94 protein-coding genes, 1 tRNA gene and 1 pseudogene are annotated in these 83691 nt (G+C 59.2%); 67 read left to right on the plus strand and 29 right to left on the minus strand.

The features are described 5' to 3' along the window. A pseudogene (locus PMI35_RS26455) lies at window positions 1–371 on the minus strand (tripartite tricarboxylate transporter substrate binding protein); the annotation flags it as partial. 438 nt (window positions 372–809) lie between these two features. On the opposite strand from PMI35_RS26455, the gene PMI35_RS26450 reads away from it, so the two are divergent. Together PMI35_RS26450 and PMI35_RS26445 are read left to right on the plus strand one after the other, a co-directional pair. Next, window positions 810–1481 (plus strand): response regulator, encoded by a 672-nt coding sequence (locus tag PMI35_RS26450; RefSeq protein ID WP_008055965.1) that lies wholly within the window; start codon window positions 810–812, stop codon window positions 1479–1481. Then, entirely contained in the window at window positions 1474–2862 is a 1389-nt protein-coding gene (locus PMI35_RS26445; RefSeq protein ID WP_008055966.1) for a sensor histidine kinase, read from the plus strand. Before PMI35_RS26450 ends, PMI35_RS26445 begins: the two co-directional genes overlap by 8 nt. 114 nt (window positions 2863–2976) lie before the next feature. Here PMI35_RS26445 and PMI35_RS26440 read toward each other — a convergent pair whose 3' ends face one another. Together PMI35_RS26440 and ygfZ are read right to left on the minus strand one after the other, a co-directional pair. Next, a complete protein-coding gene (locus PMI35_RS26440) occupies window positions 2977–3798 on the minus strand; it encodes an HDOD domain-containing protein (RefSeq protein WP_008055967.1) in 822 nt (273 codons plus the stop codon). Window positions 3799–3825: 27 nt separating this feature from the next. Further along, entirely contained in the window at window positions 3826–4767 is a 942-nt protein-coding gene (gene ygfZ / locus PMI35_RS26435) for a CAF17-like 4Fe-4S cluster assembly/insertion protein YgfZ (RefSeq protein WP_008055968.1), read from the minus strand. A gap of 149 nt (window positions 4768–4916) precedes the next feature. Here ygfZ and PMI35_RS26430 point away from each other — a divergent pair, with 149 nt between their 5' ends. Together PMI35_RS26430 and PMI35_RS0132330 are read left to right on the plus strand one after the other, a co-directional pair. Then, window positions 4917–5171 (plus strand): FAD assembly factor SdhE, encoded by a 255-nt coding sequence (locus PMI35_RS26430; protein WP_007898624.1) that lies wholly within the window; start codon window positions 4917–4919, stop codon window positions 5169–5171. Further along, window positions 5155–5607 carry a protein YgfX gene (locus tag PMI35_RS0132330; protein WP_032831416.1) on the plus strand — a complete coding sequence of 151 codons (453 nt, stop codon included), beginning with the start codon at window positions 5155–5157 and terminating at the stop codon, window positions 5605–5607. Before PMI35_RS26430 ends, PMI35_RS0132330 begins: the two co-directional genes overlap by 17 nt. Here PMI35_RS0132330 and nadB read toward each other — a convergent pair. Then, the gene (gene nadB / locus PMI35_RS26425) at window positions 5576–7192 is read right to left on the minus strand and encodes an L-aspartate oxidase (protein WP_008055969.1); all 1617 of its coding nucleotides are present in this window, start codon (window positions 7190–7192) and stop codon (window positions 5576–5578) included. The genes PMI35_RS0132330 and nadB overlap by 32 nt on opposite strands. A 556-nt stretch (window positions 7193–7748) precedes the next feature. Here nadB and rpoE point away from each other — a divergent pair. The 4 genes from rpoE to PMI35_RS26405 all read left to right on the plus strand — a co-directional run bounded on the left by rpoE (window position 7749) and on the right by PMI35_RS26405 (window position 11523). Next, window positions 7749–8330, plus strand: coding sequence for an RNA polymerase sigma factor RpoE (gene rpoE / locus PMI35_RS26420; protein ID WP_003172477.1), 582 nt, complete (start codon window positions 7749–7751; stop codon window positions 8328–8330). A gap of 31 nt (window positions 8331–8361) precedes the next feature. Further along, window positions 8362–8949: a sigma-E factor negative regulatory protein gene (locus tag PMI35_RS26415; RefSeq protein WP_008055970.1), complete on the plus strand. Its 588-nt coding sequence runs from the start codon at window positions 8362–8364 to the stop codon at window positions 8947–8949. A gap of 8 nt (window positions 8950–8957) precedes the next feature. Continuing rightward, the gene (locus PMI35_RS26410; protein ID WP_008055971.1) at window positions 8958–9917 is read left to right on the plus strand and encodes a MucB/RseB C-terminal domain-containing protein; all 960 of its coding nucleotides are present in this window, start codon (window positions 8958–8960) and stop codon (window positions 9915–9917) included. A 178-nt stretch (window positions 9918–10095) separates the two neighbouring features. Further along, window positions 10096–11523, plus strand: coding sequence for a DegQ family serine endoprotease (locus PMI35_RS26405; RefSeq protein ID WP_008055972.1), 1428 nt, complete (start codon window positions 10096–10098; stop codon window positions 11521–11523). Between the two features lie 64 nt (window positions 11524–11587). On the opposite strand, the gene PMI35_RS26400 is transcribed toward PMI35_RS26405, so the two are convergent. Continuing rightward, window positions 11588–13021, minus strand: coding sequence for a M48 family metallopeptidase (locus tag PMI35_RS26400; protein ID WP_008055973.1), 1434 nt, complete (start codon window positions 13019–13021; stop codon window positions 11588–11590). Window positions 13022–13119: 98 nt separating this feature from the next. On the opposite strand from PMI35_RS26400, the gene PMI35_RS26395 reads away from it, so the two are divergent. Together PMI35_RS26395 and PMI35_RS26390 are read left to right on the plus strand one after the other, a co-directional pair. Continuing rightward, complete coding sequence (locus PMI35_RS26395) at window positions 13120–13359, plus strand: sulfurtransferase TusA family protein (protein ID WP_008055974.1); 240 nt, start codon at window positions 13120–13122, stop codon at window positions 13357–13359. Between the two features lie 31 nt (window positions 13360–13390). Further along, window positions 13391–14461 carry an AI-2E family transporter gene (locus tag PMI35_RS26390; protein WP_008055976.1) on the plus strand — a complete coding sequence of 357 codons (1071 nt, stop codon included), beginning with the start codon at window positions 13391–13393 and terminating at the stop codon, window positions 14459–14461. 145 nt (window positions 14462–14606) lie between these two features. On the opposite strand, the gene PMI35_RS26385 is transcribed toward PMI35_RS26390, so the two are convergent. Continuing rightward, window positions 14607–15080 (minus strand): peroxiredoxin, encoded by a 474-nt coding sequence (locus PMI35_RS26385; RefSeq protein ID WP_008055978.1) that lies wholly within the window; start codon window positions 15078–15080, stop codon window positions 14607–14609. Window positions 15081–15091: 11 nt separating this feature from the next. Further along, window positions 15092–15652 carry a glycine cleavage system protein R gene (locus PMI35_RS26380; protein WP_008055980.1) on the minus strand — a complete coding sequence of 187 codons (561 nt, stop codon included), beginning with the start codon at window positions 15650–15652 and terminating at the stop codon, window positions 15092–15094. 330 nt (window positions 15653–15982) lie between these two features. On the opposite strand from PMI35_RS26380, the gene dapA reads away from it, so the two are divergent. The 8 genes from dapA (at window position 15983) to PMI35_RS26340 (ending at window position 21985) form a co-directional block, all read left to right on the plus strand. Next, window positions 15983–16861, plus strand: a complete 879-nt coding sequence (dapA, locus tag PMI35_RS26375) for a 4-hydroxy-tetrahydrodipicolinate synthase (RefSeq protein ID WP_008055982.1) — start codon at window positions 15983–15985, stop codon at window positions 16859–16861. A 17-nt stretch (window positions 16862–16878) separates the two neighbouring features. Next, window positions 16879–17994 (plus strand): outer membrane protein assembly factor BamC, encoded by a 1116-nt coding sequence (gene bamC, locus PMI35_RS26370; protein WP_008055990.1) that lies wholly within the window; start codon window positions 16879–16881, stop codon window positions 17992–17994. Between the two features lie 4 nt (window positions 17995–17998). After that, window positions 17999–18757 carry an MBL fold metallo-hydrolase gene (locus tag PMI35_RS26365; RefSeq protein ID WP_008055991.1) on the plus strand — a complete coding sequence of 253 codons (759 nt, stop codon included), beginning with the start codon at window positions 17999–18001 and terminating at the stop codon, window positions 18755–18757. Window positions 18758–18785: 28 nt separating this feature from the next. After that, entirely contained in the window at window positions 18786–19499 is a 714-nt protein-coding gene (gene purC / locus PMI35_RS26360) for a phosphoribosylaminoimidazolesuccinocarboxamide synthase (RefSeq protein ID WP_008055992.1), read from the plus strand. An 83-nt stretch (window positions 19500–19582) separates the two neighbouring features. Then, window positions 19583–19672, plus strand: a tRNA-Ser gene (locus tag PMI35_RS26355). A 484-nt stretch (window positions 19673–20156) separates the two neighbouring features. Beyond that, on the plus strand, window positions 20157–20351 hold the full coding sequence (locus PMI35_RS26350) for a hypothetical protein (protein WP_008055993.1): 195 nt from the start codon (window positions 20157–20159) through the stop codon (window positions 20349–20351). Window positions 20352–20404: 53 nt separating this feature from the next. Beyond that, window positions 20405–21301, plus strand: a complete 897-nt coding sequence (locus PMI35_RS26345) for an SDH family Clp fold serine proteinase (RefSeq protein ID WP_008055994.1) — start codon at window positions 20405–20407, stop codon at window positions 21299–21301. Window positions 21302–21574: 273 nt separating this feature from the next. Then, window positions 21575–21985, plus strand: coding sequence for a hypothetical protein (locus PMI35_RS26340; RefSeq protein ID WP_008055995.1), 411 nt, complete (start codon window positions 21575–21577; stop codon window positions 21983–21985). A 179-nt stretch (window positions 21986–22164) separates the two neighbouring features. Here the strand turns inward: PMI35_RS26340 and PMI35_RS26335 are convergent, their stop codons facing one another. From PMI35_RS26335 to PMI35_RS35630, 11 genes are all read right to left on the minus strand, one after another. Then, window positions 22165–23382 (minus strand): Arm DNA-binding domain-containing protein, encoded by a 1218-nt coding sequence (locus PMI35_RS26335; RefSeq protein WP_008055997.1) that lies wholly within the window; start codon window positions 23380–23382, stop codon window positions 22165–22167. Next, complete coding sequence (xisR, locus tag PMI35_RS26330; RefSeq protein ID WP_008055999.1) at window positions 23379–23594, minus strand: excisionase family protein; 216 nt, start codon at window positions 23592–23594, stop codon at window positions 23379–23381. The genes PMI35_RS26335 and xisR overlap by 4 nt, the downstream gene beginning before the upstream one ends. 166 nt (window positions 23595–23760) lie before the next feature. Continuing rightward, window positions 23761–24219: a hypothetical protein gene (locus tag PMI35_RS26325; RefSeq protein WP_008056002.1), complete on the minus strand. Its 459-nt coding sequence runs from the start codon at window positions 24217–24219 to the stop codon at window positions 23761–23763. 74 nt (window positions 24220–24293) lie between these two features. Continuing rightward, window positions 24294–25106 (minus strand): DUF2303 family protein, encoded by an 813-nt coding sequence (locus PMI35_RS26320; protein WP_008056005.1) that lies wholly within the window; start codon window positions 25104–25106, stop codon window positions 24294–24296. Window positions 25107–25146: 40 nt separating this feature from the next. Next, window positions 25147–25497 (minus strand): hypothetical protein, encoded by a 351-nt coding sequence (locus PMI35_RS26315; protein ID WP_008056006.1) that lies wholly within the window; start codon window positions 25495–25497, stop codon window positions 25147–25149. A gap of 59 nt (window positions 25498–25556) precedes the next feature. Beyond that, complete coding sequence (locus PMI35_RS26310; RefSeq protein WP_008056008.1) at window positions 25557–25799, minus strand: pyocin activator PrtN family protein; 243 nt, start codon at window positions 25797–25799, stop codon at window positions 25557–25559. Beyond that, a complete protein-coding gene (locus PMI35_RS26305; protein ID WP_008056010.1) occupies window positions 25796–26179 on the minus strand; it encodes a hypothetical protein in 384 nt (127 codons plus the stop codon). The genes PMI35_RS26310 and PMI35_RS26305 overlap by 4 nt, the downstream gene beginning before the upstream one ends. Beyond that, window positions 26176–26451 (minus strand): hypothetical protein, encoded by a 276-nt coding sequence (locus tag PMI35_RS26300; protein ID WP_008056012.1) that lies wholly within the window; start codon window positions 26449–26451, stop codon window positions 26176–26178. Before PMI35_RS26300 ends, PMI35_RS26305 begins: the two co-directional genes overlap by 4 nt. Before the next feature lie 10 nt (window positions 26452–26461). After that, window positions 26462–26833: a hypothetical protein gene (locus PMI35_RS26295; RefSeq protein WP_008056014.1), complete on the minus strand. Its 372-nt coding sequence runs from the start codon at window positions 26831–26833 to the stop codon at window positions 26462–26464. After that, entirely contained in the window at window positions 26830–27036 is a 207-nt protein-coding gene (locus PMI35_RS26290; protein WP_008056016.1) for a hypothetical protein, read from the minus strand. Before PMI35_RS26290 ends, PMI35_RS26295 begins: the two co-directional genes overlap by 4 nt. A 138-nt stretch (window positions 27037–27174) precedes the next feature. After that, entirely contained in the window at window positions 27175–27921 is a 747-nt protein-coding gene (locus tag PMI35_RS35630) for a LexA family transcriptional regulator (RefSeq protein ID WP_274517852.1), read from the minus strand. A gap of 99 nt (window positions 27922–28020) precedes the next feature. On the opposite strand from PMI35_RS35630, the gene PMI35_RS26280 reads away from it, so the two are divergent. The 33 genes from PMI35_RS26280 to PMI35_RS26130 all read left to right on the plus strand — a co-directional run bounded on the left by PMI35_RS26280 (window position 28021) and on the right by PMI35_RS26130 (window position 58785). Then, window positions 28021–28248, plus strand: coding sequence for a transcriptional regulator (locus tag PMI35_RS26280; RefSeq protein ID WP_008056019.1), 228 nt, complete (start codon window positions 28021–28023; stop codon window positions 28246–28248). A gap of 138 nt (window positions 28249–28386) precedes the next feature. Next, window positions 28387–28875, plus strand: coding sequence for a phage regulatory CII family protein (locus PMI35_RS0132335; RefSeq protein WP_032831422.1), 489 nt, complete (start codon window positions 28387–28389; stop codon window positions 28873–28875). Beyond that, window positions 28868–29074 carry a TraR/DksA C4-type zinc finger protein gene (locus PMI35_RS26275; protein WP_008056023.1) on the plus strand — a complete coding sequence of 69 codons (207 nt, stop codon included), beginning with the start codon at window positions 28868–28870 and terminating at the stop codon, window positions 29072–29074. Before PMI35_RS0132335 ends, PMI35_RS26275 begins: the two co-directional genes overlap by 8 nt. After that, window positions 29071–31767 (plus strand): bifunctional DNA primase/polymerase, encoded by a 2697-nt coding sequence (locus tag PMI35_RS26270; protein WP_008056031.1) that lies wholly within the window; start codon window positions 29071–29073, stop codon window positions 31765–31767. The genes PMI35_RS26275 and PMI35_RS26270 overlap by 4 nt, the downstream gene beginning before the upstream one ends. 328 nt (window positions 31768–32095) lie before the next feature. Further along, a complete protein-coding gene (locus PMI35_RS26265) occupies window positions 32096–32578 on the plus strand; it encodes a hypothetical protein (RefSeq protein WP_008056033.1) in 483 nt (160 codons plus the stop codon). A gap of 177 nt (window positions 32579–32755) precedes the next feature. After that, on the plus strand, window positions 32756–33106 hold the full coding sequence (locus tag PMI35_RS26260; RefSeq protein ID WP_008056035.1) for a phage holin family protein: 351 nt from the start codon (window positions 32756–32758) through the stop codon (window positions 33104–33106). A gap of 142 nt (window positions 33107–33248) precedes the next feature. After that, window positions 33249–33806, plus strand: a complete 558-nt coding sequence (locus tag PMI35_RS26255; RefSeq protein WP_008056039.1) for a hypothetical protein — start codon at window positions 33249–33251, stop codon at window positions 33804–33806. Window positions 33807–33810: 4 nt separating this feature from the next. Next, entirely contained in the window at window positions 33811–35826 is a 2016-nt protein-coding gene (locus PMI35_RS26250) for a phage terminase large subunit family protein (protein ID WP_008056040.1), read from the plus strand. A 1-nt stretch (window position 35827) separates the two neighbouring features. Next, entirely contained in the window at window positions 35828–36034 is a 207-nt protein-coding gene (locus tag PMI35_RS26245) for a phage head-tail joining protein (RefSeq protein ID WP_008056042.1), read from the plus strand. Continuing rightward, window positions 36034–37515 (plus strand): phage portal protein, encoded by a 1482-nt coding sequence (locus tag PMI35_RS26240; RefSeq protein ID WP_008056043.1) that lies wholly within the window; start codon window positions 36034–36036, stop codon window positions 37513–37515. The genes PMI35_RS26245 and PMI35_RS26240 overlap by 1 nt, the downstream gene beginning before the upstream one ends. Further along, a complete protein-coding gene (locus tag PMI35_RS26235; protein WP_008056045.1) occupies window positions 37512–38672 on the plus strand; it encodes a head maturation protease, ClpP-related in 1161 nt (386 codons plus the stop codon). The genes PMI35_RS26240 and PMI35_RS26235 overlap by 4 nt, the downstream gene beginning before the upstream one ends. Continuing rightward, a complete protein-coding gene (locus tag PMI35_RS26230) occupies window positions 38669–39013 on the plus strand; it encodes a head decoration protein (protein WP_008056046.1) in 345 nt (114 codons plus the stop codon). The genes PMI35_RS26235 and PMI35_RS26230 overlap by 4 nt, the downstream gene beginning before the upstream one ends. A gap of 61 nt (window positions 39014–39074) precedes the next feature. Beyond that, on the plus strand, window positions 39075–40070 hold the full coding sequence (locus PMI35_RS26225; RefSeq protein ID WP_008056048.1) for a major capsid protein: 996 nt from the start codon (window positions 39075–39077) through the stop codon (window positions 40068–40070). A 2-nt stretch (window positions 40071–40072) separates the two neighbouring features. Then, window positions 40073–40393, plus strand: a complete 321-nt coding sequence (locus tag PMI35_RS26220) for a head-tail joining protein (RefSeq protein ID WP_008056049.1) — start codon at window positions 40073–40075, stop codon at window positions 40391–40393. After that, window positions 40390–41055, plus strand: coding sequence for a hypothetical protein (locus tag PMI35_RS26215; protein ID WP_008056051.1), 666 nt, complete (start codon window positions 40390–40392; stop codon window positions 41053–41055). The genes PMI35_RS26220 and PMI35_RS26215 overlap by 4 nt, the downstream gene beginning before the upstream one ends. Continuing rightward, window positions 41048–41578 carry a hypothetical protein gene (locus PMI35_RS26210; protein WP_008056053.1) on the plus strand — a complete coding sequence of 177 codons (531 nt, stop codon included), beginning with the start codon at window positions 41048–41050 and terminating at the stop codon, window positions 41576–41578. Before PMI35_RS26215 ends, PMI35_RS26210 begins: the two co-directional genes overlap by 8 nt. After that, the gene (locus PMI35_RS26205; RefSeq protein ID WP_008056054.1) at window positions 41575–42141 is read left to right on the plus strand and encodes a phage baseplate assembly protein V; all 567 of its coding nucleotides are present in this window, start codon (window positions 41575–41577) and stop codon (window positions 42139–42141) included. The genes PMI35_RS26210 and PMI35_RS26205 overlap by 4 nt, the downstream gene beginning before the upstream one ends. Window positions 42142–42195: 54 nt before the next feature. Continuing rightward, entirely contained in the window at window positions 42196–42402 is a 207-nt protein-coding gene (locus tag PMI35_RS26200) for a hypothetical protein (RefSeq protein ID WP_008056056.1), read from the plus strand. A 5-nt stretch (window positions 42403–42407) separates the two neighbouring features. Continuing rightward, window positions 42408–42734 (plus strand): GPW/gp25 family protein, encoded by a 327-nt coding sequence (locus PMI35_RS26195; RefSeq protein ID WP_008056058.1) that lies wholly within the window; start codon window positions 42408–42410, stop codon window positions 42732–42734. Beyond that, a complete protein-coding gene (locus PMI35_RS26190; RefSeq protein ID WP_008056059.1) occupies window positions 42731–43612 on the plus strand; it encodes a baseplate assembly protein in 882 nt (293 codons plus the stop codon). The genes PMI35_RS26195 and PMI35_RS26190 overlap by 4 nt, the downstream gene beginning before the upstream one ends. Window position 43613: 1 nt before the next feature. Further along, window positions 43614–44219, plus strand: coding sequence for a phage tail protein I (locus tag PMI35_RS26185; RefSeq protein WP_008056061.1), 606 nt, complete (start codon window positions 43614–43616; stop codon window positions 44217–44219). Further along, window positions 44216–48226, plus strand: a complete 4011-nt coding sequence (locus tag PMI35_RS35200; RefSeq protein WP_008056062.1) for a phage tail-collar fiber domain-containing protein — start codon at window positions 44216–44218, stop codon at window positions 48224–48226. The genes PMI35_RS26185 and PMI35_RS35200 overlap by 4 nt, the downstream gene beginning before the upstream one ends. Before the next feature lie 11 nt (window positions 48227–48237). Beyond that, window positions 48238–48957 carry a tail fiber assembly protein gene (locus PMI35_RS26180; RefSeq protein WP_008056064.1) on the plus strand — a complete coding sequence of 240 codons (720 nt, stop codon included), beginning with the start codon at window positions 48238–48240 and terminating at the stop codon, window positions 48955–48957. A 90-nt stretch (window positions 48958–49047) separates the two neighbouring features. Further along, entirely contained in the window at window positions 49048–50223 is a 1176-nt protein-coding gene (locus PMI35_RS26175; RefSeq protein WP_008056065.1) for a phage tail sheath subtilisin-like domain-containing protein, read from the plus strand. Between the two features lie 12 nt (window positions 50224–50235). Then, the gene (locus tag PMI35_RS26170) at window positions 50236–50739 is read left to right on the plus strand and encodes a phage major tail tube protein (RefSeq protein ID WP_008056067.1); all 504 of its coding nucleotides are present in this window, start codon (window positions 50236–50238) and stop codon (window positions 50737–50739) included. Between the two features lie 9 nt (window positions 50740–50748). Further along, a complete protein-coding gene (locus tag PMI35_RS26165) occupies window positions 50749–51060 on the plus strand; it encodes a phage tail assembly protein (protein WP_008056068.1) in 312 nt (103 codons plus the stop codon). 140 nt (window positions 51061–51200) lie between these two features. Beyond that, window positions 51201–54455, plus strand: a complete 3255-nt coding sequence (locus PMI35_RS26160; protein ID WP_008056070.1) for a phage tail tape measure protein — start codon at window positions 51201–51203, stop codon at window positions 54453–54455. Window positions 54456–54464: 9 nt separating this feature from the next. Beyond that, window positions 54465–55310 carry a phage tail protein gene (locus tag PMI35_RS26155; protein WP_008056072.1) on the plus strand — a complete coding sequence of 282 codons (846 nt, stop codon included), beginning with the start codon at window positions 54465–54467 and terminating at the stop codon, window positions 55308–55310. After that, entirely contained in the window at window positions 55285–55491 is a 207-nt protein-coding gene (locus PMI35_RS26150) for a tail protein X (RefSeq protein WP_008056074.1), read from the plus strand. Before PMI35_RS26155 ends, PMI35_RS26150 begins: the two co-directional genes overlap by 26 nt. Window positions 55492–55561: 70 nt before the next feature. Next, entirely contained in the window at window positions 55562–56605 is a 1044-nt protein-coding gene (locus PMI35_RS26145; RefSeq protein ID WP_008056076.1) for a phage late control D family protein, read from the plus strand. 55 nt (window positions 56606–56660) lie between these two features. Continuing rightward, window positions 56661–57311 carry a glycoside hydrolase family 19 protein gene (locus PMI35_RS26140; RefSeq protein ID WP_008056078.1) on the plus strand — a complete coding sequence of 217 codons (651 nt, stop codon included), beginning with the start codon at window positions 56661–56663 and terminating at the stop codon, window positions 57309–57311. After that, entirely contained in the window at window positions 57302–57841 is a 540-nt protein-coding gene (locus PMI35_RS26135; RefSeq protein ID WP_008056086.1) for a lysis system i-spanin subunit Rz, read from the plus strand. Before PMI35_RS26140 ends, PMI35_RS26135 begins: the two co-directional genes overlap by 10 nt. 149 nt (window positions 57842–57990) lie before the next feature. After that, window positions 57991–58785, plus strand: a complete 795-nt coding sequence (locus tag PMI35_RS26130; protein WP_008056090.1) for a DNA adenine methylase — start codon at window positions 57991–57993, stop codon at window positions 58783–58785. Between the two features lie 584 nt (window positions 58786–59369). Here PMI35_RS26130 and PMI35_RS26125 read toward each other — a convergent pair. The 3 genes from PMI35_RS26125 to PMI35_RS26115 all read right to left on the minus strand — a co-directional run bounded on the left by PMI35_RS26125 (window position 59370) and on the right by PMI35_RS26115 (window position 62667). Further along, on the minus strand, window positions 59370–60080 hold the full coding sequence (locus PMI35_RS26125) for an SOS response-associated peptidase family protein (RefSeq protein WP_008056092.1): 711 nt from the start codon (window positions 60078–60080) through the stop codon (window positions 59370–59372). A gap of 22 nt (window positions 60081–60102) precedes the next feature. Next, window positions 60103–60831, minus strand: a complete 729-nt coding sequence (locus tag PMI35_RS26120; RefSeq protein WP_008056094.1) for a hypothetical protein — start codon at window positions 60829–60831, stop codon at window positions 60103–60105. Between the two features lie 465 nt (window positions 60832–61296). Continuing rightward, the gene (locus PMI35_RS26115) at window positions 61297–62667 is read right to left on the minus strand and encodes a hypothetical protein (RefSeq protein WP_238543147.1); all 1371 of its coding nucleotides are present in this window, start codon (window positions 62665–62667) and stop codon (window positions 61297–61299) included. Window positions 62668–62908: 241 nt separating this feature from the next. Between PMI35_RS26115 and PMI35_RS26110 the strand changes: the two genes are divergently transcribed. From PMI35_RS26110 to PMI35_RS26100, 3 genes are all read left to right on the plus strand, one after another. Then, the gene (locus tag PMI35_RS26110; RefSeq protein WP_157295576.1) at window positions 62909–63454 is read left to right on the plus strand and encodes an NMCC_0638 family (lipo)protein; all 546 of its coding nucleotides are present in this window, start codon (window positions 62909–62911) and stop codon (window positions 63452–63454) included. 578 nt (window positions 63455–64032) lie between these two features. Further along, entirely contained in the window at window positions 64033–65307 is a 1275-nt protein-coding gene (locus tag PMI35_RS26105; protein WP_008056097.1) for a hypothetical protein, read from the plus strand. A 746-nt stretch (window positions 65308–66053) separates the two neighbouring features. Continuing rightward, complete coding sequence (locus PMI35_RS26100) at window positions 66054–66341, plus strand: hypothetical protein (protein WP_008056099.1); 288 nt, start codon at window positions 66054–66056, stop codon at window positions 66339–66341. Between the two features lie 220 nt (window positions 66342–66561). Here PMI35_RS26100 and PMI35_RS26095 read toward each other — a convergent pair whose 3' ends face one another. Next, window positions 66562–66774 carry a hypothetical protein gene (locus PMI35_RS26095; protein ID WP_008056101.1) on the minus strand — a complete coding sequence of 71 codons (213 nt, stop codon included), beginning with the start codon at window positions 66772–66774 and terminating at the stop codon, window positions 66562–66564. Window positions 66775–67050: 276 nt separating this feature from the next. Between PMI35_RS26095 and PMI35_RS26090 the strand changes: the two genes are divergently transcribed. The 7 genes from PMI35_RS26090 to PMI35_RS26060 all read left to right on the plus strand — a co-directional run bounded on the left by PMI35_RS26090 (window position 67051) and on the right by PMI35_RS26060 (window position 73665). Next, the gene (locus PMI35_RS26090) at window positions 67051–67977 is read left to right on the plus strand and encodes a LysR substrate-binding domain-containing protein (protein WP_008056103.1); all 927 of its coding nucleotides are present in this window, start codon (window positions 67051–67053) and stop codon (window positions 67975–67977) included. 56 nt (window positions 67978–68033) lie between these two features. Continuing rightward, window positions 68034–68399 carry a 5-carboxymethyl-2-hydroxymuconate Delta-isomerase gene (locus PMI35_RS26085; protein WP_008056105.1) on the plus strand — a complete coding sequence of 122 codons (366 nt, stop codon included), beginning with the start codon at window positions 68034–68036 and terminating at the stop codon, window positions 68397–68399. 288 nt (window positions 68400–68687) lie between these two features. Continuing rightward, entirely contained in the window at window positions 68688–70337 is a 1650-nt protein-coding gene (locus PMI35_RS26080) for a phosphoethanolamine transferase (RefSeq protein ID WP_008056106.1), read from the plus strand. 65 nt (window positions 70338–70402) lie between these two features. Beyond that, window positions 70403–71065 carry a class I SAM-dependent methyltransferase gene (locus PMI35_RS26075; protein WP_008056107.1) on the plus strand — a complete coding sequence of 221 codons (663 nt, stop codon included), beginning with the start codon at window positions 70403–70405 and terminating at the stop codon, window positions 71063–71065. 123 nt (window positions 71066–71188) lie between these two features. Beyond that, window positions 71189–72322 carry a ribonuclease D gene (rnd, locus tag PMI35_RS26070; protein ID WP_008056108.1) on the plus strand — a complete coding sequence of 378 codons (1134 nt, stop codon included), beginning with the start codon at window positions 71189–71191 and terminating at the stop codon, window positions 72320–72322. Next, window positions 72319–72612: a YcgL domain-containing protein gene (locus tag PMI35_RS26065; RefSeq protein WP_008056110.1), complete on the plus strand. Its 294-nt coding sequence runs from the start codon at window positions 72319–72321 to the stop codon at window positions 72610–72612. Before rnd ends, PMI35_RS26065 begins: the two co-directional genes overlap by 4 nt. Window positions 72613–72732: 120 nt before the next feature. Then, on the plus strand, window positions 72733–73665 hold the full coding sequence (locus PMI35_RS26060) for a D-2-hydroxyacid dehydrogenase (RefSeq protein WP_008056112.1): 933 nt from the start codon (window positions 72733–72735) through the stop codon (window positions 73663–73665). Window positions 73666–73722: 57 nt separating this feature from the next. Here PMI35_RS26060 and PMI35_RS26055 read toward each other — a convergent pair whose 3' ends face one another. Then, window positions 73723–74316 carry a nitroreductase family protein gene (locus PMI35_RS26055; RefSeq protein WP_008056117.1) on the minus strand — a complete coding sequence of 198 codons (594 nt, stop codon included), beginning with the start codon at window positions 74314–74316 and terminating at the stop codon, window positions 73723–73725. Between the two features lie 164 nt (window positions 74317–74480). Here PMI35_RS26055 and PMI35_RS26050 point away from each other — a divergent pair, with 164 nt between their 5' ends. Together PMI35_RS26050 and PMI35_RS26045 are read left to right on the plus strand one after the other, a co-directional pair. Next, window positions 74481–74930 (plus strand): YcgN family cysteine cluster protein, encoded by a 450-nt coding sequence (locus PMI35_RS26050; protein ID WP_008056118.1) that lies wholly within the window; start codon window positions 74481–74483, stop codon window positions 74928–74930. Between the two features lie 20 nt (window positions 74931–74950). Further along, window positions 74951–76183, plus strand: coding sequence for a hypothetical protein (locus tag PMI35_RS26045; protein WP_008056120.1), 1233 nt, complete (start codon window positions 74951–74953; stop codon window positions 76181–76183). An 85-nt stretch (window positions 76184–76268) separates the two neighbouring features. On the opposite strand, the gene PMI35_RS26040 is transcribed toward PMI35_RS26045, so the two are convergent. The 4 genes from PMI35_RS26040 to PMI35_RS26025 form a co-directional block, all read right to left on the minus strand. Beyond that, complete coding sequence (locus tag PMI35_RS26040) at window positions 76269–76640, minus strand: YgaP family membrane protein (protein WP_008056125.1); 372 nt, start codon at window positions 76638–76640, stop codon at window positions 76269–76271. Window positions 76641–76720: 80 nt separating this feature from the next. After that, window positions 76721–77191 carry an RNA methyltransferase gene (locus PMI35_RS26035; protein WP_007911337.1) on the minus strand — a complete coding sequence of 157 codons (471 nt, stop codon included), beginning with the start codon at window positions 77189–77191 and terminating at the stop codon, window positions 76721–76723. Between the two features lie 198 nt (window positions 77192–77389). Further along, entirely contained in the window at window positions 77390–77761 is a 372-nt protein-coding gene (locus PMI35_RS26030; RefSeq protein WP_007944009.1) for a YajD family HNH nuclease, read from the minus strand. Between the two features lie 48 nt (window positions 77762–77809). Beyond that, window positions 77810–78496: a spermidine synthase gene (locus tag PMI35_RS26025; RefSeq protein ID WP_008056126.1), complete on the minus strand. Its 687-nt coding sequence runs from the start codon at window positions 78494–78496 to the stop codon at window positions 77810–77812. A 95-nt stretch (window positions 78497–78591) separates the two neighbouring features. Between PMI35_RS26025 and PMI35_RS26020 the strand changes: the two genes are divergently transcribed. Beyond that, complete coding sequence (locus PMI35_RS26020; RefSeq protein ID WP_008056127.1) at window positions 78592–78882, plus strand: hypothetical protein; 291 nt, start codon at window positions 78592–78594, stop codon at window positions 78880–78882. Here the strand turns inward: PMI35_RS26020 and PMI35_RS26015 are convergent. Continuing rightward, window positions 78879–79352 carry a cyclic nucleotide-binding domain-containing protein gene (locus PMI35_RS26015; RefSeq protein ID WP_008056128.1) on the minus strand — a complete coding sequence of 158 codons (474 nt, stop codon included), beginning with the start codon at window positions 79350–79352 and terminating at the stop codon, window positions 78879–78881. The two genes, PMI35_RS26020 and PMI35_RS26015, sit on opposite strands and share 4 nt — an antisense overlap. A 216-nt stretch (window positions 79353–79568) precedes the next feature. After that, a complete protein-coding gene (locus PMI35_RS26010; protein ID WP_008056129.1) occupies window positions 79569–81623 on the minus strand; it encodes a S9 family peptidase in 2055 nt (684 codons plus the stop codon). Window positions 81624–81837: 214 nt separating this feature from the next. Here PMI35_RS26010 and PMI35_RS26005 point away from each other — a divergent pair, with 214 nt between their 5' ends. The 3 genes from PMI35_RS26005 to PMI35_RS25995 all read left to right on the plus strand — a co-directional run. After that, a complete protein-coding gene (locus PMI35_RS26005) occupies window positions 81838–82335 on the plus strand; it encodes a hypothetical protein (RefSeq protein ID WP_008056132.1) in 498 nt (165 codons plus the stop codon). Window positions 82336–82368: 33 nt separating this feature from the next. Then, window positions 82369–83145, plus strand: coding sequence for a class II glutamine amidotransferase (locus tag PMI35_RS26000; protein ID WP_008056134.1), 777 nt, complete (start codon window positions 82369–82371; stop codon window positions 83143–83145). Between the two features lie 12 nt (window positions 83146–83157). Then, the coding region (locus PMI35_RS25995) for a DUF2937 family protein (protein WP_008056135.1) at window positions 83158–83691 on the plus strand (534 nt) is incomplete at its 3' end.

Genomic DNA, 83691 nt, shown 5'->3' on the forward strand with positions numbered 1-83691 from the left:
CCGTAGCTGGTGCCAACGGCGGCCAGCCAGCGCACGTTGTTTTCATCGAAACGGCCGAACTTGCCCTGGGCCAGGTTCAGCAGCGAACCGCTGGACCAGGCCACCAGCGTGCCGGCATCCGCCGGGCGCTGGGCGACGACTGCGTTGTAAGCCACCGCGCCGACACCGCCGGGCATGTAGGTCACGCGCATCGGTTTGGTCAGCAGTTTTTCGTTGATCAGCGCGCTTTGCGCCAGTTTGCAGGTCAGGTCGAAACCACCGCCGGGCGAGGCGGGGGCGATGCATTCCGGGCGTTTGGGCTCGGCCATCAGGTGGCCGGCAAACAGCACGCAGCTGGCGGCGAGGGCGAAACGGCGCAGTGAACGATTCATTTTTGTCTCCACAGGAGTTTTTGTTTTTCGGGATGATTCAGGTGCGACGATTTCGCGCGGTGCTGGGGCATTCAAATCCGCTGGGATTGAACGACGAGCAATCGGCTTCGTCGCTGGCATGCATAAACGACGGGAGTTGCAGGGAAGGGCGATGTGGGCAAGCCTGGAGCTGTATGGACAGCATGGTGCAGTACCTCGGTTATTGTTCTTATTGGCGAAAACGCTTCATGGCGTTTTTCGGGAGCTACATTTCACAGCAGGTGCAGACAAGGGTTGGAATGTCAGGTCGAAACATCCCGTAACCTGACTCTAACCACTCAACCTTTCGCTAACCTTTCATCGGGCTTTCACGGTTTTTCGGACTTCACAGCGGCGGATGCCGCTGTAAACTCCGCGCCAAACAATGGCGTCGACCGTCCCTGAACGAGGTAATGATCCATGCGTGTCCTGCTCGTCGAAGACCATCTGCAGCTCGCCGAAAGTGTCGCCCAGGCGCTCAAGAGCACCGGCTTGACCGTGGATGTGCTGCACGACGGCGTCGCGGCCGACCTGGCGCTGGGCAGCGAGGAGTACGCCATGGCGATTCTCGACGTCGGCCTGCCGCGCATGGATGGTTTCGAAGTGCTGGCGCGCCTGCGTGCCCGGGGCAAGAATCTTCCAGTGTTGATGCTGACCGCCCGCAGCGACGTCAAGGACCGGGTCCATGGCCTGAACCTGGGTGCCGACGACTACCTGGCCAAGCCTTTCGAACTCACCGAGCTTGAAGCCCGGGTCAAGGCCTTGCTGCGCCGCAGTGTGTTGGGTGGCGAGCGCCTGCAGCGCTGTGGTGTGCTGGCCTACGACCTGGAGACCCGGCGCTTCACCCTCGGTGAGGAACTGCTGACCCTGACCTCCCGCGAGCAGGCGGTACTCGAAGCCTTGATCGCCCGTCCCGGCCGGGTGATGAGCAAGGAACAACTGGCTTCACAGGTCTTCGGCCTGGACGAAGAGGCCAGTCCCGACGCCATCGAAATCTACGTACACCGCTTGCGCAAGAAACTCGACGGCCATCCGGTGGCCATCGTGACGTTCCGCGGTCTCGGTTATCTGCTGGAAAGCCGTGATGCATAAGGCCAGCAGCCTGCGTTGGCGGTTGCTGTGGAACCTGGCGCTGTTGCTGGTGGTGTTGATGCTGGCCAGTGGCTTGAGCGCTTACTGGAACGGTCGCGAAGCGGCCGACACGGCCTATGACCGCACGTTGCTGGCCTCGGCGCGGACCATTGCCGCCGGCCTGTCCGAGCGTGATGGCAGCCTCAGCCTGGACGTGCCCTACGTGGCCCTCGATACGTTCGCCTACGACAGTGCGGGGCGGATTTTCTACCTGGTCAACGACATCAATCAGAAGCTGATCTCCGGCTATGAAAATCTGCCGGCGCCGCCACCCGGTACACCGCGCACCGACAACTACCCGGCGCTGGCGCGTTTCTACAACGCGACTTACCAGGGGCAGAACGTGCGCGTGGTCAGCCTGCTCAAGGCGGTCAGCGAGCCGAACATGAATGGCATGGCGGAAATCCGCGTGGCGGAGACCGATGAGGCTCGCGTCAGCATGGCCCGCAGCCTGGCCGGCGATACCTTGTTGCGTCTGGGCATGCTCGCGGTCGGGGCACTGATGATCGTCTGGTTTGCGGTCAGTGCCGCGCTGCGCCCGCTGGAGCGTTTGCGTACGGCAGTGGAGGAGCGCCAGCCGGACGACCTGCGGCCGTTGCCCCTGGTGGAAGTGCAACGCGAGTTGTGGCCACTGGTGCGTGCGCTCAATCATTTCACCGAGCGTCTGCGCGGGCAGTTCGAGAAGCAGGCGCAATTCATCGCCGATGCCGCCCACGAATTGCGCACGCCGTTGGCGGCACTCAAGGCCCGGCTGGAATTGGGCTTGCGTTCGAGCGAACCGCAAACCTGGCGCAGCACACTGGAAACCGCTGCCCAGGGCACTGATCGCCTGACCCACCTGGCCAATCAATTGCTCTCCCTGGCCCGGGTGGAAAACGGCGCCAGGGCGATTGCCGAGGGCGGCGCGCAATTGCTCGACCTCAGTCAGCTGGCGCGTGAACTGGGCATGGCCATGGCACCGCTGGCCCATAAGCGCGGCGTGGCCCTGGCGCTGGAGGCTGACGAGCCGGTCTGGTTGCGCGGCGAACCGACGCTGCTCAACGAACTGCTGAGCAACCTGGTGGATAACGCGCTGGCACATACACCTGCGGGGGGTAACGTGATCTTGCGGGTTTCGGCCCCGGCGGTGCTGGAGGTCGAGGACGACGGTCCAGGCATTCCCCTTGATGAGCGTGATCGGGTGTTCGAGCGCTTTTACCGGCGTAATCAGCAGGTGGCCGGTTCGGGGCTGGGGTTGGCGATCGTCGGTGAGATCTGCCGCGCGCACCTGGCGCAGATCAGCCTGCATGATGGCGAGCGGGCGGGGTTGAAGGTGCGGGTGAGTTTTATTGCCGGGGATTGATGGTGTCTGTTCTGGCCCTATCGCCAGCAGGCTGGCTCCCACATTGGATCTTTGTCACGCCACAAATCCCTGTGGGAGCCAGCCTGCTGGCGATTTGGGCGACGCGGTCTTGGATCAATAAAACATCAACCGCGTTTCTTCCACATCGGCACACATCGCCTTGTTGTCCGGATCGATCCCCAGCTTGATGAACGCCGGGACGCTGAAAGGATCGATCCGCGAGATCGGATGATCGGTGTCTTTGTAGCAATACAGGCTGGCCACCTGCACCAGGTCGACGTAATCGATCTGCCCGGACTGTCGCTTGAAATTCAGGTACAGCCTGGGCACCTGCACCAGCATGTCCGGAAACTCCCAAACCCTGAGCAGCTTGTCGCCGAGCAACGGGTGAATGCGCTCGATCACATGGTTGAGGCTGACCGGATCGGACAACAGTTCATAGTGGTCTTCGGCGTACGTCAGGATCGGCAATACCCCGATCTGGTGCACCAGTCCGCCAAGGGCCGCCTTATCCGGCTTGAGCTGGGTGTAGTTGCGGCACAGCGCATAGCTGACACCGGCGATTTCCAGGCTTTTGCGCCAGACTTCGCGCATTTTCTGTTCCACCACCGTGGAACGGGCATGGAAAATCTGTTCCATGACCAGGCCGATGGCCAGGTTACTGCTGTAGTTGATGCCCAGGCGCGTGATCGCCGTGTGCAAATCGGTGACTTCCTGCGCCGCGCGCAGCAGTGGGCTATTGACCACCTTGATCAGCCGCGCCGACAGCGCGGCATCGCGGCCAATCACTTTGCTCAAGCTACCGATGCTTATTTCCGGATTTTCGGCGGCCTTGCGAATCTGCAAGGCCACTTCCGGTAACGTTGGCAGAACCAGGTCATCGTTATCGATGGCCTCAACCAAATCCTGTTGGACCCTTTCCGCCAGCTCACTCATTACGCTTCTCTAGGTGTTGCCATGCGGTTAACGCTGGATTTCGCGATCGCGGTCCAGTTGGTACGGCAGGTCGAGCAGGTGCAGGGCCGGGCCGTCGAGTGCGCCCAGATGGATGTCGCCGGCTTCTGCTGCTTCGGCTTGCAACACCGCCAACAGTTCGATGTGGCTGGCGGCATTGGCGGCCAGCACCACTTCACCGATCGAGCTGCCGTGACTGGGGGCAAACAGCTGGGTGCCGGGTTCCGGCAGTTCGCCGCCATCCATTTGCAGGCGATACAGGCGGCGCTTGAGTTTGCCCAGGTACTGCATGCGCGCGACGATTTCCTGGCCGGTATAGCAGCCTTTCTTGAAACTCACGCCACCGACGGCCTGCAGATTGAGCATCTGCGGGATGAACAGCTCACGGGTGCTGGGCATCACCTGGCCGATCCCGGCACGCACCTGACCCAGTAGCCATTGATTGAGCTCACCTTCACGCAGCAGGGCGGACAGCTGGCTCTTGATGCCATCGGCTTGGTCGGCGGCCACCCACAGCTCGGCTCGGCCGGGCGAGACGCGAATGGCGATCAAACCGTCATTACGCACGACGCTGTCTGTGTCTGCCGGCAGTTCAAGACCGAGGCTTTTCAAGGCCCCGTCGCCCTGCTCGATGCCGAAACGGACCCAGGCAGCGCTTTCATCGGTCAGCTTGGACTTGGAAAACACCGCGTATTTTTTCAGGTCCGCCAGCTGCGGTTCGAGCAACTCGCTGGCCATGGCCAGGAGTACGCCGTCGCCTTCGAGCAGGATGCGGAAGCTCGACTGCATCCGGCCTTTCTGCGTGCAACGCGCACCGAGGCTGGCCCGGGTGTCGCTCAGGTAATTGAGGTTGCAGGTCAGTTGGCCTTGCAGGAATTTGCCGGCGTCCGCACCGCGGACCGCCAAAACACCTTCATGGGACAGCGTGCAGAAAAAAGCAGAATCGGCCATGGGTCATCGCAGGGTAAAGAGTCTGGCGGACATGATAAGGGGCTGCCCTTGAAATGGGTAGTTCACAAAGGATCGTCGGTGCCCGACCAAAGCCGACTGTTCGATGAGGCGCGGGGCTGTATACTTGCGGCCTATTTGAGGAGCGCTCCATGGTCGAAGATGTTGAACTGAATCGCCTCTACTGGCACAGCCGCCGCGGCATGCTTGAGCTTGACGTGTTGCTGGTGCCGTTTGTGAAAGAGGTTTATCCGCACCTCAACGAAGTTGATCGCGCCTGCTACGTCAGGCTGCTCGAATGCGAAGATCAGGACATGTTCGGCTGGTTCATGGAACGCGCCGAATCGGAAGATCCGGAGCTTCAGCGCATGGTTCGCATGATCCTGGATCGTGTCCAGCCCAAATAACGGGTTCGAATGCCGCTGGCATGCCTCACGGCAGTTGCTGGCGGTGTATCTTGTGGCCCAGCTGTTCGCGCTGGGTTCGCTGTTTCTTCTTTCCATACCGCTCTGGGCCAGCCTGCCTGGCGCTTTTTGCTGCCTGCTGCATGGCGTATGGGTATTGCCTCGGCAGATCCTGTTGACGCACCCGCAAGCGTTTTGCGGCTTGCGTCGCGATGCCGATGGCTGGCAGCTGTGGAATCAGGCGCGGGGATGGCAGGCGGTGCAACTGCGTCCGGACAGCCTGGCACTGCCATTGGCGGTGGTGCTGCGTTTTCGCGTGCGGGGCGAGCGGCGCGTCAGGAGCATTTGCGTGCCCCGGGATTCGCAGGCGGCGGATGTGCACCGACGCCTGCGGGTGCGGCTCAAGTTCACTCGGCGTAGGTGGACGGCACCAGGATAGTGTCCAGGGCAACCGGCAGCATCTGCGGATAATCGAGGGTGTAATGCAGGCCGCGACTTTCCTTGCGCTCCATCGCTGAGCGAATCATCAGTTCGGCCACCTGGGCCAGGTTGCGCAGTTCGATCAAGTCCCGGCTGACCTTGTAGTTGCTGTAGAACTCGTCGATTTCGTCGAGCAGCAATCGCACGCGGTGCTGGGCCCGTTGCAGGCGTTTGCTGGTGCGCACGATGCCGACGTAGTCCCACATGAATCGCCGCAGCTCATCCCAGTTGTGCGCAATGATCACGTCCTCATCGGAATCAGTAACCTGGCTCGCGTCCCAGACGGGCAGGGCTGCAGGTGCTGGCACCTGTGGCAACTGTTCCAGGATGTCAGCCGCTGCCGAGCGGGCGTAGACGAAGCACTCCAACAACGAGTTGCTGGCCATGCGGTTGGCACCGTGCAGGCCGGTGAAGCTGGTTTCACCAATCGCGTACAGCCCCGGCACATCGGTGCGACCCCGTTGATCGACCATGACGCCGCCACAGGTGTAGTGCGCCGCCGGAACCACCGGGATCGGCTGCTTGGTGATGTCGATGGAAAACTCCAGGCAGCGTTCGTACATCGTCGGGAAATGCGACTTGATGAACGCTTCGGACTTGTGGCTGATGTCCAGGTACACGCAGTCGACGCCCAGGCGCTTCATCTCATGGTCGATGGCCCGGGCGACGATGTCCCGTGGCGCCAGTTCGGCCCGGGGGTCGAAGCGCTGCATGAAGCGTTCTCCGTTGGGCAGCTTCAGGTGCGCACCTTCTCCGCGCAGGGCTTCGGTGATCAGGAAGCTCTTGGCTTGCGGGTGATACAGGCAGGTGGGGTGGAACTGGTTGAACTCCAGGTTCGCCACCCGGCAGCCCGAGCGCCAGGCCATGGCGATGCCATCACCGCAGGCGCCATCGGGGTTGCTGGTATAGAGGTAGACCTTGGCTGCGCCGCCGGTGGCAAGGATCACGAAGCGCGCACCGTAGGTGTCGACTTCCCCGGTGCTGCGATTGAGCACGTAGGCACCCAGGCAGCGATCCCCTTCAAGGCCCAGGCGCTTTTCGGTAATCAGGTCGACCGCGACCCGCTGCTCCAGCAACTCGATGTTGGGCCGTTGTTGGGCCTGGGTGAGCAAGGTTCGGAAAATCGCCGCGCCAGTGGCGTCGGCTGCATGGATGATGCGGCGATGGCTGTGACCGCCTTCACGGGTCAGGTGGAATTCGAATCCGCCGTCTTCGGTGCCGGACTGTTCGTCGCGGGTGAAGGGTACGCCCTGGTCGATCAGCCATTGGATGGCCTCTTTGCTGTGCTCGACGGTGAAGCGCACGGCGTCTTCGTGACACAACCCGCCGCCGGCGTTGAGGGTGTCATCGACGTGGGATTCGACGGTGTCGGTGTCATCCAGAACGGCGGCGACCCCGCCCTGGGCCCAGAACGTCGAGCCATTGGCGAGGTCGCCTTTACTCAATACGGCGATGCGCAAATGACCGGGCAAGGTCAGCGCAAGGCTCAAGCCGGCAGCACCGCTGCCAATTACCAGGACATCGTGTTGAAACTGTTGGCTCATTTCAGGATTCCGCTCAAAGCGACCCGGGTTGGGGTAGGCGCCAGACATCTGGACAGGCATGCCCGGCAGCCGCACAGCCCACTAGTATATAGAGGGGGGGAGCGGCACAATAGCCGAGCCGATATGGCATTGTGAAACTACTGTGACGGAAAACCGCTGACGGTTCGTCGGATGTTTTTACCACCGGTTCGGCGCCAAGCGAACTGTATCGTGGATTTAACACTCTTTTTCGCTTCAGGGTTGCACAATGTCGGTTCTGCGCAGCTATAAATATTTGAACTTTTGCCAAAGGCCCAAGATCAATAGACGGTTGCCTGATTCAAGGGACAGTGTCGGTTTCATCGCTGGATCGCGGTTGGATCCATGCCGGTCAAACCGATGACAAGATTATTCGCGCAGCCGGGGAATCTCGCGCTGCGTTTTTCGTGCGTGCCGAATCAGAGCCCGCAGGAAACTTGCCTGGAGGGGGAGAACTTTTGCGAAAAGCCCGAGTCTATGTTTGCAAGCCCGGTCGTTTAGTAATGCAAGCCTCCTCCGAGCTTATCGAGGAGTGTTCATGCTAACCCAGGAAGAGGATCAGCAGCTGGTCGAACGCGTTCAACGCGGCGACAAGCGCGCGTTCGATCTGCTAGTGCTGAAATATCAGCACAAAATTCTCGGGTTGATCGTGCGATTCGTGCACGACACCCATGAAGCCCAGGATGTAGCGCAGGAAGCCTTTATCAAGGCCTATCGCGCACTTGGTAATTTTCGCGGAGACAGCGCGTTTTATACGTGGCTTTACCGCATCGCCATCAACACGGCGAAGAACTATCTGGTTTCACGCGGCCGTCGGCCGCCGGATAGCGATGTCAGTTCCGAGGATGCAGAGTTCTACGATGGCGATCATGGCCTCAAGGATCTCGAGTCGCCAGAACGGGCTTTGCTGCGGGATGAGATCGAAGGCACCGTCCATCGAACCATTCAGCAACTGCCAGAAGATTTACGTACGGCTTTAACTTTACGTGAATTTGATGGTCTGAGTTACGAGGACATCGCGAGCGTCATGCAATGTCCGGTGGGTACCGTGCGCTCCCGGATTTTCCGCGCCCGGGAGGCCATCGATAAAGCCCTGCAGCCGTTGTTGCAGGAAAACTAAAGACAGCGGCGACAGCCAAGAGAGGAACGCCATGAGTCGTGAAGCCCTGCAGGAATCGCTGTCCGCAGTGATGGATAACGAAGCGGACGAATTGGAATTGCGTCGGGTATTGAATGCCTGCGACGATGTTGAAACCCGTGAAACCTGGGCTCGTTATCAGATCGCTCGGGCAGTGATGCACAAGGACCTGCTGCTTCCACGCCTGGATATTGCCGCGGCTGTTTCTGCTGCATTGGCTGACGAAGCCGTACCGGCAAAAGCCACCCGTGGTCCATGGCGCAGCCTGGGTCGTCTGGCCGTGGCCGCCTCGGTTACCCTGGCGGTACTGGCCGGTGTTCGCCTGTACAACCAGGACGAGATCGCTGGCGTCGAACTGGCGCAGCAATCCACTCAACCTGGCCTGGCTGTTCCACAAGTCAAGGGCCCGGCTGTTCTGGCAGGCTACAATGAGAGTTCGGAAGCCACAGGCCCAATGGCCAATGGCGTATTGCAAGGTCAGCCAGGCTGGAACGATCAGCGTTTGCCAGGCTACTTGCGCCAACATGCTCAACAGGCTGCACTGAAAGGTACTGAGAGCGCTCTGCCTTACGCTCGTGCAGCAAGCCTGGAAAACCGTTAAGGAGGATCATGCGCGCCATACCTCTACTTACGCTATTGCTCAGTGGCTGGTTCGTTGTTCCAGCCCACGCCGATCAGGCTCAAGACTGGTTGACCCGTCTGGGCCAGGCCGAGCAGCAGCAAAGCTTTCAAGGTACTTTCGTCTACGAGCGTAACGGTAGTTTTTCTACCCACAACATCTGGCACCGCGTCCAGGATGGCCAGGTCCGCGAGCGCTTGATCCAGCTCGACGGCTCCGCTCAGGAAGTCGTACGCATTGATGGTCAAACTCAGTGCGTCAGCGGCAACCTGATGGCAGGGTTGGGGGATTCCTCCAACTCCGCAGCTCGCGCACTCGATCCCCAGAAGCTCAAGAATTGGTATGACCTTGCTGTCATCGGCAAGTCGCGCGTGGCCGGTCGCCCCGCCGTGATCGTCTCGCTGACGCCGCGTGACCAGCACCGCTACGGTTTTGAACTGCATCTTGATCAACAGACCGGCCTGCCACTCAAGTCATTGCTGCTGGATGACAAAGGGCGGCTGCTGGAGCGCTTCCAGTTCACTCGCCTCGACCCCGTTGCACTCCCGAGCGACAGTGACCTGCAGCCGGGCGCCGACTGCAAGCCGGTGAAGCTCGACAGCGACAAGGCTTCCACGGTCAAGGAAGCACGTGTCTGGCATTCGGACTGGTTGCCACCGGGTTTCGAACTGACCAGCAGTACGGCCCGCAAGGATCCAGAGACCAAGGCCCTGGTCAACAGCTTGATGTATGACGATGGCCTCGCGCGGTTTTCAGTGTTCCTCGAGCCTTTGAGTGGAGGCGGGGCCGCCGACACCCGTACTCAACTAGGTCCAACCGCTGCCGTTTCCCGGCGCTTGAGCACCCCGCAAGGCGAGATGGTGGTGACTGTGGTGGGCGAGATCCCGATCGGCACCGCTGAACGGATTGCCTTATCCATGCGCACCGACGCCACTGCAACCCAGCAGTGACGTGAAATCGAAATGTTTCGTGAGCATTTCAATTTGCAAATCCCCCCAATATTTTTTATAGGTCAGAGCCCCTCGGCTCTGGCCTTGTTTGTTGTTCCCGGAACAAAAATACCGGCGTATCGTTCCCGGTGTTCCTTGCTCCATATCGCTTAACCATGCTCGTCGTAACGGGAGCCGTATGTCGATACCACGCTTGAAGTCTTATCTCTCCATTTTTGCCACCGTGCTGGTGCTCGGTCAGGCGGTCGCTGTTCAAGCGGTCGAATTGCCTGACTTCACGCAACTGGTCGAACAGGCCTCGCCTGCGGTGGTGAACATCAGTACCACGCAAAAGCTGCCTGACCGCAAGGTGAGCCAGCAGATGCCAGACCTCGAAGGCTTGCCGCCGATGCTGCGCGAGTTTTTCGAGCGCGGCATGCCGCCGCAGCCTCGATCGCCCCGTGGCGACCGTCAGCGCGAAGCGCAATCGTTGGGTTCGGGGTTCATCATTTCGCCTGACGGCTACATCCTGACCAATAATCACGTGATCGCCGATGCCGACGAAATCCTCGTGCGTCTGTCCGATCGCAGTGAAATGAAGGCCAAGCTGATCGGCACCGATCCGCGATCCGATGTGGCGCTGCTGAAAGTCGACGCCAAGGATCTTCCGGTCCTGAAGCTGGGCAAGTCCCAGGATCTGAAAGCCGGACAATGGGTCGTGGCAATCGGCTCGCCATTCGGTTTTGACCATACCGTGACCCAAGGCATCGTCAGTGCCGTCGGTCGCAGCCTGCCGAATGAAAACTACGTGCCGTTCATCCAGACCGACGTGCCGATCAATCCGGGTAACTCGGGTGGGCCGCTGTTCAACCTCAATGGTGAGGTGGTCGGGATCAACTCGCAGATCTACACCCGTTCCGGCGGCTTCATGGGCGTATCGTTCGCGATCCCTATCGACGTGGCGATGGACGTTTCCAACCAGCTCAAAAGCGGTGGCAAGGTCAGCCGTGGCTGGTTGGGCGTGGTGATCCAGGAGGTGAACAAGGATCTGGCCGAATCGTTCGGCCTGGACAAGCCGGCCGGTGCGCTGGTCGCTCAGATCCAGGATGACGGCCCGGCTGCCAAGGGTGGGCTGCAAGTGGGTGATGTGATCCTGACCATGAATGGTCAGCCGATCGTCATGTCCGCCGATCTGCCACACCTGGTGGGCGCGTTGAAGGCGGGCTCCAAGGCTAATCTGGAAGTGATCCGCGAAGGCAAGCGCAAGAATGTCGAGCTGACGGTTGGCGCTATCCCGGAAGAAGGCAAGGAGATGGACGACCTGGCGCAGTCGAGCGTCGAGCGCAGCAGCAACCGCCTGGGCGTCTCCGTGGTGGAGTTGACGGACGAACAGAAGAAAACCTACGACCTCAAGGGCGGCGTGGTGATCAAGGAAGTTCAGGACGGTCCTGCTTCGATGATCGGCCTGCAGCCAGGCGATATCATCACTCACCTGAACAATCAGGCGATCGGTTCGGCCAAGGAGTTCACGGACATTGCCAAGGCGTTGCCGAAGAATCGCTCGGTGTCGATGCGCGTGCTGCGCCAGAACCGTGCGAGCTTCATCACCTTCAAGCTGGCCGAATAAACCGCTGGCCTGCTGAATGAAAAACCGCCTCGAAAGAGGCGGTTTTTTTTTGCGGCTAAACCTGTCAGCCCATCATGTCCTTGATCATGCGTTCCTGCTCTATCAGCTCGCGCTGGCGGGCATCGATTCGCGAGGACAGCGGGAAATTGGTGCCAGCCTTGCGCTTGGCAAAGTCCAGTTGCTGGATGGCCTGGCGGTAGTCGCCCACCAGCGCGAAATACTCGGCGCGCGCCTGGTGCAGGCCGATGATGTTGCCTGACAGCCCGCGGGTTTCGGCCACCTGATACCACACGTCCGGATCGTCCGGGCGCGATTTGAGCAGGCCTTCGAGGGCCTTCTCGGCATCGGCGGCGCGGTTCTGTTTCAGCAGCAGGTCGACGCGTACCTGGTTCAGCGGGTAATTGCCGGGGTATTGCGTCAGCATCCGGTCAACCCGGGACTGTGCATCCGGCAGGCGATTGTTGGTGATGTCCAGATCGACCTGGGCGAGGTTGTAGATGATCTCGTTCGGCGCCTTGGCCAGCAGCAACTTGAGGTTTTCCCGTGCTTCGTTCAGTTGGCCGCCCTTGATCTGTGCAATCGCAAGGCCGTAGCGCGCCACATCGTTTTTCGGGTTTTCTTCCAGCTGGGCGCGAAAGCGCTTGGCGCCCAGGCCTGGGGTTTCTTCATAGATCAGCTGAACCCGTGCCCGAATCAACTGATAGCGCAGGGAGTCTTCGATGCCACCCTGAGGGGCCTGCTCGGCTCGGTTGCGGGTGTCGGCGATCCGCGATTCGGTCACCGGGTGAGTTAGCAGAAATTCCGGTGGCTTGGCGTCGAAACGGTACTGACGCCCGAGGCGTTCGAACATGGTTGGCATGGAGCGCGGGTCGTAGCCGGCCTTTTCCAGATTGAGGAGACCGATGCGGTCGGCTTCCTGTTCGTTCTGGCGAGAGAACCGCCGCTGTTCCTGGATGGCCGCCGCCTGTGTGCCTGCAATCGCCGCAATACCGGCATCGCCGCCACCGGCCGCCGCAATCACGATGCCAGCTAGCAGCGCGGCCATCATCGGTACTTGCATGCGCTGTTGGGCCTCGACACCACGGGCAAAGTGGCGCTGCGACAAGTGAGCCAATTCGTGGGCCAGTACCGAGGCATATTCGCCTTCGGTCTGCGCATTGAGGAACAGGCCGCCGTTGACCCCGACAATCCCGCCGGGCGCCGCAAACGCGTTGAGTTGTGGGCTGTTGATCAGGATGAATTCCAGGCGCCGGTCGTTGACCTGGCTGGTCTCCACCAGGCGGTAGACGCTGGATTCGACGTAATCCTTGAGCTGCGGGTCGTTGAGCTGTGCTACCTGGCTGCGCAACAGGGCAAGCCAGGCGCGACCCAGCTGATACTCCTGTTGCGGCGAGACGATGGCAGAACTGGCGTCACCGAGTGACGGCAAGTCGTCGGCGAAGCCCGGTGAGGCGAGCAGGCAAGCGAGCGTCAGCAGGGTGGGGCGCAAAAAAGTCATGCACAAAGCCTTAGTCGACAAAGAGCTTACTGTAGCCGGACACCAGCCTTGCGACCAGATATTCTAGGCAACTCAACCCCCCGGACCGGAGTGATGCAATGATCGACGCTGTAGCCCATGACGTAGAGCTCGACGCCAGTGGCCTCAATTGCCCGCTGCCGTTGCTCAAGGCCAAGATGGAACTCAACCGGATGGCCAGTGGCACGGTGCTCAAGGTCATTGCCACCGATGCGGGTTCGCAGCGTGATTTCCGCACCTTTGCCCGATTGGCCGGTCATACGCTGCTTCATGAAGAAGATGAAGCGGGCATTTACCGTTACTGGTTGAAAAAAGCCTGAAACCTGCTGCGTTCGTTCCTAAGGAATATTGATGTTCAAAGTGTTGCGCGACTGGATTCAGCGCTACTTCTCCGACGAAGAAGCCGTGGTTCTGGCGGTCCTGTTGTTCCTGGCGTTCACCGCTGTGCTGACCCTGGGCGGCATGCTGGCGCCGGTGCTGGCCGGGATGGTGCTGGCCTACCTGATGCAGGGCCTGGTGGTGAGCCTGGAGCGAGTGCGCGTGCCGGGCGGGGTCGCGGTGGGGCTGGTCTTCGCCTTGTTCATGGGGTTGCTGCTGGTGTTCATCGTGGTCGTGGTGCCTTTGCTTTGGCATCAACTGATCACCTTGTTCAACGAATTGCCCGGCATGCTCGCCAAGTGGCAGACGCTGTTGTTGCTGTTGCCGGAACGCTATCCGCATCTGGTGTCCGACGAGCAGGTGCTGCGGGCCATTGAAGTGGCGCGGGGCGAGATCGGCAAGTTTGGCCAATGGGCGCTGACGTTTTCGCTGTCGAGCCTGCCGTTGCTGGTCAACATCATGATCTACCTGGTGCTGGTGCCGATCCTGGTGTTCTTCTTTCTCAAGGACCGGCAAATGATCGGCGAGTGGGTGCGCGGCTACCTGCCCCGTGAGCGGGCGCTGATCACCCGCGTCGCCCATGAGATGAACCGGCAGATCGCCAACTACATCCGTGGCAAGGTCATCGAGATTTTCATTTGCGGCGGGGTGACCTACATCGCCTTTGTCGTCCTGGAACTCAACTATGCGGCTCTGCTGGCCTTGCTGGTGGGCATCTCGGTGGTCGTGCCCTACGTCGGGGCGGTGGTGGTGACCGTGCCGGTGTTCCTGATTGCGCTGTTCCAGTGGGGCTGGAGCGATCAGTTCATCTATTTGATGGCGGTCTACGGGATTATCCAGACGCTGGACGGCAATGTGCTGGTGCCACTGTTGTTCTCGGAAGCCGTGAACCTGCATCCGGTGGCGATCATCTGCGCGGTGTTGCTGTTTGGTGGGCTGTGGGGCTTCTGGGGGGTGTTCTTTGCGATTCCCCTGGCGACGCTGTTCAAGGCCGTGCTGGATGCGTGGCCGCGCAAGGAGCCGATCGTGGCGCCGTTGCTTTAATCGCCATTGCCGGGTTGTGCGGTGAGTTACAAGGCCTCATCGCGAGCAGGCTCACTCCTACAGTTGACCGAGTTGTCCAAGTGGACGCGGTCTATTGTAGGAGTGAGCCTGCTCGTGATGGCGTCCGTATGGACACCCGGTAAAATCAGGCCTTGTTCAGCGCCTGAGCCGCCGCCAAAACCGCATCCACATGCCCCGGCACCTTCACGCCACGCCATTCCTGACGCAACACCCCGTCCTTGTCGATGAGAAAGGTGCTGCGATCCACGCCCATGTATTCCTTTCCATAGAGCTTTTTCAGCTTGATCACATCAAACAGCTGGCAGAGCGCTTCTTCCTTGTCGCTGATCAGCTCGAAGGTGAAGGCCTGCTTGGCCTTGAAGTTCTCGTGGGACTTCAGGCTGTCGCGGGACACGCCAAACACTTCGGTGTTGGCGGCCTTGAAGGCGTCCAGCTGGTCGCGAAAGCCCTGGCCTTGGGTGGTGCAGCCCGGCGTGCTGTCCTTGGGGTAGAAGTAGATCACTACCTGCTTGCCCTTGAGGTCCGCCAGGCGCACGGTTTGCCCACTGGTGGCGGGTGCTTCGAAGTCGGCAACCGGTTGGTCGAGTGCAACGGCCATGAAATGCTTCCTTACATTGGGTTCTGTGGGCGCCACGGTTCGATCAGGGCATCGAGGTTCAGCGCGTCGGCGAAGTCCAGGAACTGATCTCGCAGCCAGCTGATCTGCACACCGGCCGGCAAGGTCACGGTAAACGTGGCATTGAGCATGGTGCCGCCGGTCTGTGGTGCCTGATAGGTATCGCAGGTCAGGTTTTCCAGTTCGACATTGTGGTCCATGAAGAACTGGCACAGCTCGTTGATGATGTCCGAGCGGTAGGCAGAGCTTACATAGGCCACGTAGGGCAGGGCCTGGGGACGGTTCTCCAGGGCGGCGCTGCGCACCACGTTGACGGTGAAGGCATGTCGTTTTGCCAGGGTGGGCAGGCTGCCCTCCAGGCGAGCCAGGGCGTCCCAGCTGCCGGAGATTTCGAGGACCAGCGCACTGCACTCGCCATGACGGGTCAGGCGGGAAGTGACCACGGCGCAGCGGTTTTCATGGCTGGCGCGGCACAGCACGTTAGTCAGCTCCATGGGGTTGGCGCCGAGGGCACTGATGACAAGGAATTGTTCGCGAACTGTGGGGGTGGACATGCAGCATTCCTAAAGCGATGAGCGGTCGGTACTTCTATCGGCTGGTTTTGCCGGGAACGAACCTGCGCATGCGAATCATCAAAGCCCCGGGCACAAGGTCGCAACGTGGCTCCAGAGCGGCAGGAGCGGGGGTGGCGACGCTGGATCGGGGGCTTGAGATGTCGAAAATGGAGGCGCGAACCCGAAATACGAGCTTAGCAGTATCGATCAAAGTCTGAAGGGTAGCGAAAAGCGGCGCCAAGGGGAATGGCGGCAGCGCAGTACTTCGCTTGTGCAAGCATCTTGGCGCCAGTACCATTACGGCTCTCTTTTTCCGGCAGGAGCGGTTGCATGATTGCGGGCAGTATGGTGGCACTGGTCACACCCATGGATGCACAAGGTCGTCTCGACTGGGACAGCCTGAGCAAACTGGTGGACTTTCACCTGCAAAACGGCACCCACGCCATCGTGGCGGTCGGCACTACAGGTGAATCGGCCACCCTTGATGTGAGCGAACACATCGAAGTGATCCGTCGCGTAGTCAAGCAGGTCAACGGCCGCATTCCGGTCATCGCCGGCACCGGCGCCAACTCGACCCGCGAGGCGATCGAGCTGACCACCAATGCGAAGACCGCGGGCGCCGATGCTTGCCTGCTGGTCACGCCGTACTACAACAAACCGACCCAGGAAGGCCTGTACCAGCACTTCAAGGCGATCGCCGAAGCCGTCGACATCCCGCAGATCCTCTACAACGTGCCAGGCCGCACCGCCTGCGACATGCTGGCCGAGACCGTGATCCGCCTGTCGACCGTCAAGAACATCATCGGTATCAAGGAAGCCACCGGCGACCTGCAGCGCGCCAAGGCAATCATCGACGGTGTCGACAGCAACTTCCTGGTGATCTCCGGTGACGATGCTACCGCTGTCGAGCTGATCCTGCTGGGCGGCAAGGGCAACATTTCGGTGACCGCCAACGTCGCCCCGCGTGACATGGCCGACCTGTGCATTGCCGCGCTGAACGGCGAAGCCGAGAAGGCTCGCGCCATTCACCAGAAGCTGATGCCACTCAATAAAACCCTGTTTATCGAGTCCAATCCAATTCCCGTGAAATGGGCGCTGCATGAGATGGGCCTGATGCCGGACGGTATCCGTCTGCCGCTCACCTGGCTCAGCGCCGAATGTCACGAACCGCTGCGGCAGGCCATGCGCCAGTCCGGCGTCCTGGTTTAATTGAGGAAGTACAACGCATGAAGCGAATGGCCGGACTTTCCGCACTTGCCTTGATCATCTCCAGCACCAGTGGCTGTGGATGGGTCTGGGGCCCGGAAGGTTATTTCCGTGACCGTGGTAGCGATTACCTGGAAGCGCAACAGACTGCACCCATGCAATTGCCGCCAGATGTCACCACCGCCAAGCGCCTGGATCCGCTGTTGCCGATCCCGCGCAACGTCGCCGATGACACCGCCAAGGGCGAATACGTCGTGCCTCGTCCGCAGCCGTTGTCGGCCGCCGCCGACGCCAGTGCCTACTCCCTGCAGAAGAGCGGCGATTCGCGCTCGATCCTGGCGCAGAACCCCGCGGCTGAAGTCTGGCCCGTGGCCGTGCAGTTCTTCCAGGACAACGGTTTCCGCCTGGACGAGCAGCGCCCGCAAACCGGCGAATTCACCACCACCTGGCAGCGTTCCGACGAACTGTCCGCAGCCATGGCCAAGCGCCTGAGCGCCGCCGGTGTCAGTACCGACAGCGAAACCCGCGTGCGGGTGCGTATCGAGCCGGGCGTACAACGCAACACCAGTGAAGTCTACGTGGTCAGCGCCGAGCGTCCTGCTGGCAGCACTGCCGACGTCGCCTTCACCAACCGTTCGGTCAACACCGGCCTGGACGCGGCACTGGTCGACGACATGCTGGCGAGCATGAGCCGCATTTCCGAAAAGGGCGGTTCGGTCTCCATGCTGGCTTCTCGCGATTTCGACGCGCCAAGCCGCGTCAGCCTCAGCGAAGACGGCAGCGGCAACCCGGTGCTGAACGTCGGTACCGACCTGGATCGTGCCTGGTCGAGCGTCGGTCGTGCGCTGGAACAGGGCGAATGGCGCGTTGAAGACATCAACCGCAGCCTGGGCCTGTACTACATCAACCTCGCTGAAAAAGCCGAGAAGAAGGACGACAAGCCCGGGTTCTTCAGCAACCTGTTTGGCAGTGCCCCGAGCAAGGAAGAAGTCGAATCCCGTGCCGAGCGCTATCAGGTTCGCCTGAGCAAAGTGGGCGAAAACGTCCAGGTCACCGTGGAGAAGAACATCAACACCGTGGCGCCGGCTGACGTGGCGCGCAAAGTGTTGAGCGTGATTCAGGACAACCTGGGCTGATCACATGCGTTTTGCCGTTCTCGGCAGCGGTAGCCAAGGGAATGGCACGCTGATAGCCAGCGCTGATACGTACGTGCTGGTGGATTGTGGTTTCTCCCTGCGGGAAACCGAAAAACGCTTGCTGCGCCTGGGTGTAGACCCTGCGCAGCTGAGCGCGATACTCGTGACCCACGAACATGCCGACCACGTGCATGGCGTGGGTTTGCTGTCTCGGCGTTACAATCTGCCTGTCTACCTCAGTCGCGGGACCCTGCGCGGGATGCGCAAGCCGGTCGAGCCTGCGGGCTTCCTGGCCGGTGGCGAACAACTGCAGATCGGTGACCTGAGCATTGGTGTCATTGCCGTGGCCCACGATGCGCAGGAGCCGACGCAATACGTTTTCAGTGACGGTGAGCGGCGCTTCGGCCTGCTGACCGACCTGGGTTCGTATTGCGACAAGGTGCTGGACGGCTATCGCGACCTCGATGCATTGATGATCGAGGCCAACCATTGCCGGGACATGCTGGCTCGCGGTCATTACCCGTACTTTCTCAAGCAACGGGTGGGCGGTGAGCTGGGACATTTGAACAACCATCAGGCGGCATTCCTGGTGTCCGAGCTGGGCTGGAAAGACCTGCAACACCTGGTCCTGGCCCATCTGAGCAGCAAGAACAACCTGCCGCGGCTGGCCCGGCAATGTTTTGTCGACACCCTCGGGTGCGACCCGGACTGGCTGCAACTGGCCGATCAAGATTCAGGGCTCGACTGGCGACACATCGTCTAGCCCACCTACTTAGCAAGCGGAGCCCATCATGGAAAAACGTGAAGAACTGTACCGCGGCAAAGCCAAATCGGTTTACAAGACCGACGACGCCAACCGCTTGATCCTGCTGTTTCGCAACGACACTTCGGCGTTCGACGGCAAGCGCATCGAACAGCTCGACCGCAAAGGCATGGTGAACAACAAGTTCAATGCCTTCATCATGCAGAAACTCGAAGCCGCCGGCGTGCCGACCCAGTTCGACAAACTGCTGGGCGACAACGAATGCCTGGTGAAGAAGCTCGACATGATCCCGGTCGAGTGCGTCGTGCGTAACTACGCCGCCGGCAGCCTGGTCAAGCGCCTGGGCGTTGAAGAAGGCTTGAAGCTGAACCCCTACACCTTCGAACTGTTCCTGAAGGACGACGCCAAGGGCGACCCGTTCATCAATGAATCCCACGTCGTGGCGTTCGGTTGGGGCACTGCCGAGCAACTGGCGCGCATGAAAGAGCTGTCGCTCAAGGTCAACGAAGTCCTGAGCAAACTGTTCGACGACGCCGGCCTGCTGCTGGTCGACTTCAAACTGGAATTCGGCGTGTTCCACGACGGCTCCATCGTCCTGGGCGACGAATTCAGCCCGGACGGCTGCCGCCTGTGGGACAAGGCCACCAAGAAGAAAATGGACAAGGACCGCTTCCGCCAGGGCCTCGGTGACGTCATCGAAGCCTACGAAGAAGTCGCCAATCGTCTGGGCGTACCGCTTTAATCGACGCAAGCATCTGATAGCACAGAAAAATTTTCGAAAGAGGGTTTGCTTTCGGCAAAAGTGTTGTTATGATGCGCGCCGTTGGAGAGATGCCAGAGTGGCCGAATGGGACGGATTCGAAATCCGTTGTACCTTCACCGGTACCTAGGGTTCGAATCCCTATCTCTCCGCCATTATTGAACAAGACGAAGCCCCCGTAATCATTGATGATTCCGGGGGCTTTTTCGTTTCTGGCGATTTATTTAGGGCATATTTAGGGCACATGACGGCCTCCATGGGCCGCTGTGGGACGCGCCAGACCGCTCATTCTAAGTAGGGCCCTATCTATAGCATTTGGAGGAGATGGTGCCAATACGGGCACTGCAGGGCCGCTGTAGCCGCTATGCAATTTAGGTTTGCGACGGCCTTTTCGGATTCCTATTGATTCCTCGTTTAGTGGCAAAAAATACTATGGCGTAGTGGCACAGCTTCGGCTACATTCTGCCTATCGAAACGTTCCACGGCGTGGAACGTTTCGGAGGACATGACGGTCGTACTTACGTTCGTCGTCTTTTTCGATGGATTTGATGGGTAAGCTTTCAACACGGCTATCGTTTTGCTAGCATACCGACCCAATTTTTCGGGGTTCCCGTGGTGGGAGCTTCACTGGAGCAGAGCATGCAGACCAATCGCACTGATTTCGAAGCCGGTTTCGCACTTTTAGGCGTGAACCCACACCCTGGTACTCAGTACCCTGGTGCAATGGCCTACGCTCGTCAGTTCAAAAAATGCTCGATTCTGACCGACGTGAATGTTAGTTATTCCACTAATACTTCTGCGAATAACGTAATCAAGAAAGTCGACAACAAGTAAGATTCTTGTTGTTTGAAAGCCCGGTTTTCCGGGCTTTTTTTATGGATGATGACATGCCTAATTGGACTCAAGTTTTAGAAGAAATCATCGTTGCCCAGCAAGGTGGTCATAGCGGTATTGATATTGTACGTAAAAAATATCTGGGCTTGCTGCAGCAGAAGACGCAGCGCAATGTCATCGCTTACTATTCAGGCTTTCTCCAAAAGCCAGGCTACGCTTTCGGTCACGTCAATGATGATGACAAGAATGGCTTGATGAATGCTATCCATGGCCTTGACCGCGACCGCGGGTTGGACTTGATACTTCACACACCTGGTGGTGACTTATCGGCGGCTGAGTCGATAGTTCATTACCTACGCCAAATGTTCGGGACGAACATTCGGGCGATAATTCCTCAGATTTCCATGTCCGCGGGAACGATGATCGCATGCGCCTGCTCTCCGATTGTGATGGGTAAGCAATCGAACATAGGGCCTTTCGACCCTCAGTTCGGTGGTATCCCAGCGTACGGTGTCCTAGAAGAGTTTGAGAAGGCGATCGAGGCCGTTAAGGCTGACCCCGCAACGACCCCGATCTGGCAAACGGTAGTTAGCAAATACCATCCATCATTTTTGGGTGAGTGCGAGAAGGCGATCGAGCTGGCGGGGGCAATCGTCAAGGGGTGGCTGATTACCGGTATGTTCAGTGACGATCCTCAGGCGGTGGACAAAGCTGATCGCATTGTCGCAGCACTCAATGATCATGCTGGCACTAAGACTCACTCGCGCCATTTCCACATCGAAGATGCAATAGGTTTTGGACTGAAAGTCGAGAAGCTTGAGGATGACCAGGATCTGCAAGAGCTGGTACTAACTGTGCACCATGCCTATATGCACACGTTTGCAAACTCTCAGGCCGGTAAAATCATTGAAAACCATGAGGGTGCCTGCACAGCCCTCTTGGCTCAATGAGTTGAACTGAAGGGCTCCGAGAGTTAAATCCCTATCTCTCCGCCATTATTGAACAAGACGAAGCCCCCGTAATCATTGATGATTACGGGGGCTTTTTCGTTTCCGAGGTTTTGTTTAGGGCATTTTTAGGGCAGAAAATGTATCTATCGGGCCGCTTCAGGCTGCTCTATGCCGTCTCGTATGCTTTGTGCAGGCGACTTGATATGATTTCTTCCAATGGCTGCGAAGCGGTGTAGGAAGTGATTCAATACAGCAGGGAAAAGGAGTTTTTGAATGCTAATCGCGATACTGCATATAGTGGGCGCCGTTATAGGGACAATCGCGTTTGGTGTGATCGTACTGTTTATTTCCTCGTGGGAGGCAACCAGGAATAACAGGGCATTTATGCAGGACTTGGCGATAACGCTCGGGGTCGCTGAAGAGGACCTTAACGACGAAAAACTTTCCCCTAGGATCGTTGCGCTGACATCCGAGCGCTTTAGCAATGATCGCTTTAGTAATCGACTCTCTGACCTCTGTGGTGTAGTGCGGGCTGCCTGGGATTGGTTTGGATGGCTTCTCCAGGTAGGAACATTCGTTGGCGTAGTTTGGTTTACCTTCACTGAGTCACTATCGAACGCAGTCAATGCTTGGTGGATCGTCGCAATCGGGGTTTTCTTCTGGATGGTGTCCTTTTCGCCCTGATGTGTCGGCTATTGACTGGGCGGTATCCAGGTCAAGCCAAGAAAGCAAGGAAGGGGATGACCGATTTTCTCAATGCGCAGCGTAAGCAAATGACTTCATCTTAAGACGAGTATGATCTTCTGTGCTTAGCGAGTTCGCTTGTTGCAGGGCACGACCGCGACGCGGAACTGCCCCATATTTCATTCGGTTCTAAAACCAAGCATCTTTGACACGATACCGGCCATGCTCTTGGTGTCTTTCGGTATCCACCTTCCGTAATGTTTTCTCACCATCGTTGTATCGGCGTGCCCCAGTTGCCGAGCAACCCATTCGACCGGGACGTAGCTCGACAGCATCTGGCTGGCAAAGGTGTGGCGACACTGGTTCGCCCCGCGGTGTCTGACCTCTGCTTTTTTCAGATGGGCGGTAAACCAGTTGCTCAACGTCTTACCACTCCAGAGCAGGCCGCTAGTCGAGCTACGGAAAAGAAACCTGACTTTCATTTTCTTGGAGGTGATGTTGTCGCGCTGGATGACAGTGATCTCCACGGTGGGGGCGTCTTTGGCAACGGCAACAATGTCGCGCATCAGTTCGAGGGCTGGGTCGATGAGCTCGACGACTCGAACCCTGGAGCGTTCTTTGGGGACTTTGAATTCACCAACGACCAACGCCCGGCGGACATGTACCAGGCCGGCTTCAAGATCGATGTCTTCAACGGCGAGCCCGATGAGCTCGGACAGGGACAGACCGGCCCAGCAGTTGAACTCAATCATCCGGGCATCAGCTCGACGGTCGGGATCCGCGTTGCCGATCAAGTCGATCTCGGTGCGACTGAAAGGGTCGGCATGCTCCAGGTCGACATCAGATCCGACGTTGCTGATCCGGTCGAGCGGATTGGCTTTCAGGATGCCGTCGCCGAAGGCATCAGCCCAGACCCCGCGGACGACGGTGAAGATGTCGTTCACTGTCTTCGGGGCGAGGCCTTGCTTGAGCAGCTGCGCTTGGAACAACTCGATGTCGCTCTTGCTGATGTCGACGATCCGGCGTTTGCCGAATTTCTTCTCGAAGTGCACAGCCTTGCTGATGTAGTTGACGACGGTGCTTGAAGCTTTGAGCGCGCGCTGAACCTCCAGCCAGCGATCAATGCCTTCTTTCACGGTGCGCTTTAGCGAAGGGCCGCCAGTTCCTGTGAACATGGCAGCCCTGGGCGAGTTCGGAAAGTGGGCCGCATAGTCGAAGCGGCCCTCTTTTATTTCCGCGAGGATGGTGCGGCGCTTGTTGTCGGCGTAGGCGATCGCGGCCTTGTTTACTTTCGAGACCCCCTCCAAGGGTTCCCGGCACCGTTGACCGTTGAAGATGAACCATATGCGCAATTGCTTGCCGTTCATCTCAACGCCGGTCGGCATCTTGTCGGTCATGGTTTCCCTTCCATCCAGCGCTCAATGGCGGCACGGTTGTAAACGATCACATTGGCTGGGTCCTTGCGCCAGTGTTTGCCTTCAAGCCAGAGGCCGCGGGTGCGGTACTTGCGGACGGCTTCGGTGCTCAGACCGAACACTGGATACAGCAGATCCTGGCGGAACCAGGCGCCTGGTGTGATGTGGAGGTCGAGTTTCTCTGCTCCGCTCATTGTTGTTTCTCCCCTGCGCGCCGGGCGATACCCTCGGCCTGGCGCTGCTTGCTGCATTGTTCGTGGTTGCCGTGTGCCCGTGACTTGTTGCACTTGTCGCAGATCGTTTGTAAGTCGAGTGGGGGCATTTGGCCGCGGCGGATTCGGACTGTTCGGCGCAGGGCGGTCATGCGGCATCCTTAAGCGCCAAGCGTTCGTCAGCACTGATGCTATCCAGCAAGCGATAAGCCAGGGCGCCGACGAAGTGGGCCTGGTTGATAGCTTTCACGCGATAAGCCTCGGTTCCCGGGAATGCATCCCAAGTGTCTTTGGCTAGCCTGAGGGTGGTGGCAATCTCTAGCAGGGCCAAGTGGTCGCTCTTGAGGAGCGGGGTTGCGTGCGTAGCACGCGCTTGTCGAGCCAGTTTCTCCAACCGGTGTTGGTCGGCGCGATGCAGACGATTCAGATCGGCGATGTCGGTGTTCAAAGCTTCAATGCGAAGCGAATGCACGGCATTGCGCTCGTCCAAACCTCTGCTGTAGCTGCGGGCGAGTGAGCGCAGGACTGCTTCACGAATGAAGAAGGCCATCAACAGAAGGCCAATGGCCGAGAAAATGGCGATGATGATCTGGTGTTGTGTTTGCATGTGCTGTGTTCCTCGGTAGAGCCCGCCGCTGGGATCATTGGTGAGAGGCCGGCGGCGGGGTGTTGCAGTGGTGGTTAGCCCAAGTTGAAGCTGCCGATGGTCAACTTCGCGCCGCCGCCGACTTCCTGCTGAACGACATCCTTGAATTCTTGTGCGAGGTCCTCGCGCAGCTGCTCTTCGCCAATCCATCGCAGGCGCAGCAGGGGCTTGTCACCGCCGGTGAGGACAGCAACACGAAGTCGGATGATCTGGACCTTCAGCCCTTCGTATGGCTCGACGGTGAATAGGAATTCGGCTGGCAGGCCTTCGGAGGATTTGGCTTCGATCTGATCCATCGCCGAACGGGATGCGCTCAGGTCGCCAACGACATGTTCGCTCTTGCGTGCTTGCTCGATGCTGATAGAGCGGATCGCGCTCGCAGCTTTGCGCAGATCGATGTGGCTATCGTCCGCTCCAAGGGCTTGGAGGTTCGACGCCCAATCCTCAATCCAGTCGCTCAGGTCTTTCTGCGCGAATTGGATGGTGGCAGCTCGCTCGAGCGCTCGGAAGGCGGCAGTTTTTCTCAGGTTGAGGGTGGCGGTGAAGTCGCCGTGCCCTGGTTCTTTGGTGCTGCCAAGGTTGAAAATTACGGTGCACGACATGGCTTCTGCGTCGACAAATCCAGATGCGACGGTATCGGCGCTTTGCTCCATCACGTAGTTGCCGAAGTCCAGCAATGAGTGGGTGGTGAGTGCACCGCGGAAGCGACTGCGAGCGGCTTGAAACTTCTCGATGCTGTGGATCTTCTGATCAGACGGCAGCACCAGCGCCGGAGTGAAGGTGCTCAGCGGCTTGGCATAGGCCAGTACGGCGGTGTCTTGAATCAACTGAATTGCTTTGGCTTCCATTGGATCGTTTTCCTTCTGGTGAGAGGCATGGATAGAGGGGTTAGGACTTCGCGTGAATTGGCGCGGCGTCTCGGTTGAACAGCTGGCCCGCGCGAGGAGCTTCGGCAAACAAGGTGAGGCGCCCGCCCTCGTTGACATGCATCGGCGTGTCGAGGGTTGTGTCTTCGGTGCGGCTGCCACGTTTGGTTGGCACCTTGTAGGCGAGCTTGTGGTTGACCGTTACCTGGTGGCTGTCGGCAATTTGTTTAAGCGTGAAGGTGAGCGTGACGGAGCCGACCTTGCCGTTGTCGACAACGCCCGATGCAACTTCAGAAAGGGCGTGACCGATCTGGTTCGCGAAGACACCCGCGTTGAGTTCGCCGATGAATTCGGCTGTGTCTGTTGGTTTCATGTGCTGTGCCTCATTGAGTGCGAGTTGTTTGCCCCTGTACGGCAGGGGCCACCGATGAATCAGGCCGCTTGCTTCGCAGCTTGGGCGTCGAGGAAGTCGGCCAAGTCGTGCAGGTAAACCACGCGCTTCGCCCGTGCCGAGTTGTGCAGCCGCTTGACGACCAAGGCGATCCGGCCGGCCTTGATCTCCTCCAGCAGGTAGCGGTCGGTCCGGATGTGTGTGAAGTAATGTTCTCGGACTGCCGTCAATGACGGGCAGGGTGTGGCGAACTGTTTGCGAAGCAGGTCGAGGGTGTTGCTCATGCGGCTTCCTCCCCGAACCCCTCCGATCGGGGCACCAGCTTGAGGCGGATCAATTCGGCCAGCCCTTCCTTGCTTTTGCCCATCGCGGCGGCGCAGATTTGGCCTTTGGCATCAGCCACCACGGCACCGAATGGGTATTCCGGCGAGTTAGTGGGAGTGACGTAGGCCACTTGTCCGTCTTGAATGACGTTGTTGACGCAGCGAAATACCTCCGCCAGATCGGTACTCAGCACCGGCATGCTTTCCAGCAACTGGACGGCTTCCGTCGAGGCGCCGATCAGCGTAGCGCGGCTGATGACACCGGGGCAGTTGAGGAAGATCGGGATCAACTTCAGGGCGCCGAGGGCTTGGGTGTAGGCGTTGGCTTGATTGGTTTTCATGCGGCGGCGTCCTTGTTCGTAATGGTGATGCCCAGCTTCTTTGCCAGCCATTCCACCCCGGGTTCTTTCACCATCACTACGGCGTAGTGAACCGGTTTGCCTATCGTGGGGTTCCAGCGGACGCGGGGGTCTGAGTACAGACGGCCTTGGTCGCGATACTGACTGGCGAGGTCACCGCTGCTGTTCAAGATGCCCAGCTCCCGCAACCTGGTGCGGAAGGCGCGGGGCTTGATGCCGAGCACTGCGGCGGTTTGGTCCAGGGTGCGGTTCATGGCGCTGTCCTCAGGCGGCGATCAGTTTGCGAACGCGGTCAAGCAATGCTTCCGAGTCGGCCAGTGCCTGATCAATTTGCGCCAGTCGGCCGGACTGTTCTGGTGGCGCGGGTCGCGCCGACTCAATCCGGCCGTTCGCAATGTCCTGAATGAAGTCTCGCAGGTGCAGGTGGTTGGCTCGGTCTGATCGCTTGAGGGTCAGTTCGCCGGTATGGCCGCCCAGATCAACATTGATAAGGGCGGTGGTGTCGGTGAGCTCGACTTCGAAGCTTGCATGGATGGTTTGCTCTGGCCGTTGAAGAGGGCATACGGCGGCGCCGCCGACCTGCAGCATGTGGTGTAGAAGCTCTTGTTTTGCCAGTGGGATGAGATAGCTGTTCATGCTGCGTCACCCCCGAACGGCCGGGAGCTGTTATCGACTGCGACAATGTCGAATGAGTTGACGGCTTCGATGCGGCCTTTGGGGCTGGTGATTACCAGCAGCCCGGTCTTGCGCTGAATCGCTTCAACGGCGGCTCGGCTACTGCATGCGGATGGGTGCAGGTACACCGGGCAGCGGGTGTTGCTGTGCTGTGTGGATTGCATGGCTCGTACTCTTGGTGAGAGGTAGATACGAGTGCAAAATTAGCAACGGCTAAATAAACTTGCAATAGCAAATGCTAAATTAGTTTTTCGAATAGCAAAAAAAACCCGCACTTGGCGGGTTCTTTGATGCGTGAGGTCCTACAGCAACACGGAATACCAGAAGACCTTACCGATCACGATGATCTCGTTTTTGATGAGGTCAGTCGCGCTGTACTCTTCGTCGGGATGCTCTTCACGATTGTAGCTGCGCATTCTCAAGCCCCCGCCAGGTAAGCGGTATAGCGTCTTAACTCTTAGCTGACCACCGTGATTCAGCGCGTACATTTTTCCATCTGTGATGGTTGTACAGCCCTGATCAACACCGACGGTGCTGCCGTGTGGCAGTACAGGCTCCATACTGTTGCCGTTAACTGTTACGCATACGGCCTCATTCGCCTGAACGTTTTGCCGCCGAAGCGTCATCTTTCCGAATCGAAGTTTTTGCTTGTGGGACTGGTGAACCGCAGTCCGGCCGCTTCCCGCGGACAATTCAACTTCCTTAAGGAAAGGCACGTAAACCTCGTCATCATCCAAGGGGGTATCGTCGTCCCAGACGTCGATTGGGCCGAGGTAATAGGCATTGCTGTCGACTGACTGATTCTCAGATGGTGGCAGCGTTCCGGTTGCGGAGGCGCGCATCGAGACAGATGGCGTGGTGAGGGTTCCCTCAGCAAGGCCGATTTTCGCTTCAAGATTCGCCGCCGCTTTTTCGCCCAACGATCTATGCCCATTGAGAAGCTGGGAAAGGTACGAGGCATCCAGGTTGTAATGCTCGGCGAACTCTTTCTGGGTTCTTTCACCCATCAAGTCGCGCAAAACTTGAATTCGCATTTTCTTTATATCCATTCGCCAATCATCGCCTTCCGATAGCAAACAGTAAATTACGGTTTGCTATTGCTCAATGCATTAGCAATTGCTAATCTCGGCGCTCAGAAGGAGGTGTGTATGACCTTGCACGAGTATTTGAAAAGTCTTGATAAGGCGTCGCTGGATGCATTCGCGGGCCGATGCGGTACGTCAGTAGGCCAGTTGAAACAGGTCGCTTACGGCAATCGCAGGGCCAGCGCCGCTTTGGCGGTAGGCATCGAGCGAGAGTCTGCGGGTTCAGTCACCTGCGAACAGCTTCGTGCAGATATCGACTGGGCTTATTTGCGCGGCTCCAAAGGAGCTTAAAAGGTGCCGAGCTGGGGCCTCTCACCAAAGATCCCCCAGCTCAGCTACGACGACACACAGCACATGTACATCGGTCGTGGTCTTAGGATAGGGTCTGCCCTGGTCTATGGCTACACCGTAAATAGGGGATTTACGGTTATGAGTCGCACAGATCTTTTGCCGGACGCTGGTCCGGTCCTTCCATTGCGTCAGGCGATCTATCGCGCTGGTCGTGATTACAAGGGCGGAATCACCGCCCTTGCCTTTGACATGGTGTTGGACAACGACACCCTTCAAAAGAAACTCAAGCTCGATGAAGAGCGCCGTTGGCTGAACCCTGATGAGCTTGAAGAGTTGATCAGACTTACTGGCGATTCGCGCTTACTTGATGCGCTGATGCGCCCGGCCGGCGCTGTCTGGTATCGCCCGGTGCCAGTACCAGCAACGCGGGATGCCCTCAAGGCCGTCGGTAAGTTGCTTGGCGAAACCGGTGAGTTCGTGGCTGCCATGCACGATGGTGCTGCCGACAACGTATGGGAGTTTCACGAAGTTCTCGAACTTGAAAAGCAGGGCATGGATGTGATCCGCGAAGTTCTCGGCATCATGGCAGGCGCTCGTCAGGCAATGGAGGATCGTGTCCATGGCTGACGAAATCGATCGCGCCAACGATCAGGCGCAGTACTTGCTCGACGTTGCTCTTCAGCGCCGTCGCCTTGCACCATCAAACCGCGTCAGTGCGCAGTTCTGTGTGGATTGCGACGAAGCCATCCCGTTACTTCGACAGCAGACGATTGCAGGTTGCCAAACCTGTGTCGACTGCCAGGGGTTACGGGAGGTTCGGCGATGATTGAGCCGGCAAAAGGAATAGCCATCGCCACATGGGCAAAACGCTACATCGATACTTTCAACTTCGCCTTGGTATCCATTGAACCAGGTGAAAAAAACCCGAAGGGCATGGGGTGGAATAAACCGGGCGGTTACATCACTGATGCCGCCACCGCTGAAGCATTCTGGCAACGAAACCCTAATCACAACCTCGGCGTCGTACTCGGGCCGAGCCGTGTCTGTTCGCTGGACGTCGACGACGTTCAGTGGACGCGGCACGTGTTGTATGAGCTGCTGGGTGTCGATCTGGATGCCATGGCGTTGGTGTATCCGACTATTGTTGGTAACCCTGCGCGCTTCCGGGTCGTGTTCAAAGTGCCGGAAGGCATTGAGCTGACCCGGCACTCTCTTTCCTGGCCGAATGAAAAAGACTCTGACGGTTCGATTCACAAAGGCCTGATGGATAAAGCCAAGGCTGCGAAAGAGCAGGGCGATGTGGTCGGGGAGGCTGCGGCGCGCGCGGAGGCTGAAGAGTACAAGCGCTTCACGGTGTTCGAGCTTCGCGCTGGCCTGGTACAGGACGTGTTTCCGCCTTCGATTCATCCGGGTACCGGCAAGCCTTACACCTGGAGAACCCCACCGAACGCCAACGACGGCCTGCCGACGCTGACTGTCGATTTGCTGAACATCTGGCAAGGCTGGGAGTTTTTCAAACGTGATGCCGAGGCAGCCTGCCCCTGGGCCATCAAGCCAGCCACGGCGCCGGCGAAAGTCATTAAGCGTTCAGCACCTGCGGTGGGTAAGCAGCCGTCGGTGATCGACGAGTTCAACCGCTGCCACGACATCGAGGAACTGCTGCGAACTCACGGCTATATCAAACGGGGTAGCAAGTGGCTTTACCCGCAGAGCAGCACCGGCCTACCAGGTGTGACAATCGCAGACGGCAAGGTCTATTCGCACCACGGTGCCGATCCGCTCGCGAATGGGCATCAGAACGACGCCTTCGAGGTGTTCTGTTTGCTCGAGCACGGCGGCGATCAGTCGAAAGCGGTGAAGGACGCTGCGCGTATGCTGGGTATGCAGCGTTCATCGCGGCCTGATCCGCAGGATCTTCCCCCGACCCCATCCGATGAGGTGAGCGAGCCGAGCTGTGCGAACGATGCCATCAGCGAGGCTGCTCCGGCTCCTGACGGGGGGGTGGGGGAGGCACTGACGCTAGACCATTTACTTCGTCGTTTTGCGCTGGTCGAGGGCACCACGCAAGTGTGGGACTGCGACCAGTCGCGGGTGATGAAGAAGGCCGCATTTGAAGCGCGCGTGGGCAAGCCGCTCGCCAAGGCGTGGCTGGACGACATGGGCAAACGGTTGATTGCTGATGAACACGTCCGCGACATCGAGCAAGCGCGACGTATGGCGGGTAAGAAGGGCGGCGCGCTCGGTATGCCGCCGACTGATCGGTATGTGTACATCGATGGCACCAAGGATGTCTGGGATCGGGAAAAGAAGCGGCGTATTGCCGAAGGCGCCGTGAAGATGGCGCTGGGTGACACGTATCCGCTTTGGCTCAACAGCAGTGAGCGGCGCACCGTGGATGTCGAACACATCGTGTTTGATCCGACCATGAGCAAGGACCCTGCGGTGTACATCAATACCTTTGATGGCCTGCCGCTCGAACCTGTCAGGGATGATGAAGCCTGCACCAATCTGCGTTGGCTGATTTCGTTTTTGTGCAACCACGATGAAGCGGCGGCCCAATGGCTGGTCCGCTGGTTGGCGTACCCGTTGCAACACCTGGGCGCCAAGATGGACACCGCGGTACTGATGCACTCGATCATGGAAGGCTCGGGCAAAAGCCTGCTGTTCGCCGATGCACTGGGCATGCTGTATGGCCAGTACGCGGCCACGGTCGGCCAGACGCAGTTGGAGAGCAACTTCAACGCCTGGCAAAGCCGCAAGTTGTGGTCGGTGTTTGAAGAGGTTGTGAGCCGTGACCAGCGGTACAACCAAGTGGGCAAGATCAAGCACCTGATCACCGGCAAAACGGTGCGAATGGAATCGAAGTTCATCAACGGTTGGGAGGAAGCCAACCACATGAACGCGGTGTTCCTGAGCAACGAAATTTTGCCGTGGCCCATCAGCGATAGTGACCGACGGATGCTGGTGATGTGGCCTATGGAAACCTTGCCGGTCGAACGGCAAAAGGCGATCGGACGAGAGCTGGAGCAGGGTGGCGTCGCGGCGCTATACGGCTGGTTGTTGTCGGTCGATCTGGGCGACTTCAACCAGCGGACACGACCACCCTCGACGGATGCCCGCGAACGATTGGTGGCCTTGAGTCGGGCCGGATGGCAGACGTTTTTGCATCTGTGGAAGTACAGCGAGTTGGGCCAGGGGCTTTGGGGGCCGTGTCTGTCGACTGACCTCTATTCGCTGTTCCTCGAATGGTGCCAGCGCAATAAAGAGCATGTGATGAGTCAGACGAAGTTCTCGCTGTTCATCAGTTCCGAGGTCGATAAGACGCGGGCGATTCCCTGGACCGATGGCAGCAACCGGCGTTTTGGCGCGTTCTTCTTTCCCGTCGATCAGGCCGCTTCCCCGCCCCCATCACTGAAGGCGGCCGAGCTGGGCAAGCAGGTCGAAAACTGGCGCGCCAAGGCGAAGCTTGCGGGCTGGCATGTGGACAGCTGGGACCACATCAAGGCGGCTGCCGCATGACTGCATCTAAAAGTGTGTTGGGTGTGTCGGGTGTGTGTTGGGTTGATTTCAGATACCTCACACAGATTGAAGCCTTATGTTTCGACGGTTTGCGGGCTTTGTGTCGAGTGTGTTGGGTTTCGCTACGCGTGCGCGCATGTGTGACGTTAGATGTTCGGTTTTTGATGGCTGATTATTTTTTTCATGCGAAGACGGAAATACCCAACAAACCCAACACACTAAACACAACTCGATTAAAGCTATTGATTTTAAAGGGTTTGATTTGTGTTGGGTTTGTGTCGGGTTCGGTGTTTTTTGTGTCGGGTTCGGTTTTCGGGGGAGTAGGGCGATGATCGAGGCAATGGAAGTACTGCTGAAGCACTGGGGTGAGCAACTTCGACTCAATGGCGAAAGCGGCGGCATGGGTAGCCCGATGGCAACGATCATGGAGTGGGGTGGCTGCGCACCACGCGGCACGCCTGGGTCCCGAGTCATCCTCGGCGCTGGAGCAGGGCCTGATGCAGTTGCACAAGAGATCGCCGCTGCTCTGTCGGAGGTCGGGCGTCAGGGTGAGCAGGGTGATCGGCTGATGCGATTGGCTGGCCTGCGTTACGGTGATGATTCGGCGCCGACTTGGCTGATGCAGTTGCATCTGCTGGGGATGGAATCGAGAGCGAAACAGACTTACTACGACCAGGTGCACCGTCTGCATGAGCGGTTGCTGGAAGTGCTGGCCGAGCGTGCTGACGCCCGTAAGTGGCTAACCGCTGGTCGGGGCGTTTTGCCTCAAAGTCTCCTCAAAGTTGCGTCAAAGTTGCGTCGAGTCGGATAACCGAAAATGTCCTCTTTTCGGTTCCGTACTCAAGGGGTAAAAAGTCACCACGATATGAAATTTGCGCCTTGGCGCTGACCTCGCACGTGCTGTGCACGCTTCACCCGGCCCTCCCTGAGCCGGTCACCTAACCCCGCTTCGGCGGGGTTTTTCATTCCATTGCCGAGGAGGCAACGCATGTCGACTGAACAGGAGGTGCAGCAGTCGCTGGCCGATCTTCCTACCTGGCTACTGATTCTGGTGGCGCTTGCCGGTTTAACCGGGGAGATGTGGCGTGCTGATGCGGCAGGGATGGCGGTGCCGGTGTTGGTCAAGCGGGTGCTGCTGCGCTTCGGGGCCTCGGCAGTGTTTGGCCTGGCGACTGTGATGCTCGCCACGGCGCTGAGTTGCAGCCTGATGACCGCTGCTGCAATAGGTAGCGTTGTGGCTTGTCTCGGTGCCGATGTCGCCAGTGGCTTGTACGCTCGGTGGTTGGCAAAGCGGGCCGGGATCTGCGAGGCACCGCCGAGCGGTGGCGGGCAGGCATGAAATCGCCGGGGACCCTGGGGTTATTCGGTGGGTACGGGGTCGGAAACCCGCGGGAAAGTGTTAGCGGACAGTTCACCAGCTTAGTGAACTGGGGTGAACAGGTGAACTCCCCGTATGCATTAGGTGAACAGGACATTTCTTCATGACCGTAATCAGCAAAACGGAGTTTGCGGCACGGCGTGGCTGGGCCAAATCGTATGTTTCCAAGTTGGCTAATCAGGATCGGCTGGTGCTGACTGACGATGGCAAGGTGGAGTTGGAAGCCACCGAAGCGTTGCTGGCCGAGTCTGCCGACCCAAGCAAAGCAGCCGTCGCCGAGCGACACGACCGGCTTCGCCTTCAGCGGGAAGCTCAAATAGCCGCCGAAGAACCTGCGGTGCCGCAAGTCGGGCAGGCGGCGGACTTTCAGAAATCCCGAGCTCTGCGGGAGCACTACCTGGCTCTGCAGGAGCAAGCCAATTTTCTTAAGCAACAAGGCACTCTCGTCGAGCGCATCGCGGTGGAAACGGGTGCTTACAACGCGGGCCGCCTGTTGCGAGACCAGTTGCTGGGCATGCCACCACAACTCGCACCGGAGCTCGCCGTTATGACTGATCCCTGGCAAATCGAAAAGCACCTGACGGCGGCTATCCGTCGCTCGCTTGAGGATGCAGAACGCTTGTCCTCGGCGGATCTTGAACACGCCCTGACCGCGAGTTAATCCAATGCCCACGGAAATCCCTAACGGTGCAGAGGTGTATCGGGAGGCGTATTTTCGTGGGCTGCATCCTGACCCGGACGTCTGGGTCGATGAGTGGGCCGATGAGTACATGCGTATTCCGCGTGACACCGGCGCCGCCGAGCCCGGCCAGTACCGCACCTCACGTACACCGTATGCCCGCGAGCCGATGCGTTGTCTGTCGCCGGCTCACCCCTGCAAGCGCGTGGTCACCATGGTGGCCTCGCAACTGATGAAAACGCAGATCGCATTGAACTGGATCGGCGGCCTGATCCACATGGCGCCATCCAACATCCTGACCTTGTTGCCGAGCCTGGGCCTGGCCAAGCGGGTGTCTTCACGGATCGGTAAAACCATCAAGGCCACACCGGTACTGCGCGAACGGGTGGCTTCCAGTCGCTCGCGGGACTCACGCAACACCATGGACACCAAAGAGTTCGAGGGTGGTTCGTTGTACGTGACCACAGCGGGCTCGGCAGCCAACCTGTCGGAGCTGTCGGCGCGCTACGTATACGGTGACGAGATTGACCGTTGGGAAGTGGATATCGGCGAAGAGGGCGACCCTATTGAACTCGCGGAAACGCGGGGCAGTACGTTCGGCCGCAATGCGAAGTTTTACTTTTCCAGCTCACCGACGATCAAGGGCGCATCGCGTATCTCTGATCTGTTCGAGGGCAGCGACCAACGTTACTACTACGTGCCGTGTCCCACTTGCGGGCACATGCAAATCCTCGAATGGGAACGACTGCATTACTCGAAGGATTACAGTGTGGTGCATTACCAGTGTGCTGGGCCTGAGTGCGACGTGCTGATCGACGAGTACCACAAGGGTGAAATGCTCGCCAAGGGTGAGTGGCGTGCTCATGCTGAAGGTGATGGCGAGACAGTCGGCTTCCACCTCAATGCGCTGTATTCGCCGCTCGGCTGGATGGACTGGAAGTCGCTGGCCAAGCAGTTCGAAAAGGCCAAAAAGGCCCAGGCCAAAGGCGACCTTGAACCGATGCAGGTGTTCTACAACACCCGCCTGGCGAAGGTGTGGGACAGCGCGCAAGAGCAAACCAAGGCCGATGTATTGCGAGCACGGGCGCGGCTGGAAGGCTACGCCCTCGGTTCGCTGCCGTCCGCGGTGCTGATGCTCACTGGCTCTGTCGACGTTCAGGCCAACCGCCTGGAGTTCATGGCGATGGGCTGGGGTGTCGGTATGGAACGCTGGGTTGTCGACTTCCAGATCGTCGCCGGTGATCCTGCTGACGAACGTACCTGGGCTGCGTTAGACGAATTGCTCAAGGCTAAATATCGCCACCCCTGTGGTGTCGGACTTGGCATTCTCGCGGTAGCCGTCGACTCCGGTGGCCACCATACCGATGAGGTCTATCAGTTCTGCCGCGTTCGCCGCTGGAGGAATGTGTTCGCCATCAAGGGCGCGAGCAAGCCTGGTAAGCCGGTGATTGCTCAGCGTCCGTCGATGGTCGACGTGACCTGGAAGGGCCAGACCGAACGCAACGGCGCCGAGCTGTGGTTCGTCGGTACCGACACGGCCAAGGACTGGATCTATAACCGCTATCCGTTCGAATCTGGCCCGGGTGCACTGCACTTTGCCAATGACCTGCCGGACGACTTCTTCGACCAGTGCGTCGCGGAGCGCAAGGTTGCGCGCTACATACGCGGACACAAACGCATTGAGTGGGTCAAGGGCAAGGCCGAGCGAAACGAAGCACTCGACTTGATGGTGTATTGCTTGGCCATGGCGCATTACCTGGGCCTCAACCGTTACAAGGAGCACGACTGGGAGCGAGTGCGTCAGTCCCTGGCGCAGTCGGGTTTGTTCGACGACGCAATGGGTATCAAGCCTGTTCAAGGCGAACGCATCACTGGACCAGCATCACCCGTTGCTGCAGCGCAATCGGCTCCACAATCTATTGCTCCGATCGTGCAATCGCGACCGGCAGCACCGCCACCTCAACGCCGCAGCTCCACCAGCGGTTACCTGAAGAGACGCTGATATGTCCTTTACCCAAAAGCACCTCGACGCGGTTGAGACGGCCATCGCACGCGGTGAAAAAGTCGTGCGCTACACCGACCGTACCGTGGAATACCGCACCATCGACGAACTGCTTAAAGCGCGCGAAGAAATCCGCGCATCGCTGATCAGCGCTGCCGGGCCGCGCTCTCGCGTGGTTCGGCTATACCACGGAGGCAAGGGACTCTGATGGCCCGTCACTTTCCGACACTGACCCGTAACGGATTCGTGTTGCCGTCGAACATCAAGGCCAGTTACGAAGGCGCCGGAGAGGGCCGCCGCTCCACTGGCTGGGATGCTCCGGATAACGGGATCAACAGCATCAACACCCCGGCACTGCGCAACCTGCGTTCTCGTTCCCGGGCAGCGGTTCGCAATGACCCGTACGCCTATAACGTGATCGACAAACGCGTCAGCAACTTAATCGGTACCGGCATTACCCCGCGACCGAAAACCGACGACGAAGCTCTGCGTAAATTACTGCAGGAGCTTTGGGATGACTGGGTCGATGAGTCTGATGCTGATGAGCGCACCGACTTCAACGGCCAGCAGGCGCTGGTCGCGCGCACGGTGGAAACCTCGGGCGAATGCTTCGTGCGCCTCCGGCCGCGCAGTCTTAATGAAGGCCTGGCGGTGCCGTTGCAGCTGCAGATACTGGCCCCGGAGTTCGTGCCGCACGACAAGTTCGAAACCACCAAAAACGGTAACGTCATTCGCGCCGGGATCGAGTTCACACCCGACGGCAAGCGCGTGGCGTACTGGATGTACCTGTCGCATCCGCGCGACGCCTCGTCGCTGAACGCCGGCTACAACCGATTGGTTCGCGTGCCAGCGGCGCAGGTACTGCATATCTTCGAGCCGGTCGAGCCAGGCCAGTTGCGTGGTGTGCCGCGCTTGTCACCGGTGCTCAAACGCCTGCGCAGCCTCGACAACTACGATGACGCGGTGCTGTTCCGCCAGGAAGTGGCCAACCTGTTTGCCGGTTTCATCAGTCGGCCAGCGCCGGACTCAGGTCCTGTGCCGAGGGATCCGGTCACCGGCCAGCCGCTGAGTCTGGATGGAGACGGCTTCACGCCGATGGTCGCACTGGAACCCGGCACCATGCAGGAGCTGGGACCAGGTGAAGAGGTCGAGTTTTCCAAGCCGCCAGACGCGGGCAATAACTACCCCGACTTCATGCGACAGCAACTGATGGCAGCCGCTGCCGGTACCGGAACACCGTATGAAATCCTCACCGGCGATATGCGCGAGGTTAATGACCGGGCGTTGCGGGTCGTGCTCAACGAGTTCCGCCGTCGATTGGAACAACTGCAGTTCAGCGTGTACGTGCACCAGCTGTGTCGCCCAGTGCGGGCGGCCTGGATGGACATGGCGGTGCTGTCCGGCGTATTGCGCCTGGACGCTTATGCCCAGCGCCGACGCGAATACCTTCGAACCCGTTGGGTGCCGCAAGGCTGGGCTTACATCCAGCCGGTGCAGGACGTCCAGGCGCGGCGGATGGAAGTCCAAGCCGGCTTCGCCTCGCGCAGTGAGATGGTCCTGCGCACTGGTTACGACGCCGAAACAGTCGACGCCGAAAACGCCGCCGATCTCGCCCGAGCCACGACGCTGGGTCTCAGTTACACCACTCTCGATACTTTCGTCCCCATCGACGATAAGGAGCAACCATGAGCAAAAAAGCGCGACCGCGCGTTTACAACCGCGCCGGCAAGCGCGTGCAGGTGCAGGATAAAACCTGGTACGCGCTGCAAGTCAGCGGTGAGGCCGCCGAGCGAGTAATCGAGGTCTTCGTGTATGGCGAGATCGGTACCTGGGGCATCACCGCCAATCAGTTTGTGCAGGACCTGCGAGCCATGGACGACGGCGTCTCGCCGGTGATCGCGGCCTTCAATAGTATCGGCGGCGATCTGTTCGATGGCCTGGCCATGCACAACGCATTGTCGAGACTGGGTGAACGCTGCACCGGCCGCATTGATGCTTTGGCCGCTAGTGCCGCCAGCGTGGCAGTGTGCGGCGCGCACCGGGTGGTGATCGCGTCCAATGCGATGTTGATGATCCACAATCCCTATACCTATACCGGTGGTGATGCGGAGGACTTTCGCCGAGTCGCCGATGTGCTGGACCAGACGCTGGAGGCGATCATCGCGGCCTACAAGGCCAAGGCCCCGGACATCGACGAAACCGAGCTACGGCGGATGGTCAACGCTGAAACCTGGCTGACCGCTGGTGAGGCGGTGGCGCTGGGCCTGGCTGATGAGATCGGCGACGGTGTCACGGTCAAAGCGTGTCTCGGCCAAGGCGCTGTGCTTCAGCGTTACCAACACGCGCCGGCGGATTTGCTGGCCCAGCTGGACGAGGCGCCCGAGCCGGATCCGGAGCTTGAGCCTGTGCTGGACGATCCACCTCAGACACCACCCGTGGTCGACTCGGCCAAGCTGGCCTTGATGATCACCCAGCGTTGCGCCGAGTCAGGTATTAGCAACCTGGTTGAGCCGTTGCTGAATTCCACCAAGCTCGAAAGCGAAGCGATCGTCCAGGCCGGACTGACCCGCGCCAAGGCCGTGAATGACCTTTGTGTGGCCGCTCGCTTGCCGGAGTTTAGTGCCGAGTACGTTGCGGCAGGGCTGGATACAGCGGCCGTTCGAGCGCGTCTGTTCGACAAGATCGTCACCAGTGGCAAGGGCTTCGAAATCGATAACAGTTTGCCGCTGGACAATGACCCGGCGCCGAAGGTGCTAGCCAAACAACCCGATCCCACTTCGATCTGGGCCGCTCGACAAGCCGCTCAATCCGGAACTGCGCACGGCGCGAAAGGAGCAAGACCATGACCATCAAAAAAGAACCCATCCACGCTGGTGAGTTTCTCCTGTCGGAAGGCGCTGGGAACATTTCGCGTGAGTCGATCAACGTCGCCGCCGGCCCGGCGCTGTACCCGGGCCAGATTCTCGGCCTGGTGACGGCCACCAGTGAATTCGCGCCGTACGCTCCGGCTGCCGACGATGGCAGTGAGACAGCGGTAGCGATTCTCTTCGGTCCGCTGGGTGAGTCGGATGTGGTGCGCCGTGGTCGCGCGGTGGTGCGATTGGCGGAAGTCAGCGAAGCGCACCTGACGGGGCTCGACGCCGACGCTGAAAAAGATTTGGCCGCCCATTTCCTGATCGTCCGATAAGTTAATCAGTCAACTTTATGCCCCCGCCTTGAGCGGGGTTTTTCATTTCTGGAGAGTCCCCATGGCCGATATCGCCATTTTTGACGACGAAGCGTTCACCGTTACCGCGCTCACCGCTGCACTCAATGAACAACCTTACCTGCCGGGCCGCATCAGCGCGCTGGGTCTGTTTCGCGAAGAAGGTGTCACGACCCTGACCGTACAGATTGAAAAGGATGGAGACACCCTGGCGTTGGTACCGGCCGGTGAGCGGGGGAGTTCTGGCCTGGTGGTCGCAGCCAGCAAGCGCAACCTGATTCCATTCAACACCGTGCACTTGCCCGAACGCTTTACCATCAAGGCCGACGAGATCCAGGGCATTCGCGCCTTCGGTACCCGCACCGAATTGCAGGCGGTGCAAGACGTGGTCAATGCTCGCCTTGCGAAAGCACGTCGTCAGTTGGACGCGACGCATGAGTTCCAGCGCATGGGCGCCCTCAACGGCCTGATCCTTGATGCCGATGGTTCGACGGTGCTGTTGGACCTTTATGATCGCTTCGGTGTGCAGCGACAGAAGCTGCCCATGGGCCTGGCCGATCCGGCTACCGAGCTGCGGGTCAAATGTGGCGAAGCGCTGGATATGCAGGAGGATGCGCTGGGCAGCGTCACCAGCACCAGTTCCCGTGCCTTCTGCGGTAAGAATTTCTGGAACAAGCTGATCGTTCACAAGGCGGTCAAGGAGACTTACCTCAACAGCCAGCAAGCAGCGGCCTTGCGTGGTGATGCCCGGGAGAGCTTCGAGTTTGGCGGCATTATCTGGGAGCGCTACCGTGGAAAGGTCGCGGGTGTGTCGTTCGTGCACGACGACAAGGCGTTGCTGGTCCCTGAGGGCGTGCCGGATTTGTATATCTCGGTGTTCGCCCCGGCCGACTACATGGAAACGGTCAACACCCAGGGCATTCCGTACTACAGCATGATCGAGCCACTGCCGTTCAACAAAGGCATGGCCGGTGAAGCCCAGTCCAACCCGCTGCACCTGTGCACGCGACCCCGCGCTCAGATCCTTTTGGAACTCTGACCATGGCCTTTCGCGACCTGATAGCGGAAGTCGATGCGGTGGTGTTCGAGACTCTGGGCGACACCGCGCGTATCGAGGGTCGCGACGAGCCGGTCCTTGGCATGTTTGCCGCACCCTGGCTTCAGCCAAAGTTCGGCAAGCTCAACACGGGCCTGCGCGAACCTCGGTTCGAGATTCGCGTCAGCGATTCGCACGGACTGGAACAGGGTCTGCTGGTCACCATTGAATTGCCCGAGTTGGACGGTGGCGGCGAGTACGACTTGCTGCAGCTTGAGCCGAGCGGTGACGGCCTGGTCGCCTTAATCTTGAGGATGCGTGCATGAGTGTCGGTAGCTATTTCAAGCCATCGGCTGCTGGCGGGATGCTTTCTATCCAGTCCTCGGCGGTGGACCTGAAAGCCCTCGAAGAATTTGCCAAGGTGGTGCCCAAAGCCGCCGCCGCAGCTCAACGTCGGGCGATCAATAAAACCTTGGGTTGGCTGCGCACCCACATTGCGCGAGCAGTCAGCCGGCAAGAGCGCATTGCCGTTGCTGCGGTTCGGCAGCGCTTGCGCAGCTACCCCGTCACCGGCGGGTCCACCAGCGGCAAGTTGTGGTTCGGTCTCAACGCCATCGAGTCCAGCCGGATCGGTCGAGCGCGACAGACTGGCCGCGGGGTCTCAGTGGCCGGGCGGCGGTACCAGGGTGCCTTCCTGAAGAAGGTCTATGGCAACAAGCCCGACATCTGGATCCGCACCGCGAGCAAGCACTTCAATGCGGACGACTACCCCGATAGCACAGTGTCGGGGGGCGGGGGTGTCAGTTCGGGATGGGTCGCGGAAAACGGCAACCGCTTTCCACTGGTCAAAGCCAAAGTATCGCTTGAGCAAGCCCGTCCGCACTTCCATACCTGGATCAAGCGGGCCGACGCTCGGTTGCTAGAAATCCTGCGACAGGAATTCAACTTTGAGCTGCAGAAGCACCTGAAGAGGATCGCCCATGTCTGAGGAGCCTTTTCGCCTGGACCACCTTTATCAGGCGATCGAGCAGCATCTGTCGAGCAATCTGTCTGGCATCAAAGCGGTGACAGCCTGGCCCAACATCAAGGATCGCATTGCGTTGCCGGTGGTGTTCGTTGAATTGTCCGAAATGGAGCCGGGGGACGATATTGGTACCGGCGAAACGACCCTGGTCTGTCGGTTCGAAGCGAGGATCATCGTTGATCCCATCCTCCCCAAACACTGCCAGCAGGCTGTTCATTTGGCCGCACAGTTGGCAGTGTTGTTGCGCATGCAAACCTGGGGTTTGGCCGTGGAGCCTGCCGAGTTCGTTCAAGCCACACAGGATTGGACCAGGCCGGAGCTCGACGGTTACATAGTCTGGCTGGTGGAGTGGACTCATCAAATCTATCTGGGCGTTGAAGAATGGCCTTGGCCGGATGAGCCGCCCGGCTCGTTGGTATTCGGTTTTAGCCCGGACACCGGCCCAGGCCATGAGGGCAAGTACGTCGCGCCCGAGTTGTTGGAATGAGTGGGTATGCGTTAGCGCAGCATGATCGGATGCTTGCCGGCGTGGCGCTGGCCACTTACGTCGTCGCCCTGGATCTTACAGGGTCACCGCCGATGTGCCGCGTCTCTAATGGCGAGTGGACCAGCGCCTGGGTGCGCTGGCACAGCCTCGCGGCCGGCAAGGCCCGCCACTGGCGCGCGCCCAGCATGGGCGAGCAGGGCATGTTGATCAGCCCCAGTGGCGACCCGGCGCAAGGCACCTTTGTGCCTGGCCTGTACGGCGATGCCGGCCCGCCGCCGGACAACCGCGACCATGTGGAGGTGTGGCGGTTCGACGATGGTGGCTCGCTGGTCTACGACTGGGAGGCGAACACGTACACCATCACGCTGCCAACCGGCACCGTCACCATCAAGGTGGGGGCTTCGGTAGCGACCGTTACGGATAACGCCGTGTCGGTCGAGTCGACGGCCATCACCTTGAAAGGGGCGGTGAAGGTTGACGGCCCGTTACTCGTAACGGGCGCGGTCACCGGTCAATCCACAATCATGGATGCCGCTGGCAACAGCAATAACCACTCGCATTGATAGTGACCTTCCTACAGCCCGCCGCGTGCGGGTTTTTTTATGCCCGGAGAACCCATGTCGAAAACCAAGGAAGTCGCGCCGGCTGTTGTGGCTGCGCCGAAAACCACCCGCTTTCGCGACAAGTTGTACACCTCCCGCAAGGTGATTTTGCCGGACGGCGCGTCGCTGTCCGTGGTCCAGGGCGTGGCCGAAGTTGAGAGCGATGACGCCCCGGCCTTGGCGCATATGCAGGCGCACCCCGAGTTTGAGCCCCTGGAGTAACCACCATGATTGGAATGGATCGCCACACCGGCCTGCCGTTGTCTGGCCTTGCCCATTTGCGGCAATCCATTGCAGACATTTTGACCACGCCACAAGGCAGCCGGCGGATGCAGCCGGAGTACGGCAGTTTGTTGCGCCGCTTCGTCGATCTGCCGGCGACAGCCGGCTGGCGCAGCGCCGTTCAGGCCGAAGTCAGTCGGGCGATTGGTCGCTGGGAGACTCGGTTGAAACTTGAATCGGTTCGCGTCACGGCTGTGCTCGAGGGGCAAATCACCTTTGAGTTGAAAGGTGAGTACCTGGGCGACAGTGTTTTATTGGAGGTTTCAGCATGAGCGCGGTGGATCTGTCAGCACTGCCAGCGCCCGAGGTGGTCGAGCCTCTGGAGTTTGAGGAAATCTACGCCGAAGAGCTGGGCACCTTCCGGGGGTTCATGGGGGATAACTGGACCGCCACCCTGGAAAGCGATCCGGTGACGAAACTGCTTGAGCTGGGGGCCTATCGCAAGATGGGCAACCGCGCCCGGGTCAACGACGCCGCCAAGGCCGTGTTATTGGCTTACGCGCGCCGCTCCGACCTCGACCAGTTGGCGGCGAACGTCAATCTGAAGCGACTGGTGATCCAGGCCGAAGACACCAGCACCGTGCCGATCACGCCTGAGGTGCTGGAAGAGGACGACGCCCTGCGCGAGCGTATCCAGCTGGTCTATGAGGGGTTGACCACGGCCGGGCCGCGTAACAGCTACATCCTGCATGCGCGCAATGCGTCGGGGCTGGTGGCGGATGCCACCGCCGAAAGCCCCGCGCCGGCCACGGTGGTGGTCACCGTGTTGGGCCGCGATGGTGCGGGCGAGGCGCCGCAATCGTTGCTCGATCTGGTTTACACCTACCTGAGCGATGACAACATCCGCCCGGTTGGTGATCGGTTGATTGTGCAAAGCGCCCAGGTGCTGCCCTACCAAATCAACGCCATTTTGCACATGGTCGGCACGGGGTCGGAAAACGAAACCATTTTGGCGGAATGCCGCAAGCGGTTGGCCGCCTGGATCAATCCCCGGCGGCGGGTGGGGGCGGAGATTGCGCGGTCGGCCATTGATGCGCAGTTGCACATCGCCGGGGTTCGGCGCGTAGAGCTGGTGGGCTGGTCGGACATTTTCCCGAGCCAATCCCAGGCGGCCTACTGCACAGGTTTCACCGTTACGAAGGGTGATTGACATGAACAGTCTATTGCCCCTCAACAGTACGCAGCTGGAGCGCGCCATTGAGGCCGCGACCGTTGAAGCCACCCCGGTGCCGCTGCGCCTGCTCTACAACGCGGACACTTGCCCGGTCGAGCTGTTGCCGCATTTGGCGTCGGCCTGGTCGGTGGACCGCTGGGACGAAAAATGGTCTGAGGCGGTCAAGCGCAACGCCGTGCGGTCTTCGTTCTATGTCCACGCGCACAAGGGCACGATCGGCGCGCTGCGGCGGGTGGTTGAGCCGCTGGGCTATCTGATTGAGGTGGTCGAGTGGTGGCAACTTAACCCGACCGGGATACCCGGCACCTTTGCCTTGAAAGTGGGCGTGCTCGATACCGGCATCACCGACCAGATGTATCAGGAACTGACGGCGTTAATCGATGACGCCAAGCCGGTCAGCCGGCACCTGATTGGCCTTGCTATCAGCCTGGAAACCACGGGCCGCATGTACCTAAGCGCCTCGATTTCCGAAGGCGACGAAATTGACGTTTACCCGCCGGACCCACGAGATATTGAAGTCTCGGGAGTGATCGGTCGTGGGGGACGTGAAACCACTATCGACACCCTGGATGTTTATTCATGATCGATTCGAACTCACAGTTTTACGCCATCCTGACGAATGTGGGGGTCGCGAAACAGGCCAACGCCAACGCCCTGGGGATTGCCTGGAAGATCACCCAGATGGGCGTCGGTGATGCCAACGGCGCCGACCCCCAGCCCAGCGCCACCCAAAAGACGCTGATCAACGAATGGCGGCGCGCGCCACTGAATCAGCTGATCCAAGACGCGACCAATCCGGCGATTATCATTGCCGAACAGGTCATTCCGGCTGAGATCGGCGGCAAGTGGATTCGGGAAATCGGCCTGTACGACGTGGACGGTGATCTGGTCGCTGTTGCCAACTGTGCGCCGTCGTTCAAACCGCTGTTAGCGCAAGGCTCTGGCCGCACGCAAGTGGTGCGGATGAACCTGATTGTCAGCAACTCGGCCAGTGTCGAGCTGAAAATTGACCCCGCGGTGGTGTTGGCGACTCGCGAGTTTGTCACCTCGGAGCTGGCCAAGCAGGACTTTAAAAGCTCGGTGCTGGTGTGTACGACGGGCAATATCGCGCTGACCGGTTTGCAGACGATTGATGGCGTGGCAGTTACCGCTGGCAAGCGCGTGCTGGTCGCCAAGCAAACCGCCGGTAAGGATAACGGCATCTGGGTGGCGGCTGCCGGGGCCTGGACCCGGGCGGCTGATGCGGACAAGTCGGAGAAGGTAACGCCGGGGCTGCTGGTGCATGTCGAGCAGGGCACGCTGTACGGTGATAGCGGCTGGCAACTGATCACCGATGGTGCCCTGTCCCTGGGCGTGACGTCGCTGAGCTTTGAAATGGTTTGGGGTCGTACCGGCGTCACGGCGGGCACCTATCGCAGCGTGACCGTGGATAAAAACGGGCGTGTGGTAGCCGCCACGAATCCGACGACCGTGGCGGGCTATGGCCTGACCGATGTCTACACCATGAGTCAGGTGGACGCGGCGCTGGCCGCACTGGTTAACTCGTCACCCGCCGCCCTCGACACGCTGAATGAATTGGCGTTGGCGCTCGGTAACGATCCGAATTTCGCCGCCACCATCACCAACTTGCTCGCCCAAAAAGCGCCGATCGCCTCGCCTACACTGACCGGCGTGCCGAAGGCGCCGACCGCTCCCGTAGGGACTGCATCAACGCAAATCGCCACGATGCAGGCCATCATTGATGCGCTTGCCAGCGTCGGCCTGGGGTTAAGCGCAGGCGCAAATAACATTGCAGCAGGCACTGACCTCAACACGATCCTAAAGTCGGGCGTGTATGGGCAAGGTGTAACGGCCAATGCCACGCTGGAGCTTAACTACCCGGTAGCCAAAGCCGGTACGTTGTTTGTACTGCGCGGTGGCGCGGTGATCGTTACTCAGCTCTACATGGAATTTAACACCGGCCGGATCTGGAACCGAGGTATCTACAACGGCGCACCGTCCGAGTGGTCGATGGGCTGGGACACTTCGAGCCTGGTTAAGACCGATTCCCCGCTCGACACCACCCCTGGGCGCATGCTCAAGGTTGGAGACTACGGGATCGGCAATTGGAACGGCGTTAAAGTGGCGTTCACGACCAATAACGACTGGTCGAAGCCTGCGGGATGGTCGGGATTCATTGATGTAACCACCTCGAAAGCCAACGGCTGCACCGTTCCCGTGAACGCGGCCGGCGTTAGCCCTACTTACGGGATTTTCTCAATCCTGGGGCGGCGCGACTCTAACAACGGCTATGTCGGTATGTTCGTCGACTACGCGAATGGCCGTACCTGGATGTGCCATTGTGCGGTTCTGGCTGATGGCCCGACCTGGCGCGAAATTTACACCCCATTGAACGTCAGTCCGTTCATCCAGACACTGCTTGACGATGCTGACCAGACCACCGCCCTGGCCACGCTCGGCGTTCCTGGGCTCGTTTCTGGGATGATTCAGGGCGTCACCAGTAAAAACGTGGGGGGTGGGGTAAACGTCACCCTCACAGCGGCCGAGGCGAATGTTGGCGTTTTGTGGTTCACGGGCGTCCTGACGGCGAACATCAGCGTGATCGTTCCCGCTGGCGCGGGTATGTGGACTGTAGTGAACAGAACTACGGGCGCTTTCACTCTGACCCTTCGTCAGGGGGCTCTTGCTAATCCGGGGGTGGTGGTCCCGCAATCCCGTCAGATGCAGGTGGTTTCGAACGGCACGACCACCCTGAGTCAAACCAACACCGCGTTCAGCAGTGCGGAATTCTCCGGCGAGGTTCAATCGCTCGGCAATAACGCGATGCGTCATATTCAAGGCAATTACGGCTCTTTTTGGCGCAATGATGGCGCTAGCCTGTATCTGATGCTGACGGACAGCGGCGACCAATACGGCAGCTACAACGCACTCAGGCCGTTCGCCGTCAACCTGGCAACGGGCAAAGCCAGTCTGGCATCTGGCGTCAACATGCCCACCATGCCACCGGGGACAAACACCACGGACGGCGCCACTTGTGGCTTCGTCCAGGCGGCTTTGGCGGCGCTCGTCAGCTCGTCGCCGGCTGCACTCGACACGCTGAATGAGTTGGCGCTGGCGCTCGGTAATGATCCGAATTTCGCCACTACCATGACCAACCTGCTGGGGACCAAGGCGCCGCTGGCGTCGCCAGCGCTGACCGGCGATCCAAGGGCACCAACACCAGCGACGACGGACAATGACACGTCGATTGCGACGACGGCATTTGTTCGCGCGGTGATGGCCTTGTTTGGCCTTGGTACCGATACGGCGCCGCTGGTCGCAGATGCTAACGACATCACGCTGTCGGGCCTAAGCCGACTTAACTCCGACGGCCTTAATTTGCCGATCGCGTCCTCGTCGCCGGTAACGCTTTTTACCCAGCGATTTAGTAGCACGGGCGCGCTACAGATCTGCAATGTCTTGGCCTTCGGCGCGGGCGGGAGGATGTTTTGGCGGATTCAAGCCGGTAGCACTTGGGGCGCCTGGCGCGAGGTGGCGGCGACCGATAGCCCAGCTTTCACCGGCACGCCAACCACACCAACGCCAGCCACTAACACCGCTGGTCAGCAAGTGGTCAACCAAGACTACGTTCGGGCGTGGACCCGTAAATTCATTGGTGCAGGTGTCGGTGGTTTGGGTTCGGCTTACACAGTGAATCCCAATCAGGTGGGCCTGTGGTTCAACATCACCACGCCCGGTGCGGTAATTACCCTGCCGGCGACTGATACGGTTCCGTCTGGCTCGACATTCCTGTTTCGGAATATCTCCGGCAATTCAAACGCCACGCTGTCGTCAACCAGCACCTTTAGCGCTGAGACGACGGGTGCGACCTTAATCCTCGCCCCTTATGAAGTGGTCGAGGTGGCCGCGAGTGGAGGATCGTACGTTGTAATTAACCGCGGCTCGATGGCGCAGGGTGCGCGGATTGATAGCCCGGCCTTTACCGGCAACCCGACCGCGCCAACGCCGGCGCAAGGCGATAACGACACCTCAATTGCAAACACTGCGTTTGTAACCACGGCTATCAGCGCAAGTGAGAATAACCGTGTGGGTGAAGTCACGCACTTTGCGATGTCCACGCCGCCACCGGGTTACTTGAAGCGTAACGGCGCTTGGGTATCTCGCACTGCTTACGCCGCGTTGTTCGCAAAAATTGGGACAACCTACGGTGCGGGCGATGGCTCCACTGTGTTCGCACTTCCGGATTCGCGGGCAGAATTTGACCGGGGCTGGGACGACGGCAGAAACGTGGATACAGGGCGCGTGTTCGGCTCTGCGCAGGCCAGCCAGAACCTGAGCCACACCCACACGGGCTCGGCCATTAACGGCGGCGCGCATAACCACCAGACAGCTTTTGTCAGGGAGAAAATTGCCGCGAACATGGTTACGGAAGGTGGTAACGCCGTCTTTGGCGATGAGATGACGGACGGTCCGCAGTATCTGACCACATCAGACCACCCAGGCCACACGCACATGCTGATGATTGCCAACAGCGGCGGCAATGAATCGCGACCAGTCAACACCGCGTTCCTGGCCTGCATTAAATATTAAGGATGGTGAAAATGAACGACGAATTTTTCCCGGAAGATGAAGTCATGCCGGTTGAGTCCCCTGTGTATTGGTGGCTGGTGGAGGGGGTGACGCCGCCCGTGATCTGTAATGTTGATCGCATTACCGGTGAATTCATCGGCGTGGGCGAGGCCGACTACAGTCCGCTAGAGCCAGGGGTGTGGCTTGTCCCGGCGAATGCCTATCAGTGCGAGCCGCCCGTGCTTGCAACGGGTTTCGCGGCCATCCGCACCAAAGACGGAGCGAGCTGGCAGCGGGTGCCCGACCATCGCGGTTTGACGGTTTACAGCACCGCCACCGGCGAGGCGGCCGTGTGGAGCGCCCTCGGCGAGCTACCCCCGGAGTGGACCCTGGAGGCGCCCAGTTCTGAGTTTGACGAATGGGTCGATGATGAGTGGGTATTGGACGAAGCGGCCCAAGCGGCAGCGTTGACTAAAGTCGCTGCGCGCAAAAAGTCGCTGTTGGCGCAGTACAGCACCAACATGATCAACACCCTGCAGAACGCGGTCGATCTGGAAATGGCCTCGGCCGGCGAGGTTGAAGCGCTGAGCGCCTGGAAGGCCTACGGCGTTTATTTGAACCGCATCGAGCCGAGCGCCGAACTGACGCCAGGTGACTGGCCATCCAGCCCGAACGATACCGCCCTGGCGGGCTGGCTTGAGGCGCAAGGCTTCGAAGAGCCACCGCCGTCAGCGGTCACTACACCCGCTTAAACGCCCCGTAATCCGGGGCGTTTTTGCATCCGTCCTGTTTTCCCAAGCCCCGACAGTGCCGGGGCTTTTTCATGTCTGGAGATTGGCTCTATGAGTGGTTTTTTTCACGGCGTTACCGTAACGAACGTCGACACCGGGGCGCGTAGCATTGCGCTGCCGTCGTCTTCCATCATTGGCTTGTGCGACGTGTTCACGCCCGGGCCGCTGGCTGAGGGCACCCCGACCGCCCTGGCCAACGAACTCAAGCTGATTACCAACGAGCGCGAAGCGATTGCCGCCTGGGGTGCTGGTGCGCCTATTACCAAAGCCTGCCAGGCGATTTTTGCGCGGGCCAAGGCGGTGATCGTCGGTTGTGGCGTCGGCAAGGTGGTCGAGGCGGCGGGGCAAACCTCGGCGATCATTGGCGGCGTGTTGGCTTCTGGCCAGCGCACCGGCCTGCAAGCGCTACTGGACGGTAAAAGCAAGTTCAACGCCCAACCCCGCCTGCTGATTGCGCCCAAGCACACGGCGACCCTGGCGGTGGCGACCGCCCTGGACGGCCTGGCGGCCAAGCTGCGCGCCATCGCCATCATTGATGGGCCGAACACCACCGACGAGGCCGCTGTGGCTTACGCCGAAAACTTCGGCAGCAAGCGCGTGTTCATGGTCGATCCGGGCGTGCAGTTCTGGGACACGGTGGCGAGCCAGACCATTGATGCGCCGGCCTCGGCCTGGGCGGCGGGCATGTTTGCCTATACCGACGCGGAGTACGGGTTTTGGGCATCGCCGTCCAACAAGGAAATGGTCGGCATCACCGGCACGTCGCGCCCGGTGGAATTCCTCGACGGTGATGAAACCTGCCGGGCCAACCTGCTCAACAACGCCAATATCACCACGATCATTCGCGACGACGGGTTTCGCCTGTGGGGCAACCGCACCATGTCGAGCGACAAAAAATGGTCGTTTGTCACCCGCGTGCGCACCATGGATATCGTCATGGACGCCATCCTGTACGGGCATAAATGGGCGGTCGACCGGTCGATCACCAAGACCTATATCAAGGACGTCACCGATGGCCTTCAAGCCTTCATGCGCGACCTGAAAAACCAAGGCGCGATCATCAATTTCGAGGTCTACGCGGACACCGAATTGAACACGGCCAGCCAACTGGCCGATGGCAAGGTGTTCTGGAACATCCGGTTCACCGACGTGCCGCCTGCTGAAAACCCGAATTTCCGTGTCGAGGTCACTAACCAGTGGCTGACCGAAGTGCTTGAAGCCGCCTAAGGAGGCCGTCCAATGATTCCGCAAACCCTTTCTAACACCAACTTGTTCGTCGACGGCACGAACTTCACCGGCGACGTGCCGTCGCTGACGCTACCGAAAGTGACGGTGAAAACCGAAGAGTATCGCGGCGGCGGTATGGCCGGCCCGGTCGAGATGGACATGGGCCTGGAAAAGCTCGAGGCCTCGTTTGTCACCAACGGCGTGCGCCGTGAGTCGCTGAAGTTCTTTGGCCTGGCGGATCAGACCGCGTTCAACGGTACGTTCCGCGGCTCGTTCAAGGGCCTCAAGGGCGCGATCACGCCGGTGATTGTCACCGTGCGCGGCATGCTCAAAGAGGTGGACATGGGCGACTGGAAGCCCGCCACCGTCGCGGAAATCAAGCACGCGATTGCCGTCACTTACTACAAGTTGGAAGTCGACGGCCGCTTGATTTACGAAATCGACATGGTGAACGCGGTACGCGTGATCGATGGCGTTGACCAACTCGCAGACGAACGTGCGGCCCTGGGCCTGTAAGGATTAATCATGAGCACTACACCTGAAAACAAACCGTTGCCGAGCTGGCTGGTGATGACCGACGAGGGCGTCAACATCGCGTTCAAGTACAAGGCGCAAGTCAATGACATGACCGTGGACAAGCTGTTCATGCGTGCGCCGAGCATCCGTGATAACCGCAAGGCGCAGGCCGTGGCAAACGGGGATCGTGAGATGCACGAGTTTCACCTGTTCGCCAGCCTGACCGACTGCCCGGTCAAGGATATCGAAGGCTTCAAGGAGCGCGACTATCGCCGTCTCCAAGAAGGTTATTTTCGCCTTGTCGAAGAGACTGAGCTGTAACCCCGAAACCATGAAGATGGCGGCCAAGAAACTCGCAGCGGAAACCGGGTTTTCCGCTGCCGAGATTCAGGGCATGCCGTTCAATGAAATGATTTGGTGGCTCACGGATTGAGCCTTTTAGCCGTTGCCTGGGGTGCGCTATGTCTGATTTAAAGCTGGGCCTGGTGATCGGTGGGGCGGTCAGTTCTTCCGTGGGGAAGGCCTTCAAGGATGTTGAAAGCCGTATCCAGGCCCTGGACGACAAGGGGGCCAAGGCTCGCATTCTGCAAAGCACCATCGGCGAAACGATCAAGCTGCGCGATGAATGGAAAAAGGCCCATGAGACGGGCGCGGCCGGGGCGTCGACGTTGCTGTCGCGCCTCAATGCCAACCTGGCCAGCCTCAAAGCGCAGGGTGTGGAAGCCGGTCGACTGGGCCGGGCCTATGAAGCCATGGGCCGTAAAGCCCGGGCGGCTGAGCTGCAGGCTGAAGGTCGGCGGCAGATGGAAGAAGGCCGGGACGGGCTGAAAAGCACGGCCGGGCAAGCGGTAGCGGCCACCGCTGTGGCGGTGATGCCGGTCAAAGTCAGCGCCGATTACGGCGCAATCATTCGTGACATTGCGATCAAGGCGGGCATTGCTAACAGCCCGCAAGAAGCGCAAATGTCGCAAACCATCGTCAAAACCTCCCGGGATACCGGGATGGCGCGTAACGATGTGGCCGAGGTGGTGAACGCCTTGGTCGGTGCCGGCATGGACCTCAAGCAGGCCATTGACTACGCGCCGTCGGCGGCCAAATTCGTGGTCGGCCAGGGCGCTGATGGCGCAGACACGGCGAGGATGATCAACGCCCTGGGGCAGAACGCTAAGATCACCGATCCCAAGGTCATGCAGCAGGCGCTGGAGGCGATCGCCTACCAAGGCCAAGCAGGCAGCTTTGAAGCGGCCGACATGGCGAAATGGTTCCCGGAAATGCTCGCCGGCATGGGCAAGCTGGGCATCACCGGTATGGATTCCGTGACACAGCTGGGCGCGCTGCTGCAAGTGCAGATGAAGACTGCCGGCGGCGCGGATGAGGCGGCCAACAACCTCAAAAACTGGATGGAGAAAATCGGTTCCGGCGACACCGTCAAGGCTTACAAGGACGTCGGGATCGACTATGAAGCGTCGATGCAGAGCGGCATGCAAAAAGGCATGTCCACGCTGGAGTCCAGCTTTGCCCTGGCGCAACGCTACATTCAGGCGACCGACCCGAAAAAGGCCGCCGCGATGGCCGAGGCGACGGCCAAGATCAGCAAGGAAGCCGATCCGGTTAAAGCCCAGGCGATGATCAACGCCCTGGAACAAGCCTTGCGCACCGGCGACCTGTTTGCCGACATGCAGGTCAAGGGTGCGTTGACCGCGTTTATGCAGAACAAAAATCTGTATGAGCAGCTGAAAAATGACTCGCGCGCCGCCTCGGGCATTCTGGACAAGAACCTGGACGAACGCCGCGATGCGTCGGCGCAGCGCTGGAAAGAAGTCGGGCAGAGCATGGACGATGCCTTGCGCTCGGTAGGGGATGCGCTGGCCCCTATGACTGACGCGGTGGCCTCGGGGATCACCACGGTGACGCGCGGGCTAAGCCAACTCACGGACGAGTCGCCCAAGGTCGTGAGCGGCGTGGCGGCGGTGGTGGCGGGCTTCCTGGCCCTGCGCGCCGTGGTCAACACCGTGAAAATTGGTCGAGGCCTGATGAACCTGGGCCGGGGCACCCTGATGGGTAACCCGAACATCCCGCAAAAAGTCATTGTGATGAACCCCGCGTCTGGCGGTGGTCCGGACCTGGGCGGTGCTGACGCAGAGCGCAAGAAGCGCGGCCGACGCGAGCGGGCGGGTACGCCGTCGCCTGGGTCTCCAGGGGGCCCAGCATCGCCGGCGCCGCCTGAGCGGGCCGCCAAGCCGCGCATGCGGGTGTATGCCGGCGCGGATCTGAGCAAGGCCCATAAGCCGTTGAGCGGTTGGAAACCACCCACGACGGTGCCCCGGGTTGAGCCTGTTGCCGCCACACCCAAGCCGGCCGCCGTAGGCGCCGGCCCCAAGGTGGCGGGCTCGGGGGCGGTCGTGTTTGCCCTGCTCGATGCCGGCATGAAGGCGAAAGACACCTACGACACGGCCACGACCCAGGACGAGAAGGCCGAAGGTTATGGCGAGGCCGCCGGTGGCTTTGCCGGCACGTTGGCGGGTGCGGCGGCAGGGGCGGCGATTGGCTCGATGGTGCCGGTGATTGGCACCATCGTCGGCGGGGTGCTGGGGGGTTACCTGGGCAGCCTGGGCGGTGATGCGGCGGGCGGCTATCTGGGCAAGAAGATGTTCGGCGGTGACGAATCGCTGAAACAGATGCCAGTGGCCGGGCCGCTGATGATGGCGGACGCGGGCAAGTCGATTCCGCCCGTGCTCGATGACGTGGCTCAATCGTTCAAGACGTCGGCCCCGGCGCCTTTGCTGCTGGGTCGGTCGCCGATGGTGGCCCCAGCGGATCAGCGCCCGGTGGCGCGGGTGGATAAAGCGCCCAGCATGCCGGCGCCGGTGCCGCTGGCGCCGCTGTTGCCTCGGCCGTCGGTGGTGGGCCCGGTGGAGCAGCGCCCGGTGGCGCAGGTGGATAAAGCGCCTGATGTGCCGGCGCCGGTTCTGTCGGTGCCGCTGGCACCGCTGTTGCCCCGCCCGCCGGTGGTGGCCCCAGTAGAGCAGCGCCCGGTGGCGCCGGTGGAGAAAGCGCCTGGTGAGCCGGCGCCGGTTCTGTCGGTCTCGGTACCGCCGGCGCCGCTGTTACCTCGCCCGCCGGTGGTGGCCCCAGTCGAGCAGCGCCCGGTGGCACCGGTAGAGAAAGCGCCTGGTGTGCCGGCACCGGTTCTGCCGGTACCGGCACCAGGGGCCCAGCGGCCGAAGGACGAAAAACAGACCGCGCCCGTCCTGCTGGCACCGGTCAAAGCCGAACGTTCGGTAACGCGTGCGGAGGGGGTGAGCCCGGTTGTTTCAGTCATGACGCCCAAGCCGGCGGCACCGGCGATCAACCTGCTACTACCGGAGCGTGCGGCAGATGCCCAGGCGCAAGCCCGGCCGCCCGTTTTGCATAACGCGGCGCCGGTTCCGGACGGGCCGAAATTGGGGGATGTGGCGCGCGTCCTGGCGGCAAAGCCGGCGATGGCCACGCCGGCACCGATCATCCTCAAGCCGGAGCCTCCGCCCAAGCCCGCGGCCCCTAAGTACGAGCAGAAGGTGGAGATTCATGCACCGATTACGCTGACCGTGCAGGGGGATGTGAAAGACCCACAACAGCTGATGCGTGAGCTGGAGCCCATGATTCAGCGGGTCATGCGCGACGCGGCGCAGCAGGCGCAGCGCTCCAATCTGTTTGATGCCCCGCATGTCGAGTAAGGAGGCGTAATGCCCTATATGGAGCAGTTGCAATCGGGCCTGAAGTACCTGGCGTCAGCCGGGGAAACAGGCCGCCGAAGTTTGGACGGTATGCTTGGCCCGGTGAACGGCGCGATCAGTGAAATCAGCGGGGCGGCGTCTGAGCTGGAGGGTCTGCCGATTGTGGGGCCAGCGGTGGGGGCCAAGCTCCAGCGGGTCATGCGCGGGGTGCAGGCAGCTCAATCGAAGGTCGGCAAGGTGGTGGCCACCTACAACAAGGCCAGTCGGGCCGTGTCGCAGATCGATGAGCGCATGGGGGTACTCAAGGAGCAGGCCGCCAAAGCCAGTACCGCGATCAACAAGATTGCCGGCAAGGTCAGCCCGTCGTTGTCCAACATTGTGCCGACCTCTTCTTTTGCGGCAGACAAGACGCCCGCCGTCGAGGCGGTGAAGGCGTTCCCCCATCTGTTGATCATGCAGCCGCTGACCGCCAAGTCTGAGCCGTATTACTTCAACCTGGACACCGCCGCGTTTGACGAGTTGAGTCGTTCCAGCGACTTCCGATGGGCCTCGCAGGAGCGGTTGACGCGGCGGCCGGCGCAGCAGGCGGTCGGCATGGGCGAAGAGAAATTGACGCTCAAAGGCTCGATTTTCCCGGGTTTCAAGGGCGGCATCAAACAACTGGACACCTTACGCAGCATTGGCGCCCAGCTGGCGCCCCTGGCGTTGACCACGGGCTATGGCGCGGTGCTGGGCAGCTGGTGCCTTAAAAACATTCAGGAAGACCAAAGCGCGCTGTTGCAGGGCGGTATCCCGCGCAAGCAGGGCTTTACCTTGGAGTTTGTGCGTTATGGCGACGACCTGCAGAACATCTGACGGGGACTTACTCGACACCCTTTGTTATGACTTTTACGGCCATCTGAACGGCTCAGTCGAGGCCGTGCTTGAGGCGAACCAAGGGCTGGCGGATGAGGCCCAGCCATTCCGCGCCGGCGTGCTGATCCGCTTGCCGGATCTGCCGGACCCCTCCGACGGCACCGTGATGCTGTGGGATTAACCCGGCGTGACGCATAACACCGTCAGTCACCCGACCCCGCTGATGCGGGGTTTCTTATTCTGGACTGCCCATGAAACCATTGTTTCGCGTCGTTGCCGATGGCAAGGACATCACGGCCTTGATCAACGATCGGCTGTTGTTGCTGCGCACCACCGACAAGCCCGGGATCGACTCGGATGAATTCGAGTTGCGCATTGATGACCGCGACGGCGAGGTCGCGTTGCCCAGTCGGGGCGCCAATATCGAGCTGTACCTGGGCTATGAGGGGCAGCGCTTGACCCGTGTCGGGCAGTACACCATTGATGAAATCGAAGTCTCTGGCCCGCCCGACACCATGGTCCTGCGCGGCAAAGCCAGTGACATGCGCGGCAGCGGCAAGACCACCCGCAGCGGCAGTTGGGAGGACGTGCCGTTGTCCAAGATTGTCAGCGATATCGCGCAGCGTAATGGCTGGACGCCCGTGTGCAACGTGACCACCAAAGTGCTCCGGGTCGATCAGCTCGGCGAGTCCGACTTTAATTTCATCACGCGCCTGGCGAAACAGTACGACTGCACGGCCAAGGTGGCCGACGGCAAGCTGTTGGTCATGCCGCGACAGGACGGATTGAGCGCATCCGGCAAGGTGCTGGGGGGCGTCAGCATTAGCCGCCGCGACGTCAGTCGCTGGCAATTTCGCCTTGGCGATCGCACGACCCATAAAGCGGTCTCGACCAAGCATCAGGACAAGAAGACCGGCAAATTGTCCGTGGTCACCCTGGACAATGCCGACGCGCCCGATGGTCTGCCGCCGGTGCATAGTGACCGGCATATCTACCCCAACAAAAGTGCCGCCGAGCAGGCCGCCAAGGCGCGCTTGGCCGCGTTCAACCGTTCCACGGCCGGTGTGCGACTGGAAATGCCGGGGCGCACTGATGTGTTTGCAGAGATGCAGTTGAGCGCCACGGGCTTTAAGGTCGGGCTCGATGGCGAGTATCTGGTGGACTCGGTGGAGCAGGTGTTTACCCAGTCGGGCTGGAGCACCACGGTGGAATGCAACGGCGGCAAGAAGGGCAAGGCCCTGGCCAAAGGCAAGGCGAAGAAAGAAACGAAGCCGCTCAGGGTCGAGCAGCTATAACCCCCCATTCCCCAGGTCGCCATCGAGCGGCTTTTTTTTGTCTGGAGTTTCCCCCATGCCGATCACCGAGGCGCAACTGTTGCGCATCCTCCCCAATGCCCGCCCCGTCGCGGGCATTTTTGTGCCTGCGCTCAATCGCGCCATGGCGCGTTATGACATCAGCATCCCGGTGCGCCAAGCGGCTTTTCTGGCGCAGGTCGGGCACGAGTCGGGGCAGCTGCGATCGCTGAGCGAAAGCCTGTACTACAAGGACGCCACGCGCGTGGCGCAGTTGTTCAAGTACGGTTTCGACCTGAACCACAACGGCCGCGTCGATCCTGCCGAGGTGCGCGATGCCGAGGCGTATTTGCGCAATAGCGAGAAGCTGGCCAACCGCGTTTATGGCGGTCGTTACGGTAACGGCCCGGAAGCCTCGGGCGACGGTTTCAAGTACCGCGCACGGGGCCTGATCGGCGTGACGTTCCGCGATAACTACCGGCTGGCCGGCAAGGCCATTGGCCTGCCGTTGCTCGATCAGCCCGAGCTGCTGGAGCAGCCCGAATATGCCGCGCTGTCGGCGGCCTGGTTCTGGTGGGATCGCGGTTTGAACGAGCTGGCCGACGCTGGGCTGTTCGACAGCATCACGCGCAAGATCAACGGCGGCGGCAATGGCGCCGCTGAGCGTCGCGCCCTGTGGGCCACGGCCAAGGAGACGCTATGCGCCTGATCGATCTGCTACCGCCAGCGCTACGTCCCTGGGCGGTGGCCCTGGTGCTGCTGGCGATCGCCGGTGTAGCCGCTGGCGGCGCCTGGGTGGCGCAAGACTGGCGGTATGGCAAGGAACTGGCCGAGCAGGCCGGCCAGGTCGATCAGGCGGCGCTGAAGCGTGCCGAGGATGCCTTGGCCGCGCTGGCGATCGAGCAGCGCAGCCGGCTAGCCCTGGAGTCCCGCCTGCAGGCCAACGACGAAACCCACCACAAGGAATTATCCGATGCGAAGAACACTCAGCAACGCCTGTCTGATCGTCTTGCCACTGCTGATGTGCGGTTGTCAGTCCTACTCGCCGCCGGACCCGCCGGTGGTGTTGGGCTGTCAGCCGCTGCCGGCACCGGCGGCGTGGTTTATGGAGCCACGCGCGCCCAACTTGACCCCGCGCATGCTCAACGAATTATCAGCATCACCGATGACGGCGACCAAGGACTGATCGCCCTGGCGGCCTGTCAGGCCTACGCCAAAGAAGTCTCAGCACCGAAGTGAAAAGAGCGACCGGGTTGGATGCGTCAACATCCAACCCGGCCGCCGTCCCTGCAGATGGTCCCTGCAAGTCCAGCCAAGGCTCTTGCTCCGTGCACAAAGCGCGGCGAGCCTAGCACCTGTTTATCCATACAGTAAAGGTCTTGCTCTCTATGTCTACACCCATCATCCCTTGGATGGGCGGCAAACGCCGCCTGGCCGATCGCCTCATTCCACTTTTTCCGCCACATGAATGCTACGTCGAAGTCTTTGCCGGTGGTGCTGCGCTGTACTTCATGCGCCCACAGGCCGCGCCCGTGGAAGTTCTCAACGACATCAACGGCGACCTGGTCACGCTGTACCGCGTCGTGCAAAACCACCTCGAAGAATTCGTGCGCCAATTCAAATGGGCGCTCAGTTCACGCCAAGTGTTCGAGTGGCAGAAGATGACCCGCCCCGAAACCCTCACCGACATCCAGCGCGCCGCGCGATTCTTCTACCTGCAGCATCATGCGTTTGCCGGCAAGGTCACCGGGCAAACCTTCGGTACTGCGACCACTGGCCCGGCCATCAACCTGCTGCGAATCGAGGAAAACCTGTCGGCAGCCTGGCAGCGCCTGTCTGGCACCTATGTGGAAAATCTCCCCTGGTTGGAATGCGCAGAACGCTACGACCGTGCCCATACCTTTCACTACATGGACCCGCCTTACTGGCAGACTGCCGGCTATGGGGTGGATTTTCCGTTTGAGAACTACGAACGCATGGCCGACTTCATGCGCCGCTGCAAAGGCAAGGTGATGGTCAGCATTAACGATCATCCGGACATCCGTAGCGTATTCGAGGGCTTCCACCTCGAAACGCTAGACATCCGTTACTGCAATACCAATCAGCGGCAGGGGAAGGCCGAGGTTAGTGGCGAGTTAGTGATTATGAATTGGGAGCCTGCGGCCTTGGGAGGTTTGTTCTGAATCACAATGGAGTGAACCCAGGGCACCCGATACCCCATAGCCTCATCAGCTCAGTCAGTTTGATCAGGAACTCAACGGTCGCCATCAAAAGAAATAGCACATTCATTTTTATTCTCGCAAAAAAACATACCGCGCTAAATGGCGCGGTGGATCTGAGGGGGGTGGCAGAACGTTATTTAAACTAAATGTTCTATTGGATATTCGTCAATAGTTAATTGTGAAAATTATCAAAGAATGGTCCTGAGGCCCGCTGCATAGTTTGCCCCCGGGTTATGGGTGTACACCGCTGCCCCATTCCTGGGGAATGGGGCAGCGGTGTATGTGGGGTGCTCCGGAAAGCGGACTCAAACAGTAAGTTGAATCGATATTGATAGGGTGTCATTCACCGGCGAAGTAACGCTGAAGCGATTAGCGATTTAGCGATTTAGCGATTTAGCGATTTAGCGATTTAACGATTTAACGATTTAACGATTTGACGCTTTAACGATTTAACGATTTAACGATTTAACGATTTAACGATTTAACGCTTTAACGCTTTAACGCTTTAACGCTTTAACGCTTTAACGGTTTAACGGTTTAACGGTTTACCGGCCCTTTTTGTCACCTCCAGTGACTTGCCCGATAGGCTCAATTAAATCGGGTCCTTGATTGCGTACATTGCCTATCGCGTGGTCCACGTTGAACCACTCGAACGCCTCGGTTGGCTCTCCCTGAAGCAGTACTATTTGTTCGGCGCGCTCCTTGGGCGTTGCCGGATCGAGCCATTCCTGAGCCAGTTCCGGTGATAGCGCGACGGGGCGTCGATCATGAATGTCGACCATACCGCCGGCGCTGTCGGCGGTGATGATGAAAAAACCGTCATGCTCGCCTGGCTCATGTTCGCCGATCGGATTCTGACCTATCGCAGCGCAGAGGATTGGCGAACGGTTACGATGGCGGATCAGGTAGGGCTGCTTTTTCGGGCCGCCTTCATAAACCCACTCAAACCAGTTGTCGATCGCGATGATGGCCCGGAGCGGCCAGATGGCTTTGAAGAACGGGCCATGGGCGACATTCTCCACCCGGGCGTTGATTGGCGCGGCATGGTCTTTGGCCCAGTGCGGGCGCCATCCCCAACGAACCATATCAGCGCGCAGGTATTCACCCTCGCGGTGAAGGAGGGCTAGCTGAGCGGTCGGCGCGGCGTTGTAGCGTTCGACAGGCTGGTCGCCGACATAGTTGAGCAAAGCATTTGGCATGATGAGCGCCGCGACGAAGTCGTGAATGCTGCGGTACTGGGATAGGCGTCCACACATGGCCGGTTCTCCTGTTGTCTCTTCAGGGTAGACCCATGGCTAACGCCTTCGTTACAAACCCTCGGCCAGCGCAGGTTGGGCAGTCTTCACGCGGCGCGAAACGATCGTGGCACGCGGGGCAGAGGCGAAATCGGGCAAGGTCGATCAATGGCCTGAGCTTTTCAAACACGGTCACGTCACGACGTTCCTCGGCCACTTGCGCGACGTCCACAAGCGCGCGATAGATGTCCGGATCGTCAATGGGCTCGACGGCCCGACCGTCGATCATACGGCCGGTTTCGACGAGGTTGTATTGCTGTCCATCCGGCAGGGTCAAGGTCAGCCCGGTGATGGTGGCCACGGTGCCGGACGGATTGAACACCAGATGGGTTCCGGCCACCTCCTGATAAACCTTGCCGTCGTAAGCGAATCGGGCAGCGCTGGCCAATGCACGCTCGGCATAAAAAATTGATCGCGAAATCCGCCCAAGCGGCGTCGCGTGGGTGCCACACACCACCTCATAGGAAGACGCGCTACAGTAGCGGGCGGGGGCGCTGTGCAGTTCTTCCACCGCGTGCCAGTAGGCCGCGTTCCCCATCTCGTTCATGTCGAACTGCTGCAGCACGTCGATCAATCCTTCGCTCAGCAACGTAGCGCTCATTGAGTGGAGGGTTTGCCGGTGAGCTTCCGGGTTTTGCAGACGAAAGTCGTGGTCGTCGAGGATCGAGCGCCACTGCTGAAGCCTGAGCGCTTTAGCCTGGTCGAAATTCATGGGAAGGGTTCGCTGTGCAGGTACTGTGTATATGTACAGTAATATAGGTCTGGCCTTCAAGCGAGGGGCAGTTGACCAATAGCCGCTTCAACTCATCTGTTAGCTCGTCGCTACGTCAGCGCCACTTATAGCCCAAGCGAACACGCGCCGGTTGATTTCACTCAGGCCCCCTCGCGAGCAATCCACTCTTCACCCGTACGCCAAAGCGTGGTCCGACGTGGTGAGGTTTCCTTCTAACCGGAATTTTGTGCCGTTAGGGTGGGTCGGTTTCCGGTCCCACCGACAGTTTTACCCAGGTTTTCAATGCTGCCAGTACTTCGGCGCGCAATGCATCACAGGAGTTTTGTCGATCAAATTTGCCCAGTGGATTGCGCCATCCAGCCGTCCAGACAGGCGTACTCGTAATGATCTGTTACTTCGCCAATTTTAGTTTGCTAAGTGAGCTCCGTCGATGAAGTTTTTCCGTTATGTCTTGCCCGCGTCGTCTTTGCTCGGAAAAATGAAAGGAGCTGCGGCCACGTCAAACTTATCTATTGTAAAGGTGATCTTGTCGTCATCGGAGTCCATATCGCTAGTTACGGCAAGGTTGCTGATCATGAGTCCATTTTTGAGATGATTGGCGAAGGGGTTCGCGTGGTTCGCCGATTCATTCCATCCGTGTGCTCGAATGAACTCTTGAGTGGATATCTCCCCTGCGAGAAGTCTAAGTAGCCCTCTAGATGAGATTGTGATCTTATTGCCTTGCATAGAATAACCACCTAATTGATCGGATCCTACGCCTGGAGTGTTGAGCAGCGAAGCAGAATGGTAGGCGGGGCGTAATGGCCTCGGTAGGTTTGGTAGCGCGACATGCAACGCTGCGGTCAGTGATTCGATTGATTCATTCGTGGCTCGGTGAGAGCGTGCCAGAAGGGGAGCACAGACTAGCTCGTAGCTCATCTGGTAAGTTGTTGGAGTGCCAAAGGGGTGATGTTGGGCATCTACGGTGACTAGCAATACAGCATCAATACTACTGTTCTGGCGAAGAAAGTCTTCTGCGACTTCCCGCGCACTATAGGTGTAATGCGATTTCCCAAGATTTCCGTTTCTAATCAAATCGCAACCGCCATCACAGGCGATGATGATACGAAGAGAGTCATCTGGAGCTCCGTTTAACTGCTTAACTTTATGTTTGAGTGCGCTAAATAAGGGGTTGATGGTTTTTGACGTTGCTACAGTGTAGCTAGTGTGGCTGCCACCACCATTTTTCCAGTTTGGATCGTAAATGATTTTAAAGTTATTGTTATTTTCGTTGCTTTCAAATCTGGATTTTATTGTGGGGGCATCTCTGATACTATAAAACCATGGTTCAAGCTCTGTTTTGATGAAGCCAGTTATCTCAGATTTTTCAGGTAGCATCAGCCGCATTTTGCTTCTATGACGAGGCCCTGTGGTTTCTCCGCGCACATCTATCCAGAAATTTCCGGGGTGCACTCCAAACTTAGATGCAAGCCTGGCAATTTCTTTACTTATATATTTAAGGGGGTTCTGAGCGTCAAGCCCCTCATCTGATATTGTGGTGATGTCGCCGACAATCGTTAGTTCGTCGCCGTCTTGCTTGTTTATCGTCCAGCGGATGTCAGGGCAACGTCCATTTGGCAACGCCTGCTCGTGTTTGAGGTCTCCCGCCTGGGAGAGTGCATGTAATATTACTAGCTCCCACATTACATGAAGCCGGGTGGCATCAGTAGCGTTGAGTCTACTGATGATTGCCGTGAGCTGCGAGTGGCTAAGGGTATTCGAAAGGCCATTGATGCGAGCTTGCATCGCTCTACGTGAAAATACGAAATTAGTCACTTATGCCCTCCTCAGGTCGGTGATCGTTCATGGGAAGCATTATAACATTGCGCTTGACGAGGGGCAGCCAATTGGTCGAAGGCACGCATCCCTGAGTGTCCGCTCATGGCTGATTTTGTTGAAAAAGTCGACTTCGGTTTCCACTGCAGAAAAGTACGCGCCTGAGATTGAAATCTGCATTTTGCGCAGAAGGTTCAGTACTCGGATTTCGCGTAGCAGCGTGCAAAAGAGGTGTTTTCGCATGTCCAGAATTTTCGCCACTTTACTCATGTTCACTCTAGGTACGAATGCTTGCCTTGCCAGCGAAGGTGATGACCAAGCCAACTCGTTCGCCAAAATTTACGCATCGCTTTGCATGAAGAACCTTCCAAATCTGGAAGCACTCCGAGAAAAGCTCAGGCCAATCCCTAGCCTTCCTCCCGAAAAGGCGGTGCTGTTTCTGGCAGGTGATCCTGGCGACGCGTGGTCTGTTCCAGACAAGTACGGAACGTTTGTGTTGACGCTTCCTAGCGGCAAGAATTTTTGTGCCTTACATGTCCGCAGGGCAAGTACGGAGACCGCTATCAAGCTGTTCACTGGAATGGTCGCAAATCCGCCCCCTCCATTTACCTCAACACTGGTAAAAAACGAGCAAACGCAATCGCCCTCAAATGGACAAACTCAAACCCTTTCCTACGAATGGTCAGTTCCAAGCGCGACACGAAAAATGTTGTTTACCATCACCACCACCGCATCTGAATCCGCACAACTTCAAGTGCTTGGTTCAGCAGCAATCATCAGCCAATAGAAGCAACCACTGCGTTCAAAGGATTGCACCGCAACGAGAAGCAGCAGTCATCCTTTTTTATCCAATGCTGACCGGCAAAGGGTCGATGTGTTGAAAAAGTCGGTCCTTCCAGACTGCCCGCGCACTGACTGCTGAAAATGCCATTTTTGCGCGCAGCTACGCGAAATCCGAGCCCGGAGTCCTCTGCTCAAAGTAAAGAATTCAACCTCGAGCGCGTACTTTTCTGCGGTGGAAACCATGGCCGACTTTTTCAACAGAATCGGTCGATTGCGGTCCGCTGGCAACTCTGTCGTGAAATCAGCCTTGCCGACTCAGCTCTCGGTCTGCAGCTGTGGTGACTTTTGCGACGCCTTAGCGCTACCCGGGCCGTAAGAACTATTACTACGCGGCGAGCCCTGCGAAAAAGTGCTGCCTGCCACTGAGGCTGGAGACGTAATAATTGTGCCCGTCTTAGGGTCCGCTGGATCGGCTCTCATTTGGGACAATCCAGCAAAGGATGCCGAGGCTCTGCATGTACGGCTCAATTCACACGGCGCTATGCTATCGTGCCGCAGTTGACCGTTCTTAGAGGATCTCAAGTGTCTAATTCTTACTCATTCTGGAAATTGCCTGTCGGGAAGTTTGAAACATATAAAGAGGCTCTTGCAGAGCGATGTGAGGCTGCAGGTATCCCGCTAAAGGATCTAGACTATAGTGGGCGATATGAGGGGCACACGGGCCTTAGCATATCCCTTAAGTGCGGGAGGGAGCTGCGAGAGTTAGAGATTTTCGATCATAACAAACTACCCCAGATTCTAAGTATTCCATTTGAGGATTACAACTTCTTATCAGGTCTGGAAGCTATCTGCAGTTACGAAAAGGGACTAGTCGAGATAATGGTTATAGAGGCTGGAGCTGCGAGCGCAGCGACCTTTATTGAGAAGCTGTTCGGTGTAAGTTGGCGAGAAGCAAATAAAGTTGACCCAATAAAGGTCGAGAGTGCCAGTGGATTAAGTGTTGAGATAGGTTTGGCAAGTCCAGTTTTTAATGCCATCTATGAATATGCAACACCTCGCACCGTGACAATGAAAGTTTCAGGCGTCCAAGCGAAGAAGCATGATTCAGTGCTGGATCTTATTCAGAAAGTGAGTGGGTCACTTCTTTTTCAAATAGAGCTGATAACTGGTATGGCATTGATTGTGAAAAGGCAAAGGACGCGACATCATAAGCGCGAGGATCGCCAAGCTACCATACCCCTCGATGTGAAATTTCCGGACAGAGAGTTCGATCATGCTCCACTGTCTTTATATTGGTATGCACGCAGCGCGAGCGGGATGCCCCTTCTTCAGTATCTGGCCTATTATCAAGTTGTAGAATTTTATTATCCTATTTACTCTCAGTCTGAAGCTCACCGAAGATTAAAGTCTATTTTAAAAAATCCTACGTTTCGCGCTGAGAAAGATTCTGATATATCTCGATTGCTTAGTGCGATACAGGTATCTCGAAGCGGAGCGTTTGGTGATGAGCGCACACAGTTAAAAGCGACAATTGATGAGTGTCTTGATGATGGAGACTTGAGGAGCTTCTTGAGTGAGAATGAGGAACGCACCAGCTTCTTATCTTCAAAATCTAAGTTGGTAAATTCTAAGCTAAGCATATCTAGTGTGGATAGTGAGTTAAAGGGGGAAGTTGCAAGAAGGATCTATGAGTTGCGATGCAAAATTGTTCATACCAAGTCTGACTCTCGCGACTCTGATATTGAGTTGCTTTTGCCTTTTTCCAAAGAGGCCGATTTAATGCAGCATGATATTGAATTGATAAAATACGTTGCGCAACAGGTGTTAATTGCAGGCAGCAGGAAACTACACCTATAGACTTAAACGCATATCACAGTGAAGCATTGAGCTGGCAGCCTATCTTTGATGTACTTAATTGATTTATAAGCTGCGTTTTCTGTCAAGATTTAATTGGTGTAACTTACGTCAGTAGTTTCTTTCAAAGATAATTTTTTAACAGACTGGACGACGTCCTCCGTGAGGGTGAGTCGCTCCGAAAGGCAGATACCAACCGGCCACTCACCGCAGTGGCTGTCTGATATGGTCGGTACTGCTTTCCACCAGTGGCGGGTCTGCGTCGGAAGCGATCGTTCATGAGTGTCCGCTTTGGCCGGATTCTGTTGAAAAAGTCGGCCATGGTTTTTTCGGCAGAAAAGTACGCGCCTGAGATTGAAATTTTTACCTTGAGCAGAGGAGTCGGGGCTCAGATTTCGCGTAGCGACGTGCAAAAAAGGCGTTTTCAGCGGTCAGCATGGGGCCAGTCTGGAAAAACCGACGTTTTCAACAGAATCGCCGTTTAGCTGCCTACCGCGAAGGTCAGCTATCAGCCGATTCTGTTGAAAAAGTCGGTCCTCCCAAACTGCTTCCTCACTGGATGGTGAAGCCGTACGCCTACTCATGCCATTTAATGCCAAATGAACAAATAACATCTGATGTCAAAAAAGCCCTGCGGCCCTTTATTTACGGGGTCGTAGGGCTTTTTTGCTTTGGTACTCCAACACAATCGGCGTGTGGGTGATGGCTTGTGGCTATAGTGTCTGTCTCTTGGATATGAGGTGTGGGCAATGACTGCGCAATACTTAAACATTATTGGATTAACGCTCAACATTATCGGCGTGGCGATGGTGTTTTTCTTTGGATTTCCCCAGCCGTCCCATCAAGACAGTATCGGGATAGCTCTTGAAAGTGAGAACCCAATGCCAGACGGAAGAACAGTAGGCGACCATGAAGAGGATGCGCGAAAACGAAAGAAGAGATATCAGATTGCATCCCAATTGGCTCTGACACTGATGGTCATTGGTTTTGTCTTTCAGTTGATAGCGACGGCGCTCCCCGAGCTAGGGCATATTTAGGGCAGATTACAGGCCGCTGCGCACCGCTACAGGCTGATGGCGCCGCATGATTCCCCCATATCTAATGGCCTGCACCGGCCTATGAAGACACCGGAAGGGGTTCGAATCCCTATCTCTCCGCCATTACATAGAAAAAGCCCCGTAGCTGAAAAGTTACGGGGCTTTTTTTTTTGTGCAAAAAACTTTCAGGGTTTTAATCGCACGGGAGACGCAGGGCCAATCAATTACCCATGGTGGCGTGGGTGATGATTTCGTTCTCAACCAGCAAGTTGATTCGTGCTGGGTTGTAATCCTTGGTCATGATGAACCCGTTGCCCCTCGGGCGTACTGCCAGGCCGGTCTTGTTGGCGAGTTCTGCGCGTAGCTCCTCGTTGTATTGGCGGCCGATGTACTGATTGGCGGTTTCCAGGTGTTGTTTCAGATCGGTAGTCATGTATTGCTTCCTTGCGATATTTGAATTGAGCGGAAGTGCTCCCGTCATCCGGTTTGGATGACGCAGGAAAATACTGGATTAATTGCGCTGCTTTATCATCCGTTGGACTGTGTCGCGATGTTTGCCTCTTCCTTCGACAGGGGAGGCTAAGTAGGGCCCAACACGTGCGCCTGTTGGCATTAACCACAAATCCCTCCAGGCATTCGTTCAGTCGCGTAGACGCCGATTGTTACAACTCCCTAAACTGTCGGTTGTTTTTGAGTGCGGGGTCAGTGGATGAATCGCAACGAGCTACGCAAGGCCGACATCAACCTGATGGTGGTGTTTGAAGCGCTGATGCTGGAACGCAACGTCACCAAGGTGGCGAAGAAGCTGTTTCTCGGTCAGCCGACCATCAGTTCGGCGCTCAACCGCTTGCGTACCATGTTCAACGATCCGTTGTTCATACGCGTCGGCCATCGCATGGAGCCCACGGCGCGGGCTGAAGAGATTTTTCGGCACTTGTCGCCGGCGCTGGATTCATTGTCGGTGGCGTTGAGTCTGACCCATGAATTCGACCCGGCCAGCAGCACCATGACCTTTCGCATCGGGATGTCCGACGATGTCGAGTTCGGCCTGTTGCCGCCGTTGCTGCGGGCGTTGCGCCAGGAAGCGCCGAAGGTGGTGTTCGTGGTGCAGAATGTCGATTACTGGCGCATTCCCGACTTGCTGGCGTCTGGCGACATAACGGTCGGCGTCAGCCAGACCCGTGGCCTGCCAGCCAATGCCAAGCGCAAGTTGTTGCGGCACATCCACCCCTGCGTATTACGAGCCGATGCCAGCGATACACCGCTGACGGTGGATGAGTACTGCTCGCGCCCCCATGTGCTGGTGTCCCATATTGCCAACGTCAGTGGTTTTGCTGACGACTGGCTGGCAGCGATCGGCCGCACGCGCCAGGTGGTGCTTTCGGTGCCGCAATACAGTTCGTTGCCGGCCTTGCTCGCCGGGACCGACCTGATTGCCAGCCTGCCGGATTACGCCGCAGAGGCCATGGCGGCGTCCGGTCAGTTATTCAAGGAGCCGTTTCCCTTCAAGACACCGACCCTCGAGTTGTCCATGGTCTGGCTCAGCCATGTCGACAGCGACCCTGCCGAACGCTGGCTGCGCTCACGGCTAGAGGCCTTCATGGGCGAGCGCAATCTGTTGTCGCTGCCCCAGTGAGCAACGCAGCGCTGTGCTATATGTAAGAATTTGCGCCGATCTACAGGAGTTATGCCATGCCTCACCTGCACTTGGAATACACCGCCAACCTGCCTGCCCTGAACGCCGATGTGGCGTTGATGCGCCTGAACAATACGCTGGTGGGGTCCGGTCAGTTCGGTGCCGAATTGGATATCAAGAGTCGCGCGGTGAAGGTCGAGACGTTCAAGGTCGGCACGGCATTGGCAGAGCGGGCGTTCGTGCATGTGAAACTGGCCGTGCTGAGCGGTCGCTCCGCAGAGATCAAGAAGCAGCTGTCGGAAAGTCTGCTGGCAGTGGTCAAGGATCTATGCCAATGGCCGGCGGGGGTGGAGGTGCAGTTGTGCGTGGAGATTCTCGACATCGATCGGGAATCCTATGCCAAGGTCACCGTCGGCACCTGAGTTTCAGGCCGTATTCGTTTCGATGCAGGCCTCTATCACTTGCTCGCGCAAGTGACAAGTTTGCCCCTATAAGACGCTCCTGTGTCATTCAGCCCCCAATCTTGCTGAACAAGACCTGAACCATTCTCAAATAAGTAGAAAGTTTCATCGAGTGTAAGGCTGGTAACTAATCGTTGGCTTCTTTTTCACGAAAAATTGATGGTCGGCTGCCTAAAGTTAGTGTTGTCGCGATAAATGAAATTTTCACATTTATCGAGGGCACTTCTTTTCAGGGATAAGCCTTTCACCATGTTGAAGATTAAAGCCGTGCGCCCGGAATGGGTGACACTGATTGCCAGCGCCTTTTTATTGACTGCCTTCAATTTTGTATTGTGGCAGCACCTCTTCGAGATCACTGCGGCTGACGGTAAAGGCATCGTCATGCGCGTGGCGTTCGGGGCGATGATCTTCGCGGCCTTCAACATCATCCTGACCCTGCTGGCATTCCGGCCTGTGCTGAAACCCGTGTTGACCCTGTTGTTCATGATCAGTGCGGGCGTGGCTTATTTCATGGGGCAATATGGCGTATTGATCGACATCGGCATGTTACGCAACTTCGCCCAAACCAATGCCACGGAAGTGCGCGACTTACTGTCATTCAAGTTACTTGCGTATATTGTTTTCCTCGGTGTTCTGCCGTGCTGGTTGTTGTGGAAAACCCCGGTTAGTTATCGCCGCTGGCACCGTGAGTTATTAAGTAAGGTGCTCGTGACTGTTGCTTCGGCGGCGGTCATTGGTGGTGTCGCGCTGGTGAATTATCAAGGCCTGTCCTCGCTGTTTCGCAATCACCATGAACTGCGCCTGATGGTGGTTCCGAGTAACTACGTGGGTGCCTTTGCCGGTTACTTGCGCGAGCAGGTCGTGTCAGCACGCCAGCCCTTTGTCAAAATCGGTGAAGATGCGCAACGCAATTCTGCCTGGCAAAACCATGGTCGCAAGTCCCTGACGGTGCTGGTGGTGGGTGAGAGTGCCCGGGCAGAGAACTTTGGTGTGCTCGGCTACAACCGCGACACCACGCCCAAACTGGAAAAGGAAGCCGGGCTGATCGCGTTCACCGATGTGAAATCTTGCGGCACTGAAACGGCGGTGTCGGTGCCCTGCATGTTCTCGAACATGGGGCGCAAGGATTACAACGCGAGCAAGGCCAAGAACGAAGAAGGCCTGCTCGATGTGCTCAAGCGTGCGGGCCTGGATGTGATCTGGCGTGATAACCAGTCTGGCTGCAAGGGTACCTGCGATCGCGTCACCCTCGACGACGTCAGCAATCTGAAAGACCCGGTGCTCTGCGCCAACAGCGAATGCCGCGATGAAATACTGCTGCAAGGCTTGCAGCATTTCATCGATAAACTGGACAAAGACACGGTACTGGTACTGCACCAGATGGGCAGTCACGGTCCGGAGTACTACAAACGTTATCCGAAGGAGTTCGAGCGCTTTACTCCGGTCTGCCAAAGTAACGCGCTGAACAACTGCAGTCGCGAAAGCATCATCAATGGCTATGACAACACGCTGGTGTACACCGACCATGTGCTGTCGACCCTGATCGATCTGTTGCGCAGCAACCAGGACAAAGTCGATACCGCGATGCTGTATCTGTCGGACCACGGCGAGTCCCTGGGCGAATACAACCTGTTCCTCCACGGCACCCCTTACATGCTGGCACCGGAGCAACAGAAACATGTGGCGATGCTGGCCTGGTTCTCTGACAGCTATCAGAAGTCGTTCTCGGTGGACACTCATTGCCTGCAGCTGAGTCGTGAAAAGCCCTTGAGCCAGGACAACCTGTTCCATTCGATGCTGGGACTGCTGGAGGTCAACAGCAAGGTTTATAACCAGGACCTGGATATGTTTTCCGGGTGCCGCAGGGCGGCGATCGACGGCGTACTGGCCAAAGATTGAGTGCTGCGACCTCTGTTCCCACGACGGCCTGCGGCCGGCACATCTACGCTCAAGAGCCCTTGCACATGCCTGTTCAGACCCCCAGCGCCATCGAGCTCGAGTTCGCCCGGCATTATGACCAGGAGCACGCCCGCGTCTGCCTGCAGCCGCGAGCGCAAGGGGTGGGCGAGCGCCTGGCGCTCTGGCGTGACGAGCAAATGGTGCGCCGGGCGCTCAAGGTTGCCGGCGAGCCGGGCTTGATACTCGATGTGGCTTGCGGGGTGGGGCGCTTCTGGTCGGTGCTGGGCGAGCGGGCGAACCGGGTGATCCTCGCGATGGATCCGTCCCAGGCTATTCTCGAACATGCCCGGACCCACCATCCGCAGAGCCTGATGCAGCGAGTCAGGACCTTTCAAAGCTCAGCCTTCAACATTGGCTTGCCTGTGAATGCGGTTGACTGCATTTTTTGCATGCAGTTGTTTCAGCACATAACCTGTCCCGAGCTCCGTTTAGCGATGTTGGGCGAGTTTTACCGCGTCAGTCGCGATACGGTGATTGTGGCGGTGCGGGTCGGTGGCCGTTTCAATGGAGGGTGCACCGACGGGCAGGGGGCGGCGGCTGGGCCACTGGTCAGCAAGACCCAGGTCGAGGCTGAGTTCAAGCGGGCGGGATTGCGCGTGCTAAGCCATCAGGATTTTCTGCCCGGTCGTACCCCGAGGCGGGTTTACGTGCTGGGTAAGGTCGGTTAGGCCATGTTTGTCCGACTATTCTTACAGTCAGGCAGGCATTTTCGCTAAAGCTCTTGTTCAGTGGATGCGCGGAAATCGTCGGTGGCGATATATACTGCGCGCCATTCTTCAAGGGAGAGCCGTGTGGCCATCGATATTCACTGGATTCGCGACAACGATAGCCTCGGTCGGTTTTGCACCGAGTGGCAGCAGCTGCCGTTCGTTGCCCTCGACACCGAATTCATGCGGGTCGACACCTTCTACCCGATCGCAGGCCTGCTGCAGGTCGGCGATGGCGAACGTGCCTACCTGATCGATCCGCTGACCATCGACAACTGGCAGCCACTGGCCGCCTTGCTGGAAAATCCGGCGGTGGTCAAGGTTGTCCATGCGTGCAGCGAAGACCTCGAAGTCCTGCTGCGCCTGACCGGCAGCTTGCCGGCACCGCTGTTCGATACGCAACTGGCCGCCGCTTACCTGAACCTGGGTTTCTCCATGGGCTATTCGCGGCTGGTGCAGGAAGTGCTGGGGATCGACCTGCCCAAGGGTGAAACCCGTTCCGACTGGCTGCAACGCCCTCTTTCCGAGACCCAGATCAGCTACGCCGCCGAAGACGCCGTGCACCTGGCGGAAGTTTTCGTCAAGTTGCGTCCGCAATTGTCGGATGACAAATACGCCTGGGTCCTGGAAGACGGTGCGGAGCTGGTGGCCAACCTGCGCCGCGAAATCGACCCGTTCGAGGTCTATCGCGACGCCAAGCTGGCCTGGAAGCTGTCCCGCGCGCAGCTCGCCGTGTTGCGTGAACTCTGCGCCTGGCGCGAGCAAGAGGCGCGTGCCCGTGACCTGCCGCGCAACCGCATCATCCGCGAGCATTCGCTGTGGCCGCTGGCGCGCACGCAACCGGACAACCTCGGCGCATTGGCGAAAATCGAAGACATGCACCCGCGTACCGTGCGTCAGGACGGCGAATTCCTGCTTGATCTGATCAAGCGCTCTGGCAGTGTGTCTCCAGAGCAATGGCCGCCCGCCGTGCCTGAGCCGTTGCCGGTGGACGCCGCCGTGCTGCTCAAGCGGCTCAAGGCCATCGGTCAGGCCGAAGCCGAGCGCCTGAACATCGCGCCTGAGCTGATGCTGCGCAAGAAAACCCTGGAAGCGCTGCTCAAGAGCGGCTTCCCCAATGGTCCCTACCAATTGCCTGATTCGCTGCGTGGCTGGCGCCGCGAATTGATGGGCCAGGCGCTGCTCGATAGCCTGGCCACCGCCGGAGAACAGCCTTGAAACGTATTTGCTCCATCTATCGCAGTTCGAAAAGAAACGAGATGTACCTCTATGTGCTCAAGAGCGATGCTCTGGAGCGTGTACCGGAACCCTTGATGGTCGCCTTCGGCAAAGCCATCCACGCGTTCGACCTGGTGTTGAGCCCCGAGCGCAAACTGTCGCGCGAGGACATCACCGTCGTGCTGGACAACCTCGAAAAGCAGGGCTATCACCTGCAAATGCCGCCAGCGGAAGACGAATACATCGAGCACTTGCCGGAAGAATTGCTGCGACGCAACGACCCCATGTGATCGACAGGCAGGCTCTGTTCAGGGCCTTGAAGAGCACTGGAATGATTTTGGCGAGGGCCGCAACGACGGAGCAGGACTCTGTCGGCGGCCGTCTGCACGGTTTTTCGAAAGGTTTGAAGCATGCGCGTTCTGATTGCTGAACACGACCACCCCGTCTACGCCCAACTGTTGCAAGAGGCGGCGCCCGACGTGGAAGTACTGACCAGCGGCGATTCCGCCGAACTGGCGCGTCTGGCCGCCGATTGCCCGGTCTGGCTCGGCCAACCCGATTTGCTCGCGACCCTGTTGCGTCAGGGGCATCAGCCGCAATGGCTGCAATCGACCTGGGCCGGGATCACGCCGCTGTTGGCCGATGGCTTGCCTCGGCACTATCGCCTGACCCGCGCAGTGGGAATTTTCGGCCAGGTCATGGCCGAGTATGTACTCACCTACATGCTCGGCCACGAACGCGAGGTGCTGGCACGGCTGGTCAGCCAGGTCGAGCGCAAATGGGACAGCCGTCATGGCCAGAGCCTGGCGGGGCGCAAGGTATTGATCGTCGGTACCGGTGATATCGGGCAGACGGTGGCGCAATTCCTCGTACCCTTTGGTGTGCAGCTGTATGGCATCGCCAGTGAGGTCCGTGAGCAGGCACCTTTTATCGAAGTCGGCTCGCTGGCGGATCTGCCACGATTGGTCGGTGAAGTGGATTACGTGGTCAATCTGCTGCCAAATACCCCGAACACCCACGATATTTACGATGCGGCGCTGTTCAAGCAGTTCAAGCCGAGCGGGTTGTTCATCAACGTCGGGCGCGGTGTGGCGGTGGTGGATGCGGATCTGGTGGAGGCCTTGAAGGAAGGGCATCTGGTGGGCGCTGTGATCGACGTCTGTCGCCAGGAGCCGCTACCGCAACGTCATCCGTTCTGGACGGCTTTTGGCCTGCTGCTGACGGGTCACAGTTCGGCACCGACCTCGCCACCGCTGATGGTGAATCTGTTTGTCGAGAACTTGCGGGCGTATCAGGCCGGTGAAGCGTTGCGCGGGGAAGTGGATTTCAATCGCGGGTATTGAGCTGCTGAACCCGATCGTTCCCACGCAGAGCGTGGGAACGATCGGGTTCAGCACGGCTTAGAGGGTGAAATCGCCTTCAGCGGCGAGTTCGTTCAACGGCCGCCGCGGGCTTGGCTCTTCACGCGCTTGCAGGTATTCCGCCAGCGTCGCTTTATCTCCCAGCTTGCCGACTGCCACGGCTGCATGCAGTGCGTAGCCTTCAGGAATGTTCAGCTCCTTGCGGGTCAGTTCCTGATCGAAACCGGCCATGCCATGGGTATGCCAGCCACTGATGCTGGCTTGCAGCGCCAGGTGACCCCAGGCGGAACCGGTGTCGAACGTGTGCCACAGCGCCGGGGTTTCTTCGGAGGCGCCAGGCGCGGTGAAGGTGGTTTTCGAGATCACGATCACCAAGGCCGAGGCGTGTTGCGCCCAGCTGCGGTTGAATTCGTTCAGCAGGCCCAGGTAACGCTCCCAGTTCGGCGTATCGCGACGCGCATAGAGAAACCGCCAAGGCTGCGAGTTGTACGCCGACGGTGCCCAACGCGCGGCTTCGAAGAAGCTCAGCAGGGTTGCTTCAGGAATGGTTTCGCCGGTGAAGGCGCGCGGCGACCAGCGATCGGTAAACTGCGGGTGGATGGCGTAATCGGCAATGCGTGGATTTGCACTCATCAAGAGATTCCTTGCTACGTTTGAAGGTGGGAGCGACGCAAAACCCTACTTGGCGGCGCAATAACTGACAAGCGTGTTCTACCGACAGTCGCCAATGCTTGGCCCGCGGGGCTGCGGGCACTAGACTGGCGGCCTTTTCACCACCTGATGTCGATGCTCGAACCATGGCCGCCAAAGTAGAACCGTTCTGGATACGCAAAACCCTCGATCAACTCGATCAGGAGGAATGGGAATCGCTGTGCGATGGCTGTGGCCTGTGCTGCCTGCAAAAGCTCGAAGACGAAGACGACAACAGCGTCTATTACACGCGCATCGCCTGCAAACTGCTGGACTTGAAAACCTGCCAGTGCAGCGATTACCCCAACCGTCGGGCGTCGGTGCCGGACTGCATCCAGCTCACACCGGGCAAGGCCGACGAGTTCAAATGGTTGCCACCGACCTGCGGCTATCGCCTGGTCAGCGAGGGCAAGGACCTGCCGTTGTGGCATCACCTGGTGTGCGGTGATCGCGACGCGGTGCACCACGAACGTATTTCCCAGTCCGGGCGCATGCTGGCCGAAGGCAGCGTGGCTGAAGAAGATTGGGAAGACCATCTGATCTTCCGCGCGGGTTAAGGTTTTACAAAGGAGTGTGTATGGCTGTGGGATGGCGGCGGGCGCTGGCCGTTGGGTTATTGACCCTGAGTGCTCCCGTGTGGGCGGCGACGAAGAAGGTTGATCTGGATTACCACGTGCGCCTCTTGCCGCAAAGCGATCAGGCCGAGGTGCGCCTGACCCTGGCCCAGGGCTCGGCGGTGCGCAGCCTGGATTTCGACCTCGGCGACGGCAGCCACTACAGCGATTTCAAGGCCGACGGCCAATGGCAGCTGACCGAAGGCAAGCAGGCCCGTGGTGTCTGGCGTCCAGCCCCCGACAAGTCCAGCCTGACCTACCGAGTACGCATCAGCCATGGCCGCAAGAGCGGCAGCTTCGACACCCGCATGACCCCGGCCTGGGCGCTGATGCGCGGCGACGATCTGGTGCCGGCCGCCAAACTCGATCAGCAGGACGGCATCGAGCTGGTGTCACGCCTTGAATTCGAGTTGCCCAATGGCTGGCAAAGCGTGGAAACCGCCTGGCCGCGCATCGGCAAGAACAAGTTTCGCATCGATAATGTTTCCCGATTGTTCGACCGGCCCACGGGCTGGATGCTGGCCGGTCACCTCGGTAGCCGGCGCGCCCGGTTGGGCGAAACCGAAGTCACTGTCACCTCGCCACGAGGCCAGGGCATGCGGCGCATGGACGTGCTGACGCTGCTGACGTTTGTCTGGCCGCAGGTGCAAGCCGTGTTTCCTCGTCACCCGACCAAGTTGTTGATTGTCGGCGCCAACGATCCGATGTGGCGCGGCAGCCTGTCGGCGCATGAATCGATCTACCTGAATGCCCGCCTGCCGCTGGTCAGTGAAAGCGGCACGAGCGCGTTGGTGCGCGAGTTGGCGCAGGTATTCGGCCGGATCAACGACCAGCAGCGCAGCGACTGGATCAGCGAAGGGTTTGCCGAGTACTACGCCATCGAGCTGGTGCGCCGGGCCGGCGGTATGAGCGACGAGCGGTATGAGGACCTGCACAGGAAGATGGTCAAGGACAGCCAGAAAGTCACCAGTTTGCGCGGCGAGCAGATCAATGCTGCGCAGGTGGCCAAGGCGGTGCTGTTGCTGCAGGAGCTTGATCGCGAGATTCGCCTGAAGACCCGCAACAAGCGTTCGCTGGATGATGTGATGCGTGGGGCGATGCGTCTGGGGAGCATTGATACCAAGGAATTCGTGCAGCTGAGTGAGAGCGTGATTGGCGAGTCTTCCAAAGTCCTCGATACCGAATTGCTTCAATAAAGATCAAAAGATCGCAGCCTGCGGCAGCTCCTACATTGGGGGGCGTACACCCTGTAGGAGCTGCCGCAGGCTGCGATCTTTTGCTTTAAGGTTTCGGCGACTTCAACGAATCATTCCCGGTAACGGTGGCGGTTTTGGTCGCCGCTTCGGCATTGGCTTTCAGCGTCTTCAACTCTTCCCCCGCACGCTCGATCTTCGCCCGCACGTTGTTCATGTCCTGACGGCTTTTTTCCAGCAGGCTTTTCGCCGAGCTGTGCCCGGTGATGCCGCGGGCCAGGGCCACACCGCCGATGGCCACCTGAATCAGGCCGAACAGGCCGCCGCGACGCAAACCCTTGCCGACCATCACTACGCCGCCCGCCAGTGAGCCGATGCGTTCCCAGCCATGGACGTTCTGCTCGGAAGAGCTCTGGAAAGGGGTGGATTCGATGCGCTCTACGCGTTTGAGTTCGCTCATGATCTGACTCCAGGCTTGGGTAATGGATAGATTAGGTGACTGCCGCAGCACCTCACTTGTTCCATCGGATGTGATGCGATTCAGCGGAATTTCGGCCCCGAGCGGGTGTTGAGGCCCTTGGCCATGCGGTCATAGAGCACGACGTTGACCGTCGCGGCCAGGTTCATGCAGCCGGTGGTCGGGATGTAGACCACGTCTTCGCACCAGTCTCGGATCTCTTTGTCCAGCGAGCCGTCTTCCGGGCCGAAGATGTACAGCGCGCGGTCCGGGTGGGTGTATTCCGGCAACGGGCGGGCACCTTCGACCAGTTCAACGGCAACGGGTACGCAATTGAGGGGCAGGATTTTCTTCAGGTCGTCGATGCCGATCAGCGGGATGTCGTAATGGACGCGCTTGGTATCGGTGACGAAGTCGGCGGCGCGCTCATAGCGCTTGCCGGTGTAGAACACCGACGCCACGCCATAACAGCCTGCGGCGCGCATCACCGAACCGACGTTCTCCGGTGATTTGGGGTTATACAAACCAATGCAGCTGTACCGTTTGTCTGCCACGAGCGGGGTGCCTTTGGGAAAAAAGCGCGATTATACGGGGTTTGGGGAGCTGCGGTCAGATCAGAGATTGGCGGTGCAGGCGCGGCCGCCATCGCCAGCAGGCTGGCTCCCACACTGTGATCGGCGCCAGTCTGGCCACCTCGATCACTGTGGGAGCCAGCCTGCTGGCGATGGGGCCGGGTCAGGCAATGAAGGTCTTCAGTCTTCCTTCTTCATCAGGCCAGCCAACGCCGCAAACGGATTATGCGTCGCCTTGGCGATTTTCGGCGTGCTCAGCGAGCCCTCGCCGAAATACTGCTGGTCGGTATAACGCGAGTGTTCGTTATCGTGGCAGTACAGGCACAACAATTCCCAGTTCGAGCCGTCCTGGGGGTTGTTGTCGTGGTTGTGGTCGCGGTGATGCACGGTCAGCTCGCTCAAGCGCTTGCCGGAGAATTCACGGGCGCAGCGGCCGCACACGTGCGGATACATCTTCAGGGCCTTGTCGCGGTAGCCCATTTCCTTGTCGCGCTGGTTGTCGGCGAGGATGCGGTCCAGCTTGGAGGTGTTGGTCGGGGTGGACGAACTCATGGGTTCACCTTTGTTGAATGACTAATGACGGTATACACGCAGTTTAGCTCAGCCCTTGAGCTTCTCGGCAATCCAGATGGTGTGGCGGGTGCCCTTGTTGCCGTGGGCGAAGACCTGCACTTCCTCGGCCTTGAAACCGGCTTTTTTCAGTTTGTCGGAAAACTGCCGGTCTGCGCTGGCCGACCAGACCGCCAGCACGCCCTTGGGGCGCAGGGCCTTGGCGCAGGCGCCCAAGCCCCCGGCGGAGTAGAGCCAGCTGTTGGCTCTCTGGGTCAGGCCTTCGGGGCCGTTGTCGACGTCGAGCATGATCGCATCGAAACCTTGCGGCTCTGCCTGCAGGACCTTGGCCACGTCTTCCAGGCGGATCACCGTGCGCGGGTCCTGCAGCGGGTTGCCGGCTTTTTCGCCCAGCGGCCCGCGGTTCCACTCCACCACACCGGGCACCAGTTCGGCGACCACCACTTGCGCGGATTTGCCCAGGTGCTTGAGCGCCGAAGCGAGGGTGAAACCCATGCCCAGTCCCCCGATCAACACCCGCGAGTTCGCACGGCCCGCGACCTTGCGGCAGGGGATCTCGGCCAGGGCATCCTCGGAGCCGTGCATGCGCGTATTCATCAATTGCCCGCCGTCACCGCCCTGGATCTTGATGACGAAATCCTCGCCGTACTCGAACAGGCACAGGGCACCGCCGTTCTCGGGAATGGGGGCGGTATCGAGCAGAACAAAACGTTTCATGGGGCTCACTTGAGGAAAAATGGCAGCACAGGGGAAGGCAAACGGGCGCAGTTGGGAGTAGCCTGCAAATGACTACCAGGCCAACGGAGCCATTGATGAAGCGCACCATTCTAACGGCCATTGCCCTGGCCGCGCTCTCGATAACTGCAGTGTCGGCCCAGCAGCTGCAGACCACGCCGACCAGTCCCGCGCCAATGCCCGGTTCACCGGGCACCGCAACGCCCACGCCGTATCCGCAAATCAGTCCGGTACCGTTGCCGAAAGTGGGCCCGGGTAGTGGCGGCCCGCCGTTGGTACCGATCGAGATGCCAAGCCCACCGACCAAGGACCAGCCCGTACCAGGGATCGAGCAGAACCCGCCGAAGGTCAAGTCGCCTGGCGGTTAAACCTGTTGCGACAGCAATTGCCCATCAACCATGCGCAAGCGCCTGGAGAGCGAGACGGCGAGGGCGCGGATGATCTTGGCAGCGATTTTCGGGGCGTCGTTGAGCATCTTTTCCAGCGAATCCTTGCCCAGGTTGAGCAACTGGCAGTTGCTCGCGGCCACGCAACTGGCCGAGCGTCGTTCGCCGTCGAGCACGGCCATTTCGCCGAACGAGCGACCGCTGCGCAGCGTCGCGATCGTCACCTGTTGGCCGTCGCTGGCGGTCTTCTGCACTGCCACCTGGCCGGTGTGGATGATGCACATGAAGCTGCCGGCATCACCCTCGTGGAAAATCTCTTCGCCCTGGGCAATGGTGCTGAGGTTGAAATAGCCCGAGGCAGCGGCGAATTCCGCCGGTTGCAGTTGGTTGAACAGACCGCAGTCCATCAGCCAGTTGCGAATTTCGTTGTTCAATAGAGTGGGTTCTGACATGTCGGGCAATCTTTATTGTTGTGTCTGTTTCGGGCTCGATTTTGAAATCACCACAATCCCCCTGTAGGAGCGAGCCTGCTCGCGATGGCGGTGGCATATCCAGCATAATTGTTGAATGTGCCGCCTTCATCGCGAGCAGGCTCGCTCCTACAGGGGATCAGTGTTGTATCGGCTTCCTGTATCCGGAATTAAGACCCGCACACCCAGCCAAGTTCCTCAGGCAACACCCAATACCTTGAACAAAAATGCATATTCGAGCGCCACGTCACGTAATCCCTGGTAACGACCGCTCATCCCGCCATGCCCGGCGCCCAGTTCGGTCTTGAGCAGCAGCGGATTGTTGTCGGTCTTGGTGGCGCGCAATTTCGCCACCCATTTGGCCGCTTCCCAGTACTGCACGCGGCTGTCGTTGTAGCCGGCGATCACCAGCATCGGCGGATAGGCTTGCGCGGTGACGTTTTCGTAAGGCGCGTAGGCCTTGATCCGCTCATGAACGTCCGGCTCTTGAGGATTGCCCCACTCGTCGTATTCCGTGACGGTCAATGGCAGCTCCGGGTCGAGCATGGTGTTGAGCACGTCGACGAACGGCACTTCGGCAATCGCCGCGCCAAACAGTTGCGGGCGCTGGTTGAGCACCGCCCCGATCAGCAGGCCACCGGCACTGCCGCCGCTGATTGCCAGCTGTGGCGCGGTGGTCAGGCCATTGGCGATCAGGTGTTCGGCGCAGGCGATGAAGTCGCTGAAGGTGTTCTGCTTGTGCTCCTGCTTGCCGGCGCGATACCAGGCTTCGCCCAGTTCACCGCCGCCGCGCACGTGAGCGATGGCGAACGCCATGCCGCGATCGAGCAGGCTCAGGCGGGCGTGGGAGAACCACGGGTCGAGGCTTTCGCCATAGGCGCCGTAGCCGTACAGGTAGAGGGGCACCGGCTTGCCGAGTGATTCGCGCTTTACCACCAGGCTGATCGGCACTTGCGTGCCATCGGGCGCCGTTGCCCACAGGCGCTGGCTGACGTAGGCGTCGGCGTCGAACGGGCCAAGCACCGGGGTTTGCTTGAGCACTTTCTGCTCGCCGCTGACCAGTTCCAGCTGGCGGATCTGCGCCGGACGGTTCAACGCTTCGTAGCGCAGGCGAATCCGCTCGCTGACGAATTCCAGGCTGTTCTGCACGTGCAGGCTGTAGGCCGCGTCCGGCAGTTGCACCCGATAGCTCGGCAGGTCCTGGGGGTGAACCTCGATCACCGGCAAACCGCCAACCCGCAGGCTCAGGGTCATGGCGCCGGCATTCAGGCTCATGCCATCGATCATCACCGTGTCGCTGTGGGGGATCAGGCTCTGCCAGTCGGCCTCGGCTGGCGCCACGCCGCGATCGACAGCGGTGTACAGGGCAAAATTGATGCCGTCGCGATTGGTGCGGATGAACCAGGTCCATTGGCCATCGAGCGCGCCGTGGTCAACGTCGTACTCATGGTTTTCCACCCGGGGCGCTACGCAGGTGAAGGGCAGTTGTGGCAGGTTGGCGTCGAGCACCCAGACTTCGCTGGTGGTCTTGCTGCCCACGGACAGCAGCAATTGCTGTTCGGAGCTCGAACGGTAGCAGTGCATGAAGAAGCGGCCGTCCGTTTCATGGAACACTTCTTCGGCCGCCGTGCCGTCCAGGCGATAGCGCAACAGCTTGTGCGGGCGATGGGTGTCGTCCAGCTCGCCGAAAAACAGGGTCAGGCTGTCGTTGGCCCAGGTCATGCTGCCATCGCAGTCCTGGAACTCCAGTTCACTGACGCGACCGTCGGACAACTCCTTGACGAACAGCGTGTAGATTTCGTCGCCCGTGGAATCGATGCTGTAGGCCAGGCGCTGGTGATCGGGGCTGATGCTGAATGCGCCAAGGGAAAAGAAGCCGCCTTTGGCCAGTTCGTTAGGGTCCAGCAGCAGTTGTTCCTGGCTTTCGTCGAGTACCAGGCTGTCGTCGGCCGGGCGCGGGCAGCGGTAGTGGCGGGCGTATTCGTCACCCGCGGTGGTGCGCGTGTAGTACAGGTAGGGGCCCCAGGGCGAGGGCAGGGACAGGTCGGTTTCGAGAATCCGGCCCTTGATCTCCTCGAACAGGGTTTCACGCAACCCGGCCTGATCGGCGGTTTGCGCTTCCTGATAATGGTTTTCAGCCTTCAGGTAGTCGAGCACCGCAGCGCTGTCGCGCTCCTGCAGCCAGGCGTACGGGTCGGATCCTTCGGCCTTGCGGGCAATCGGTGGCGTGATGGCGTTCGCGGATAAGGACATTAATGGCTCTCGAACAATGTACGAAACGGGGTTGATAACCTGTGGGAGCGAGCCTGCTCGCGATGGCGGACTGACCGTCAACATGGATGTTGAATGTACCGACCTCATCGCGAGCAGGCTCGCTCCCACAGGTTCTGTGTCAGGTCCGACTGGCATTGAAGCAGCCTGATGGACGAAAAGCCGTTATCATAAGCGCCTCTTTGCCTGCCTTGCCATGGACACCATGACCGAGAACGACTATCTGATCGCTTGGGGCCTCTACGCCTTTGCCGCTTTGGGCTGCCTGCTGGTGTGGATGCGCATCACCCGCTGGATGTGGCGTTGGCTGCGCGAACCCCTGCGCCTGCTGGTGGCGGTGCTGCTGTTCAGCCCGACCATCATCGACCCGGTGAAGGAAAAAGTGGCCCCGGCCATTGCCATCACCGCCCTTGACCTGTTGTTCAAGGTCGGCAACAACGCGTGGCGGGCGATTTCCGATCTGTTCATGTACGGCATGATCGCTTTCGGCATCTACCTGGTGTTCGTGGCGATTCGTTTCGCCCTTGAACGTGGTGCCCGGGCCCGCAAGGAACAGGCCGCCGCCGCCCAGGCCGCGATCCGTGCCGACGAGCCGGAAGAGGATCACCCCTTCGGCGGCGCCGGCGACGATCGCTACGGCCGTCCGCCGGTGCCGGGCAATCCCCAGCGGATGCGCGTCGAACCCCGTCTGTAACCGTGCCCCTGCCATAGAAGCGAGAGTTCGAGCATGTGTGAGTTATTGGGCATGAGCGCCAATGTCCCGACCGATATCGTGTTCAGCTTCACCGGGCTGATGCAGCGCGGTGGGCGTACCGGGCCGCACCGGGACGGTTGGGGCATCGCTTTCTACGAAGGCCGGGGTTTGCGCCTGTTCCAGGACCCGGCGGCGAGCTGCGAGTCGGAAGTCGCGAACCTGGTGCAACGCTACCCGATCAAGAGCGAAGTGGTGATCGGGCATATCCGCCAGGCCAACGTCGGCAAGGTCTGCCTTTCCAACACCCATCCGTTCGTGCGCGAGTTGTGGGGGCGTAACTGGTGCTTCGCCCATAATGGCCAGTTGGCGGATCTGCAGCCCACCGCCAGTTTCTACCGCCCCGTTGGCGATACCGACAGCGAAGCGGCGTTCTGTGACTTGCTCAACCGCGTGCGGGCCGCGTTTCCCGAGCCCGTGGAGGTCGAAGAACTGCTGCCGGACCTGGTCGCTGCCTGCGCCGAGTATCGCAGCAAGGGCGTGTTCAACTGCCTGCTCAGCGATGGCGACTGGCTGTTCTGCTATTGCTCGACCAAACTGGCGCAGATCACCCGTCGTGCCCCGTTCGGCCCGGCACGCCTGAAGGACGTCGATGTGATCGTCGACTTCCAGGCCGAAACCACGCCCAACGATGTGGTCACGGTGATCGCCACCGAGCCCTTGACCGAAAATGAAACCTGGACCCGCTACGAGCCAGGCCAATGGAGCCTGTGGCGACGCGGTGAATGCGTCAGTCAGGGCCGCACCGAATAAGGATCTTCCCCCATGTTGCTCAGTTATCTACGGCTGGTGTTGTTTGCGGCGGGCCTGTTGATCGGTGTCCAGGTGCCGGGGTTCATCAATGATTACGCCAAGCGGGTCGAAGCGCACCTGATTGAAGCGCAGGCCGGGCTGAGCGGGTTTCAGAACACCGCCAATCAATTCTTCAAGGGCGACATGCAGGCCCTGGTCGCCCACTATCGCGCCAGTGAAGACCCGATCTTTCGCAGCGACGCCGACAGCCTGGGCAACCTGCTGACTCGCCAGGTGGCGTTGGACAAGCAATTCCAGGCCATGCAAGGGCCGTGGTACATCCGCTTCCTGCAAGTGGTGCTGGCCGCGGATCCGGACATTCGCAAGGAAACCTGGAACGGCTACAGCTACCAGATCCTGTTGACCCCGGAGGCGATGATCTGGGGCATGAGCGGCGCGTTGCTGCTGTCGTTCGGGATCGAGTGCCTGTTCCGCCTGATCGATTGGGTGGTGCTGGGCGGCAAGCGCCTGCGCCAGAGCCGGCCGATCGAAGAGCGGGATTTGCGC

Source organism: Pseudomonas sp. GM78 (assembly GCF_000282475.1).
GTDB lineage: Bacteria > Pseudomonadota > Gammaproteobacteria > Pseudomonadales > Pseudomonadaceae > Aquipseudomonas.

Bases quoted from the DNA above. Each gene is read 5' to 3' on its own strand.
- PMI35_RS26450 (WP_008055965.1), top strand. From the start codon at position 810: ATGCGTGTCCTGCTCGTCGAAGACCATCTGCAGCTCGCCGAAAGTGTC.
- PMI35_RS26445 (WP_008055966.1), top strand. From the start codon at position 1,474: ATGCATAAGGCCAGCAGCCTGCGTTGGCGGTTGCTGTGGAACCTGGCG.
- PMI35_RS26440 (WP_008055967.1), bottom strand. From the start codon at position 3,798: ATGAGTGAGCTGGCGGAAAGGGTCCAACAGGATTTGGTTGAGGCCATC.
- ygfZ (WP_008055968.1), bottom strand. From the start codon at position 4,767: ATGGCCGATTCTGCTTTTTTCTGCACGCTGTCCCATGAAGGTGTTTTG.
- PMI35_RS26430 (WP_007898624.1), top strand. From the start codon at position 4,917: ATGGTCGAAGATGTTGAACTGAATCGCCTCTACTGGCACAGCCGCCGC.
- nadB (WP_008055969.1), bottom strand. From the start codon at position 7,192: ATGAGCCAACAGTTTCAACACGATGTCCTGGTAATTGGCAGCGGTGCT.
- rpoE (WP_003172477.1), top strand. From the start codon at position 7,749: ATGCTAACCCAGGAAGAGGATCAGCAGCTGGTCGAACGCGTTCAACGC.
- PMI35_RS26415 (WP_008055970.1), top strand. From the start codon at position 8,362: ATGAGTCGTGAAGCCCTGCAGGAATCGCTGTCCGCAGTGATGGATAAC.
- PMI35_RS26410 (WP_008055971.1), top strand. From the start codon at position 8,958: ATGCGCGCCATACCTCTACTTACGCTATTGCTCAGTGGCTGGTTCGTT.
- PMI35_RS26405 (WP_008055972.1), top strand. From the start codon at position 10,096: ATGTCGATACCACGCTTGAAGTCTTATCTCTCCATTTTTGCCACCGTG.
- PMI35_RS26400 (WP_008055973.1), bottom strand. From the start codon at position 13,021: ATGACTTTTTTGCGCCCCACCCTGCTGACGCTCGCTTGCCTGCTCGCC.
- PMI35_RS26395 (WP_008055974.1), top strand. From the start codon at position 13,120: ATGATCGACGCTGTAGCCCATGACGTAGAGCTCGACGCCAGTGGCCTC.
- PMI35_RS26390 (WP_008055976.1), top strand. From the start codon at position 13,391: ATGTTCAAAGTGTTGCGCGACTGGATTCAGCGCTACTTCTCCGACGAA.
- PMI35_RS26385 (WP_008055978.1), bottom strand. From the start codon at position 15,080: ATGGCCGTTGCACTCGACCAACCGGTTGCCGACTTCGAAGCACCCGCC.
- PMI35_RS26380 (WP_008055980.1), bottom strand. From the start codon at position 15,652: ATGTCCACCCCCACAGTTCGCGAACAATTCCTTGTCATCAGTGCCCTC.
- dapA (WP_008055982.1), top strand. From the start codon at position 15,983: ATGATTGCGGGCAGTATGGTGGCACTGGTCACACCCATGGATGCACAA.
- bamC (WP_008055990.1), top strand. From the start codon at position 16,879: ATGAAGCGAATGGCCGGACTTTCCGCACTTGCCTTGATCATCTCCAGC.
- PMI35_RS26365 (WP_008055991.1), top strand. From the start codon at position 17,999: ATGCGTTTTGCCGTTCTCGGCAGCGGTAGCCAAGGGAATGGCACGCTG.
- purC (WP_008055992.1), top strand. From the start codon at position 18,786: ATGGAAAAACGTGAAGAACTGTACCGCGGCAAAGCCAAATCGGTTTAC.
- PMI35_RS26350 (WP_008055993.1), top strand. From the start codon at position 20,157: ATGCAGACCAATCGCACTGATTTCGAAGCCGGTTTCGCACTTTTAGGC.
- PMI35_RS26345 (WP_008055994.1), top strand. From the start codon at position 20,405: ATGCCTAATTGGACTCAAGTTTTAGAAGAAATCATCGTTGCCCAGCAA.
- PMI35_RS26340 (WP_008055995.1), top strand. From the start codon at position 21,575: ATGCTAATCGCGATACTGCATATAGTGGGCGCCGTTATAGGGACAATC.
- PMI35_RS26335 (WP_008055997.1), bottom strand. From the start codon at position 23,382: ATGACCGACAAGATGCCGACCGGCGTTGAGATGAACGGCAAGCAATTG.
- xisR (WP_008055999.1), bottom strand. From the start codon at position 23,594: ATGAGCGGAGCAGAGAAACTCGACCTCCACATCACACCAGGCGCCTGG.
- PMI35_RS26325 (WP_008056002.1), bottom strand. From the start codon at position 24,219: ATGCAAACACAACACCAGATCATCATCGCCATTTTCTCGGCCATTGGC.
- PMI35_RS26320 (WP_008056005.1), bottom strand. From the start codon at position 25,106: ATGGAAGCCAAAGCAATTCAGTTGATTCAAGACACCGCCGTACTGGCC.
- PMI35_RS26315 (WP_008056006.1), bottom strand. From the start codon at position 25,497: ATGAAACCAACAGACACAGCCGAATTCATCGGCGAACTCAACGCGGGT.
- PMI35_RS26310 (WP_008056008.1), bottom strand. From the start codon at position 25,799: ATGAGCAACACCCTCGACCTGCTTCGCAAACAGTTCGCCACACCCTGC.
- PMI35_RS26305 (WP_008056010.1), bottom strand. From the start codon at position 26,179: ATGAAAACCAATCAAGCCAACGCCTACACCCAAGCCCTCGGCGCCCTG.
- PMI35_RS26300 (WP_008056012.1), bottom strand. From the start codon at position 26,451: ATGAACCGCACCCTGGACCAAACCGCCGCAGTGCTCGGCATCAAGCCC.
- PMI35_RS26295 (WP_008056014.1), bottom strand. From the start codon at position 26,833: ATGAACAGCTATCTCATCCCACTGGCAAAACAAGAGCTTCTACACCAC.
- PMI35_RS26290 (WP_008056016.1), bottom strand. From the start codon at position 27,036: ATGCAATCCACACAGCACAGCAACACCCGCTGCCCGGTGTACCTGCAC.
- PMI35_RS35630 (WP_274517852.1), bottom strand. From the start codon at position 27,921: ATGGATATAAAGAAAATGCGAATTCAAGTTTTGCGCGACTTGATGGGT.
- PMI35_RS26280 (WP_008056019.1), top strand. From the start codon at position 28,021: ATGACCTTGCACGAGTATTTGAAAAGTCTTGATAAGGCGTCGCTGGAT.
- PMI35_RS0132335 (WP_032831422.1), top strand. From the start codon at position 28,387: ATGAGTCGCACAGATCTTTTGCCGGACGCTGGTCCGGTCCTTCCATTG.
- PMI35_RS26275 (WP_008056023.1), top strand. From the start codon at position 28,868: ATGGCTGACGAAATCGATCGCGCCAACGATCAGGCGCAGTACTTGCTC.
- PMI35_RS26270 (WP_008056031.1), top strand. From the start codon at position 29,071: ATGATTGAGCCGGCAAAAGGAATAGCCATCGCCACATGGGCAAAACGC.
- PMI35_RS26265 (WP_008056033.1), top strand. From the start codon at position 32,096: ATGATCGAGGCAATGGAAGTACTGCTGAAGCACTGGGGTGAGCAACTT.
- PMI35_RS26260 (WP_008056035.1), top strand. From the start codon at position 32,756: ATGTCGACTGAACAGGAGGTGCAGCAGTCGCTGGCCGATCTTCCTACC.
- PMI35_RS26255 (WP_008056039.1), top strand. From the start codon at position 33,249: ATGACCGTAATCAGCAAAACGGAGTTTGCGGCACGGCGTGGCTGGGCC.
- PMI35_RS26250 (WP_008056040.1), top strand. From the start codon at position 33,811: ATGCCCACGGAAATCCCTAACGGTGCAGAGGTGTATCGGGAGGCGTAT.
- PMI35_RS26245 (WP_008056042.1), top strand. From the start codon at position 35,828: ATGTCCTTTACCCAAAAGCACCTCGACGCGGTTGAGACGGCCATCGCA.
- PMI35_RS26240 (WP_008056043.1), top strand. From the start codon at position 36,034: ATGGCCCGTCACTTTCCGACACTGACCCGTAACGGATTCGTGTTGCCG.
- PMI35_RS26235 (WP_008056045.1), top strand. From the start codon at position 37,512: ATGAGCAAAAAAGCGCGACCGCGCGTTTACAACCGCGCCGGCAAGCGC.
- PMI35_RS26230 (WP_008056046.1), top strand. From the start codon at position 38,669: ATGACCATCAAAAAAGAACCCATCCACGCTGGTGAGTTTCTCCTGTCG.
- PMI35_RS26225 (WP_008056048.1), top strand. From the start codon at position 39,075: ATGGCCGATATCGCCATTTTTGACGACGAAGCGTTCACCGTTACCGCG.
- PMI35_RS26220 (WP_008056049.1), top strand. From the start codon at position 40,073: ATGGCCTTTCGCGACCTGATAGCGGAAGTCGATGCGGTGGTGTTCGAG.
- PMI35_RS26215 (WP_008056051.1), top strand. From the start codon at position 40,390: ATGAGTGTCGGTAGCTATTTCAAGCCATCGGCTGCTGGCGGGATGCTT.
- PMI35_RS26210 (WP_008056053.1), top strand. From the start codon at position 41,048: ATGTCTGAGGAGCCTTTTCGCCTGGACCACCTTTATCAGGCGATCGAG.
- PMI35_RS26205 (WP_008056054.1), top strand. From the start codon at position 41,575: ATGAGTGGGTATGCGTTAGCGCAGCATGATCGGATGCTTGCCGGCGTG.
- PMI35_RS26200 (WP_008056056.1), top strand. From the start codon at position 42,196: ATGTCGAAAACCAAGGAAGTCGCGCCGGCTGTTGTGGCTGCGCCGAAA.
- PMI35_RS26195 (WP_008056058.1), top strand. From the start codon at position 42,408: ATGATTGGAATGGATCGCCACACCGGCCTGCCGTTGTCTGGCCTTGCC.
- PMI35_RS26190 (WP_008056059.1), top strand. From the start codon at position 42,731: ATGAGCGCGGTGGATCTGTCAGCACTGCCAGCGCCCGAGGTGGTCGAG.
- PMI35_RS26185 (WP_008056061.1), top strand. From the start codon at position 43,614: ATGAACAGTCTATTGCCCCTCAACAGTACGCAGCTGGAGCGCGCCATT.
- PMI35_RS35200 (WP_008056062.1), top strand. From the start codon at position 44,216: ATGATCGATTCGAACTCACAGTTTTACGCCATCCTGACGAATGTGGGG.
- PMI35_RS26180 (WP_008056064.1), top strand. From the start codon at position 48,238: ATGAACGACGAATTTTTCCCGGAAGATGAAGTCATGCCGGTTGAGTCC.
- PMI35_RS26175 (WP_008056065.1), top strand. From the start codon at position 49,048: ATGAGTGGTTTTTTTCACGGCGTTACCGTAACGAACGTCGACACCGGG.
- PMI35_RS26170 (WP_008056067.1), top strand. From the start codon at position 50,236: ATGATTCCGCAAACCCTTTCTAACACCAACTTGTTCGTCGACGGCACG.
- PMI35_RS26165 (WP_008056068.1), top strand. From the start codon at position 50,749: ATGAGCACTACACCTGAAAACAAACCGTTGCCGAGCTGGCTGGTGATG.
- PMI35_RS26160 (WP_008056070.1), top strand. From the start codon at position 51,201: ATGTCTGATTTAAAGCTGGGCCTGGTGATCGGTGGGGCGGTCAGTTCT.
- PMI35_RS26155 (WP_008056072.1), top strand. From the start codon at position 54,465: ATGCCCTATATGGAGCAGTTGCAATCGGGCCTGAAGTACCTGGCGTCA.
- PMI35_RS26150 (WP_008056074.1), top strand. From the start codon at position 55,285: ATGGCGACGACCTGCAGAACATCTGACGGGGACTTACTCGACACCCTT.
- PMI35_RS26145 (WP_008056076.1), top strand. From the start codon at position 55,562: ATGAAACCATTGTTTCGCGTCGTTGCCGATGGCAAGGACATCACGGCC.
- PMI35_RS26140 (WP_008056078.1), top strand. From the start codon at position 56,661: ATGCCGATCACCGAGGCGCAACTGTTGCGCATCCTCCCCAATGCCCGC.
- PMI35_RS26135 (WP_008056086.1), top strand. From the start codon at position 57,302: ATGCGCCTGATCGATCTGCTACCGCCAGCGCTACGTCCCTGGGCGGTG.
- PMI35_RS26130 (WP_008056090.1), top strand. From the start codon at position 57,991: ATGTCTACACCCATCATCCCTTGGATGGGCGGCAAACGCCGCCTGGCC.
- PMI35_RS26125 (WP_008056092.1), bottom strand. From the start codon at position 60,080: ATGTGTGGACGCCTATCCCAGTACCGCAGCATTCACGACTTCGTCGCG.
- PMI35_RS26120 (WP_008056094.1), bottom strand. From the start codon at position 60,831: ATGAATTTCGACCAGGCTAAAGCGCTCAGGCTTCAGCAGTGGCGCTCG.
- PMI35_RS26110 (WP_157295576.1), top strand. From the start codon at position 62,909: ATGTCCAGAATTTTCGCCACTTTACTCATGTTCACTCTAGGTACGAAT.
- PMI35_RS26100 (WP_008056099.1), top strand. From the start codon at position 66,054: ATGACTGCGCAATACTTAAACATTATTGGATTAACGCTCAACATTATC.
- PMI35_RS26095 (WP_008056101.1), bottom strand. From the start codon at position 66,774: ATGACTACCGATCTGAAACAACACCTGGAAACCGCCAATCAGTACATC.
- PMI35_RS26090 (WP_008056103.1), top strand. From the start codon at position 67,051: ATGAATCGCAACGAGCTACGCAAGGCCGACATCAACCTGATGGTGGTG.
- PMI35_RS26085 (WP_008056105.1), top strand. From the start codon at position 68,034: ATGCCTCACCTGCACTTGGAATACACCGCCAACCTGCCTGCCCTGAAC.
- PMI35_RS26080 (WP_008056106.1), top strand. From the start codon at position 68,688: ATGTTGAAGATTAAAGCCGTGCGCCCGGAATGGGTGACACTGATTGCC.
- PMI35_RS26075 (WP_008056107.1), top strand. From the start codon at position 70,403: ATGCCTGTTCAGACCCCCAGCGCCATCGAGCTCGAGTTCGCCCGGCAT.
- PMI35_RS26060 (WP_008056112.1), top strand. From the start codon at position 72,733: ATGCGCGTTCTGATTGCTGAACACGACCACCCCGTCTACGCCCAACTG.
- PMI35_RS26055 (WP_008056117.1), bottom strand. From the start codon at position 74,316: ATGAGTGCAAATCCACGCATTGCCGATTACGCCATCCACCCGCAGTTT.
- PMI35_RS26050 (WP_008056118.1), top strand. From the start codon at position 74,481: ATGGCCGCCAAAGTAGAACCGTTCTGGATACGCAAAACCCTCGATCAA.
- PMI35_RS26045 (WP_008056120.1), top strand. From the start codon at position 74,951: ATGGCTGTGGGATGGCGGCGGGCGCTGGCCGTTGGGTTATTGACCCTG.
- PMI35_RS26040 (WP_008056125.1), bottom strand. From the start codon at position 76,640: ATGAGCGAACTCAAACGCGTAGAGCGCATCGAATCCACCCCTTTCCAG.
- PMI35_RS26030 (WP_007944009.1), bottom strand. From the start codon at position 77,761: ATGAGTTCGTCCACCCCGACCAACACCTCCAAGCTGGACCGCATCCTC.
- PMI35_RS26025 (WP_008056126.1), bottom strand. From the start codon at position 78,496: ATGAAACGTTTTGTTCTGCTCGATACCGCCCCCATTCCCGAGAACGGC.
- PMI35_RS26020 (WP_008056127.1), top strand. From the start codon at position 78,592: ATGAAGCGCACCATTCTAACGGCCATTGCCCTGGCCGCGCTCTCGATA.
- PMI35_RS26015 (WP_008056128.1), bottom strand. From the start codon at position 79,352: ATGTCAGAACCCACTCTATTGAACAACGAAATTCGCAACTGGCTGATG.
- PMI35_RS26010 (WP_008056129.1), bottom strand. From the start codon at position 81,623: ATGTCCTTATCCGCGAACGCCATCACGCCACCGATTGCCCGCAAGGCC.
- PMI35_RS26005 (WP_008056132.1), top strand. From the start codon at position 81,838: ATGGACACCATGACCGAGAACGACTATCTGATCGCTTGGGGCCTCTAC.
- PMI35_RS26000 (WP_008056134.1), top strand. From the start codon at position 82,369: ATGTGTGAGTTATTGGGCATGAGCGCCAATGTCCCGACCGATATCGTG.